This window comes from Ruegeria sp. EL01 (assembly GCF_900313035.1).
Taxonomy (GTDB): Bacteria; Pseudomonadota; Alphaproteobacteria; order Rhodobacterales; family Rhodobacteraceae; genus Ruegeria.
Genome location: NZ_OMPS01000033.1, coordinates 1 through 115,343 on the forward strand (window position 1 = coordinate 1; position 115,343 = coordinate 115,343).

Annotated in this window: 105 protein-coding genes and 11 pseudogenes; 55 read left to right on the top strand and 61 right to left on the bottom strand. The window is 56.0% G+C overall.

The genetic code is table 11. The features are described from left to right. From D9K61_RS12505 to kdsA, 7 genes are all read left to right on the top strand, one after another. Nucleotides 1-419 (top strand): CmcJ/NvfI family oxidoreductase (locus D9K61_RS12505; protein WP_305794197.1); only part of this gene is annotated, 419 nt, incomplete at its 5' end. Between the two features lie 23 nt (nt 420-442). Then, a complete protein-coding gene (locus tag D9K61_RS12510; RefSeq protein WP_120633573.1) occupies nt 443-1,408 on the top strand; it encodes an LLM class oxidoreductase in 966 nt (321 codons plus the stop codon). A 13-nt stretch (nt 1,409-1,421) separates the two neighbouring features. Further along, complete coding sequence (locus D9K61_RS12515; protein WP_120633574.1) at nt 1,422-2,228, top strand: SDR family NAD(P)-dependent oxidoreductase; 807 nt, start codon at nt 1,422-1,424, stop codon at nt 2,226-2,228. A 370-nt stretch (nt 2,229-2,598) separates the two neighbouring features. Beyond that, nucleotides 2,599-3,564, top strand: coding sequence for a formylglycine-generating enzyme family protein (locus tag D9K61_RS12520; RefSeq protein ID WP_162946859.1), 966 nt, complete (start codon nt 2,599-2,601; stop codon nt 3,562-3,564). A gap of 12 nt (nt 3,565-3,576) precedes the next feature. Next, nucleotides 3,577-8,229 carry a calcium-binding protein gene (locus D9K61_RS12525; protein WP_120633576.1) on the top strand — a complete coding sequence of 1,551 codons (4,653 nt, stop codon included), beginning with the start codon at nt 3,577-3,579 and terminating at the stop codon, nt 8,227-8,229. 226 nt (nt 8,230-8,455) lie between these two features. Continuing rightward, on the top strand, nt 8,456-8,614 hold the full coding sequence (locus D9K61_RS26960; RefSeq protein WP_162946860.1) for a hypothetical protein: 159 nt from the start codon (nt 8,456-8,458) through the stop codon (nt 8,612-8,614). A gap of 180 nt (nt 8,615-8,794) precedes the next feature. Then, nucleotides 8,795-9,640: a 3-deoxy-8-phosphooctulonate synthase gene (kdsA, locus tag D9K61_RS12530; RefSeq protein WP_120633577.1), complete on the top strand. Its 846-nt coding sequence runs from the start codon at nt 8,795-8,797 to the stop codon at nt 9,638-9,640. 366 nt (nt 9,641-10,006) lie between these two features. On the opposite strand, the gene D9K61_RS12535 is transcribed toward kdsA, so the two are convergent. Both D9K61_RS12535 and D9K61_RS12540 read right to left on the bottom strand, forming a co-directional pair. Beyond that, complete coding sequence (locus tag D9K61_RS12535; RefSeq protein ID WP_254055759.1) at nt 10,007-10,948, bottom strand: alpha/beta hydrolase; 942 nt, start codon at nt 10,946-10,948, stop codon at nt 10,007-10,009. 58 nt (nt 10,949-11,006) lie between these two features. Then, nucleotides 11,007-12,641 (bottom strand): RcgA family putative transporter, encoded by a 1,635-nt coding sequence (locus tag D9K61_RS12540; protein WP_120633578.1) that lies wholly within the window; start codon nt 12,639-12,641, stop codon nt 11,007-11,009. Nucleotides 12,642-12,843: 202 nt separating this feature from the next. Here D9K61_RS12540 and D9K61_RS12545 point away from each other — a divergent pair, with 202 nt between their 5' ends. Then, a complete protein-coding gene (locus tag D9K61_RS12545; protein ID WP_120633579.1) occupies nt 12,844-13,032 on the top strand; it encodes a hypothetical protein in 189 nt (62 codons plus the stop codon). 120 nt (nt 13,033-13,152) lie between these two features. Here D9K61_RS12545 and D9K61_RS12550 read toward each other — a convergent pair whose 3' ends face one another. The 3 genes from D9K61_RS12550 to D9K61_RS12560 are packed head-to-tail and all read right to left on the bottom strand — an operon-like array spanning nt 13,153 to nt 15,432. Further along, on the bottom strand, nt 13,153-14,652 hold the full coding sequence (locus tag D9K61_RS12550) for an IS66 family transposase (protein ID WP_120633580.1): 1,500 nt from the start codon (nt 14,650-14,652) through the stop codon (nt 13,153-13,155). Between the two features lie 49 nt (nt 14,653-14,701). Next, nucleotides 14,702-15,049: an IS66 family insertion sequence element accessory protein TnpB gene (gene tnpB / locus D9K61_RS12555; protein WP_120633581.1), complete on the bottom strand. Its 348-nt coding sequence runs from the start codon at nt 15,047-15,049 to the stop codon at nt 14,702-14,704. Then, nucleotides 15,046-15,432, bottom strand: coding sequence for a transposase (locus tag D9K61_RS12560; protein ID WP_120633582.1), 387 nt, complete (start codon nt 15,430-15,432; stop codon nt 15,046-15,048). Before D9K61_RS12560 ends, tnpB begins: the two co-directional genes overlap by 4 nt. A gap of 236 nt (nt 15,433-15,668) precedes the next feature. Between D9K61_RS12560 and D9K61_RS12570 the strand changes: the two genes are divergently transcribed. Both D9K61_RS12570 and D9K61_RS12575 read left to right on the top strand, forming a co-directional pair. After that, nucleotides 15,669-16,727 carry a branched-chain amino acid ABC transporter permease gene (locus D9K61_RS12570; RefSeq protein WP_120633583.1) on the top strand — a complete coding sequence of 353 codons (1,059 nt, stop codon included), beginning with the start codon at nt 15,669-15,671 and terminating at the stop codon, nt 16,725-16,727. Continuing rightward, on the top strand, nt 16,724-17,689 hold the full coding sequence (locus D9K61_RS12575) for a VOC family protein (RefSeq protein WP_120633584.1): 966 nt from the start codon (nt 16,724-16,726) through the stop codon (nt 17,687-17,689). Before D9K61_RS12570 ends, D9K61_RS12575 begins: the two co-directional genes overlap by 4 nt. Nucleotides 17,690-17,730: 41 nt before the next feature. Here D9K61_RS12575 and D9K61_RS12580 read toward each other — a convergent pair whose 3' ends face one another. From D9K61_RS12580 to D9K61_RS12600, 5 genes are read right to left on the bottom strand one after another with little or no spacing between them, the layout of a single operon-like run. After that, complete coding sequence (locus D9K61_RS12580) at nt 17,731-18,780, bottom strand: LacI family DNA-binding transcriptional regulator (protein ID WP_371688472.1); 1,050 nt, start codon at nt 18,778-18,780, stop codon at nt 17,731-17,733. 12 nt (nt 18,781-18,792) lie between these two features. Beyond that, on the bottom strand, nt 18,793-19,356 hold the full coding sequence (locus tag D9K61_RS12585; protein ID WP_120633586.1) for a carboxymuconolactone decarboxylase family protein: 564 nt from the start codon (nt 19,354-19,356) through the stop codon (nt 18,793-18,795). Between the two features lie 20 nt (nt 19,357-19,376). Beyond that, a complete protein-coding gene (locus tag D9K61_RS12590; protein ID WP_120633587.1) occupies nt 19,377-20,969 on the bottom strand; it encodes a GMC family oxidoreductase in 1,593 nt (530 codons plus the stop codon). Beyond that, the gene (locus tag D9K61_RS12595) at nt 20,966-21,751 is read right to left on the bottom strand and encodes an enoyl-CoA hydratase/isomerase family protein (RefSeq protein WP_120633588.1); all 786 of its coding nucleotides are present in this window, start codon (nt 21,749-21,751) and stop codon (nt 20,966-20,968) included. Before D9K61_RS12595 ends, D9K61_RS12590 begins: the two co-directional genes overlap by 4 nt. After that, on the bottom strand, nt 21,748-23,268 hold the full coding sequence (locus D9K61_RS12600; protein ID WP_120633703.1) for an acyl CoA:acetate/3-ketoacid CoA transferase: 1,521 nt from the start codon (nt 23,266-23,268) through the stop codon (nt 21,748-21,750). The genes D9K61_RS12595 and D9K61_RS12600 overlap by 4 nt, the downstream gene beginning before the upstream one ends. Nucleotides 23,269-23,360: 92 nt before the next feature. On the opposite strand from D9K61_RS12600, the gene D9K61_RS12605 reads away from it, so the two are divergent. The 6 genes from D9K61_RS12605 to D9K61_RS12630 are packed head-to-tail and all read left to right on the top strand — an operon-like array spanning nt 23,361 to nt 28,160. Beyond that, entirely contained in the window at nt 23,361-24,284 is a 924-nt protein-coding gene (locus D9K61_RS12605; protein WP_120633589.1) for an ABC transporter substrate-binding protein, read from the top strand. Then, nucleotides 24,245-24,718, top strand: a complete 474-nt coding sequence (locus D9K61_RS12610) for a hypothetical protein (RefSeq protein WP_162946863.1) — start codon at nt 24,245-24,247, stop codon at nt 24,716-24,718. Before D9K61_RS12605 ends, D9K61_RS12610 begins: the two co-directional genes overlap by 40 nt. A 24-nt stretch (nt 24,719-24,742) precedes the next feature. Beyond that, nucleotides 24,743-25,645: a carbohydrate ABC transporter permease gene (locus D9K61_RS12615; RefSeq protein WP_120633591.1), complete on the top strand. Its 903-nt coding sequence runs from the start codon at nt 24,743-24,745 to the stop codon at nt 25,643-25,645. Between the two features lies 1 nt (nt 25,646). Beyond that, complete coding sequence (locus D9K61_RS12620; RefSeq protein WP_120633592.1) at nt 25,647-26,531, top strand: carbohydrate ABC transporter permease; 885 nt, start codon at nt 25,647-25,649, stop codon at nt 26,529-26,531. A gap of 4 nt (nt 26,532-26,535) precedes the next feature. After that, complete coding sequence (locus tag D9K61_RS12625; RefSeq protein ID WP_120633593.1) at nt 26,536-27,648, top strand: ABC transporter ATP-binding protein; 1,113 nt, start codon at nt 26,536-26,538, stop codon at nt 27,646-27,648. After that, entirely contained in the window at nt 27,645-28,160 is a 516-nt protein-coding gene (locus D9K61_RS12630; RefSeq protein WP_120633594.1) for a VOC family protein, read from the top strand. Before D9K61_RS12625 ends, D9K61_RS12630 begins: the two co-directional genes overlap by 4 nt. Nucleotides 28,161-28,162: 2 nt before the next feature. Here the strand turns inward: D9K61_RS12630 and D9K61_RS12635 are convergent, their stop codons facing one another. The 3 genes from D9K61_RS12635 to D9K61_RS12645 are packed head-to-tail and all read right to left on the bottom strand — an operon-like array spanning nt 28,163 to nt 30,062. Then, nucleotides 28,163-28,582, bottom strand: a complete 420-nt coding sequence (locus tag D9K61_RS12635) for a heme-binding protein (protein WP_120633595.1) — start codon at nt 28,580-28,582, stop codon at nt 28,163-28,165. 11 nt (nt 28,583-28,593) lie between these two features. Then, on the bottom strand, nt 28,594-29,049 hold the full coding sequence (locus D9K61_RS12640) for a MaoC/PaaZ C-terminal domain-containing protein (protein WP_120633596.1): 456 nt from the start codon (nt 29,047-29,049) through the stop codon (nt 28,594-28,596). Beyond that, entirely contained in the window at nt 29,046-30,062 is a 1,017-nt protein-coding gene (locus D9K61_RS12645) for an aldo/keto reductase (protein ID WP_120633597.1), read from the bottom strand. Before D9K61_RS12645 ends, D9K61_RS12640 begins: the two co-directional genes overlap by 4 nt. A 157-nt stretch (nt 30,063-30,219) precedes the next feature. Here D9K61_RS12645 and D9K61_RS12650 point away from each other — a divergent pair, with 157 nt between their 5' ends. Genes D9K61_RS12650 through D9K61_RS12665 form a run of 4 tightly spaced genes read left to right on the top strand, consistent with a single transcriptional unit; the run spans nt 30,220 to nt 34,154 of the window. Further along, nucleotides 30,220-31,365 carry an acyl-CoA dehydrogenase family protein gene (locus tag D9K61_RS12650; RefSeq protein WP_120633598.1) on the top strand — a complete coding sequence of 382 codons (1,146 nt, stop codon included), beginning with the start codon at nt 30,220-30,222 and terminating at the stop codon, nt 31,363-31,365. After that, nucleotides 31,362-32,132: a 3-ketoacyl-ACP reductase gene (locus tag D9K61_RS12655; RefSeq protein WP_120633599.1), complete on the top strand. Its 771-nt coding sequence runs from the start codon at nt 31,362-31,364 to the stop codon at nt 32,130-32,132. Before D9K61_RS12650 ends, D9K61_RS12655 begins: the two co-directional genes overlap by 4 nt. A gap of 9 nt (nt 32,133-32,141) precedes the next feature. Beyond that, nucleotides 32,142-33,290, top strand: a complete 1,149-nt coding sequence (locus D9K61_RS12660) for a dihydrodipicolinate synthase family protein (RefSeq protein ID WP_120633600.1) — start codon at nt 32,142-32,144, stop codon at nt 33,288-33,290. 3 nt (nt 33,291-33,293) lie between these two features. Further along, nucleotides 33,294-34,154: a sugar phosphate isomerase/epimerase gene (locus D9K61_RS12665; RefSeq protein ID WP_120633601.1), complete on the top strand. Its 861-nt coding sequence runs from the start codon at nt 33,294-33,296 to the stop codon at nt 34,152-34,154. Nucleotides 34,155-34,169: 15 nt separating this feature from the next. On the opposite strand, the gene D9K61_RS12670 is transcribed toward D9K61_RS12665, so the two are convergent. Genes D9K61_RS12670 through D9K61_RS12685 form a run of 4 tightly spaced genes read right to left on the bottom strand, consistent with a single transcriptional unit; the run spans nt 34,170 to nt 38,117 of the window. Continuing rightward, nucleotides 34,170-35,438 carry a glycerate kinase gene (locus D9K61_RS12670; RefSeq protein WP_120633602.1) on the bottom strand — a complete coding sequence of 423 codons (1,269 nt, stop codon included), beginning with the start codon at nt 35,436-35,438 and terminating at the stop codon, nt 34,170-34,172. Beyond that, nucleotides 35,438-35,749: a Dabb family protein gene (locus D9K61_RS12675; RefSeq protein WP_120633603.1), complete on the bottom strand. Its 312-nt coding sequence runs from the start codon at nt 35,747-35,749 to the stop codon at nt 35,438-35,440. The genes D9K61_RS12670 and D9K61_RS12675 overlap by 1 nt, the downstream gene beginning before the upstream one ends. A gap of 20 nt (nt 35,750-35,769) precedes the next feature. Beyond that, nucleotides 35,770-36,537 carry an enoyl-CoA hydratase/isomerase family protein gene (locus D9K61_RS12680; RefSeq protein WP_120633604.1) on the bottom strand — a complete coding sequence of 256 codons (768 nt, stop codon included), beginning with the start codon at nt 36,535-36,537 and terminating at the stop codon, nt 35,770-35,772. Further along, nucleotides 36,537-38,117 carry an acyl CoA:acetate/3-ketoacid CoA transferase gene (locus D9K61_RS12685; RefSeq protein WP_120633605.1) on the bottom strand — a complete coding sequence of 527 codons (1,581 nt, stop codon included), beginning with the start codon at nt 38,115-38,117 and terminating at the stop codon, nt 36,537-36,539. The genes D9K61_RS12680 and D9K61_RS12685 overlap by 1 nt, the downstream gene beginning before the upstream one ends. Before the next feature lie 145 nt (nt 38,118-38,262). Here D9K61_RS12685 and D9K61_RS12690 point away from each other — a divergent pair, with 145 nt between their 5' ends. Beyond that, entirely contained in the window at nt 38,263-39,081 is an 819-nt protein-coding gene (locus D9K61_RS12690) for an aldo/keto reductase (protein ID WP_120633606.1), read from the top strand. A gap of 77 nt (nt 39,082-39,158) precedes the next feature. On the opposite strand, the gene D9K61_RS12695 is transcribed toward D9K61_RS12690, so the two are convergent. From D9K61_RS12695 to D9K61_RS12725, 8 genes are all read right to left on the bottom strand, one after another. Next, the gene (locus D9K61_RS12695) at nt 39,159-40,760 is read right to left on the bottom strand and encodes a GMC family oxidoreductase (RefSeq protein ID WP_120633607.1); all 1,602 of its coding nucleotides are present in this window, start codon (nt 40,758-40,760) and stop codon (nt 39,159-39,161) included. After that, nucleotides 40,760-42,262: an aldehyde dehydrogenase family protein gene (locus D9K61_RS12700; protein WP_120633608.1), complete on the bottom strand. Its 1,503-nt coding sequence runs from the start codon at nt 42,260-42,262 to the stop codon at nt 40,760-40,762. The genes D9K61_RS12695 and D9K61_RS12700 overlap by 1 nt, the downstream gene beginning before the upstream one ends. A gap of 69 nt (nt 42,263-42,331) precedes the next feature. Beyond that, nucleotides 42,332-42,475 carry a hypothetical protein gene (locus tag D9K61_RS26970; protein WP_162946864.1) on the bottom strand — a complete coding sequence of 48 codons (144 nt, stop codon included), beginning with the start codon at nt 42,473-42,475 and terminating at the stop codon, nt 42,332-42,334. 21 nt (nt 42,476-42,496) lie between these two features. After that, the gene (locus D9K61_RS12705; RefSeq protein ID WP_254055760.1) at nt 42,497-43,534 is read right to left on the bottom strand and encodes a zinc-binding dehydrogenase; all 1,038 of its coding nucleotides are present in this window, start codon (nt 43,532-43,534) and stop codon (nt 42,497-42,499) included. Next, nucleotides 43,531-44,472, bottom strand: a complete 942-nt coding sequence (locus D9K61_RS12710) for an ABC transporter permease (protein WP_120633609.1) — start codon at nt 44,470-44,472, stop codon at nt 43,531-43,533. Before D9K61_RS12710 ends, D9K61_RS12705 begins: the two co-directional genes overlap by 4 nt. Nucleotides 44,473-44,482: 10 nt before the next feature. Then, on the bottom strand, nt 44,483-45,991 hold the full coding sequence (locus tag D9K61_RS12715; RefSeq protein ID WP_120633610.1) for a sugar ABC transporter ATP-binding protein: 1,509 nt from the start codon (nt 45,989-45,991) through the stop codon (nt 44,483-44,485). A gap of 10 nt (nt 45,992-46,001) precedes the next feature. Continuing rightward, a complete protein-coding gene (locus D9K61_RS12720) occupies nt 46,002-46,967 on the bottom strand; it encodes an ABC transporter permease (RefSeq protein WP_120633611.1) in 966 nt (321 codons plus the stop codon). Between the two features lie 92 nt (nt 46,968-47,059). Further along, complete coding sequence (locus D9K61_RS12725) at nt 47,060-48,166, bottom strand: sugar ABC transporter substrate-binding protein (RefSeq protein ID WP_120633612.1); 1,107 nt, start codon at nt 48,164-48,166, stop codon at nt 47,060-47,062. A gap of 257 nt (nt 48,167-48,423) precedes the next feature. On the opposite strand from D9K61_RS12725, the gene D9K61_RS12730 reads away from it, so the two are divergent. Both D9K61_RS12730 and D9K61_RS27845 read left to right on the top strand, forming a co-directional pair. Beyond that, complete coding sequence (locus D9K61_RS12730) at nt 48,424-49,086, top strand: TetR/AcrR family transcriptional regulator (RefSeq protein ID WP_254055761.1); 663 nt, start codon at nt 48,424-48,426, stop codon at nt 49,084-49,086. A gap of 344 nt (nt 49,087-49,430) precedes the next feature. After that, nucleotides 49,431-50,289, top strand: a pseudogene (locus D9K61_RS27845) (IS630 family transposase); the annotation flags it as partial. 40 nt (nt 50,290-50,329) lie between these two features. Here D9K61_RS27845 and D9K61_RS26975 read toward each other — a convergent pair. Beyond that, entirely contained in the window at nt 50,330-50,503 is a 174-nt protein-coding gene (locus tag D9K61_RS26975) for a hypothetical protein (protein ID WP_162946865.1), read from the bottom strand. 571 nt (nt 50,504-51,074) lie between these two features. Next, on the bottom strand, nt 51,075-52,202 hold the full coding sequence (locus D9K61_RS12755; RefSeq protein ID WP_120633616.1) for an S-(hydroxymethyl)glutathione dehydrogenase/class III alcohol dehydrogenase: 1,128 nt from the start codon (nt 52,200-52,202) through the stop codon (nt 51,075-51,077). 219 nt (nt 52,203-52,421) lie between these two features. On the opposite strand from D9K61_RS12755, the gene D9K61_RS12760 reads away from it, so the two are divergent. Further along, nucleotides 52,422-53,327, top strand: a complete 906-nt coding sequence (locus tag D9K61_RS12760; RefSeq protein ID WP_120633617.1) for a bestrophin family protein — start codon at nt 52,422-52,424, stop codon at nt 53,325-53,327. Nucleotides 53,328-53,373: 46 nt separating this feature from the next. Here the strand turns inward: D9K61_RS12760 and D9K61_RS12765 are convergent, their stop codons facing one another. Next, entirely contained in the window at nt 53,374-54,246 is an 873-nt protein-coding gene (locus D9K61_RS12765; RefSeq protein WP_120633618.1) for a LysR substrate-binding domain-containing protein, read from the bottom strand. 94 nt (nt 54,247-54,340) lie between these two features. Here D9K61_RS12765 and D9K61_RS12770 point away from each other — a divergent pair, with 94 nt between their 5' ends. After that, the gene (locus D9K61_RS12770; protein ID WP_120633619.1) at nt 54,341-55,093 is read left to right on the top strand and encodes a heme-binding protein; all 753 of its coding nucleotides are present in this window, start codon (nt 54,341-54,343) and stop codon (nt 55,091-55,093) included. Nucleotides 55,094-55,314: 221 nt separating this feature from the next. Here the strand turns inward: D9K61_RS12770 and D9K61_RS12775 are convergent, their stop codons facing one another. Beyond that, nucleotides 55,315-56,478, bottom strand: coding sequence for an adenosylhomocysteinase (locus D9K61_RS12775; protein WP_120633620.1), 1,164 nt, complete (start codon nt 56,476-56,478; stop codon nt 55,315-55,317). Nucleotides 56,479-56,940: 462 nt separating this feature from the next. On the opposite strand from D9K61_RS12775, the gene D9K61_RS27850 reads away from it, so the two are divergent. The 4 genes and pseudogenes from D9K61_RS27850 to D9K61_RS12790 form a co-directional block, all read left to right on the top strand. Next, a complete protein-coding gene (locus tag D9K61_RS27850) occupies nt 56,941-57,255 on the top strand; it encodes a transposase (RefSeq protein ID WP_371688473.1) in 315 nt (104 codons plus the stop codon). A 93-nt stretch (nt 57,256-57,348) separates the two neighbouring features. After that, complete coding sequence (locus tag D9K61_RS27535; protein WP_254055762.1) at nt 57,349-58,098, top strand: IS110 family transposase; 750 nt, start codon at nt 57,349-57,351, stop codon at nt 58,096-58,098. A 5-nt stretch (nt 58,099-58,103) separates the two neighbouring features. Beyond that, on the top strand, nt 58,104-58,700 hold the full coding sequence (locus D9K61_RS27540) for a transposase (protein ID WP_254055763.1): 597 nt from the start codon (nt 58,104-58,106) through the stop codon (nt 58,698-58,700). Continuing rightward, nucleotides 58,701-59,323 (top strand): annotated as a pseudogene (locus D9K61_RS12790) (IS3 family transposase); the annotation flags it as partial. 7 nt (nt 59,324-59,330) lie between these two features. On the opposite strand, the pseudogene D9K61_RS12795 reads toward D9K61_RS12790, so the two are convergent. Next, a pseudogene (locus tag D9K61_RS12795) lies at nt 59,331-60,739 on the bottom strand (IS30 family transposase). Nucleotides 60,740-60,782: 43 nt separating this feature from the next. Here D9K61_RS12795 and D9K61_RS12800 point away from each other — a divergent pair. Both D9K61_RS12800 and D9K61_RS12805 read left to right on the top strand, forming a co-directional pair. Beyond that, a pseudogene (locus D9K61_RS12800) lies at nt 60,783-61,055 on the top strand (IS3 family transposase); the annotation flags it as partial. A gap of 37 nt (nt 61,056-61,092) precedes the next feature. Continuing rightward, a pseudogene (locus D9K61_RS12805) lies at nt 61,093-61,731 on the top strand (DDE-type integrase/transposase/recombinase); the annotation flags it as partial. Between the two features lie 2 nt (nt 61,732-61,733). Here D9K61_RS12805 and D9K61_RS12810 read toward each other — a convergent pair. Both D9K61_RS12810 and D9K61_RS12815 read right to left on the bottom strand, forming a co-directional pair. Further along, nucleotides 61,734-62,795 (bottom strand): annotated as a pseudogene (locus D9K61_RS12810) (IS630 family transposase). 82 nt (nt 62,796-62,877) lie between these two features. Continuing rightward, nucleotides 62,878-63,264, bottom strand: coding sequence for a hypothetical protein (locus tag D9K61_RS12815; RefSeq protein ID WP_120633621.1), 387 nt, complete (start codon nt 63,262-63,264; stop codon nt 62,878-62,880). A gap of 298 nt (nt 63,265-63,562) precedes the next feature. On the opposite strand from D9K61_RS12815, the gene D9K61_RS12820 reads away from it, so the two are divergent. The 3 genes from D9K61_RS12820 (at nt 63,563) to D9K61_RS12830 (ending at nt 66,479) form a co-directional block, all read left to right on the top strand. Then, complete coding sequence (locus D9K61_RS12820) at nt 63,563-64,444, top strand: ABC transporter permease (RefSeq protein ID WP_254055764.1); 882 nt, start codon at nt 63,563-63,565, stop codon at nt 64,442-64,444. Nucleotides 64,445-64,542: 98 nt separating this feature from the next. Beyond that, on the top strand, nt 64,543-65,589 hold the full coding sequence (locus D9K61_RS12825; RefSeq protein ID WP_216825798.1) for an ABC transporter substrate-binding protein: 1,047 nt from the start codon (nt 64,543-64,545) through the stop codon (nt 65,587-65,589). Nucleotides 65,590-65,675: 86 nt separating this feature from the next. Beyond that, nucleotides 65,676-66,479, top strand: a complete 804-nt coding sequence (locus D9K61_RS12830) for an ABC transporter ATP-binding protein (protein WP_120633624.1) — start codon at nt 65,676-65,678, stop codon at nt 66,477-66,479. A 61-nt stretch (nt 66,480-66,540) separates the two neighbouring features. Here the strand turns inward: D9K61_RS12830 and D9K61_RS12835 are convergent, their stop codons facing one another. Further along, nucleotides 66,541-67,083 (bottom strand): Lrp/AsnC family transcriptional regulator, encoded by a 543-nt coding sequence (locus tag D9K61_RS12835; protein WP_254055765.1) that lies wholly within the window; start codon nt 67,081-67,083, stop codon nt 66,541-66,543. Between the two features lie 465 nt (nt 67,084-67,548). Between D9K61_RS12835 and D9K61_RS12840 the strand changes: the two genes are divergently transcribed. Both D9K61_RS12840 and D9K61_RS12845 read left to right on the top strand, forming a co-directional pair. Beyond that, complete coding sequence (locus D9K61_RS12840) at nt 67,549-67,872, top strand: 2Fe-2S iron-sulfur cluster-binding protein (protein ID WP_120633625.1); 324 nt, start codon at nt 67,549-67,551, stop codon at nt 67,870-67,872. Nucleotides 67,873-67,916: 44 nt separating this feature from the next. Next, entirely contained in the window at nt 67,917-68,804 is an 888-nt protein-coding gene (locus D9K61_RS12845) for a nitronate monooxygenase (RefSeq protein WP_120633626.1), read from the top strand. A gap of 120 nt (nt 68,805-68,924) precedes the next feature. Here the strand turns inward: D9K61_RS12845 and D9K61_RS12850 are convergent, their stop codons facing one another. The 9 genes from D9K61_RS12850 to D9K61_RS12890 form a co-directional block, all read right to left on the bottom strand. After that, a complete protein-coding gene (locus D9K61_RS12850) occupies nt 68,925-69,938 on the bottom strand; it encodes an alpha/beta fold hydrolase (RefSeq protein WP_120633627.1) in 1,014 nt (337 codons plus the stop codon). 111 nt (nt 69,939-70,049) lie between these two features. After that, the gene (locus tag D9K61_RS12855) at nt 70,050-71,702 is read right to left on the bottom strand and encodes a BCCT family transporter (protein WP_120633706.1); all 1,653 of its coding nucleotides are present in this window, start codon (nt 71,700-71,702) and stop codon (nt 70,050-70,052) included. Between the two features lie 340 nt (nt 71,703-72,042). Continuing rightward, the gene (locus D9K61_RS12860) at nt 72,043-73,482 is read right to left on the bottom strand and encodes a glutamine synthetase family protein (protein ID WP_120633707.1); all 1,440 of its coding nucleotides are present in this window, start codon (nt 73,480-73,482) and stop codon (nt 72,043-72,045) included. Nucleotides 73,483-73,635: 153 nt separating this feature from the next. Then, nucleotides 73,636-74,019, bottom strand: coding sequence for an AraC family ligand binding domain-containing protein (locus D9K61_RS12865; RefSeq protein ID WP_254055766.1), 384 nt, complete (start codon nt 74,017-74,019; stop codon nt 73,636-73,638). Nucleotides 74,020-74,043: 24 nt separating this feature from the next. Further along, nucleotides 74,044-74,481 carry a lactoylglutathione lyase gene (gene gloA / locus D9K61_RS12870; protein WP_120633629.1) on the bottom strand — a complete coding sequence of 146 codons (438 nt, stop codon included), beginning with the start codon at nt 74,479-74,481 and terminating at the stop codon, nt 74,044-74,046. A gap of 15 nt (nt 74,482-74,496) precedes the next feature. Next, nucleotides 74,497-75,603, bottom strand: coding sequence for an aromatic ring-hydroxylating dioxygenase subunit alpha (locus D9K61_RS12875; protein ID WP_120633630.1), 1,107 nt, complete (start codon nt 75,601-75,603; stop codon nt 74,497-74,499). 204 nt (nt 75,604-75,807) lie between these two features. Then, a protein-coding gene (locus tag D9K61_RS12880; protein ID WP_216825799.1) for an IS630 family transposase occupies nt 75,808-76,766 on the bottom strand; the annotation gives its coding sequence in 2 pieces (ribosomal slippage) (nt 75,808-76,422 and nt 76,425-76,766; 957 coding nt in all). A gap of 1,261 nt (nt 76,767-78,027) precedes the next feature. Next, a complete protein-coding gene (locus D9K61_RS12885) occupies nt 78,028-78,369 on the bottom strand; it encodes a hypothetical protein (protein ID WP_162946866.1) in 342 nt (113 codons plus the stop codon). Nucleotides 78,370-78,875: 506 nt separating this feature from the next. Beyond that, complete coding sequence (locus tag D9K61_RS12890) at nt 78,876-79,262, bottom strand: hypothetical protein (protein WP_120633632.1); 387 nt, start codon at nt 79,260-79,262, stop codon at nt 78,876-78,878. A gap of 264 nt (nt 79,263-79,526) precedes the next feature. On the opposite strand from D9K61_RS12890, the gene D9K61_RS12895 reads away from it, so the two are divergent. Both D9K61_RS12895 and D9K61_RS12900 read left to right on the top strand, forming a co-directional pair. Further along, nucleotides 79,527-80,036, top strand: coding sequence for a hypothetical protein (locus D9K61_RS12895; RefSeq protein ID WP_120633633.1), 510 nt, complete (start codon nt 79,527-79,529; stop codon nt 80,034-80,036). A 39-nt stretch (nt 80,037-80,075) separates the two neighbouring features. Next, nucleotides 80,076-80,255, top strand: a complete 180-nt coding sequence (locus D9K61_RS12900) for a helix-turn-helix domain-containing protein (RefSeq protein ID WP_371688474.1) — start codon at nt 80,076-80,078, stop codon at nt 80,253-80,255. Between the two features lie 237 nt (nt 80,256-80,492). Here the strand turns inward: D9K61_RS12900 and D9K61_RS12905 are convergent, their stop codons facing one another. Further along, a complete protein-coding gene (locus tag D9K61_RS12905) occupies nt 80,493-81,044 on the bottom strand; it encodes a recombinase family protein (RefSeq protein ID WP_120633635.1) in 552 nt (183 codons plus the stop codon). A gap of 125 nt (nt 81,045-81,169) precedes the next feature. Here D9K61_RS12905 and D9K61_RS12910 point away from each other — a divergent pair, with 125 nt between their 5' ends. From D9K61_RS12910 to D9K61_RS27860, 4 genes and pseudogenes are all read left to right on the top strand, one after another. Next, a complete protein-coding gene (locus D9K61_RS12910) occupies nt 81,170-84,070 on the top strand; it encodes a Tn3 family transposase (protein ID WP_120633636.1) in 2,901 nt (966 codons plus the stop codon). 75 nt (nt 84,071-84,145) lie between these two features. Next, entirely contained in the window at nt 84,146-85,165 is a 1,020-nt protein-coding gene (locus D9K61_RS12915; protein WP_216825800.1) for a hypothetical protein, read from the top strand. A gap of 235 nt (nt 85,166-85,400) precedes the next feature. Next, nucleotides 85,401-85,686: pseudogene (locus D9K61_RS27855) on the top strand (IS481 family transposase); the annotation flags it as partial. A gap of 56 nt (nt 85,687-85,742) precedes the next feature. Then, nucleotides 85,743-85,942, top strand: a pseudogene (locus tag D9K61_RS27860) (integrase core domain-containing protein); the annotation flags it as partial. Nucleotides 85,943-86,169: 227 nt separating this feature from the next. On the opposite strand, the gene D9K61_RS12925 reads toward D9K61_RS27860, so the two are convergent. The 8 genes from D9K61_RS12925 to D9K61_RS12960 form a co-directional block, all read right to left on the bottom strand. Continuing rightward, entirely contained in the window at nt 86,170-86,958 is a 789-nt protein-coding gene (locus D9K61_RS12925; protein WP_120633638.1) for an IclR family transcriptional regulator, read from the bottom strand. A 151-nt stretch (nt 86,959-87,109) separates the two neighbouring features. Continuing rightward, a complete protein-coding gene (locus D9K61_RS12930) occupies nt 87,110-87,430 on the bottom strand; it encodes an L-rhamnose mutarotase (protein ID WP_254055767.1) in 321 nt (106 codons plus the stop codon). Between the two features lie 78 nt (nt 87,431-87,508). Continuing rightward, complete coding sequence (locus tag D9K61_RS12935) at nt 87,509-88,468, bottom strand: substrate-binding domain-containing protein (protein WP_120633640.1); 960 nt, start codon at nt 88,466-88,468, stop codon at nt 87,509-87,511. Between the two features lie 54 nt (nt 88,469-88,522). Beyond that, nucleotides 88,523-89,635, bottom strand: coding sequence for a mandelate racemase/muconate lactonizing enzyme family protein (locus D9K61_RS12940; RefSeq protein WP_120633641.1), 1,113 nt, complete (start codon nt 89,633-89,635; stop codon nt 88,523-88,525). Between the two features lies 1 nt (nt 89,636). Next, a complete protein-coding gene (locus D9K61_RS12945) occupies nt 89,637-90,734 on the bottom strand; it encodes an ABC transporter ATP-binding protein (RefSeq protein ID WP_120633642.1) in 1,098 nt (365 codons plus the stop codon). 4 nt (nt 90,735-90,738) lie between these two features. After that, nucleotides 90,739-91,566 carry a carbohydrate ABC transporter permease gene (locus D9K61_RS12950; RefSeq protein ID WP_174235099.1) on the bottom strand — a complete coding sequence of 276 codons (828 nt, stop codon included), beginning with the start codon at nt 91,564-91,566 and terminating at the stop codon, nt 90,739-90,741. Nucleotides 91,567-91,606: 40 nt separating this feature from the next. After that, nucleotides 91,607-92,500, bottom strand: a complete 894-nt coding sequence (locus tag D9K61_RS12955; protein WP_120633644.1) for a carbohydrate ABC transporter permease — start codon at nt 92,498-92,500, stop codon at nt 91,607-91,609. 69 nt (nt 92,501-92,569) lie between these two features. Further along, complete coding sequence (locus D9K61_RS12960) at nt 92,570-93,889, bottom strand: ABC transporter substrate-binding protein (protein WP_120633645.1); 1,320 nt, start codon at nt 93,887-93,889, stop codon at nt 92,570-92,572. Between the two features lie 228 nt (nt 93,890-94,117). Here D9K61_RS12960 and D9K61_RS12965 point away from each other — a divergent pair, with 228 nt between their 5' ends. From D9K61_RS12965 to D9K61_RS13020, 11 genes are all read left to right on the top strand, one after another. Next, the gene (locus tag D9K61_RS12965; protein WP_120633646.1) at nt 94,118-95,143 is read left to right on the top strand and encodes an aldo/keto reductase; all 1,026 of its coding nucleotides are present in this window, start codon (nt 94,118-94,120) and stop codon (nt 95,141-95,143) included. Nucleotides 95,144-95,147: 4 nt separating this feature from the next. Next, nucleotides 95,148-95,978, top strand: a complete 831-nt coding sequence (locus D9K61_RS12970) for an amidohydrolase (protein ID WP_120633647.1) — start codon at nt 95,148-95,150, stop codon at nt 95,976-95,978. 1 nt (nt 95,979) lies between these two features. Continuing rightward, a complete protein-coding gene (locus D9K61_RS12975) occupies nt 95,980-97,092 on the top strand; it encodes a fumarylacetoacetate hydrolase family protein (protein ID WP_120633648.1) in 1,113 nt (370 codons plus the stop codon). A gap of 13 nt (nt 97,093-97,105) precedes the next feature. Next, a complete protein-coding gene (locus D9K61_RS12980; RefSeq protein ID WP_120633649.1) occupies nt 97,106-98,608 on the top strand; it encodes an aldehyde dehydrogenase (NADP(+)) in 1,503 nt (500 codons plus the stop codon). An 8-nt stretch (nt 98,609-98,616) separates the two neighbouring features. Continuing rightward, a complete protein-coding gene (locus D9K61_RS12985; protein WP_120633650.1) occupies nt 98,617-99,372 on the top strand; it encodes an SDR family oxidoreductase in 756 nt (251 codons plus the stop codon). Nucleotides 99,373-99,390: 18 nt separating this feature from the next. After that, nucleotides 99,391-100,236, top strand: coding sequence for a fumarylacetoacetate hydrolase family protein (locus D9K61_RS12990; RefSeq protein WP_120633651.1), 846 nt, complete (start codon nt 99,391-99,393; stop codon nt 100,234-100,236). Next, entirely contained in the window at nt 100,233-101,522 is a 1,290-nt protein-coding gene (locus D9K61_RS12995; RefSeq protein WP_120633652.1) for an L-fuconate dehydratase, read from the top strand. Before D9K61_RS12990 ends, D9K61_RS12995 begins: the two co-directional genes overlap by 4 nt. Before the next feature lie 69 nt (nt 101,523-101,591). Then, the gene (locus D9K61_RS13000; RefSeq protein ID WP_120633653.1) at nt 101,592-102,566 is read left to right on the top strand and encodes a sialic acid TRAP transporter substrate-binding protein SiaP; all 975 of its coding nucleotides are present in this window, start codon (nt 101,592-101,594) and stop codon (nt 102,564-102,566) included. Nucleotides 102,567-102,627: 61 nt separating this feature from the next. After that, nucleotides 102,628-103,170, top strand: coding sequence for a TRAP transporter small permease (locus D9K61_RS13005; protein WP_162946867.1), 543 nt, complete (start codon nt 102,628-102,630; stop codon nt 103,168-103,170). Beyond that, complete coding sequence (locus D9K61_RS13010; RefSeq protein WP_120633655.1) at nt 103,161-104,441, top strand: TRAP transporter large permease; 1,281 nt, start codon at nt 103,161-103,163, stop codon at nt 104,439-104,441. Before D9K61_RS13005 ends, D9K61_RS13010 begins: the two co-directional genes overlap by 10 nt. A 488-nt stretch (nt 104,442-104,929) precedes the next feature. Continuing rightward, nucleotides 104,930-105,888, top strand: a protein-coding gene (locus tag D9K61_RS13020; RefSeq protein ID WP_216825801.1) for an IS630 family transposase whose coding sequence is annotated in 2 segments (ribosomal slippage) — nt 104,930-105,271 and nt 105,274-105,888 — 957 coding nt in all. Because the reading frame shifts where the segments join, the coding sequence is not laid out codon by codon here. A 201-nt stretch (nt 105,889-106,089) separates the two neighbouring features. Here the strand turns inward: D9K61_RS13020 and D9K61_RS13025 are convergent. From D9K61_RS13025 to D9K61_RS13065, 8 genes and pseudogenes are all read right to left on the bottom strand, one after another. Beyond that, entirely contained in the window at nt 106,090-107,595 is a 1,506-nt protein-coding gene (locus tag D9K61_RS13025) for a sugar ABC transporter ATP-binding protein (protein WP_120633656.1), read from the bottom strand. Further along, nucleotides 107,595-108,617 carry a substrate-binding domain-containing protein gene (locus tag D9K61_RS13030; protein WP_120633657.1) on the bottom strand — a complete coding sequence of 341 codons (1,023 nt, stop codon included), beginning with the start codon at nt 108,615-108,617 and terminating at the stop codon, nt 107,595-107,597. Before D9K61_RS13030 ends, D9K61_RS13025 begins: the two co-directional genes overlap by 1 nt. A gap of 32 nt (nt 108,618-108,649) precedes the next feature. Beyond that, entirely contained in the window at nt 108,650-109,657 is a 1,008-nt protein-coding gene (locus D9K61_RS13035; RefSeq protein ID WP_120633658.1) for an ABC transporter permease, read from the bottom strand. Nucleotides 109,658-109,669: 12 nt separating this feature from the next. Further along, nucleotides 109,670-110,506 carry a cyclase family protein gene (locus D9K61_RS13040; protein WP_162946869.1) on the bottom strand — a complete coding sequence of 279 codons (837 nt, stop codon included), beginning with the start codon at nt 110,504-110,506 and terminating at the stop codon, nt 109,670-109,672. Between the two features lie 565 nt (nt 110,507-111,071). Next, nucleotides 111,072-111,272 (bottom strand): annotated as a pseudogene (locus tag D9K61_RS13045) (IS3 family transposase); the annotation flags it as partial. 56 nt (nt 111,273-111,328) lie between these two features. Further along, nucleotides 111,329-112,039 carry an IS6 family transposase gene (locus tag D9K61_RS13050; RefSeq protein ID WP_120633660.1) on the bottom strand — a complete coding sequence of 237 codons (711 nt, stop codon included), beginning with the start codon at nt 112,037-112,039 and terminating at the stop codon, nt 111,329-111,331. A 253-nt stretch (nt 112,040-112,292) separates the two neighbouring features. Further along, nucleotides 112,293-112,649 carry a RidA family protein gene (locus tag D9K61_RS13060; protein WP_120633662.1) on the bottom strand — a complete coding sequence of 119 codons (357 nt, stop codon included), beginning with the start codon at nt 112,647-112,649 and terminating at the stop codon, nt 112,293-112,295. Continuing rightward, complete coding sequence (locus tag D9K61_RS13065; protein WP_371688471.1) at nt 112,646-113,818, bottom strand: pyridoxal phosphate-dependent aminotransferase; 1,173 nt, start codon at nt 113,816-113,818, stop codon at nt 112,646-112,648. Before D9K61_RS13065 ends, D9K61_RS13060 begins: the two co-directional genes overlap by 4 nt. Here D9K61_RS13065 and D9K61_RS27545 point away from each other — a divergent pair. After that, a pseudogene (locus D9K61_RS27545) lies at nt 113,774-113,923 on the top strand (IS1595 family transposase); the annotation flags it as partial. The gene D9K61_RS13065 and the pseudogene D9K61_RS27545 overlap by 45 nt on opposite strands. Here the strand turns inward: D9K61_RS27545 and D9K61_RS13070 are convergent. Beyond that, nucleotides 113,880-114,347, bottom strand: coding sequence for a hypothetical protein (locus D9K61_RS13070; protein WP_120633663.1), 468 nt, complete (start codon nt 114,345-114,347; stop codon nt 113,880-113,882). The pseudogene D9K61_RS27545 and the gene D9K61_RS13070 overlap by 44 nt on opposite strands. A 62-nt stretch (nt 114,348-114,409) precedes the next feature. Here D9K61_RS13070 and D9K61_RS13075 point away from each other — a divergent pair. Further along, a pseudogene (locus D9K61_RS13075) lies at nt 114,410-114,577 on the top strand (transposase); the annotation flags it as partial. Between the two features lie 175 nt (nt 114,578-114,752). On the opposite strand, the gene D9K61_RS27550 reads toward D9K61_RS13075, so the two are convergent. Further along, complete coding sequence (locus tag D9K61_RS27550; RefSeq protein WP_254055768.1) at nt 114,753-115,175, bottom strand: hypothetical protein; 423 nt, start codon at nt 115,173-115,175, stop codon at nt 114,753-114,755. Nucleotides 115,176-115,343 lie beyond the last annotated feature (168 nt).

Genomic DNA, 115,343 nt, shown 5'->3' on the forward strand with positions numbered 1-115,343 from the left:
ATAGTGATTACAGTGCGCAAGGTGCGCAACAACGCCTGGTCGACATTCTGGGATCTGACAAAGCAGCGGAATGGAGCGCAGGACATTACGGGTTCATCAATGTCTGGCGGCCCGTTGAGACGCCGATCAACAGCGCACCGTTGGGGTTTGTGCGTCCGTCAAGCGTGGCGGACGAGGATTGGATCCTGATCGACCTGGTTTACCCGGATCGTCTTGGTCACATCATGGGGCTTGCTGCAAACGACGCGCATGAATGGGTCTATCAATCCAAGATGACGCCGGATGAGGTGGCATTCTTCAACATCTACGACAACAAAGGGCTCCCCTCCATCGCACACAGCGCGATTGATCTGGTCGAGGATGACAGCCTTCATGTGATCCGCAAAAGCATCGAGAGCCGCACACTCGTTCGGTATTGACCGGTTCGCGCAGGAGAAACCTTATGCTCGACACAACGCAACAAGAGACCTTCCCGATTATCAACCGGGCCTACAATTCGGTGTTTCAGAAAGACAAACTGACGGTCGGCCTTGTTGCGCCGCTGGAAGCCTATGCTGACAGCGCCACCCCAACTATGCGCGATCAGCTGGACCGCATAAAGCTAGCTGAAGAACTGGGCTTTGCAGCCGTGTGGTTGCGTGACGTCCCGTTCAACGTGCCAAGTTTTGGCGATGCTGGACAAATCTTTGATCCGTGGGTGTATCTCGGGATGTTAGCCGGTCAAACGCAATCGATTGCCTTGGGATTGGCCAGCGCGGTGCTGCCCTTGCGCCACCCTGCACATGTGGCAAAGGCGGCTGCCAGCGTGGATGTGCTGTCCGGTGGCCGCATGCTGCTGGGGGTCGCATCCGGCGACCGACCCGACGAGTATCCGGCGCTCGACATGTCCTTTGGTGATCGTGCTGATCGGTTCCGCGAAGCCTTCGCCTATATCCGCGAGATGGCCAAGGATCGCCCGGTGCATCAGGGCGGCCATGGCGCGCTTGACGGCTCAATCGACATGCTCCCCAAGCCCAGTGGCGCAAGGCTTCCTATGTTGGTTACCGGAGGCAGCCAGCAATCCCCGGACTGGATCGCACGAAACGGCGATGGCTGGATGCTCTATCCGCGCGATACGGCCACGCAGGCAAAGATCATCTCGGACTGGCGCGCGCGCACCGTGGACGCTGGCCGAGACGAACAGCCGGTGATGCAGCCGCTATACGTCGATCTGGTTGAGGATCATCATGCACCGCAACCCATTCATCTGGGCCTGCGATTGAATGCGCATGATCTCGTGGCCTATCTGAAATCGCTTGAGGGCATCGGCGTCAATCATGTCGCGCTCAACTTGCGATTCAATCAGGCCGATATCGCAACCACGCTGAAGCGGCTGGCCGAAGACGTGCTGCCGAACCTCACCATTTAACGGGGAGTGCCAGATGACAAAAGCCATCCTCATCACTGGCGCGACCGTCGGCATCGGGTTGGCAACTGCCCGCGCTTTGGCTTCACTTGGGCATACACTATTGTTGCATGGACGTAATCCCGACAAACTGAATGCGGTACAGATGGATTTGACACGTTCAGGACGAGTCGAACCTGTTCACAGCTATGTTGCTGATCTCTCGCGCCTGGAAGAGGTAGAAAACTTGGCGCAAGCCGTGGTCGCCAATCATCACAGCCTAGATGTGCTGATCAACAACGCAGGTGTCTACGAAACCCCTGAAACGCGCACAGTGGATGGCTTGGATACCCGATTTTCCGTCAATACCTTCGCACCCTACCTTCTCACCAAGCGCCTTTGGAACCTACTTAGCGCAGCGGACGGTGCTCGGGTCGTAAACCTTTCCTCGGCGGCACAATCCCCCGTACAGATCGACGCACTACTTGGCAAGTCCACCCTGTCGGCGGGCGCTGCCTATGCCCAAAGCAAGCTGGCGCTGACCATGTGGTCATCCCAGATGGCTTTATCTTCGGATGGTGAAGGCCCGGCCATCATTGCGGTCAATCCGGGTTCTATGCTCGGCAGCAAGATGGTGAAACAAGCCTTTGGTGTTGCAGGTGGCGATGTTTCTCAAGGTGCAGACGTGCTTGCGCGAGCAGCCTTGTCCGAGGAATTCGCCGATGCCAATGGCCAGTACTTTGACAATGACTCTGGCCAATTCGCATCTCCCCATCCGGACGTGCAAAACAATCGGAAATCCAAAGCCGTGGTGGATGCGATAGAGGGGTTTCTCGCGAAATGACTCAATTGGTCTTTTGATTGACCAACGACAGCTAGCTGAGCAGTCCTGCCATTCGGGCAGGCTGCAACATTAGTCGAAAAGGGCTCTCCCAACCCCTTCGCCGCTCAATGCACGAATGCGCGCTGTCGGGAAGCTCTTCCATCCGCATCATCGCCTGCGAGAAGGAAAGACGCGGACAAAGCGCCCATCAGGATGCTTCGTATGAATGGCCGCTTTCCTAACGCGATATCGTGGTCAGGACGCATGCGAAGCGCAAAGATAGAAAAGGCACATGCATTTTTGGCTTGCAACCATTGGATGTACGCGCGTTTATTCAAGGACAAATAAGAGCAACAAACTTTGTCAAAGCAGGCTTCAGGAAATACCTTCGATGAAATCCAAATTAGCGGCTTTTGCGGGAGCCTTGCAGGTCTTCGCTGCACCAGTTGCGGCGGAGTATCTTCTGGCAGACGGGAGCGAAGTCGCTCCGCTCGAGATGTTCCAGGAATGCGGCGTTTGTCCTGAAATGATTGTCCTGCCGCTTGGTGAATTCCTGATGGGGGGACCACCCGGAGAATCCAAACGTAATTTTCACCTCGATGCTTCGGGAAGGCGCCCAGCAACGCCTGACGATCCATACATCGCTTACCACGAAGGGCCGGTTCATTTGGTTGAGGTCGACATTCCGATCGCCGTAGGTCGCAATGAGGTCACCCGAGATGAATGGATGGCCTGCGTGGACGATGGGGGATGTGGCGGCTACCAGCCCGAAGACTTTGTAATCGGGAATAACTTTGAACGCATTGAGCTCACGGGCACCCATCCGGTGAACGATGTGTCCTTTTTGGATGCGGTATCTTATACAAATTGGTTGAACGAAAAGATTGGCACAAACGCCTACAGACTTCCAACGGAAGCAGAATGGGAGTATGCCGCCCGCGCAGGAACTCGGACCCCTTTTGCGCAAGGGGAAGAGGTCACCACAGACCAAGCCAATTTCCATGCCAAACCAACCGAAGAGATGCTTGGTGAAAAGCGGTCGGATTTGGTGTGGCGTGGCTATCCGGTTCGAGTTGACGAGCTTGATGCGGCCAATGCCTGGGGCCTACGGCATATGTCTGGGAACGTCGGAGAAAGCACGCTGTCGTGCTGGACAGTGACGCACCCCGGCTGGTCGTCATCAAGCCTTCATCTTGAAATGGCAAGATCCGTTGATTGCCCGAGACGGGTCTCAAAAGGCGGATCCTATTCATTTGCTATGGATTTTTCGCGCGTTGCAAACCGTGGTGGCGGCGGCGTTGATGGGCGATCACAATCGTCAGGATTCCGCGTGATCAGAGAACTAAACGAAGACTAAGGAAAACAAAAAATGTGTGAGATGAGCGCAGCTGGGCCGTACAGCGACGTCAAAGATATTGAAGCAGCTATAAAAGAGCTGTCAGATCTCGGTTATCCGGCGCACGTTCGTTCCGGGGTAAATGGTGAAACGCTCTATGTGTCAGTGGATAGTGGCATTGTGAAAAAAATCACTGCATTTCTTGGGTTCACCACAGCAGTCGACATCGAGATAAGATACGACCACAATGGGACCCCGGATAGGGCCGTAATCACTGGTTCCGCAGGCTTAGACATCGCTGGAGTGGATTTTGGTGGTTCTATTGGTGTCAACGGAGACTATATCAATGTGGACATTCCAGGCGTTCTAACAAAGTCTTATCACAAGGATCAAGTTGAAGCGGAACTTGCATTAGACTTAACTAGACACGCAGGAGTTGATTCTTCAACAGCCTCTGATGCTGCGGCCGCGCTGGCTGAGTTCCCAGCCGCAGTCAAAGGAGTTGAAAACACTGTAAAAAGTGTGTTGCCAGAGTTCCCTATTGGCTGTGATTCTCCAAAACAAGCAGCGTTGTTACCTATTCCCCAACTGATAGCTGCAATAATCGACGCCTTGTCCTCGCCTCTGGTTCTCGACCTAGACGGGGATGGTGTCGAACTGACCTCGCTTGAAGGGTCTGGGGTACATTTCGATCTTGACAACAATGGGTTCGCCGAAGCCACGGGATGGGTTTCACCAGATGACGCTCTACTGGCTTTGGATGTCGATGGGGATGGGCGTATCGAAAACGGTTCCGAGCTTTTTGGCGACCAAACCGGATATGACAACGGGTTTCTTGCTCTCGCAGTCCATGACGAGAATGGCGACGGAGTCATTGATGCGAACGACGCGGTTTTCGATGATCTTGTAATATGGCAAGATGTAAACGGTGACGGGATTAACCAGGCAGGCGAAACAACCAGCCTGACGGACGCGGGAATTTCTTCGATATCCGTCACCGCCGTGGAGACTAGCTACGAGGTCGCCGGGAACCAGGTTTTGCAGGAAAGCACCTTCACCCGAACCGACGGTACCACGGGCGAGATAGTGGACGCTTACTTTGCGGTCGACACATCAGATACCATTGCGCTGCTGCCGGATGATTTCTCTTATCACGACGATGCGTTTTTTTTGCCTTTGCTGGCCGGATCAGGTTCTTTGGCACCAAGTCTTATTGCCATGTCTACAAATGATGATCTGCGCGCGCAGGCACATATTCTCGTAGATCAACTTTCCGCAGGTGATGTCGCCGGTTTTGTGCAGAGCTTTGAGGGGTTTCTGCTCGCTTGGGCAGGCGTCGAGGATGTTGATCCCACAAGCCGTGGGCAGTTTATTGACGCGCGCCACCTCGCATTTCTGGAAACCGTCGCAGGAACAGATTTTACGAGTTTTTCCGGCGCACCCGGACCACGCGCAGCGGCTGAGCTTCAGCCGATATTTGAACATATTGTACAACACTTTGCGTCACGCTTTCTCTCGCAATCCGCAGAAACAAGCGCGCATTTTTCCTCTTCCAATTCAACCGAGTATGATTCGGCTCTAGCATCTCATCCACTTTCTGCATTCATTGAGTTCGGGCACTATCGGCTCACCCCTGAAGAATTGCCCGAAATGCTGATCAAGTTGCAGGCCTCTATAGATGGCGGTTTCGTATCGGCCGCTAACGCGTATTCAGCAATTGGCTTGTTTCAAAACGAGATAAGTGCCGAACCTTCTGGCTTCAATCCAGCGCTCTTAGACGCGGCAATCTCTGTGGGCCTTACCGCTGAAGATGAACTGTTTGCTGTCATCGAGGCTCAAGGAAACGTCAATTTCGTCACAGGCACCGACGCTTCAGAAACAATTTCGGTCACTGAGGCCTCTCACATTGATGCCGGAGCGGGCGACGATATTGTCAATGGCAGCAACGAGAACGACTACCTGCACGGCGGGGCTGGTAACGACACGCTCAAAGGCGGGCGCGGCACCGACAGTTATGTCTTCAAAGAAGGTGAAGGCGACGACATCATCGATGAAACAGGTACAACAGCCGAAGGCGACAAGCTTTACTTCGGCGAAGGCATCACCATCGACGATCTGTATTCGGTCAACACCCACACCGGCGGCAGTGGAAGCTCTCTCGATTTCACCATCGGCCTGAAGAACGGTGACGGCACGATCACCATCCTCGATGATGCCAGTAACAGCATCTATGCTGATAAGCAGCAGATCCAGGAGTTTGTGTTCTCTGACGGCACCACGCTGACCCGGAACGAATTCCGCGTTGCTACCATGGGTACGGACGGTGATGATCATTTCGAAGGGTCAGGCGAAAGTGACGATTTTGTATTTCGGGGTGGTGAAGGTAACGATACCATTCGGGAGACCATTGCAGGCACAGGGCAGAATATCGAAAACGACCGCCTCGTGTTTGGCGAAGGGATCACGGTCGATGATCTCTATTCGATCAACACCCACACCAGTGGAGACGCCAGCGATCATGACTTCACCATTGGCCTGAAGAACGGCGATGGCACGATCACCATTCTCGATGACGGTGATGATTCAATCTACGGAGATAAGCACCAACTGACTGAGTTTGTGTTCTCGGATGGCACCACTTTGACCCGGAACGAGTTCCGCGTTGCGACTATGGGCACGGATGGCGATGACCACTTTGATGGCTCGGGCGAAAGCGACGACTACGTGTTTCGGGGTGGTGAAGGCAACGACACCATTCGGGAGACCATTGCAGGCACGGGCCAGAACGTCGAAAACGACCGGCTTGTGTTTGCCGAGGGGATCACTGTTGATGATCTCTATTCGATCAACACGCACACCGGTGGAGATGCCAGCGATCATGACTTCACCATTGGTCTGAAGAACGGCGATGGCACGATCACCATTCTCGATGATGGCGACGACTATATCTATGCCAACAGACACCACCTGACCGAGTTTGTCTTCTCCGACGGCACGACGATGACCCGGAATGAGTTCCGCGTTGCGACCATGGGCACAGCCGGGGATGATCACTTCGACGGGTCGGGCGAAAGCGACGACTATGTATTCCGAGGTGATGAAGGCAACGATACCATCGGTGAGACCACTCTCTTCAGCGGGCAAAACACCGAAACGGATCGGTTGATCTTTGGCGATGACATTGACCAGGCGAGTGTATTCTCAATCCGCTTTGACGTCGACAACAATGGCGTTGATGATCTTGTCATCGGCGCGGAAGGGAAAACGGGAACAATCACCGTTCTGAATGCCTTCAGCACCGAGTACCAAGCTGAGAAGTACCAGCTCAACGCGTTTGTTTTTGGCGATGGCACAACACTTGACTACAATTCCTTCCTGACGGCGACGATGGATCAGGACGCCCATGCTGTCAAAATCGGGGAACGGTTGGGCCTGACCCTTGATGAGGCATTTTTCGCCAAGGTGACTTATGGATCAGCGTTCAGATATGGCATCGGCACAAGCGAAGCAGACAGTTTAACGGCAAGTGACAACTCTGCGCACTATCTCTCCGGCGGCGCGGGCAATGACGATATTACCGGTGGCGGGGGTGCTGATTTTCTGATCGGTGGTCTTGGCAATGACGCACTTGCCGGTGGTCGAGGCTCGGATTCCTACTTTTTCAGTGCTGGTGAAGGCGATGACACTATTTCCGAGAATTATGCCCATGTTTACGAGAATGACCGGCTGGTCTTTGGCGAGGGGATCACGGCCGCTGATCTCTACGCCATCAACACCCACACGGGTGGCAACGCCGGGGTCTATGATCTGAAGATTGGTCTGAAGACCGGGGATGGCACGATTACCATCCTAGATGTCGGGCATGATCATCGGGATGCCAATTATCAGCACATCAATGAGTTTGTGTTCTCGGACGGTACAACAATGACCTGGAACGAGTTCCGGGTGGCTACGATGGGCACAGCGGGTGATGATCACTTCGACGGATCCGGTGTTGACGACGACTATGTGTTCCGGGGCGGTGAAGGCAACGACACGATCCTGGAGAGCTACGCACATAGCCAGGAGAATGACCGGCTGGTGTTCGGTGCTGGGATAACAGTCGATGATCTTTATGCCATCAACACCCACACCGGCGGCAATGCCGGGGTCTATGACCTGAAGATTGGCCTGAAGACCGGGGATGGCACAATCACCATCCTCGATGTCGGTTACGACCATCGGGATGCCAATCAACAGCACATTAACGAGTTTGTGTTCTCGGATGGCACTGTGATGACGCGCAACGAGTTCCGGGTGGCTACGATGGGCACGGCTGGCGACGATCATTTCGACGGCTCCGGTGTTGACGACGACTACGTGTTCCGGGGCGGTGAAGGCCACGACACCATCGCCGAGACCTATGCCCACAGCCAGGAGAACGACCGGCTGGTCTTTGGCGAAAACATTGATCAGGCCGATGTGTTCAGTTTCCGTTCGGACGTGAACGGGGATGGTGTGGATGATCTGGTGATTGGCGTTGAAGGCATGACAGGGTCAATGACACTCCTGAGTGTTTATGCGGCGTCAGACCCGGAGCGCTACCAGCTTGACGAGTTTGTGTTCAACGACGGCACAACGCTCGATTACAATACGTTCCTGACATCAACCCTTGATCAGGAGCAGGCAAACAGCTTCTTTGTGTGAAGTAATGAAAGGGGCGCTTCAGGGCGCTCCTTTTTTGACTGTCGGAATAGAAGCCTGTCGACAGATGCGTCCAGTATCACGGCTGCGATCCCAGTCTCAGCAATGTGAGCCCAATCCAAATTACAGTCGCAATTAATCTGAGCCAGAAACAGCGATAATCTCGCGCCCGACGATTGTAAAACTCAAGCCGCCACAGATAACATGTCCGCCGGCAATCCAGCCTTTCGTGCACCGCGCAGCATTAGTCGATAAGGGCTCGCAGTCAGATTTCGCCGCCGGCTTCATGAACGATGGCTCCTATTGCGCCAATGACGGCGCGTTCAGCAAGATTTCAAAAGATCAATGGCTTGCCGTATCAGCTTTTGACCGGTTCCGTGATGCCTGAGCCACGTCCTTTGCTGCACAGGCATTGGGCAGCGAAGAGCCCTTAATCACCGATGCTGCGGTCTGTATGAGCGTCCGCTAATTGGAATTTGCGATTGGATTGGTGTTGGGCAAACAAGAGATATCATAATGTTTCTGCTGTGCTAGAAGCTTCCATGTAAGAAAGAGCAGGAGATAGCAATTGGCTGATGTTACGGTAGCAAATATCCCTATAGGCAACCGCAACGCGATGACCTTGATAGGTGGGATGAATGTCATCGAATCCCGCGACCTTGCTCTTCGCGTCGCTGAAACGTTCGTCTCAGTTACACAGGAACTAGAGATCCCCTACATTTTCAAAGCCTCATTCGACAAGGCAAACAGATCATCGATCCACTCTTTTAGAGGACCAGGACTGGACGAGGGACTGAAGGTGCTCTCAGATGTTAAGTCCGAGTTTGGCGTGCCCGTTATTACAGACGTACATGAAGTGTCACAGGCCCATCCATCAGCCGAGGTTTGCGATGTATTGCAGGTTCCCGCTTTTCTGGCACGACAGACTGACCTGATAGCCGCCGTAGCTGCCACGGGCGCAGCAATTAATGTGAAGAAACCTCAGTTTATGAGTCCACCGCAGGTTAAGAACCTTGTCGAGAAGCTGAGAGAGTGTGGCAACAGTCGCGTAATGCTTTGCGAACGGGGATCATGTTTCGGATACGATAACTTGGTTGTGGATATGCTCGGCATCAGAACGATGCGGGAAAGTAGTGAAGATGCCCCGGTAATTTTCGATGTAACTCATGCTTTGCAAATCAGAGATGCGGCAGCAAATGCGTCCGGTGGGCGGCGCAGCCAAGTTGCTGAACTTGGACGGTCGGGCTTAGCAGTAGGTATCGCAGGCTTGTTTCTTGAAGCACATCCTGATCCGGACAACGCCAAGTGTGATGGTCCAAGCGCGTTACCATTGGATCGCTTGCGCGATTTCCTGACGCAGATGAAGGCGGTTGATGATTTAGTTAAGGGAATGCCCGCTTTAGAGTTGGGCTGAGCAACCTGTAGAAAGCTTCTTGCTGCTACGGCGCTCTTGTCAGGGCAGGTGTCTTTCAAGAGGCCGCCATTGGTCTAAGCGTGGCGAAAGTCGGCAAAGTCCGCGACTTGTGAATTCGAGCCTTCGTGATCGCTGCGCCGTAAATGAATGGCTGGTTCTTCCGCCGCGTAGCGGCACTGGGATGGATGCCAATGCAGCGATTGATCCGTTGCGTGCGCGTGCAGTACGAAATAGCAATGGCCGTGTCGGGCTCATCTTCATTCTTCGCTGTCTGATCCACCAACGGCTGTTCTGGGGCGATCCAACTTTGGGCTATTCATGAAACATACCTTTTCCAGACGAAAGAGTGCTTCCAGATGAATGGTCCTAGACCAGTGCATCTCTACTCGAATTGCTGGATGCTCCCCGATTTTTTTCTTCTGTTGACGCCGAGAAAAGCTCACAAATCTGAGACAACACGTGCTCACGAACCTTGGGTGTCTCATAAAGTACGTCATGTCTGGCACCCGGAATAAGCTCCAGCTTCCCACCGGGCCAGCGCGTCATTCGATCCTGTATTGCGGATATGGCAACGATTTCGTCCTCAGCACCGCAGAAGGTGATACAAGGCGTGTCCGGAGACTGCATTTTTGACAACGACCTGGTCTCTCTGAGTGCCTGAAACAGCCACCCCATACTTGGTCCGCCTATGACTTGTTCAGGCAGAGATTCTGAAATGTTCGCATAGTATTCGTACATATCAGGATCATATGTCAGCCTGTTGTCCTTGAAATCAGTCGTCAGGACATAGCTTTCCCCACGTGTACCGGGAGCATATGTGTCACCCTTCCCAAATGCTTGAAATGCCCATGACAAAGGCCAGGCGCCGAGACGCTGCAATCTTGGGAGATTTATGTCCCACAAGGGAGCGGTGAACGCGCAGGCAGCCACCGGAAATCCTTCAGCAATTGCGCGGAGACCGACGCAGGCACCTAACGAGTGTCCAATCAGATACCAGGGCTGCGGAAGGTGGAGTGACTTGGCCGCTTCAATCGTGGCGGCAACATCTTTCTGGTAATCAGAAAACCGGAGGACATGGCCCATCAGTCGATCTTCGGTGAGCCTGTCCGAAAGCCCCTGGCCGCGCCAATCAACTGCGAAGGCTGTATAGCCGAAGTCATGCAGATACTCGACCGTGCGCCCGTATTTTTCGATGTTTTCTGTTCGCCCCTGGAACAGAAAAACCGTGCCCTTGGATGATTTTTCTATTGGCCAGTGAGCCACCCTAAGCCGCACATTGTCATCGGTGTGAATCCAGTAGGCTTTCACGTCGGATGGGCCCTCGGCGACATCGGGATTAATGGGGGCTTTGTCCAGGACATTCGTCTTAAGCATCTAATTCTCTCGGTTTTGTTGCGTTAAGCTGACCCAGGGTGGGTCGTGCAAGGAAACATGCAGCCAATGTCAGGGCAGCAATCAGGAGGATCGTGAAGCCGGGAAACATACCAATAGAAAGGTACGTCATCGCCAGCAAAGCCATGACTCCATACATCCCCATCCATGGGATGTGGTCCTCATCACCCCGCTTCGGAGAACTCATTTGGGCCAATGCGGTCCGTATTCTGGCAGAACAAATGATAAAGACAGCCACAATGATGATCATGCAAAAGAAGCTGTAGTAGTGCCCCGGCGCATTCCGACCGAACCCATACTGGTCCAAAAGTACCTCGTCGCTGCGAAAAATACTCAGACTGTCGGCCACCATCCAACTGACGATATCCCTGCTATGCGACAGCAAATAGCTGGCTTGCAGTTTCATCAAAATGGTGATCACCAAACCCAGTGACGTGCACCGAAATATCCCGGCCATAACTGCTCGGCCCACCATTTCTATGTACTGTCGCTCTTCATCCGCCTCGCCGCGCCCGAGCCCTCGCACCAACTCAACGAAATCATCCGTAATGGAATAGATTACAATGAGGCCTGCGAAGAACAGGTAAGAGCCAAATGCGTTAAGGAGGAAGACAAGGCCGGAGAAAATTACCGCGCTTGGAACTGATATCAAATCAGGACGAAAGAGAGCTATTCTGCCCCAATCGACGGTCCAATTTCCCGCGTTCCCGATCAGCAGTGGAATCAGATGAGTCTCTACCCAGTTGAATCCGGAGGCTATTGCCACAGTGACACCAAATACCGCCCAGTATGCGACGGACACGGTCGCTACCCTTTCCGACCAGCTTGGGAACGGATTTTTATCATCGAGGAAGTTGGATAAACCTATTCGCCACTTTCTCTTCCATGACCGCAATAGACTGATCAGTATCGCAAAGTAAGTTGGTAGAATTGCCGTGAAGACGATTATCCAGTTTGGCGCCCACAAAAACCCGACCTGTTTTGGTGGGCCTGTCGGAGGAACAAAGACGACGCTGTGGATATTGAGCGAAAACGACATAAGGCCAAGTGCGGTGGCGGCGGCAAAAACAACGACTGGTAAACCCAAAGAGGAATGAGTGCTGAAGATCGCTTCTGTTCTTCCCGCAATTCCGGGAATCCGCTTCGGTTCCCCCGGATCATTGCGACTCGAATTCTTGGCCTGTTTTACTTCTTCGTTGCCGTTGGCCACGCTGACTGGAGAACTCGTACCCCCTTTCTGGGCATTCCGTTTCCCTCGTCTTTTCGCGGCAAGTCGCCTGTTGGCGGCACTAAGTTCAACTCGCCACGCGCTGATGGCGTCGGGATCGTCACAACCGAACACGCGCGCCAGCCATCGAATGTTGTCGGTGCTAATTCCTCTGTCGTTATCCTGAAACCAATGCTGTACGGTTCGCAGTTCGATACCTGAATTGTTGGAATCGAACTGGGAAATAGTGCTGGCAAGAAGCTCGGGGGTCCATGAGCCCACAGGAAGCCCTGTCTGGTCAGCGGGCAAGCCGGCTCCCACAGAAACCAGGTACTTGAATAGTTCCTTGAAGTCGCTGCCGTCTTTCAGCGGAGGAACAAAATATTTACCGTGTTTTATCAACTTATTACACGCTTATGGTTCGTTCCGTTTCATCCTGTTTCGTTCCAGTTCGTGTGATTGTCAACGAGCCGCCATACTCTCCTCAAAGTTGAGCCACAATCCGCTTGGGTCAGAGAGTGGCGCGCAACAATGGAACAGTGGATAACGCCCTGCCCGCCCGCAACACCCGCTTGTGGCGGTCGGGTTTGATGAACACCGAGGAATGCAGATGTCGACACAGCAACAAACCGATCGCGCAAAAAAGGGCGAACCGATAATCGAAGTGCAGGACGCACACACAGGCAAAACAATGGCGGTTGTTTACGCGTGGAACAACGGTCAGGTCAGTGTTGCGTCCAACAGCGGTTTAAAGGTGGTGGAGCTTTCGCCTGCTGCGCGCCTGCGGCTTTGAGAAAACTGTCCGGAATTCATCACGCGACCCTTCTTGACTGAAGATGGGAGGCATTCGGTCTGAAGAATTTCACATAATTGCAATTACGTGACTTAGCGTAAGCGTCCGGCCCAGCCGCCCCTATGAAGCAGTTTTCCAAGGCAGCAGATCACCGACGCGGTTGATCTTATAGTCTGGAATGCGGGCGAGCGTGTCGGCTAACCATGCCTGTGGATCGATACCGTTCAGCTTGGCGGTTTCGATCAGAGTGTATGCGATGGCAGCAGCTTTGCCGCCGGTCTGTGATCCAATGAACAGATAATTTTTACGCCCAATTGCAACAGAGCGCATCGCGCGTTCGGCAGTGTTGTTGTCCAGCTCCAGGATGCCGTGGCCGAGGTAAGGTCTCAGCCGCGCCATGCGCGTCAGGGCATATCGGATCGCCCCCGCCAGTGGCGATTTGCCAGAGATACTGGGCAATTGAGCGTGTAGCCAGACTTCCAGATCATCGAAGATCGGTTTTGCCTTCGCCTGTCGGAGTTCGACGCGGCAGGCCGGTGGCGATCCGCGTGCCTCTTTCTCGACTGCGTAGAGCTGTGCGATGCGCTGGATGGCCTCGTCGGCGATGGCGGAGCCTTGGGCGCGGTGGACATCCACGAACTTGCGCCTGACATGGGCCATGCAGGCGACCTCGCGGATATCACCTGAACGATAGAGGTCTTCGAACCCGACATAGCCGTCTGCGTGCATCCAGCCTTGGTATCTTGCGAGATGATCCTTGGGATGCTGCCCTTTGCGATCCGGCGAGAACTGATACCAGCTTGCGGGCGGGACACTGCTGCCCCAGGGACGCTCATCACGGCCATAGGCCCAGAGCCGTGCTGTCGCTGTCTTTCCTGTGCCAGGAGCCAGCATCTTCACCGGCGTGTCATCCGCAAAGATGGCCTGACCCGCCAGCACGTGTCGCCCGATTGCATCCGCCAGTGGTTCCAAAAGTGCTGTGGATTTGCCGACCCAATCCGCCAGCGTTGAACGATCAATGTCGATCCCGTCGCGCTCGAAGATGCCGCTCTGGCGGTACAGCGGCAGGTGATCCGCGTATTTATTGACCAACACATGCGCCAGCAACCCAGGACCGGGGCGGCCCCGTTCGATGGGGCGCGATGGTAAGGGCGCTTGCGTGAAGCCTTCGCAGCCCGAACATGCAAAGCGTGGCCGCACGATGCGGTTCACGATGAACCGACCGGGAACATATTCCAGTTCTTCGGTGACGTCCTCTCCCAAGCGACGCAGTGCGCCACCACATTGGGCGCAGTCGTCATCGCCAGCGGTCAGCTCAACTTCCATGCGTGGAATGTGATCGGGGATCGGACGGCGCTTTGGTTTGTCTTTTGGCTCTTCGTCGGGAAGACGCAGCTTGGCTGTCATCTTGGCAACCGCGATCTCGCTCACTTCCAAGGCCAGTTGTAGCTGTTCGATGCTCTCCGATGATGATCCGAACCGGTGATTACGATGACCCGCCAACTGATGCCGCAACTTCTCGATCAAGACTGCCTGCGACTTCACTTCTGTCAGCAAAAGCGCCGTGAACTGCCTGAGTTCATTCGGGTCTTTCGGCAAAGATTTGTCGACGTCCAGCATGGTCGAACCATAGCAAAACAAAGGCACGGCGGGAATCCCGCACGCACATTTATCCCGCCTTGAGCGGTGTCCAACTGCGCTGTGGCACACGCCAATCGATCCCTTCCAACAGCATCGCCAACTGGGCGGCGGTCAGGGCGATCTTGCCCTCCTTGGCCGATGGCCACACAAACCGGCCCTTCTCAAGTCGTTTGCTAAACAGGCAGGCACCCTGGCTATCCCACCAGATGATCTTGATCAGATCGCCGCGCCGCCCACGGAAGACGAACAGATGCCCCGTGAACGGATCCTGCTTCAACGTCTGCTCTGCCTGGGCCGCCAGCGTCGTGAACCCGCGCCGCATGTCAGTCACACCAGCCGCCAACCAGACCCGCGTGTTCGCCGGGACCGGGATCATACAGAAAGGCCTCGGATCAACCGGGCCAGTGCTTCGGGATCGTAGCCGCCGATGATCCTCAGGCGGTGACCACCCGCGATATCGATCTCAATCGAGCTTTGTGCGGGCGTGGCATCCGTCGTCGGGGCTGTGTCTTTGGTCTGGGGCCGGTCCACAATCTCTACCGGAAGAAAGCATGGCGTCTCAGCAACCTCGTCTTCAATGACCTCCGGATCCGGTGCAAACTTGGGATCACGTAGCCATTTATGGATAAGATTGGCGTTCATGGCGTACCGTCGCGCGACCCGCGCTACCGATACCCCCGGCGCGCATGTTTGCGCGCAGATCGACACCTTTTCCTCATCCGACCAGAACCGCTTCTTCTGACCTTTCTTGCCCGCCATATCTGCCCTCAAGATGTCCACTATCAATGGTGGACACTATCAACACACTCTATGGCGCGTCAGAGCAGCAAGGCCGGACGCTTGGGCAGCCTTTGGGGCACGTTGCTGGGGGGTGTTACCATCGGGGTCAGCCAGACGGTCGGGGCCGCGATCGATCCCGAATGGTAGATCCTTGCAGGTCATCTGGCCTTTCTGATCGTTCTTCTGATCCGTCCAAAAGGGTTGATGCCAAAACAATGAGCACCGCCATCCGCATAGAAACCGCCACCCGTGGCAGTCGCCTGTTCCTGCTGCTGCTTGGGCTGGTCGTAATCGCCGCGATGTGCCTACCAGCCGTTGCCTCGCGCAGTCTGATCAAGGACCTGTTTCTGATCCTGACCCTGTTGTCGCTGGCGCAGTGCTGGAACCTGCTGGCTGGGTATGGGGGGTTGGTCTCGGTCGGACAACAGGCCTTTGTGGGCCTTGGGGCTTACGCCCTGTTTGCAGGTATCAGCCTTGCGGGCGTTGACCCGCTGCTGTCGATCCTGATCGGCGGGGTTGCAGCGGTGATCATCGCCATCCCGGCGGCCTTTTTCCTGTTTCGTCTGGATGGCGCCTATTTCGCAATCGGATCATGGGTGATTGCCGAGGTTGTCCGCCTGTCGATCGCTCAGTGGAAGGCGCTTGGGGGTGGGACAGGCACGTCTTTGCCGCGCGACGCGATACGAGAGATGGCATGCACGAGCTGGGTGCGCGACCTGTTCGGGGTCAGCGCCTCGGCAGCGCGTGACATCCTGTTGTACTGGTGCGCGCTGGCCGTTGCAGCCTTGTTCATCGGGGTGGTCTACGCCCTGCTGCGCAACCGTATCGGCCTGGGTCTGAGCGCGGTGCGTGACAATACCGAAGCGGCGGAATCCGTTGGTATCCATGCGGGATCAATGAAATGGATGACCTATCTGATCGCCGCTTTCGGAACCGGGATCACCGGGGCGCTGATCTTTTTACAGAAGGCACGGATATCGCCGGATGCAGCGTTCAGCGTGACGGACTGGACCGCCTTTGTCATCTTCGTTGTGGTCAACGGCGGCATCGGCACGATCGAAGGCCCCATCATCGGTGTGCTGGTCTTTTTTCTGCTGCAAAATCTTCTGGCGGATTTCGGCACCTGGTATCTGATCGCACTTGGTCTGGCCGGAATCATCACCATGCTGTTTGCGCCGCAGGGTCTTTGGGGCCTCATGCGGGATCGTCTCGGGGTAACCCTTTTCCCGATCCGGCGGCGCGTTATCTATCTTGAGGAAAGAACGAAACCATGACTGCAATCGGCGGTAAAATCGGTGTGAACAAGCGCCCCGGAGAACTTGGTGCCCATTCCATGGATACCTTTAATATGGCGGTGCCTGACCTCAAAGTGGCCGAAGATTTCTACACGGCTTTTGGCCTTGATGTGCGCGAAGAAGGCAATGGTCTGGGCCTGTATACAGATGGGTCGGAACATCGCTGGGCCTCTATTGGGGAAGGCAAGCGCAAAAAGCTGAATTTTCTCAGCTTTGGTGTTTTTGAGGAAGATTTTGAGCCCATGAAACGCCGCGCCGAGGCCGAGGGCGTCAAACTGATGGACCCGCCCCCGGGGTTCGACAGCAATGGCATCTGGTTTCAGGACCACAACGGCGTGACAATCGAGATCAAGGTGGCCGAGAAATCCTCACCCGACGAAAAGTCGGATTTCGAGATGGCAAGCGTCCCGGCGGGACGGATGGGGTCGATGCAGCGCAGCCAGGTCCAGCAGGTGCGCCCGCACCGGCTGGCCCATGTGCTGGTGTTTACGGCGGATGTGCCCAAAGCGCTGGATTTCTATTCCCGGGTTCTGGGCCTGCGCCTGTCGGACCGGTCCGGTGATGGGATCTGCTTTATGCACGGCATCCACGGATCGGATCACCACCTGATCGCGTTCGCCAAATCCTCGGCCCCCGGATTGCACCATTGTTCGTGGGATGTGCCATCGATCAACGACATCGGCAAAGGGGCCATGCAGATGGCCGATAAGGGTTTTTCCAATGGCTGGGGCCTTGGGCGGCATGTTCTTGGATCAAACTACTTCCACTATGTGACCGATCCCTGGGGCAGTTATTCCGAGTATTCGTCGGATATCGATTACATCCCGCTCGACTGCGATTGGGAAGTCGGGGATTACCCCCCCGAGGATTCGATTTACCTGTGGGGCCCGGAAATGCCTGACGATTTCATCGTCAACCACGAGGCCGAACAGGCCGATTGAACCCACAACCCTCCGGTAAACCTGGGGGTCCAACTTGTGTATCACGACCGGCCGTCAACGAAGCGCGACCGGTGGCTTGTGATCGAAGCCGCAGGTGAGGTTGATCCCCGGACAATCAGCTTGGATTCGATTTTACGGGCTACCCTTGCACCCCCCGGATTCTGCAATCGATGGGTCAGCGCCTGTGCCGCCAATCGTCCAAGTTCGCTTTTGGGAACATCCACAGTGGTCAGGCCGGGGTGCCACAGTTCGGCCTCTGACACATTATCGCACCCGGTCACCGCGATGTCGCGGCCGGGCGCCAGACCCGCTTCCTGCAAGGCAAGGAATACTCCAAATGCCAGCGTGTCGTTGTGACAGGTCACGGCGGTCAGGGCCTTGTCGGTTTGCAGCAGGTGGTGCATGGCTTTGTATCCGGCCTCACGCGTGCCGACGCATTCCACAAGTCGACCGGGTTCATGTGGGATTTGCTCCTCGTGAAGCGCGCCAAGATAGGCCCGCACCCTGTCGCGTGACGTTGATGCGCCGGGATTCGACCCGATATGTGCGATATTGCGATGCCCCAGATCGATCAGATGGCGCATTATCTTCTGCATACCGCTAAAATTGTCGCCCCCGATGAAATCGGCGTCCAGCCCCTCCAGCGACCGCGAAAACAGGATCACGCTGCTGGTCCAGGATTGCACCGTTTCAACCATGTCCGATTGCGCCCCGGCAGCCGGGCAGATCATCACCCCATCGACCGAGAATTCCCGGATTCGTGTCAGAAATTCAGACTGTACCGCAGGGTTTTCAAATGAATTTGATATGATTGCCATATAGCCCTGACGCTCAAGCTCGGATTGTGCGCCAGCGACGACGCCGGAAAAATAGGGGCTTTCCAGGTCATTGATTGCAATCGCGATCAGACCCGATTTTTGTGACCGCAACCCGGCGGCGCGGCGGTTATAAACATATCCAACCTGACGCGCGGCTTCTTTCACGCGCTGCTTGGTCCGCTCCGGGATCGAAGCATTGTCATTCAGGACCAGCGAGACCGTCGATTTAGAGACGCCCGCGGCGCGGGCGACATCTGCAAGCGTTACGATAATACACCCCCTGTTTCAGACTTGACCGGTATCTGCCTTCCATTCCCGGTGCGCCGTTGCCGCATCCAGCGGAGTTTTGACGATGTGGTTCGTATAATTGGACAGTGTCTTTAATCCAACGCCAAGAACAACCTCAAGAACGGTTTGTTGCGTATAACCCGCTGCGACAATATCGGCCACATCCTGATCGGACGGCCATCCCCGCGAGGTCACGACAATCTCGGTGAACTTCCGCAACGCCTCAAGCTTGGGATCGCTCAGTTCCGTTCTGTTGCGCATGCTCTCGACAATTGACATGTCCACGCCCTGCATCTCGGCCTCGACCGAATGCCCGGTCATGCAATAGGCGCATCCGTTCAGACGGCTGGCAGTCATGAGAACGATCTGGCGTTCGGTGTCGGACAGGTCGGTGTTCTGGAAGAACAGCGCCGACAGACGGACATAACCTTCCAGAAGCGCGGGGGCTTCGGCCATCAGGGCAAAAAGGTTCGGAACCATGCCGAACTTCTTCTGCGTCGACTCGATCCACGGTTTCGCGCCGTCCGGCGCGGTGTCATGGGTATGAATAATGAAACTCATCCTGTTTGTCCTTTTGTGATTCAGGCGGGGATTCGATTGCCACGCACAAGATCGGCGGCTCGTTCCGCGATCATGACGGTTGGAGCATTGGTGTTTGAGCCGACAATGCTGGGCATCACGGAACTGTCGCAGACGCGCAGCCCGTCCAGACCGCGCAACCGCAGGTCCGGGCTGACAACCGCCATATCGTCGCTGCCCATCCGGCAGGTGCCCACGGGGTGGTATCCGGTACGGCCGTTCTGGCGCACATAATCTTCCAGATCGGCCCGGCTTGTGGCTTTGGCTCCGGGCTCGACCTCGGCCTTCATCACGTCGGTAAAGGCCGGTTGGCGCATGATCTCGCGGCTGACCTCAACAGCATCGATCGATCCCGCGACATCGCCGGGTTCAGCCAGATAGTTCGGGTCGAGCAGCGGTTTGTCCTGCGGGTCGGCGGAGCGCAGGCGCAAGCTGCCCCGGCTTAGCGGGCGCACGAAATAGGCGTTCAAAGTGGCGCCGACACCTGAGGAGAGGCCAGTGACCCCTGCCTCGGCGCCGACGCCGGGGAGGAAGTGAAATTGCAGATCGGGCACATCGGTGGTCTGCGAAGACCGCCAGAACGCACCGCCCTCGGCCACGTTCGAGGTCGCCGGGCCGGTGCCAAACAACGCCCATTGAAGCCCGGCCCAAGCCATCCAGTGCGGCTTGTCATAGCGGTTCAGGGTCTCGGTATCTTTGAGCTGACAGATGATGTCGATGACAAAATGGTCTTGCAGGGCCGAACCGACGCCGGGCAGATCGTGAACCACATTCACCCCCACATCCCGCAGGTGATCGGCAGGGCCTATGCCCGACAGCATCAGCAACCGGGCTGACCCAAGCCCGCCTGCGCACAGAAGAACCTCGGCTTCGGCGCGGTATGTGACATCCGCCAGTTCGATCCCGGTAACGCGGCCACTTTTGACGATCAGCCGCCGCACTTCGGCGCTGGTTCTGAGCGTCAGGTTGGGCCGCGACAACACCGGTTTCAGATATCCCCGCGCGGTGGAGCACCGCTGCCCGCTGCGGCTGGTGGTCTGATAGATGCTGGCTCCGGCCTGCTCGGCACGGTTGAAATCGGGATTGTACGGCATCCCGTATTCCTGACAGGCCTGCACAAACCGGAGCGACAGTGGGTGCGGGCTGGGCAGGTTCGAAACCGAGAGGGGGCCATCGGTTCCGTGCCAGTCGCCACTGAGGACACTATTGCCCTCGGCCCGCAAGAAATATCTCTGAATTTCGGCAAAGGACCATCCGGGGCAGCCCTCGCTGCTGGCCCAGCGGTCATAATCCGTAGGATGCCCGCGCGTGAAGACCTGCGCGTTGATCGAACTGCCCCCGCCCAGCACCTTGCCCTGCGCCATCGGGATCACGCGGTCTCGGGCATGGCGTTGCGGCACCGTTTCCAGACCCCATGTCAGGGGGCCGGTCGTCATTTTGGCAAATCCGGCGGGGATGTGGATATAGGGGTTGCTATCCCGCTTTCCGGCCTCGATCAGCAGCACCTCCGCTTGCGGGTTCTCGCTGAGACGGGCGGCCAGAACGCACCCAGCTGACCCACCACCGACGACGATATAATCATATGTCGTTTTCATTCTGCTGTCCCTCCGCCGAAATCCGGTTTGCGCTTTTGCATCAGGGCAGCAAGCCCTTCGCGGCCATCATCGCTGAACCTGCTGGCGGTTCCGGCGATTTCATGCACCGCATGTGCGCCCGAAGGACCATCCCCGAGCGCCCGAAACATCTGCTTTGCCGCCATCATCGCTGTGCCGCTTTGCTTTGCGATCGTTTTGATCAGGTCGTGCTGCACCGCTGACAGATCATCCTCGATCGCGCTGACCAGCCCCCAGTCCAGCGCGGTTTGCGCATCCAGCCGCTTGCCGGTCAGAACCATATCCTTTGCACGCCCTTGCCCGATCAGGGCCGATAGTCGCTGAATACCCCGCATTCCGGGCACCGCCCCGATGGACAGTTCCGGCAGGTACAGACGCGCGTGGGAATGGGCGATGCGCATATCCGTTGCCAGAGCCAGTTCCAGCCCCCCGCCAATCGCGTCGCCGTTCAGCCAGGCCACCGTCAGCGAGTCGAGCATTTCGATCCGGTCGATCACCCGGTTGGTGGTGCGAATGAACGTGCGCCCCATATCCGGCGCCGACATCTGCCCCCAATCGTCAAACGCGCCACCTGCACAGAAAAACCGATCCCCCGCGCCTTGCAGCAACACCAGCCGGATGGACCTGTCCGCCTCCAGCAGTGACAGCTTGTCTTCCAGCGCGGCCAGAACCTGCATTGTCAGGGTGTTTGCCTTCGCCGGAAAGTTCAGCGTCAGATGCCCAACCCCATCGGCACGGTCCAGAGTGACGGTGTTGCTGATCATGAGAAAACCTCTGCCGGCATCTGGCTTACGTCCCCGATGATCGGGGTGAACCCCATATGCGCCAGCACGTCCCGTTCCAGATCGATCCCGGGTGCGATTTCCCGCAGCACGACACCTTCGGGCGTCAGGCCAAAAACGGCACGTTCGGTCACATATATGACCTCGGCCTTGCGGGTCTGCGCCTGCGCGCCCGAGAAGGTGATCGCCCGAACATGATCGACCAGTTTGCGGACGCTGCCCTCGGACCGGATCGACAGACCGTTACCAGCCACATCGATCTGCACGCCCTTTGCATTGAACGTACCGCAAAAGACGATCTTGGGCGTATTTTGCGAGATATCGATGAACCCGCCCGGACCCACCGGACGTTTGCCCAGATGGCTGACATTGACATTCCCCTGCCCGTCCAGTTCGGCCATACCCAAAAACGTCACATCCAACCCGCCGCCGGAATAAAAATCAAACTGCGAGGTTGCCGGGATGATCGCCGAAGGGCCAGAGGCGATGCCGAATAGCGGCCCGGTCTCCATCACGCCGTTATAAATGCCCTGTTCGGCGCATAAGGCGATCCGGCGCGGGTCGATCCGGGCGAAATGCACGACCGATGCGGACACGCCAAAGCCCAGATTTACGACCCCGGCATCGGGCATTTCAAGCGCCGCCCGTTTGGCGATGACGCGTTTGATGCCGGTGGGCGCGACCTCTTCGCTGGGCCGGCCTGCGGCGTCGCCCGAAAAGTCCGGCCGGTATCCACCACGATAGGTCTGCGTCTGCCCGGGGCATATCGCGATGCCGTTGACCAGAACATTGGGCAATGCGACCTCACGCGCGGGCAGAGCCGTCACGGACTTCTGAACCTGAGCATAGACCCGCCCGCCCGAATTGCGCGCGGCAAGCGCCATGGCAAATACGTCCAGATCCGCCGGTTCATGCCGTGTCGAAAGATTGCCGCTTTCATCCACGGCAGAGCCGCGCACCAGCGCGACATCGACCCGGATCGGTTTGTAGCGCAAATAGGTCTCGCCATCGATCACGCAGCGTTCGACCAGCGGCTCGTGCGTGACATCGTTCAATGCGCCGCCATTCCCGGTTTCGGGGTCAACAAATGTGCCCAGACCTGTCTTTGTGATCAGACCCGGACGCCCGGCGCCGCATTCCCTCAGCAGCAGGCCCAGAACTCCGGTCGGCAAGGTATACGCTTCGATCTGCCCGCTTTCCGCAAGACTCTGCATCCGGGGCGACCAGCTCCAATGCCCGCCGATGACGCGCTTGACCAGCCCGGCATGGGCAAGGCGGTTGGTCCCGCGCCTGTCGCCGTCACCCAGACCGAAACTGTGCACCAGCGTCAGGTCCCGGGGGTGGCCGGTTTCAAGAAACCGACGCTCAATCGCCTCTAGCAGTTCATCCGGTTCCATCAGGCCACCGCCTGATCCGGATACCGCCAGCACCGCGCCATCCGGGATGCGCCGACCAATCTGATCCGGTGTCAGCGAGATATCCGAAAGGCTGTTGGTCATGTGATGCGCCCCAATGCGATTCATGGTCTGCACAAAATTACTAGACCGATTTAGTAAATCGATCTAGTGTCAATTTACAAGATCGAATCCCAATGCGAAAAATTTGGGAAACCCACAAAGCGTTTGCGCCGGAACCCCGCCTGCCGGGGAAGAACACCGCGCTGCGCGCCGACGACATAGGGAGGTCATTCAAAATGGGCCGATTTGTTCTTACCGTTTCCGCGATGGCGGTCAGCGCCGTTGCCCTGACCGGTGCCGCGCAGGCGGAAGGTGAACTGGATATTCTGCATTGGTGGACATCGGGCGGTGAGCTTGAGGGCATCAAGCTGCTGCGCGAAAATGTCGAGGCACAAGGCATTCAATGGGTGGATGCGGCCTCGGCCGGTGGGGCGGGGTCCAACGCGCGCACCGTTTTCCGGTCACGCATTTCCGCCGGTGATCCGCCCGCCGTGATGCAGGCGCTTGGCACCGAGGTCAATGAATGGGCCGAAGAAGGTGTGCTGGGCGATCTGTCCGCCGTCGCGGCCGAGGAAGGTTGGCTTGACGTCATTCCCGGCCCGTTACAGGAATTCGTGAATATCGACGGCAAGGTGGTGTCCGTGCCTGCGGTCTGGAGCCAGATCAACTGGGTCTACGGCAACAAAGAGTTGTTTGACACACATGGCGTCACCCCGCCCACAAGCTGGGCCGAGCTTGAGGCCGCCGCCGAGACATTCCGCGCCGCGGGCGTTCTGCCCATCGCACATGGCGGTCAGCCGTGGCAGGACACCGCTGTGCTGGACGGCATTCTGGTGTCGATGGACGATCCCGAATTCTATCGCAAAATCGCGGTCGAGCAGGATGAGGACGCGCTGCGTTCGGACCAGATGAAAGAGGTTTGCGCCGGATGCGCTGGTTCAGCGAGCAGCTGGATGAGGCGTCGCCGGGCCGGGAATGGACCGACGCGCAGGCCATGGTTAAAAACGGCGAGGCCGCCATGGTATTCATGGGGGATTGGGGCAAATCATGGCAGATGACCTCGGGCGGTGTACCGGATGAGGATTTCATCTGTTTTGCGACACCGGGATCAAACGACATGTTCGTGTTTCTCGCCGATTTCTTCTTTTTCCCGCAACTGGACGATGACGCCGACAGCGGCGCGCAGGTCGCCTTTGCCAAGGCGGTGATGGACCCGCAGTTTCAGGCCGAGTTCAACCTGCTGAAGGGCGGTCTGCCCGTGCGCACTGACGTTCCGGGCGATCGCTTTGACAGCTGCACGCAGGATTCCGTGGCACGGCTGGGCCGGGCGATCGAGCGGGATGGCCTTGTGCCGTCGCTAGGTTTTGCACATGCGGCGCGTTCCGATGTACAGGGCGTGTTCCGTGACACGATTGCGGAATACATGACCACGCCCGGGATGACCCCGGATCAGGCCATCGACCAGATCCTCGACGATCTGGATCTGCTCTGACACCGGCATAAGGTCAAAACCACGATGAGCGCCAGACGCACTCTTAAAACATGGGCGCAAGATCATGTATCGCAACTGGCCCTGGCGCCGACCGGCGTTCTGGCCCTTGTCTTCGTCTACGGGTTCATCCTGCTGACGATCTATTTGTCGCTCACCGACAGCCGCATCCTGCCGAGTTATAATTTCGTCGGGTTCGAACAATGGGAGCGGCTTTGGGGTGCGCGCCGCTGGTGGACGGCGGTGAACAACCTTTTGCTGTTCGGCAGCCTGTTCATCGGCTTTGCCATTGCAATCGGTATGGCGCTGGCGGTCTTTCTGGACCAGCGCGTCCGCGCCGAGGGGGTGATCCGGACCATCTACCTCTATCCCATGGCGCTCAGCTTTATCGTTACCGGAACGGCTTGGAAATGGATGCTGAACCCCGATCTGGGAATCGAGCAGGTGTTTCAGCAATGGGGCTGGACCAGCTTTCAGTTCAACTGGCTGGTTCAGAAGGACATGGCGATTTACACGGTGGTCATCGCCGCCGTCTGGCAATCATCCGGTTTTGTCATGGCCATCTTTCTGGCGGCATTGCGTGGCATTGATGCGTCGATCATGCAATCGGCGATGGTGGACGGGGCATCGATGTTCCGCATCTATCGCCGCATCATCCTGCCGCAACTGCGCCCGGCCATGTTCACGGCCTTTGTCTTGCTGCTGCATATGGCGATCAAAAGCTTTGATCTGGTGATAGCGCTGACCAATGGCGGCCCCGGTAACGCCACCGACCTGCCCGCCACCTTCATGTATACCTTCGCCTTCGAACGGTCCCGCCTGGGCATTGCTGCAGCCTCGGCCACGATGATGCTGTTCACTGTGGTCGCGATCATCGTTCCCTATCTCTACGCCGAATTGCGTGCGCAGAACCGCGACCGGAGGGACTGAGATGATCGCCGAAGTTGTCACCGGTCAACAGGGGATGCTGGACCGCATCCTGCGCTGGTCGATCTATGTCATGCTCATCGGCTTTGCCATTTTCTATCTTGCACCCTTCTACGTGATGGTCGTCACCTCGCTGAAATCCATTGATGAGATCGAGACCGGCAATCTGATGGCCCTGCCGCAAAACGTGACCGGCTATGCCTGGAATGAGGCCTGGAATGTCGCCTGTATCGGCACCGACTGCCGGGGCATGGCACCTTATCTGCTGAACTCGCTCATGGCATCGCTGCCCGCGACGATCATTCCGACGCTGATCGGGGCGGTAAACGGCTATGCCCTGTCGCTGTGGCGGTTCCGCGGGTCCGAGCTGTGTTTCGGCCTGCTGCTGTTCGGCGCATTCATCCCCTATCAGATCGTGCTGCTGCCGATGGCGCAGTTTCTGGGCGCGATGGGTTGGTCATCGTCTATATTCGGGCTGGCCTTTGTCTATTCGGTCTATGGGCTGCCGTTTACCACACTGTATTTCCGCAACTTCTTCGCCTCGTTCCCCGAGGATCTGGTCAACGCCGCGCGGGTGGACGGGATCGGGTTTTTCCGCTTTTTCTGGCGCGTCGCGTTGCCGGTGTCGGTGCCCATAATAGTGGTCAGCGTCATCTGGCAGTTCACCAACACATGGAACGATTTCCTGTTCGCGGCCTCTTACACCGATGCCAATTCGGCCACGTCGATGGTGGCGCTCAACAACTTCGTTCAGGTGGCCACCGGTGTGAAACGCTATAACGTCGACATGGCCGCAGCGATCATTACCGGCCTGCCGACAATCCTCGTATACGTCGTCGCCGGGCGATATCTTTTGCGCGGCCTCATGGCTGGCGCTGTAAAGGGTTAAAGATATGGGAACGCTTTCCATCCGCAATCTCAACAAATCCTTCGGGGCGCTGCATATTCTCAAGGATATCTCGGTCGAGGCCATGCAGGGCGAGTTTCTGGTGCTGGTCGGGCCGTCGGGCTGTGGCAAGTCCACGCTGCTGTCCGCCATCGCGGGTCTGCAAAAATCCGACAGTGGCGAAATCCGGATCGATGATCGGGATGTGACCAACGTGGCCCCCAAGGATCGCGATATCGCCATGGTGTTCCAGACCTATGCGCTGTACCCTAACCTCACCGTTCTTGAAAACATCACCTTCCCGCTGGAAGCGCGCGGCGTCCCCCGTGCCGAGCGCTGGAAAGAGGCTGACCGGGTGGCCGGTATCCTGCATATTGAAAACCTGTTGGACCGCCGCCCCAAACAACTGTCCGGCGGGCAGCGCCAGCGGGTTGCCATGGGCCGTGCGCTGGTGCGAAACCCTGAGATTTTTCTGTTTGACGAGCCGCTCTCGAACCTCGATGCCAAACTGCGTGTGGTGATGCGGACCGAGATCAAGAAACTGCATGCCGATCTGGGCACCACCATGGTCTATGTCACCCATGACCAGATCGAGGCGATGACACTTGCCACCAAAATCGTTGTCATGAAAGACGGGGTGGTGCAGCAGTTCGGCAAGCCGATAGACGTCTATGAACGCCCCGCGAACCAGTTTGTCGCGGGTTTCATGGGCTCGCCTGCCATGAACTTCCTAAACGGCACAATGACGGCCGATGGCGTGCAGGTAGAACGCCCCGATGGCGGCACAATTCTGGTGCCCGCACCCAACCTTGCAGAGGGGGAACAGGTGGTGCTGGGATTACGGCCCGAAGCGATCTCTGACGCGCCGTTCAACGATAATGGACCGGCCATTCCCTTTCAGTGGCCTCTGGAACTGCTTGAACCGACCGGGGCTGAAACCATTGGTATTCTTGCCTCACAACCGGGTGGGGATGAGATCGTGGCGCGCCTGTCCGCCAAGCCCCGGGTGGCAACCGGACGAGCGGTGCAACTATACATGAACCTGTCCAATATCTGCCTGTTCGACGCGCAGTCGGGCAAGGCGCTTTGGCATTCGGCAATCGAGGAGGGCCAGCCATGACAGTTCTGGGCCTGCATCACATCGGATTCACGGTGCCCGACATGGCGGAAGCGGTCGATTTCTTTACGGACGTTTTCGGGGCGGTCACAATCATGGAATGCGGCGCGGTCGATGTGGATGACGATTTCATGCGAACCCGGCTGGGGGTGCCCGCCGGATGCAGGATCACCGATCAGCGCGTCCTGCAAATCGGTCGCGGCGGATCGCTGGAGGTCTTCGAATACTCTGGCGTAGATAATCCGACCCCCATCAGGCACAATGGCGAGGTCGGGTCCATGCATATGGCCTTTGAGGTCGAAGATGCCTTTGCCACCGCTGCGCGGCTGAAAGAAAAAGGTGTCGATGTGCTGGAAGGCCCCACTTTGATCGAGGGCGGGCCGATGGACCAGTTGGTCTGGATGTATCTGCGCGCGCCATGGGGGCAGTACCTTGAAATCGTCAGCGCAGACGGCCCGCTCGGGTATGAGGCTGAGGGCGAACAGAGGCTCTGGACGCCCTCTCAGGGGGCCTGACCCTAAAGCCCGATTGCGGCAAGGCCCGCGGTTGCACATTGGACATCATCCGGCCCCGCAGCACCCGAGACACCAATCGCCCCGATCAGGACCCCGTTTTCGAGTATCGGCAGACCACCATCCCAGGCGCACAGGTTCGGGCGGTTGGCCAGTCCCAGCTGCAGGTTGCTGCTGGACAGCATACGCTCGGCGAACTCGCTTGTGGTTTTGCCCAGAACGGCGGTGCGCGCCTTGTCATGGGCGAATTCCGAGACTGCCGCCGGGGTGCCGTCCATGCGTCCGGCTGCAATCAGATGTCCGGCGGGGTCCACCACGATGGCCGAAATCGCCCAGCCGTTTTCATCTGCGCAGGCCAGAGCAGCCTGAACCGCCGTGTTGGCCGCCGCCAGAGTGATGATGCGTTTTGTGATCGAAACCGACATATTTCCCTCGTCTAAAGATCAAAGATCAGTTCATTGGTTCCCCGTTGCACCCGCAGACCGTCCTGATTGAACACGTCAAACCGGAAGGCGATGATGCCGCGTTTGCCCGATGACGTCGTGCGCTTTGACACCACATTCAGTTCGGCGCGGATCGTGTCACCGGCAAAGACCGGCTGTTCAAACCGCCAGTCCCATCCCAGGGATGCAAGCCCGTCAAGTCTGACCACCGAGCGGTACTTGAGCCCGTCCACCACCGACAGAACCAGCAGGCCATGGGCAACCCGGCTCGGGAAACCCCGGCGTCTGGCAGCCTCGTCATCGAGGTGGAGCTCATATTCATCGCCCGTCAGCGCAGCAAAACCGGCAATCAGGTCAGCCGAGATTTCAGCAGACCCCGTTGCGATCACGTCCCCGACCCGCAAATCCTCATACCCATAGGACCCTGCGGCAAGGGCGCGGGATGTCATTGCGGAACCGGAGCGTCTTCGCGCAGCAGGCCCTTGGCTTTCAGATCGATCCAGAATTCCGCCGGAATCTCGTGGCTGAACCAGTTCAGGTTCTGCCCCAACTGCTCTACCGTGCGTGTCCCCGCCATGAATGTCGGCACCGCCGGATGGGCCACTACGAACTGCAGCGCGGCTGCGGGCAGTGGCACGTCATATTCGGCACAGACCGCCTCGATCCTGCGGACTTTGTCCATGATATTTGCGGGGGCCGGGGCATAGTTGTACTTGGCCCCCTCTTTAGCGCCCGTTGCCAGAATGCCCGAGTTGAATCCGCCACCGACCACAACCGCAGCGCCACGTTCTTCACAAAGGGGTAGGAACTTATCCAGCGAATCCTGTTCAAGCAGGGTGTAGCGGCCCGCCAGCAGAAAACAGTCGAAATCGCGCTGTTCGAGGGCGGCGTGGCAGACCTCCCATTCGTTCACACCAACACCGATGGCTTTAACAACACCCTGATTTCGCAGGCTTTCCAGCGCCTTCCACGCACCGTCCATCGCTTGCTTGAACACTTCGGGCTGCTCGGTACCACGGGTGAAGACATCGATGTCATGAATAAAACAGATATCTATCCGCTCCAGCGCCATACGCTGCAGGCTGTCTTCAAGCGACCGCATGATGCCATCATAGGAATAGTCGAAATGCATGGTAAAGGGCGCAGCGTTGGTCCAGGGCTCAAATTTGATGTCCTGACGACGTCCGGGTTTCAGCACGCGGCCAACTTTAGAGGACAGGACATAGTCGTCGCGGTTCTTCCACCGCAGGCCGTGACCCGTGCGCATTTCCGACAGGCCGTGGCCATACATCGGCGCAGTGTCGAAATACCGGACACCCTTATCCCAGGCATGCTGGATCATCGCATCCGAGGTTTGCTCATCGATCTCACGGAAGATGTTGCCAATAGGGGCGGTTCCAAAGCCAAAGGTGGATACCTCAAGATCGACGCGGCCAAACTTGGCCTTTGTGTTTGGTGTCATGCAAGCCTCCCTGACGCAAACCGGAATGCCCGTATTTGCCTGCTCATAAGTAACTGTTTGGTTATTTATCTCAATTTCTAACTCCGATCAACCCACTTGACGAAGGCGCGTGGCGCATCCTATTAGTAACTGATTAGTTACATTAGGGGACGCCACCATGTTTCTGACCGAAACGCATATGCAAGTCCGCGATATGACCCGCCAGTTCGCGCAGGATGTCATTCGCCCGACTTCCGAAGAGCTGGACCGGGACTCGCGCTTTCCTGCTGAAATCTATGATCAGATGGCCGAATTGGGACTATTTGGCATCGGTGTCCCGGAAGAGCTGGGCGGACCGGGGTTCGATACTGTCACCTATGCGCTGGTGATGGAGGAGTTGTCGCGTGGCTATGCCTCGATCGCGGATCAGTGCGGGCTGTTGGAGCTGGTATCCACACTTCTGGTGCGCCACGGTACGGCAGAGCAGCAAAAGAAATGGCTGGGCGACCTACTGGCTGCAAAACTGCGCCCCGCTTATTGCATCACGGAACCTGAGGCCGGGACCGACGTTTCGGGCATTCGTACCACAGCAGTACGCGATGGCGATGGTTGGATTTTGAATGGTGGCAAGATCTGGATTCACAACGCGCCAGTTGCAGATGTTGGCTTCGTCCTAGCTCGTACCGATCCTGAGGCCGGACATCGCGGCATGTCCATCTTCATGGTCGATTTGCATGCCAATGGCGTTACACGCGGCCCGAAAGAGATCAAAATGGGCCAACGTGCCAGCCAGGTCGGGCCAATGTCGTTTGATGACGTGCGCCTGCCTGCGGAGGCCCTGCTAGGGATCGAAGGACGTGGGTTCCACATGATGATGAGCGTTCTGGACAAGGGCCGCGTCGGTATCGCCGCGCTGGCGGTCGGGATCGGTCAGGCCGGGCTTGAGGCCGCGACCGACTATGCCCAACAACGCAAGCAATTCAGCAAACCCATTGCCGACTTTCAGGGCGTACAATGGCTGCTGGCCGATATCGCCAAGGATGTCGAAGCCGCACGCCTGCTAGTACAGTCGGCGGCCTACAAAATCGACACAGGGCAGGACGCCACCAAGGCCTGTTCGATGGCCAAGTGCTTTGCCGGCGACATGGCGGTTCAGCGTTCGTCTGATGCCGTGCAGGTCTTTGGCGGATCGGGTTATATTCGTGGATTCGAGGTTGAGCGCCTGTACCGCGATGCCAAGATCACCCAGATTTATGAAGGCACCAACCAGATTCAGCGTATGATCATCGCTCGGGAACTGCTTACGAAAGGTGCCACCGCATGAGCAGACACGCAGCACTTGTCACCGGGTCCTCCCGGGGGATCGGCCTTGCGGCAGCCGTTGCTTTGGCGCGCGAAGGATTTGCTATCGCCGTCAACGGTCCCCAGAAGGATGCAGACTTGCAAAGCGCGCTAGAAACTATTCGCGCGCTAGGGGTTCCGGCCATGGCGGCTGCGTTTGATGTCTCGGACATCGATACACACGAAGAACATCTTAGCGCCATCGAAGATGAGATCGGCCCTCTGACCACTCTGGTCAACAATGCCGGTGTCGGCGTCCTACAGCGTGGCGATCTGCTGGAGGTCAAAGAGGACAGCTATGACCGCTGCATGACGATCAACACCAAGGCGATGTTCTTTCTGTCTCAGGCCTTTGCCAAACGCCTTTTGGCGCGCGATCAGGATGCAGATGCGGTTCACTCCATCGTCAACGTAACCTCGTCAAACGCCGTGGCCGTTGCCGTTCCGCGTGCCGAATATTGCGCGTCCAAAGCGGCGGCAGCGATGATTTCAAAAACCTTTGCCGTGCGGCTGGGGCAGGAAAATATCGCCGTCTACGACGTGCAGCCCGGCCTGATCGCCACCGAGATGACTGCCCCGGTCATCGAGATGTATGATCAGCGGGCCAAGGACGGCCTGACCCTGTTCCCCCGCGTCGGCCAGCCCGAGGATGTGGGCAACATCATCGCCGCGCTGGCCAGCGGCAAACTTCCCTATACCACCGGGCAGGTGATCTCGGCCGATGCCGGGATGCTTGTGCCCCGTTTCTGAGGTTGACCGATGAAAATCAAACTCCCTGACACTAACGGTCGACTTCACGACTATGCGCTAGTTGGCACACCGGTTGCGCCATCAAAGCTGACCCCGAACTCAGCTCGTGTTCTGTATTCTGCCGCGCATGTGGTGGCCGACCCGTTTGGCGATCACGACCCGACCGGCTCGGCGCACTTGGACTGGGCCAAGACGATGGAGTTCCGCCACTACCTCGCCAGAATGGGAATGGGCATCGCCGAGGCGATGGACACCGCGCAACGCGGCATGGGTCTGGACTGGACAGGCGCGCTGGAACTGATCCGCCGCACGAAAGAAGAGCTGCCAGATGCGCTGGTTGCCAATGGCTGCGGCACTGATCATCTGGACCCGGCGGATGCAACCTCGCTGGACGATGTCCGGCGGGCCTATCTTGAGCAGGTCGAAGCCATTCAGAAGCTGGGCGGCCGCATCATCCTGATGGCCTCGCGCGCATTGGCCAAGGTCGCAACCGGGACCGATGATTATATCGCGGTTTACAATGACGTTCTGGCCGCCTGCGACAAGCCGGTCATCCTTCACTGGCTGGGAAAGATGTTTGACCCACAGCTTGCAGGCTATTGGGGCACCGACAGTTTCGAGCCCGCGATGGAAACCGCCCTGACAGTAATTCGGTGCAATATCGACAAGATCGATGGCATCAAGATCTCTCTGCTGGATGCCGAAAAAGAGATCATCATGCGTCGGCTCCTGCCGGATGATGTCAAAATGTACACCGGCGACGATTTCAACTATCCCGAGTTGATTGAGGGCGATGAACAGGGGCATTCGCACGCATTGCTGGGGATATTTGATCCTCTCGCCCAGGCAGCGGCCTATGCAGTTGGCAAGCTCAGCGAAGGTGACACCAAAACCTTCCGCGCGACGCTGGACCCAACCATACCGTTGGCGCGCCACATCTTCCGTGCGCCGACGCAGTATTATAAAACCGGCGTCGTGTTTCTGGCGTGGCTGAACGGGTTTCAGGATCATTTTGTCATGCTGAACGGCGCCCAGTCGACGCGGCCCCTGCCCTACTTCACAGATTGCTTTAGAATGGCCGATGAATGCGGTTTGCTGCGCGATCCCGATCTCGCCGTCGAACGTATGAGACATATGCTGAAGCTCTACGGAGTTTAGACAATGCGCGATTTCTCGCAGGATCATTCCGCGCTGGCGCTGAACACAGCGACGCTGGGCCATAATCTGGATGGCCACGGCGCGGGCTGGTCACCCGAGCAGGTGATCAATGCCTGTGCCGAACATGGTTATGGCGGGATCACCTTTTGGCGGCGCGAGTTGGGCGGGCGCGAGAATACGATCGGGCAACGTGTCCGCGATGCCGGGATGCAGGTTGTCGGCCTGTGCCGGACGCCATTTCTGACCGGGCATTTGGCATTGCCCTCGGATCAGGAGATCATGGATGATTTCCATTTGTCGATTGATCAGGCGGCCGCGCTGGAAACATCGGTTCTGACCATTGTTACCGGCGGCCCGGAACCGGGCACCAAGGGTGTTCTGGAAAGCCAAAAGATTCTGGCGGACCGGGTGGCGCGTGCGGCATTTTATGCTGAGCAGCGCGGGGTCAATCTCGCGCTTGAGCCACTCAATCCTGCAACTGCCGGGAACCGGACCTGCCTGATGACGGCTGCCGACGCGCTGAACGTCTGCGATGCGATAGGTGCCGCCAACGTGGGTGTTGCCATCGATGTCTATCATGTCTGGTGGGACACAACGCTGACCGACACGCTGGCCACCCGTGCGAACGGGCGCATTCTGGGCTATCACCTGTGCGACTGGTTGGCGGACACCAGCGACGTTCTGTTGGATCGCGGCATGATGGGCGACGGAGTCGCTGACCTGCCCGCCCTTCGGGCTGCGGTCGAAGATGCGGGCTATGACGGGTTGTGCGAGGTCGAGATTTTCTCGGCCCAAAACTGGTGGAAACGGGACCCGGGTGAGGTTCTCGACACGATCGTTGATCGATTCCGCCGGTTCTGCTGACACGTATCGGCGGGACTATTGCACGAGGATTGCGCGGAAATCGTTCACATTGGTCCCGGTCGGCCCGGGCGAGAACAGATCGCCAACTGCCGCGAAGGCCGAAAAGGCATCATTCTGTACCAAATCCGCTGCCGAGTTGCGCCCTACCGCTCGCATCCGAGCACAGCTTGATCCATCGGCAAACGCGCCCGCGTTGTCCTCAGACCCGTCGATCCCATCCGTATCTGCAGCCAGCGCGACAATGCCGTTCATCCCGTCAATTTCCAGCGCCAGTGCCAGCAGGAACTCGGTGTTTCTCCCACCTTTGCCCGATCCGCGCAGCGTGACCGTGGTCTCTCCGCCCGACAGGATCACGACCGGCTTCCGGAAGGGCCGATCCCTGGCGGCAACCTCGCGGGCGATTGCCGCGTGTACGCGGGCGACGTCACGGGCCTCGCCTTCGATCGCGTCGGACAGGATCACGGCGGGCACACCCTGCGCCTCGGCAGTGCAGGCAGCAGCCTCAAGCGACAGACCGGCAGACGCGATCACATGAACCTCGTTATGCGCAAAACAGTCGTCATCGGGGTCCGGTGCGTCTGAGGCGGGGCTGTCAAGATGCGCCCTTATTGCGGCAGGCATGTCGATGCGATGGCCGCTAATCAGGTCCAGAGCCTGCTGCCGCGTTACCCGATCCGGCACCGTGGGGCCCGATGCGACCTGAGCCGGGTCGTCACCGGGCACGTCCGAGACAACAAGTGACACCACTCGCGCCGGATGTGCCAGCGCTGCGAGCCGCCCTCCTTTGATTCCGCTGATATGCTTGCGTATGGCGTTCATGGTCGAAATCGGCGCACCTGAAGCCAGCAAAGCCTGATTGAGCGCCTGCTCATCTTCCAGCGTCAGTCCCGCCGGCGGGCTGGGCAGTAACGACGATCCCCCACCACAGATCAGCGCAACAACCAGATCATCCGATCCCAGACCTGCGACCGCTTCGCAAAGCGTCCTGCTGGCGGCTATTCCGGCCTCATCCGGTACGGGGTGCGCCGCCTCCAGCACCTTGATCCGGTCACATGGCGCGCCATAGCCGTAGCGAGTGACAACAACACCGGATAGCGGCCCGCGATCCTCTTTGGCCCAAAGCTGTTCAAATGCCTGCGCAAGCTGCGCCGCCCCTTTGCCCGCACCAATTACAACGGTGCGTCCGCGCGGCGTGTCGGGTAGATGAGGTTTCAGGGCCTTGACCGGATCGGCTGCCTTTACAGCGGCGTCAAACAACGCTGCCAAAAACGCCCTTTCATCCATTACAGTTCGACATCGCAAACAAAGACGCCCTCGGCGCCACCCTCAAGCCGGGCAACGATACGTCCACCAATTTCCTGATGCGTCGGATCAACCAGATAGGTATCACGCACGGCGACATCACGGAAATCAAACCAGAACATATCATTGAAATCACGCACCAGCGGCGTTTCGATCGAAACATTCTTACGATGCTGAAAATCGAGAATCCCATCGATATGACCTGACAAGGCAGCCAGATCGGTATAGAGCGCTTGCTTGTCTGAATCAGACACATCGCTGTTGAAACGCAGATGAACGAGATGGCGGATCATCAGAACTTCCCTTTGTTTTGTTATTCCCAGAATTCGGCTTTCTTACGTGCCTTGAATGCCGCAAGTCCGGTCTGCAACTCTGGCTGCATGGCGGCAATGCGCCCTGCCAGCACTTCAAACACGCGCTCGCGCTCTTCCCCTTCGGCGGCATTTATCAACATTTTGACCAATTCAGTCGCCACGGGGCCACGGTGGCGCATGCTATCCGCCAGCTGCGTGGCAGACGCCAGACCTTCACCCTGAGTGACGACCTGATCGACCAACCCCAGACGCGCCGCCTCTTCGGCGTCAAACTGCGTTCCGAATACGGCCATGCGGCGGACAACCTGTGCCCCGAACCGGCGCACCGTGCGTTGTGTCCCTGACCAGCCGGGAATAATTCCCAAAGCAGGCTCAGGCTGGCCGATGCGGATATGGGCCTCGGCGATGCGCAAATCGGCACAGGCTGCCAGTTCAAGCCCGCCACCCAGCGCATGTCCATTCAGCACCGCAATGACCGGCTGTCGCAATCGCGCCAACGCATCCAGCGCCTGATGCCCGTCACGCAACCAGTGGCGCGCAAATCCGTCCGGTGAATGATCTGCCCACGCGTCGATGTCACCACCTGCGCAGAATGCACGGCCCGCGCCGGTCAGAATGACCACATGCGCATCCTCGTCCCGTTCAATCCGGCGACACAGGGTCAACAGATCGTCCATCATGGCCTCGGTCAACGCATTCAGGCGATCGGGGCGGTTAAGGGTCAGTTGGGCGATGCCGTCAGCGATATCGAGCAGGAAATGATCCATCAGGCGGCAGGCAACGCCAGCTCCATGAGGGCAGGATCAAACAGATCGGCTTCCATGGTCTTCAGGTCATCCGCCACCAGCAACTGCGTTGCCGCCTGATTGAGGATATCGCGTTGCAGGTCCAGCCCCGGCGCGACTTCAGTCACCACAAGCCCCACTTCGGTCAGTTTGATAACACAGCGTTCAGTGATGTAGGTGATATCCTGCCCCTGCGTCTGCGCGCGCTTACCCGAAAAGGAAATCTGATCAACCTCGTCGACGAACTTTGCCACTTTACCCTCTTGCAGGATTTTGAGCTGTCCGTTTTCAACCGTCATCTTCGCACCCGCATTGAAGTTGCCCGAAAAGACAATTTTACGCGCACGTGTCGTAATGTCCACAAAGCCGCCGGCACCGGCCGTCCGGTGTGGAATTGCCGACAGGCGGGACACGTTGACCGAACCGTGCCTGTCGACCTCAAGAAAGGACAGTAGCGACGCGTCAAAACCCCCCGCCTGGAAATAGCAGAACTGATGCGGTGATGGTACGAAAGCCTCGGCATTTGCCGAGCAACCGAATTTGAAATCCAGCAAAGGCACACCACCCACTGCGCCCTGCTCAATCATCCAGGTCACAGCACCGTGCAACCCCTCTTCGACAAGAATGCGCGGTACGTTAGCCGAGATACCAAAGCCAATATTGACCGCCCAACCGTCCTTCAGCTCTTTGGCGACACGGCGGGCGATGACCTTGCCAATGTTGAATTCTGCGGTGCGGAAGCTATCGATTGGTCGGGTCAGCTCGCCCGAGATTGCAGGATCATATTCAGTTGCGGTGGTCTGTAACTGTTCCGGCGCTTCAACGATGGCATCAACCAATATACCCGGCACATGCACGTCATGCGGGCGAATACTGCCCGCCGCAGCGATGCGTTTGGCCTGAGCAATAACGACACCTCCGTTATTGCGGGCCGCCAGCGCCATCTCCATCGCGCCCAAATAGGCGCCCTCATGCTCAAAGCTCAGGTTGCCCTTTTCGTCGGCCGTAGTGGCCCGGATAATGGCCACATTCGGGGCCATGGACTTGAAATACAGCCAGTCTTCGCCTTCAAACTCCATCCGCTTGACGATGGGTTCGGCGCGGGCGGCATCGTTCATCGCGCAGCCCTCGATATCGGGGTCGACAAAGGTGTCCATGCCGACTTTGGTCAGAACACCCGGACGCTTGGCCGCCGCTTCGCGCAGCATGTCGAAGATGATGCCCGAGGGCACGTTATAGGCACGCACCTGATCGGCCGTGATCATCTGCCAGATCAGCGGTGGTTCCGCCTTGCTGGGCCCCGACGGGTACGACCCGCCGATGATTCGCGTCAGAAGTCCCGGCTTGGCCATATGATCCACGCCTTTTGTACCGAACATATCGCCCGCGGCGATGGGGTGAATCGTGGTCAGATTCCTTGGCGCGGCTTCGTCGTCGAACCGCTCGCCAATGCCTTTCAGGACCGCATCCGGGCAGCACAAACCACTGGATGAATTCACTGCAACAGTGGCCCCGTCAGGTAAAAGATTGGCTGCCTCGCGTGCCGTCATCTGCTTGGTCATGCGATCCTCACAAAAGTAACTGGTTGGTTATAGAACATATGCCTCGCACAACTTATGAAATCAACTCGAAACTGGGCCGGGTTGCAATTGACCCGACATAAAGTAACCATTAGGTTACTTGTGAATTTGCCGCGGGAGGTCCAGCATGAACATCTATTTCCAGAACACAAATCAACGCTCATTCGGCACGTTTCCCCTGACCGGAGATGAGTTGCGCGATGCCATGATGATCGCGGCCGAGGTCGGCTATCGCTCGTTCGATACGGCACAAATGTATGAGAATGAACAGGAAACCGGCGCGGCGCTGGCCGAGCTTGGTCTTGGCCGAGATGAGATGTGCGTTACCACCAAGGTACACCCCGACAATTTCACCGAAGCCGCCTTTCTGCCCTCGGTCGAGGAAAGCCTGAAGAAGCTGCAACTGGATTATGCCGATGTTCTGCTGCTGCACTGGCCCCCGATCGGAGGCGATATCGCGCCGTCGCTGAAACTGCTTGAACAGGCCCATGCCAAAGGGTTGACGCGGAATATCGGAGTGTCGAACTACACCGCCCGGATGATGCGGGACGCGACCAGCATCATCGACACGCCGCTGGTCACAAACCAGGTCGAATTCCACCCGTTGCTGAATCAGGATATCCTGCTGGCGGCGGCGGCGGAAACCGGCATTCCATTGTCCTCCTACTGCTCGGTCGCACGGGGTGAGGTGTTCAAGCATCCCATCTTTGCCGACATTGGCGCAGGGTATGGCAAGACCGCAGGTCAGGTTGTGCTCCGCTGGATTTTGCAGAAGGGTGTTTCGATCAATACCATGTCTACCAAGCGCGCCAATATCGAGGCGAACTTCAACGTCATGGATTTCACCCTGTCCAGCATTGACATGGACCGTATCGATGTCATGACCCAGACCGGTTTCCGGATCGTGGGCGAGGATCTGGTCCCCTGGGCTCCCAAGTGGGACTGACGCATAAAAAAGGGCGGTGCCGATTTAGGCACCGCCAGTCTGGGGAGTTAACTCAAGCCTTTTGAGAGCGGATCAGCTCAGTGATTACCCCGGATCATGTCAGAGGCTTTTTCCGCCATCATGATCGTTGGTGCATTTGTGTTTGATCCGATCAGGCTGGGCATAGCCGAGCTGTCGCAAACCCTCAGACCGTCGACACCATGCACACGCATCTGCGGATCAACCACAGCCATGTCATCCACACCCATCTTGCAGGTGCAGGTAGGGTGGTACGAGGTCCGGCCATATTGTCTTGCATAGGCCTCGAACTCTGATTGAGTTTTTACGCTGTCATCAGGAAAGCGGATCTGACGGATGTATTTCTGCAAGCTTTTCTGCCGGAAAATCTCAACGCTGCGTTTCACACCTTCGACCGAGGCTTGCAGATCATCCGGATGCCCCAGGAAGTTGGGATCAACCAACGGCATGTCTTCCACCCGGTTTGACCGCAACCGTACCGTTCCCCGCGTCTTGGGGCGTACCGTATAGGAATTCAATGTGATGCCGGAACTGCCCTTGGGCACACTCGGCACACCGGCTTCAGCCCCTGCCCCGGCCAGGAAATGGAACTGCAAATCGGGCACAGGCGCGGAATTGTCGCCGTACCAGAATGCGCCACCTTCGACCACGTTGGATGCCACAGGGCCGGAACCGAAGAGATAGTACTGAATACCCGCCCATACTGCCCAATGTGGTTTGTTGTATTTGTCGAGACTTTGGTGGCCATTCAATTCCGCCACGATATCAATGCCGAAATGATCGTTCAGATTTTCGCCTACGCCAGGCAGATCCTGTTTGACCTCGATCCCGTGCTCACGCAGATGGGCCGCAGGACCAACACCCGAAAGCATCATCAGCTTGGGCGTGCCGATTGCGCCCGAGGTAACCAACACCTCCTGATCGGCGGTCACGGTCTGGATCTCTCCGCCCCTGGCATATTCAACGCCGGTTGCGCGCCCGCCTTCGATCGCGATCCGATGCACCTGGCATCCTGTCTCGACCGTCAGGTTCGGGCGTGACAAAGCCGGTTTCAGATACCCCACCGCCGCCGAGCAGCGCTTGGCGTTCCAGGTTGTCGTCTGATACACCCCGGCCCCTTCCTGAACGGGGCCATTGAAATCGGGGTTGTAGGGAATGCCTGCCTCCTGACAGGACCGCACAAAGGCGCGGGTCATCTCCTGCGGCGCGGCGAGGTTTGACACCCCCAGCGGGCCGTCAGTGCCGTGCCAGTCGCCGGACAGGATGGCGTTGCGTTCGGACCGGACGAAATATTTCTGGATGTCCTTGAAGGCCCAGCCCTCACAGCCTTCTTCATTGGCCCAGCGGTCATAATCGACGGGATTGCCACGGGTGAACACCTCGGCGTTGATCGAACTGCCGCCACCAATCACTCGCCCCTGCGCATAGGGGATTTCGCGGTTGTTGGCATTGGCCTGCGGCACCGTGGTAAAGCCCCAAGTGTGTGGCCCGTCGGTCATTTTGGCAAATCCCACAGGCATGTGGATCAGTGGGTGGCTGTCCTTGCCGCCCGCCTCAAGCAGCAGTACCCTGACCGCGCTGTCCTCGGTCAGCCGATTGGCCAGCACGCACCCGGCGGAACCACCGCCAACGACTACATAATCATATCCGCTCTGCGCCATTACTCTACCCAATGTGCCCGTTTGCCGATCTCGACATGGATCGACTTGACCTGTGTGTATTCCTCAACCCCGTGCATCCCGCCCTCACGACCCCAGCCTGAGGCCTTGAAGCCGCCGATGGGCAGTTCAGGGCCACCGGCCAGCGTGGTGTTGACCCAGAATCGTCCCGCTTGCACCCGGCGCGAAATGGTCAGAGCCTTGTCGATATTCTTGGTCCAGACGCTTGCGGCCAGCCCATATTCGGTGTCGTTGGCAATCGAGATCGCCTCATCCAGTGTATCGAATGGGATCACGCAGAGGACGGGGCCGAAAATCTCTTCGCGTGCAATCGCCATGTCATTGGTGACATTGGTGAAGACAACCGGATCGATATATTGCCCGCCCGCAATTTCGGGCATGGTACCGCCGGTCAGCATCGTGGCGCCCTCGTCCTGACCTTTGCCGATATAGGACAGGATCGTGCGGTTCTGCGCATCCGTGGTGATCGCCCCGGCCTGTGTCCGCTCGTCCAGCGGATCGCCCACGCGGACCTTGCGCAGTTTGTCCGCCACCATCTCGGCGAATTTATCCGCGACCGAGCGTTCGACCAGCAGCCTTGCCCCTGATACGCAGCACTGGCCGGTGTTGAACGCGATGCCGAAGGCAACGCCGTCGGCGGCGTCCTCCAGATCGGCATCGGCGAACACGATCTGCGGGTTCTTGCCGCCCAGCTCCAGCCCAAGTTTTTTGAAGTTGCTCTGTCCCGAGGCCGCAACCACCGACCGGCCCACGGCGGTCGAGCCGGTGAACGACAGCATGTCCACATCCATATGTTCGGCCAGTTTCTGGCCGATGACACTGCCCGATCCTGTGACCACGTTGAACACCCCGTCCGGCAACCCGGCTTCTGACAGGATTTCCGCCAACAGCAGGGTTGTGGCGCTGGTCACTTCGGAAGGTTTGGCCACAATCGTACAGCCCGAAGCCAGAATGTAGGGCACCCGTTCACACAGGATCAGAAACGGGAAGTTCCATGGGGTGATCAGACCAACCACGCCCACGGGTTCGCGTGTGACGATTCCCATCGCCCCGTCGCCGCTGTTATTGAAGCTGTCGCCGTGCAGCGCCCGTGCAAGGCCCGAGGCGAACTCGAACATGCCAACAGTGCCCTGAACCTCGGCCCGGGCCTGGCTGATCGGTTTGCCGTTTTCCAGCGTTTCCCAATAGGCAATGTCGTCCGCACGGTCGCGGATCAGCCCTGCGGCTTTCAGCAGCACCGCCGCCCGATCGGCCCCCGACAGACCGCACCAGCGCCGGTCATCGAACGCCGTGCGTGCCGAGGCGACAGCGGCGTTCAGATCATCCTCGGTGCAGCGCGGGATACGCGTCACCGGAACTCCGTGGCCGGGCGAGGATCGCTCGAACACATCCCTGTTGGCGGCCTCGACCGATTTGCCATCCATGAAGAACCCGAAGGTACGCGGGGTCGAAGGTGGGGTCAGAATCTGGCTTTGTTGATCCATTGAAGGTACTCCATCATATCGGGGCGACGCGGTTCCGAACAAGGTGTCCAGCCCGTCGCGAAAAACATTTCAATGCCCATCCATCGATGTCGGCGCATCGTGCCATTGGTGCAGATCGTCGCCCGTGGCGGGGTCTTTGTCCGGGGTCAGCAGCGGAGCCCGGCTGTCGGGGATCATGCCTTCGGGTCTGGATGTGTCAACTTCAACAGTCACGTGTCTTTCCTCCCTCTTTGGCTAGTGCGTTAGAGCGATCTGTGTCTTCAGATCCCGGGGCCGGTCGGCAAAGCTGTCAAAAGCGTCCTGTATCTGATCCAGCGGATATGTGGCAGCTGTAAAGCGTTCGGTCCTGATCCGGCCATGGGTCAGCATGGTCAGCGCATCGTGCATGTCCTGCCCCATCCCCGCAACCGACCCTTTGATCGAGTTCTCCTGAAGGATGGTTTGCAGGATATCAACGGGCAACATCTCATCCGCGCCAGTAAGGCCGAACGCCGCGATATGGCCGCCCTTGCGGATCAGGCGCGTGGCCTGCCGGTAGAGGGCGGGCAGGCCGACGCTTTCGATCACTACATCCGCGCCGCGCCCGTCGGTATGGCGCATCACGACGTCCTCCAGTTCCGCAGGGTCGGTGACGCCGACATCGGCCCCGGCCTCAAGCGCCATATTCACGCGATCTTCGGACAGGTCCGCGACGATGATCGGGGCCGCGCCAATGGTGCGCAACAATTGCACATGCAGGTTGCCGATCGGTCCTGCACCCAGAACAACGACGGATTGCCCGAAGGTGATATTGGCCTTGCGCGCGCACCGCACGACACAAGCCAGCGGTTCAGTCAGGGCCAGAACCTCGGTCGGGACAGTGTCAGGCGCGGGAATGACCAGCCGCGCGGGCACCGCGATATATTCCGCAAAGGCCCCATCCATGGTGATGCCCATCTGCTGCATGTCGGGACAGTTGAGAACCTCGTTGCGGCGGCACCAGTAGCATGTACCGCAGCCGATATTCATATCGACCACAACCGGGCTGCCCGGGGTCAGCCCCTGGACATCTTGGCCCAGCTCGGCAATCGTGCCGGTGAATTCATGACCTGGGATCATCGGCAGGCTGTCCGCCGCGTAGTGGCCGTTGAAGATATGCATGTCGGTGCCACAAATCCCGACCCGCGAAATGCGGACCAGTACTTCGCCCCGCCCGGGTTCGGGGCGCGGAACCTGTTGCACCTCGAACTGGCCCGGCCGGACCAGAACGGCGGCTTTCATGGTGGCGGTCACTTGACCACCCGTAGCTTGGACCGGTCAATCGTCAGCGCGATGGCCACGATCAGGATCAGGCCGAACACCATCTGTTGCCGTGTTGCGTCCACCTCGAAATACAGCATCGACGAACGGATCACGGCGACAATCAGCGTTCCGATCAGGGTGTTGATCACCCCGCCAACCCCGCCGGTCAGCGGTGTTCCCCCGACCAGTACCGCAACGATGGCAGGCAGAAGGAACCCGTTCGCCAATGTCGGAGAACCACCCGAAAGCTTGACCGCAAACAGAAGGCCCGCAATCGCCGCCAACCCGCCGGACAGGGCGAAGGCCATGATCTTGATGCGGTTGACGTTCAGACCCGAGGCCACCGCAGCGGGTTCACCCGCGCCCACGGCCTTGAGCGCGCGTCCGAAGGTCGTGCGCGATTGCAGGAACCATGCGCCCAGAACCAGCGCGGCGGCGATGAACAACTCGCTCGGGATGCCCGCGACCGAGCCCGTCATCCAGCCAAAGGTCGAATCGCGCAGCGTGGCATCCATGAACAAAGCGCGCTGGCCCGACATGTATTGTGCAGCCGAAAACGCTATGCCCCCGACCGCCAGTGTCGAGATAAAGGACGGCACGAACAGCCGGGTTGTCACAAACCCCGAGATGCTGCCAAGAACCACGCCCGACAGGATACACAGCACTGCCGCCCCGATACCAAAGGTGGGCAATGCGATTGTGGCGATCACTGTGGTCATGTTGGCAATCGACTGCGCCGACAGGTCGATGCCACCGATATAGATCGCGAAGGTCATACCTAGCGCCATGATGAACAGCGGCACGATATCCGCCGCCATCGAGATCAGGTTCGCGGGCCGCAGAAAGTTCGAATCTGCGATGCCGACAACAAGCACAAGCGCCAGCAGGGTGATCCAGGGCAGATGCGGTTTGATACGTTCAAAACTCATATGGTCGGCCTCAGATCATGTGGTGGACAAGGTCGTAAAGCGACGGCTTGTCCCCCGGGCTGCAATTGAAACGTTTCTGCGCGACACCGTCTTTCAGAACGATGATCGTATGGCTGAGGCCGATGGCCTCTTCCAGTGTGTCGGCAATCAGAATGATGCCAACGCCGTCATCCGACATCTCGCGCACCATGTCATAGACATCTTCCTTGGCACCGATATCCAGACCGCGTGTGGGATGGTCCAGAAGGATGATATCCGACCCGGCCGAGCGCCATTTGGCCAGCACCACTTTTTGCTGGTTGCCGCCCGACAGCCCGCCGCAATCCTTGTAGACATCGGGCGTCTTGATCGCCAGCCGGTCGACCCACTGCTTTGCCAGCGCCTTTTCCTCACCAATTCGCAACACGCCGGAGTTCGCATAGTTGCCCATCTGGCTGAGCGTCATGTTCTCATAAACGTTCATCCCGGCCACGATGCCTTCGACCTTGCGTTCGCGCGGGATGTAACCGACGCCACGTGACACACCGGATTGAGCGGTAAACCTGTTGATGGTCTCGCCCTTCAGCGCGACGCGGCCCGCAGACGGCGTTTCAAGCCCGAAAATCGTGCGTAGGATCGCTTCGCGCCCGGACCCCTCGGTGCCGACGAGACACAGAACCTCACCCGGATGCAGGTCAAACGAAATGTCCGAATACTTGCCATTGACCGAGACGGCGTCAAACGCCACCAGCGGCTGTGCCTCGGCCTGATACGGCTTTTGCTTCTGCTCGCGGTAATATTCCTTGTCGACGTCGCGACCCACCATCTTATGCTGAATCGCGTCCACATTGGCGTCGTCATGGGTAACAACATCCACGACCTCGCCATCCTTCATCACATAGATGCGGTCGGACAGGTCCAGAACCTCATCCATGCGGTGGCTGACAAAGATGAACGAAGCGCGTTTGGTCAGTTCCCGCACAAGGCTGAACAGCAGTTCGACCTCTTCCTTGGCCAGAACCGAGGTCGGCTCGTCCAGCAGAATGACCAGATCACCATCAATGCGCTCTTCAAGCGTCAGCACCTTGGCCAGTTCCACCAGTTGCCGCTGCGCGAAGGAGAGTTTCGAGGTGATCGTGGCCGGATCGATTTCCAGTTTGACCTTGGTCAACTGCTTGCGCGCGGCCTCGGCCATGGCTTTCCAGTTGATCACACCATAGCTGACGAATTGCTGCTCGAACCCCAGAAAGATGTTCTCCATGACGGTCAAATTGGTGATCAGGGATTGTTCCTGAAACACCATGCCGATGCCGTGATCCATCGCCTGTCGCGGGTTCTGAAAGCGTACCTTGGTGCCGTCGATGGTGATATCACCGCCGTCGGGCTGATAGGCGCCATAGATCACCTTCATCAGGGTGGATTTGCCGGCTCCGTTTTCGCCGACCAGGCCCACGATCTCTCCCCGTCCGATCTTGAAGTCCACGGATTTCAACGCGTGGACGCCGGGGAATTTCTTGTCGACATTGATCAGTTGATACATCAGCCCGCCCCTATTTCACGAAGGTTACGGATTTGCGGTCGGTCGACAGGACCACCGCGGCGATGACCAGAACGCCCAGAACCCCGTCCTGTACGTAGCCGGGCAGCCCGATCACAACCATACCGTTGTTGATAACGTTGACGATCAGAACACCGATCAACGTGTTCCAAACACCGCCAATGCCGCCCCACAGCGCGGTGCCGCCCACCACAACCGATGTGATCGAGACGAACATGAAGTTCGAACCCGTGGCCGTCTCGGCAATCCCGATCCGCCCGACGGCCAAGAGCGCACCGACCGCATAGAAAACACCCGCCAGTGCAAAGCCCATGATCCGCACGCGATTGACGTTCAGGCCCGAAGCATGGGCCAGTTCCTCGCCCCCGCCCACGGCATAGAAGTTCCGCCCCAACCTGGTGCGCGACTGGATGAACCATGCAATCAGCAGAAAGCCAAGCGCGACATAGCACATGATCGGAAAGCCGAACCAGCGTTCGGTCAGCAGGGACCGGAACAGATCATCCTCGACCCGGATACGGTCGCCTCCGGTCAGCAACAGGGCAAAACCGGTGCCCACAAACCCCATCGCCAGCGAGGCCATGAAGGATGGAATTTTCAGCAGGACATGCACAAGCCCGTTCACCAGCCCGATCACCGCACCGACCAGCAAGGCCAGAGGCATGGCCAGCCATCCCCATGAGGCCAGCGCGCCCCCCAGCCCGATGAAGGCAAAGGCGAAGACCACGGCACAGACCGAAACGGTACCCTCCATCGACAGGTCGATAGACCCCATGATGATGATGAACGTAACCCCGATGGCAACCATCAGCGCGGGCGCGGACGAAATCCCGATCCGGGCAAAATTGCGCAGCGAGAAAAAGCGCGGTTCCATAGCGGCAAAAAACAGGACAAGAACGAAAAGGACGATCAGGGGCGCCCATTTGATCAGAACATCCCGTGTAAGCACATTACCCACGTGCGTTCTCCAACTGAGTGATATGGCAGAGTCGACCGGCGCGGCGGCGGGTCAGTCGGGCGGGCCGGTGCAGTCACCGGCCCGCCTGGGGTTTATTTGTACTGGATCTGGCCGTTGGACGTGGACCAGAAGTCTTTCCAGTCATAGGTCGGGGCATTGTCCAGATACTCGGCCTTGAAGGCCAGTGCGTCTTCGGGGCGGACCATGATGGTCGGGCCGTAGAATTCGCGGTGCTCATTGGGTTCTTCGGACGGTTTGAAGTGACCGGTGGCCGCGTAATAGGCCAGCGCCGCGGTGATACCGCCACCCCAGTGCGGGTTGGTGAAGACGGTGGCCAGAATCTTGCCCTCGCCGACCAGTTCAACCGCCTGCGGGTTGCCGTCATAGGATACGATGGGCATGCCCTCGATACCTTCGGCCCGCAGCGCTTCCAGCACGCCATAGGCGATGGTGTCGTTGGCGCAGTGAACACCTTTGATATCGTCACCATAGCGGGTCAGGAAGGCGCTCATGACCTGATTGGCCTTCTGCGTGTCCCAGTCGGCAGGTTCAGCCGCCAGCAGTTCCGCATTCGGGTAGTCGTTCAGCGCGGTCTTCAGACCCGCCAGACGCTCGATGGCCGGGTTGTTCGACGCGATACCGCCCAGATGCACAACGCCGCCGCTGCCGCCCATGGCATCCAGCAGGATACGTGCGGCCTGTTCGGCCGGGCCTTCATCGGACCAGCTCATGTGGCTGACATAGTTGTCGCCGAAATCCCACGGATGCAGGTCATCGGTCTTGTTCCACAGGGTCGAGACATAAGCACCCGCCTCGACACAGCTTTCCACCACCGGACGGGCGTTGGGCGCGTCGTTGGTGTCGATGGCCAGCGCCAGTTCACCATTCGTTTTTGACAGCAGCGCCTTGACGTCCGCCAGCGATTTCTCGGACGAGCCTTCGTTGATCAGGTGGGTCAGGAAATCCTTGGGCTTGCCCAGGCTTTCGACAAACGCCTCGCCGCCCGACACGATCTCGTTCCAGTACGGGTTGGTCCGGTTGCGGTAAGACCACGCAACGGTCGGGTCCGTGATCGCCGCGCGTGCCACGCCGCCCAGCATGCTTGAGACCGCAGCGCCGCCGACGCCATAGGCCGAGGCAAGCAGGAAGTTCCGACGCGTGATCGTCTCCTGCTCGATATACTTCTTGATAAATGACATAGTGTCCTCCCTTTTTTGATCCGTGTCCGGAATCAAAGGCACCCGCGTGCCGCTTCTCCCCGGCGCAAGTCCCGCATACGGCTGGCGATGCGAACTTAATGCACTAACTGGTTACTTCTTTACGAAAGCACGTGTCAAGCGTTAAGAATGAGTTTACAGGGATTCATCAACCCCCTGTAAACTAGGTTCAGCTGCGGTGTATTGGGGATGATCCGCGACCGGATATTCGGCAAATAATAAGCTTGAGAGATAGGGCAGTGGTGGAAACAATAAAGAAAAGCAAAAAGCGCGATGCCCAGGCAACCAAGGCCCGTATTCTGAGCGCAGCCAAAAAGGAATTTGCGAAACACGGCCTGGGCGGGGCCCGGGTCGATGAAATCGCCGAACGGGCGAATGCCAATAAACGTATGCTATATCACTACTTTGGCAGCAAAGAGGATTTGTTCCGCACGGTTCTGGAAGAAGCATATCTGGATATCCGACAGGCCGAGCGAAAGCTGAATCTGGAAAGCCTGTCGCCGTCCGATGCCCTTGAAACACTGGTACGGTTCACCTGGAAATACTACCTTCAGAATCCCGAGTTCATCACACTCGTCAACAGCGAGAACCTGCATCGGGCGCGCCATATAAAGACGTCGACCAGCATTCAGGATTCAACGCGCGGTCTTGTCGATATGGTTGAGGGCATTCTGAAACGGGGCGAGGGAACCGGGGAGTTCCGCGCCGGTGTGGACGCCACCCAACTCAACATCACAATCGCGGCAATCGGATACTACTACCTGACAAACCGGTTTACCGGTACAATCCTGTTTCAGCGCGACATGATGGATGAGCAGGCGCTGGATGAGCGCCTGAATTTCAACGTTGATAGTATTCTAAGGATTGTTCAGGCCGAGAAGCCATCGACTGAACCATCTTGAAGTGTAGATATGTACGGACTCTCGGGACACTTCCTGTAAATGTCCAGATTAGAGATGGAGGAAGTCCTCATGACGAACGAAGAACGCGACATTCAATGCAAACTTAGAGCGCTCCAACATGCCAAGAAGATCGGCAATGCCCGCAAAGCGCGTTGGCAGTTCGAGGTAGGCAGGTCCAGCTTTTACAGGTGCGGGATGTCCCCACTTCTAAAGCGCCCGACCGAAAACCTGAATCGTTTGGATTTCCCTGGGAACTGATCTATGCTTCATTCTATTTGGGAGAATGGATCATGTCGGCACCTGTGCCGGATGCGCTGCGGGCGCGGTTTTAGAAGTTGATTTAAGAAGGGTTAAGCGGGCGGGCGGCGGCGTTGTGCCTGAAGCTTTCACCGGCAACAGGCGCCGGATGGTCATTATCGAACCGGCGGACTGGTCAGGTACATGCAGCACTTCAGGGCCGTCCCAGAGGCAAAGGCAAGCTCGATCCGCATCGCACGTTTCTGATCGAACTGATTGACCAGGACGGCGACATGACTATGCCCGAACTGGCCGGTGCGCTGGCGAATGCGACCGGCGTTCAGGCGCACCCGGATCCGATTGGCCGGTTCCTGCGCAATCTGGACTTCACGTACAAAAAAAACATTGGTCGCGACCGAGCGACTCCGCGCAAGGGTAAGAAAGCAGCGCGACCATTGGTTCAAACACCGCCTGCCAGCCGTGTCGGCCCGACCGGAACACGTTGTCTTTATTGACGAAACCTCTGTCAAAACCAATCTGACCCGCTAGCGTGGCTGGTCACAGAGAGGTGAGCGGCTGGTCATGGATGCGCCCTTTGGGTCATGGGGCACACAGACTTTCATCGCAGGCCTCAGCGCCGACGCGCTGATTGCACCTTGGGTCATCAAGGGCGCATTGGATGGCGAAACCTTTGAAGCCTACGTCGAGCAAGTGCTGATACCAGAGCTCGAACCGGGCACTGTTGTCATCCTGGACAACCTTGCCACGCACAAGAGCCGCTGCGGCCATGGCGATGCGGGACGCAGAGTGTTGGTTCCTCTTCCTGCCGCCCTATAGCGCCTGGACCCCAATCCCATCGAAATAGCCTTTTCCAAGCTCAAGGCCCACCTCAGGCGGGTCGACGCGCGCACCTTCACCGAAATATTTGAGGCAATCGCAATGATCCGCAACCTCTACTCTCCATAAGAGTGCTGGAAGTACTCAGGGCTGCCGGATATGTTTCAGGTTAAAGGTCGGAAGCTTTAATCTTTTCATGCTTCATAATCATCCCCCCATCTACCGCGCCTGCATGTTCCACCATCAGGCGTGTCATCAACCGTGTCAGCGTTTGCCGCGTGTCATCGGGGGGCTCTACCAAAGCGGGTTTTGCGTCGTCGTCATTTTGCGCGGCATAGGCCAACCTCCGAATCCCTCGTGTTCAGAGGCTAATGCTGCGTCAACGCGGGATGCGGAGTCGGATTTATTGAACGACCCACAGTCGATATCGCGAACAAGTCCCGCAAGAGCCTTCAGATCGACCAGGCCAACATGCGCCGCATCGACCCGACGGCAGGGAGTACACGCAGCACGGTCGAACATGCATATTGGCACTTCCAGAAGCAGGTTCGACCGGCGGCCGGTGAGATTGCACCGAAACACGACTTCGCCGGATTTATCAATCGCCTCATGGATACAAACCGACCGGCCAAACCAGGGACACCATCGATAAAGAACCTCGCGCCGGTCAGTAACGTGGGTGTTCTGGCGTTCAATTGTACAACTGACACCGACCGCACTCATCCCTGCGTGGCAAGTCACCCTCCCAGAAGTGCCGTGAACTCAGCGAGAAAACACCTTTCTGGGACGAGGTCGAACAAATTATGACTCTGGCAAGGAACCGATTCGTGAACAGCACTATCTGATTGATCTTGCGCTCAGAAAAGTGAAATGATCTGTGTTAACTCCACAGTTGGAGTAACCGATCTGCTGGTTTACTTGTCAAAGTGAATGACGCTTCGAATACTCTTGCCTTCGTGCATAAGTTCAAACGCTTCGTTGATATCCTCAAGGCCCATGGTGTGAGTGATGAAGTCGTTCAGCTTGAATTCGCCCTGCATGTAACGCTCTACGTAGTCGGGCAGCTCGGAGCGGCCCTTGACGCCGCCGAAGGCCGAGCCACGCCAGACGCGTCCGGTGACAAGCTGGAACGGGCGGGTCGAGATTTCCTGACCGGCCCCGGCAACGCCGATGACCACGGATTCGCCCCAGCCCTTGTGGCAGCATTCCAGCGCCGAGCGCATGACATTGACGTTGCCGATACACTCGAATGAGTAGTCAACGCCGCCGTCTGTCATCTCGACAATCACGTCCTGAATCGGCTTGTCATGGTCCTTGGGGTTGATAAAGTCAGTCGCGCCCAGTTTGCGGGCCAGATCGAATTTGCTTTCGTTGATGTCGATCACAATAATCCGGCTGGCCTTGGCCATGGCCGCACCGATCACCGCCGACAGGCCGATACCGCCCATGCCGAAGATCGCTACGGTCGCACCTTCCTCGACTTTGGCGGTGTTCATCACCGCACCCATGCCGGTGGTGACGCCGCAACCCAGCAGGCAGACCTCTTCCAGAGGGGCCTCGGGGTTCACTTTCGCCAGCGAGATTTCTGGAAGCACAGTGTATTCCGAGAAGGTCGAGCAGCCCATGTAGTGCAGGATCGGCTTGCCATCTTTGTAAAAGCGGCTGGTGCCGTCAGGCATCAGGCCCTTGCCCTGGGTTTCACGGATCTTCTGACAAAGGTTGGTCTTACCGGATTTGCAGAATTTGCACTCGCCGCATTCAGGCGTGTAGAGCGGGATTACGTGATCCCCAACAGCAACGCTGGTCACACCTTCGCCGATGGATTCGACGATACCGCCACCTTCGTGACCCAGCACAACGGGAAACAGGCCTTCCGGGTCATCGCCCGAGAGGGTGAAAGCGTCGGTATGGCAAACGCCGGACGCAACGATGCGCACACGGACTTCGCCCGCCCGGGGTGGCATCACATCAATTTCTTCGATGGATAGAGGCTGGTTCACAGCCCAGGCTACGGCTGCTTTGGATTTGATTGTCTCAGTCATTTGGGGACCACTTAGTCAAGGAAACGGAATTTTAAGTGATGATTGCACCTTTCCGCAAAGCGGGGCAATTGGAGATTTTAGAAAATCACTATTACAAACTTGCAATAACAGGCCACTTCCACTGACGCGTAAACCTCGTCATATGGTGTTAAACGCTCTGCCCGTGAAAGACCCGAACCGGATGGAAAACACAACCTCCTTACAGCAAGGGAGATCAAAATGATTGTTCGCGAAGCGCCATCTGCCCTCAAGCTGTTCTTTGTGATGCAAGGATCTGTGGTGCCAAAGATCATTGGCAGAATCATCGGTGTCGCACTTTTGACGGTGACCGTTTTGTTGCTGGACCGGTATGTTGTCACCTTGCCGCATATCTCGATCGCTGCGATGGGTATCTTTGGCGTCGCGCTTTCCCTGTTCCTCGGGTTCCGTAATAACGCCGCGTATGATCGCTGGTGGGAGGCGCGCAAGCTTTGGGGTGCAATGATTGCCGATATGCGCAATCTGGGACGGCACATGTGTGTCTTTGTCGGCAAGGGTGAGGACCGCGAACAGATACTTTCCTATGCAGTCGCATTCGCCCATTTGCATCGGGGGTTCTTGCGGGGCGTGGAAGTGAAGGCGGATATTGTTGGCTGGGTGGGTGAAGGAAAAGCCCAGGCAATGATCGCGCACACCAACCCGGCGGATGCGGCCTTGCGTTCGATTGCCGACAAAATTGGCAAGCTGATTGAAGAGGGCGTGATCAACGGGTTTGGCCAGATGACAATCTCGCAAACACTGTCTTCATTGGCGTTGGCACAAGCAGGGTGTGAACGCACTTTCACGACGCCGCTGCCGTTTGTCTATTCCCTGCTGGTGCGCAGGACGACGTATCTTTACTGCTGGCTTCTGCTCTTCGCGCTGATCGAAGCAACAGGATGGTTCACGCCTATATTTGCCGCAGTGGTGGCTTATGTGTTCTTTGGTCTTCAGGCCGTCACCAACGAGTTGGAACACCCGTTTCGCAACGTGCAGAACGGTTTGCCGCTGGACGCTATGTGTCGGACGATTGAAATTTCGGTATCAGAAGCGCTGAATCGCACGCCTCCCGCCGCGTTCACAGCGACTGATCACGTGCTGAGCTGATTTTGTTTAATCATGTGACGACATGATGGCGTGTCTTCATGTTCGGCTAAGAGGTCTGCATTTCTTGAGTTAGTACCTTGATGAGTTCCCTAACCCGTCTTGGGACAAAGCGATTGTCAGGCCGCACAATCCAGATCCCTTCTGGTTCTGGTTCAAACGACGGCAGGACCGGCACCAGCTTTCCATCCGCAAGGTACTGTTCTACATAGTAGTCGGGCAGTTGCGCGATACCCAACCCCCTCAAGACCATACTGGTGATCGCAACGCCGCTGTTGCAGCGTGATTTTCCGCTGATATGCTGATGTTTTGGCGTGCCGTTGTGCCGGAACCGCCATTGGCGGGCCGAGCCGCGAAGGCAATTGTGGTTTCGCAGGTCAGCCGGAACATCGGGTTGTCCGTAACGCTCCAGATAGTCCGGTGACGCACAGGCCAGCAAACGACGCTCGCCAATTTTTCGGGCGATCAGAGATGAATCGGGAAATTCGCCCAGACGCACCGCCAAATTGTATTTTCCTCCGATCAGATCAAACCTGTCGTTCGATAGATCGAGGTCGATGGATACCTCAGGGTGAAGTAGTTGAAAGGTTGCAATTGCGGGGGCGATCACGCGTTCGCCAAACTCGACCGCTGCAGTCATTCGAATTTGACCCGTCAGGCCCGCCTGTCGGTCTGTCAGTTCATCCTCTGCCGCGTGCAGCATTCTCAGTGCGTCCCGGCAGTGCGCCAGATAAGTCTCTCCGTCCGGGTTTAGAGAAACCTGCCGGGTTGTTCTGGTGAACAGTTTTACGCCAAGCCTGTCTTCGAGCTCGGAAATTCGCCGGCTGACGCTGGCCACTGTCGTGTTCAGCATGTCAGCAGCGACCGTGAAGCTGCCTGTTTCGGCCACAGCCACAGCCTCATCGACACCGCGCCAGTTCATTGTTGCAAATTTGTAAAAGTAATTGTCATCTTTCCATTATTATCACCAACCGTGGAAAGGTCTAGATCGTTTTCATCGCTGAAAGGAAACGGAAATGACACTTCTGAAATTGAAAACCACTTCGGCAATCCTGGGCCTTGGCCTGATGGCCACGCAAGCCGCTGCATCGGGATGTGATGCACTGACGGATCATGCAACTCTGACAGCAGCGCTGCAAGCCAGCACTGCGACGACATCGGAAACCACCAATGGCGGGCTTGAGCTGAACATGTGGGCCACTGTTGTTGATCGCGATGGTGTTGTTTGCGCCGTTGCCATGACAGGCGAAGACCGCGGTGATCAATGGCCGGGCAGTCGGGTGATTTCTGCGCAAAAGGCCAACACGGCCAACGCCTTCAGCCTGCCTGGTCTGGCACTCTCCACTGCCAACCTGTATTCGGCAACACAGCCGGGCGGCAGCCTGTTCGGCCTGCAATTCTCCAACCCGGTCAACCCACAGGCCGCGTATGGCGATGCGATGGCCTATGGCACTGAACATGATCCCCTGGTCGGACAACAACCCGGTGGTGTAAACGTCTTTGGTGGCGGTCTGGCGCTTTATGATGCGCAAGGCGCGCTGATTGGTGCGATTGGCGTGAGCGGCGACACCTCCTGTGCGGATCACAACATTGCATGGCGTACACGCGATGCCTTGAATCTGGCGACAGTACCCGGTGGTGTTAGTGCCAAAGGTGACGACGGCATTGTGTATGACATCACAGACGGTGCAAGTGTATCTGGCTTTGGACACCCTACCTGCGGCGGCACTGAGAATACAATTGCCACCGCGATTGGTGCGGGTCAGTAGTTCACTGGCACCAGAACCACTAAGAAACACCAGAGGTCGCGCAATTATTGTGCGACCTTACCTTCGATATCCAACCAAATCGCGTTGTCCTACTGGTGGTTGCGATAGTCCGGGGCTTGAAGAACAGATTTACACCTTAGCAACATCAGCGGAACATCCACCGCCATACGCGAAGCATTCTGACCGGCATCAAAAGATGCGAACGAAGCCACCATACGCCGCTACTCTGTTCTCGAAGCCAAATACGAACCAGCCACCCATTTATCGATATCACGTGGCACCGGCACAACGCAGTCTTGGCGTGTCGCGCTGCCAGAAGCCACCCGTTCCAAACATTTGGCTTGCAGCGCGAAGCCGAAATCCATGGATTCAATCGAATTTCCCAAAGGGCGTGGTCCTGCGAGATTGGCCATATGGCCTGCCGTGGCAATGGTAAGACTCTTTCTGCTGTTCAGCTTCAAAGATGTCAATGCGCCATTCTCAAAGTCACATCTTGCGATGACTTCCGAGGATCGCGTGATCCCCTTGAAATCAATCTCAGTCGGGAAATGCCCGCCATTGAGCAGGATCGCACCATCCTTGAGAAGCAGCAAGTCTCTCTCAGTCACCACACCGATTGCGCCTGTCTCTGTCACGATCACGTCGGCAGATGCCAGTGCTTCCTCCCGTGACGGTGTCAAAAACCCATCCAGATGTGCCTCAAGTCGCAAAACCGGATCAGTTTCGCAGACCGTCACTACTGAGAATGCGTTGCGGAAGCAGTTGGCCACGCCTTTGCCGCAGGGGCCATAGCCAAAGACCGTTACTCGTTTGCCGTTGGTAGAGCGGTTCGTGAGACGCATATAGGTCTCGAACATGCTTTGCCCGACGGCATGGCGGTTTTCACCAAACTGCTTTATCGGGCTATCGTTGATCACAAGGATCGGCATATCTAGCTTTTCACGCAACGGCTCTAGGAGCATCCGGCCCGAAGTCGTTTCCTCAGTTCCTCCCAACAAACCGGGGTATGGGCTTTCAAGATAAAGCGAAAAAAGGTCGCCTCCATTATCGAGAAGGAGTTGCGGCTGCTGGTCCAAAACTTTTTTAAGCAGCGCCGTGTGGCGTGCTGAATCTGTCGTCTGTTCTGCGTGAACGATGACACCTCTGGAGCGCAAAAACTCAACACTGTCGGGTTGTGTGCTGCTCAGGTTGCCAGAAGCCACAACGTTCGCACCTCCTGCACGAAGCGTCATGATCAGGGCGACCGTCTTCGGTTCCAAGTGAATGCCCGTACCGATTGTGAGACCTTCGAACGGGCGCGTTTGCCTGAACTCGTCACTGATCTGCGAAAGCAGAGCGCAGCTTTCTGTGACCCATTCGATCCTGGTTCCTTTCAATTTCTCCATCTAAGCACCCCCGTGTTGAACGCCTCAATCGGCGTGAAATTGTGCATATAGTTTACTTTGAAATTGGCGTCCACGTGGCAAGAGCCTCGTAGCGGAATTTCCAGTAGTAGTATGTGAACTTACAGAAGTGGAAAAACGCCATGTCGCCGCATTTATCACCAACGACTGACTTCTGTGAATCACAAACCATTCAAACCTCTCGATCTAACGTGGGTTCCGAACCGACGTTGTGATCAATAACCTGGTGCATTTCTGACCCGGACTTCCATTTCACTCAACCACAAGATGGCACTCACACCTGAATTCGCGGAGTGTCTCTGATTTCATCTGAATCGAGAAGCCCGGCGCGACCGGGGCCTGATAAGCACTGGACCTGTCCCGATTTAGTTCCGGTCTCTTTCGAGCGATATTCGCAATGAAGGAGACTAATCATGGCACCGAGATATAGCGACGACCAGTGGGCTGACGCGACCTCAGATTGCGTCAGATTTGGGCGTTAGCGTTTCAACCCTGGGCAAGTGGGTTCAACAGCACCAAAATGATGATTTGATGTCTGGCCCGCATGAAGACGTGGAGAAAGAAAACGCGCGCCTGCGCAAAGAGAACCGGCTTCTGCGCGAGGAGAGGGAGGTACTAAAAAACCGTTCCGGGCGACAGCCCGCCTGTGCGCGGCAAAAACAGCTTGTGCTATACTTCGCCGGAAGGGCAGTTGCCGATGGCTTATTGGTGGGCTGGACCCCGTTAAAAAACGTGGCACATGGGCTGATGCGCACTTGAGAGTGGTGACGCTGCCATTGCGGTGATCCCGGTTAGGAAGATGACGAACTTGCATGGCCCACGCCCTTCACCTTGAACGGAGGATTTGCCATGATGAAGCATAAAACCGGCGACCACCCGGACCTGAAGATGGTCAAACCGAATGCAGCAGCGATTGATATCGGCTCGACGATGCATATGGCGGCTGTGAACCCTGATGTTCATGCCAATTCCGTGCGGGCTTTCGGGACTTTCACGCAAGACCTGCATGATCTGGCCGACTGGTTCCAATCTTGTGGTGTCACCACTGTGGCGATGGAATCGACGGGCGTGTATTGGATTCCTGCCTTCGAGATTTTGGAGGCTCACGGCTTCGATGTGATCCTCGTGAACGCCCGATACGCCAAGATTGTTCCTGGTCGCAAAACCGATGTCAGCGATGCGAGTTGGCTACGGCAATTGCATTCTTATGGGCTCTTGCGCGGCAGTTTCCGGCCTGAGGCCGAGATTGCCACTCTGCGCGCCTACATGCGCCAGCGTGAGTGGTTGACTAAGTACGCTGCGGCTCACATTCAGCACATGCAGAAGGCTCTGATGGAGATGAACCTGCAGCTACATCACGTTGTCTCCGATATCACAGGCGCGACGGGGATGAAGATCATCCGCGCCATCGTAGCGGGTGAACGGGACCCCGAAGTGTTGGCCGGATATCGCGACGTGAGATGCAAATCCTCCATCGAAACGATCAAGGCGGCCCTCATAGGGAACGACCGGGACGAACATGTTTTTGCGCTGACACAGTCGCTGGAGATATACGACTTCTACAAAGCGCAGATCGAGACGTGCGACCGGAAGCTGCGGTGAAGTCGTTGACGGTCCGAGCCGACAACGATCTGGCGCCGCTGCCCAAAGCGCGGATCAAGGGCAAGCAGCATAATGCGCCATCTTTCGATGTGAGAGCCGCGCTTTACGGGGTGTTGGGCATTGACCTGACGCAAATCCATGGCCTCGGGCCATCTTTGGCTCTCAAGCTCATCTCCGAATGTGGTACAGACCTGCGTGCATGGAAGAGCGCAGAGCACTTCACTTCGTGGCTCTGTCTGGCACCAGGCAACAAGATATCTGGCGGCAAGCTTTTGTTCTCTCGGACACGCCGATCCTCGAGCCGTGCCGCGGCACTTCTACGTCTGGCTGCCGTCACGATTGGCCGAAGCGACACGGCATTGGGCGCGTTCTACCGGCGGCTCTCGGCCCGCATCGGAAAACAAAAGGCTGTGACCGCGACCGCTCGCAAGGTCGCAGTCCTGTTCTACAATACTGTGCAGCATGGCATGACCTATCAAGATCAAGGCGCAGCAGCTTACGACGAGCAACACCGGCAACGCATGCTCTCAAACCTTCAGCGCCGCGCCAAGACCTTCGGTTTTGCATTGGCACCCATTCCTGAACCAGCGGCTGTTTCTTAGAAAGGCGACGATCTTCTTCGCAGGCTAAAAGGCGTGAGGTTCGCCTTTATCGATACCTGGAAGAAGATCTGGTCCGTAGAGTTTCTGTGCCACGTTTTGCGCGTTTCTTCTCGTGGCTTCCGTGCTTAGCGAACACGGCCGATCAGCCAAACCCAACGGGACGATATGGTTTTTTGGCTCATATCCGTGAGCAGCATCGGCTCAGCCTGCAAAGTTATGGGCGCCCTCGCATGACGGAAGAGTTGAGGGACCTGGGCCAGCCAGTCGGGCATCGCCGAGTCGGCCGTTTGATGCGTGAGTACGGGATCAAGGTTGTCCGAACTCGTAAACCTAAAGTCACGACGGACAGCAATCACGCCTTCAATATCGCGCCTAATCTGCTGGATCAGGATTTCTCGGCGGATGCCCCGAACCAGAAGTGGGCTGGTGATATCTCCTACATCTGGACAGGGGAAGGTTGGCTGTATCTCGCGGTCATACTCGACCTGTATTCCCGCCGTGTCATTGGCTGCGCCGTCAGCAACCGGATGAAACGCGATCTGGCGATCCGTGCGCTGGATATGGCTGTGGCCCTGCACCGACCTCCAAAGAGCTGCGGCCACCACACAGATCGAGGGCCCCAAGGCGGATTCAACCGGTCGTCGCAACAGCTTCGATCATATCCTGTTTAATCAGCTGGTCGATAGCTTCCGCCGGTGTTTTCCACCCTAGAGTTTTACGTGGTCGCGTATTCAAAGCATGGGCAACAGCGTTTAGCTCGTTGACGCCGTGTTTGCTGAGGTCTGTCCCCTTGGGGAAATATTGGCGGAGCAGACCGTTGGTGTTCTCATTGCTGCCACGTTGCCATGGGCTTTGAGGGTCGCAGAAGTAGATCTCGAACCCGGTATCGATCCGCGCTGCGCGTGTTGGGCCATCTCGGCGCCTTGGTCCCAGGTCAGCGAGCGACGCAGGTGGGCAGGCAGGGTACTAATCGTCTATGCGATGGCATCGCGGACCGCTTCGGCGCCGTGACCGGCGAAGGCTGGTCCATTCTTGACTGGTTTGCCTGTCCCGTGCCCTTTCATGCGCGGCAGGTGCAGGAGCATGGTGAAGCGGATTGTGCGTTCAACCAGCGTGCCGATCGCCGAACTACCCAGTCCGAGAATGAGGTCCCCCTCCCAATGACCTGGAACCGCCCTGTCGCTGATCTCTGCCGGGCGATCGCTGATCATCAACGCATCGGTGAGGAAAGACTTGCCGCGATTGCGTGCGCGTTCGCGCGGTAATCTGAGAGCGCGGCCGGACCGCAGACACGCGGAGAGCTCTCGCTTCAGCGCGCCGCGTCCTTGGATGTAGAGAGCCAGGTAAATGGCTTCGTGACTGATGCGCATCGTCAGATCCTCGGGGAAGTCCACCTTCAGGCGCTGCGCAATCTGTTCCGGGCTCTAGGCAGACGACCAGCGACGGCTTTGCCGGTGAACGGCCCGCCGCCCTTTCCATACCACAACAGGCCCATCGAAGGCGATGCCATCCGATGTGGCGATGAGGCCGGACAGCCGATCCTGAACGTAGTCGCGCAGGGCGGGATTGAGCGCGAGCTTGCTGGCTTTCGGCCGCTTAGCCGCACGATCAGCATGCCATTGTGCGTTGATCGCACGGTAGTCGAAGTCTCCGCCACGGGTTGCCGAGTTGCGCCTGATCTCTCGGGAGATCGTGCTGGGCGATCTCCTCAGCTTCCGGGCGATGGCACGGACACCTGTGCCCCTCGCGCACTCCAAAGCTATTTCCTCACGTTCTGCGAAGGAAAGGCTGCGGTTCTTCGGTAAGGGCGCCGATGGCGCAAGATGAGTGGGAGGCATTCCGCCAGAACTCCGAAACCATCGGGTTCCGACAGGAGCAGAGACACCGGCTACAACGGCGGCATCCTCACTGGATAGCCCCTCTGCAACGGCCCGCCAGAACCGGCATAGATTCTCACGTTGCCAGACTGGCGGCCTTCCTGGAGAGCTTAATTTGTCCCGAGTCGAACGTTCGGACTTTCGTCTGCCTGCTTTTGTCATCTACACCTCCATCAAAGGGGTGTTGCGACGACCGGTTGAATCCGCCCAATACTGTTCAGGCGACTATCAGAAACGCCTAAAGCAGCATGGCTTTCTGGTCTCAATGAGCGGCAAAGGCAATTGTTATGACAATTCCATTGTCGAAAATTTCTTCAAATCTCTGAAAGCTGAACTGATCTGGCGTCAAAAATGGGAAACCCGCAGGCAAGCAGAAGGAGCAATAATCCAATACATCAATGGGTTCTACAATCCACGCAGGCAGCATTCATCCCTTGGTTGGAAAAGCCCTTTGGCATTCGAACGAATGGCCGCATAACATGAGTTGAGAGACCGGTACTTTTGCGCAGCAAGTCCAGCATGGTATCTCGCGACTGCCCGAATTGGGCGGTGACAAGCCGAGGCGGCGGCGGTTCAAACGCTACCCAATTGGCTTCTTCCATATCGATATTGCTGAGGTCAGAACCGAGGAAGGCAAGCTTCATCTTTTTGTCGCCATCGATCGAACCAGCAAGTTCGCCGTGGTGCAATTGGTTGAGAAGGCGAACCGAAAAACAGCCTGGGAGTTCCTCGAGTTTCTTCTCGAAGTCGTTCCTTACCGCATCCCCACGATCCTCACGGATAACGGCATCCAGTTCTCTGACCAGCCACGAAGCCGAAACACAATCTATTCTCGGCCGATGCGTTTCGACATGATTTGTAAGGCTAACGGCATTGAACATCGGCTGACCAAGCCGAACCATCCTTGGACCAATGGTCAGGTTAAACGGTTGAACCGAACGATCAAGGACACGACCGGCAAACGTTATCACCACGAAAGTCACGACCATCTTCGCGCGTATCTGGGAGACTTCCTCGATGCCTACAACTACGCTCGCCGCCTCAAGATGCTCTTTGGTCTCACACCATTCGAATACAGCTGCAAAATCTGGACGTCAGAGCCAGAACGATTCCTCCTCAATCCCATCCACCAGATGCCGAGACTGAACACCTAGGATTACTGAGTACGCTGGCAGAACCGTTTGACGGAAGCGAGGAATTCGTCTGCGTATTTGACCCACTTGTACGGCGTTGGGTTCTCGTTGTGGGCCTCGATGAATGCCACAATGTCGGCCTCCAACTCTACGGTTGATCGGTGCACGCCACGCTGTACCTGCTTGCGGGTCAATTCGGCGAACCAGCGTTCCACTTGGTTGATCCATGACGCTGACCTGGGCGTGAAGTGGACGTGCCAATGCGGGCGGCGCGCCAACCAAGCTTTGACCCTCAGCGTTTTGTGGGTGGCATAATTGTCCATGACGATATGCACGTCGGGGCCTGCGGACACGTGCCGGTCAATCTTTTTGAGAAAGTCCAGAAACTCGGTCGCGCGGTGGCGTTTGTAGCACTTGTCGAAGACGGCACCGGTGGCGATATCCAGCGCGGCGAAAAGCGATGTGGTGCCGTGGCGGATGTAGGTGTAAGTTCGCCGCTCAGCCACGCCGGGTGCCATGGGCAGGAGCGGCTGTTCGCGATCCAGCGCTTGAATCTGGGATTTCTCGTCTATGCACAACACGATAGCCCGGTTCGGCGGCGACAGGTACAACCCGACAATATCCTGCACCTTGTCCACGAACAGCGGATCCGTTGAGAGATTGAAGGTCTCGCTGCGGTGTGGCTGTAGCCCGAATGCGTTCCAAATCCGCCGAATTGTTGTGTGAGACAGCCCCGTCGCGGCAGCCATTGAGCGGATCGACCAGTGGGTCGCGTCCTTTGGCATAGTGTTCAGCGTGCGCTCGATCACCTCGGCCACCTGTTCATCCGACACCGTGCGCGGGCGACCGGAGCGGTATTCGTCGGTGAGGCCTTCGATCCGATCCTGTGCAAAACGCCTGCGCCATTTGCCCACCGTGTGCTCGTGCACGCCAAGCTGTGTAGCCACTTCCTTGCTGGCAGCCCGTCGGCGCACAACAGGATCATCCGACAAAGACCGTTACGTCTTGTGACACCGAACCTGACCTTCGAGAAAGCGGCGCTCTTCATCGCTCAGCACCACCGCATCCGCCACCCTTCCAACCATCGCATCACCTCCTGAACCTCAATTCAGACAATGATACGAATTACAGTTCCGGATGACTAGGTTGCGCGATTAGACAACACCTTCAGAGCCTTGGCAGAGCAGTCTCGTTGGGCGCGTTAGTAAAATAGGCGATACGTTCACTAAGAACGCCAGTGTCGTCAAAACAAATGCAAGCTGTGCCGCGAAACTCGGTGCCAGTGACCTGCCACCAACACCAGGCGATACCGGGAGAGCCCTCGACAATGGTCACATCACTATAGGTCAAAAAGGGGCTGGGCACTCTGCCACCAGCCATTTCAGCGCCCGCTGCCATGAAATCTTCGAAAAACTGAACAAAGTCTGATCGCTTGATTCGCCCCGTGTCAGGATCGTCATAAAAGAAATCAGCAGTGGTCGCGGCAAGGCTTTGTGCCGGATTTCCGGTACGCCAGCCTTCCAGATAGGTATCAAGCCATTCTCTTTGCGTCATTTTCCCGCTTCCTTTACAGCGTTCAGCTTGTCGATGGAATTCCCGTGACCCGATGCGAAACACCAGCAAACACTTAAACTGGACAGGTTTGCAACACTACTGATTCAGCCTTTTGTTACGTAATAATCAAGTGATATTTTCTGATTTCGCAGGATACAATACGATTTTAACAAGAATATTGTTGCAATATTACTGATCCGGCATAGCATGACTTTGTATTTGGTTAACTGATCTATCCCTGTCTTTGATCTGTTTGCCTGGTGAATTGGTGCACGGGATGCCAGCAAGGAGGGGTTTAGTGACCGGAACAATTGGCCAGTCCAGCACTCCGGACAACATGTCTGGTGCAGCCACATCTTCCACGGCCAAGCCTTTCCGCAATGCGCCGCGGCAGCGGTTTTTTGAGTTCAAGAAAGATATCCCCGCCAGTTGGAGCATCATCCTTGGTATCTCTGTCTGGGTACTATTCTTCGGCGTTTGGGAATTTGCGGTCTGGCAGCAATGGGCCAACGAAATACTGCTACCCGGCCCGACCAAGGTGCTTAGCGCACTTTACACGATGTTCGCCGATAACGGCTTTCTGAACGACGTCTTGATCAGTGTCGGGAGGGTTATGCTGAGTTTCGCACTGGCTTGCGCTGTCGCAATCCCGCTGGGCATTTTGATGGGGACATTCCGGACGGTCGATGCGTTCTTCAGCCCGTTTGTCTCGGCCTGGCGTTACCTGCCGGCACCTTCCTTCATCCCTCTTCTTCTGATGTGGTTTGGCGCAGGAGACATGCAAAAACTGTCATTGTTGTTCATCGGGGTGATCTGGTTCTTGATCACGCTGATCGTGGATCACGTCAAATCCGTGCCCGCCGATCTGATCTGCACATCGGTCACATTGGGCGGGAACCGCTGGCAGGTATTGCGTACCGTTGTGGTGCCTGCATCAATGCCCAATATCACAGTCGCGATGCGCCAGATGCTGGCGGTAAGCTGGACCTATCTGGTGATCGCCGAAATCACTGCGGCGGACGCCGGGATCGGGGCAGTGATGATGCGCGCCAAGCGGTTCCTGCACGTCGATGAAATCATGGCAGGAATTCTGGTTATCGGGGTTCTGGGCCTTTTGTTCGATTTCCTGCTGCGGCAGGTGCATCGCTTTGCATTCCCTTATCTGGAGGGCCGGCACTGACCTGAAATTTACCAACCAACGGGCGCTTTCGCAGTTGTCGACATCGGCATGATGCAAGAAAAATCAGCGCGCCTTTCCAACAGGAGAAGGAGAGATTCATGAATTGGAACAGTCTGCGCTCAATGGGCACAGCCGCGCTGCTTGCCGGTGCCCCGATGGTCGCACATGCCGCAGAGGAGGTCAGGATTTCAGGCTTCACCTGGCCCGGATACGGCTTTTGGCACATTGCGATTGAAAAAGGCCTCGCCCCGGATCTGGACCTTCAGTATCAGACAATTGAAGACCCGTACGAAAGTTTCAACCTGGTCGCGGCTGATCAGATGGATGTCGTCAGTTCAACCGCCGAATTTACCCCTGTTGGCGTCGAAAGTGGCCTGCCGATTAAACTGGTGGCCTTTGGCAATCTCTCTAACGGTACCGACAAGATCGTCGCGGCCCCGGGCATCACCAGTGCGCAGGATCTGATCGGCAAAGAGGTCGCGGTTCTGGAAGGTGGGTTGTCACAGATATTTGTCGCCATGTGGCTGGAGGAGAATGGTGTGGCGTACGATTCCGTCACATATCGCAACATCATCGCCGATGATGCATTTGCAGCGATGATCGGGGGCGGGGTTGCAGCATCGGAATTTTGGGAACCCTATGGCTCCAACACGCTGAAAGCTCTGGACGGTGCGACCGTGCTGGCCCATTCACAGGAACCCATCTGGCTCAAACAAGGCGTGGTTGCAGATGGCCACTATATGTCCGAGAAATTCGTCACCGAACGCCGTGATACCGCGCGCAAGACATTGCAGGCCATGTATGACGCGATTTCCTGGTGGCAGGAAAACCCGGCTGAAGGCAATCAGATCATCGCCGACGGCATGAAGATGAGCGTTGAGGATGTGGAACTGGTGCTTGGCAAGGATGGCAGCCGCATGGATGGGGGTCTTTACGTTTATGACTTCATCGAAGCGGCGCAGTTCTGCGGATCGGCCCCGGGCAACCCGCCATTCGATCAGGTCAATGGTCAGATCAACGACCATTGGAACCTGGTCAGCGAATGGTGGGTCAAGTTCAACCTGATCAAATCGGTTCAGGCCCCTGAAACCGGTATTGAATGCGCGCTTCACAAAGAGCTTTACGATGCAGGGTATCGCGGTTGATCAGCACCAAAACTAAGGGCGAGGGGTGTCACTGCCCCTCGTCCGTCATCTGCATGATTCACGCCTGACAGGACATTGGGACCGATATGCCTCTGGACGACACTATCCTGACCGCCAATAACGTTTCTAAAGTCTTTGGTAGCAAGGCCAAGGCCGTTGAAGCCTTGCGTGAGGTGTCCTTTTCTGTTGCGCGCAACGAGTTGTGCATCCTGCTGGGCCCGTCGGGCTGCGGTAAATCCACACTGTTGAACATCGTGGCCGGTCTGGAAAACCCAACGAGCGGATCCGTGAGTCTGGACGGGGCATTGATCCACGGCCCCTCTCGGCAGCGCGGCATGGTGTTTCAGGGCTACACCTCATTTCCATGGCTGACCGTGTTTGAAAACGTGGAATATGGCATGAAGCTGAACGGCGTAGCCAAACCCGAACGCACTGAGCGTGCCGAGCGGTTCATTGATCTGGTCCACCTGACCCGGTTTCGCGACGCCTATCCCAACACCCTGTCCGGCGGGATGAAGCAGCGCGTTGCCATTGCCCGCACGTTGGCAAATGAGCCGGAAATCCTGTTGATGGATGAACCTTTCGGCGCGTTGGACGCCGAAACCCGGTGGCACATGCAGGAAATGCTGCTGGAGATCGTGGAAACCACCCATACAACGATCCTTCTGGTCACACATGATATTCAGGAAGCGATCTTTCTGGCAGACAAGATCGTATTCCTGTCGGCCAATCCGGGCAGGTTGAAAACCGTGCTGGATCTTGAATTCAAGAAAGGCGCAGACCTCAAAAATAAGGAAGACCTGATCGCCCTGCCCGGTTATCTGGAATGTGAGCGTGAGATAACCGCTTTGATGCGGGCGGAAGCAGGGAAATCGGACGGAGACGACTGATCTCGGACATCCATATTCAACCGTGAGACGTGGACTCGTCTCGTGTCATGCCAAACCTGTGTCAGTCGTCAGCGGAGTCGCTGTATTGTTCCCAGTCCCGCTTGAGCAGGAATTGGTTTTTAAAGTTTTTCAGACCCAGCATCACCTCGGCATCTGCAATATCTTCGCAGCTGTGGATGTGATCTTCGAGAAAGGTCGCCATCTTGTCCGGTTCATCGCACACGATCTCGATCAGTAAATCGAACCGGCCTGTGACCCACAGGATGTAGACCACGCTGGATACCGAATTCAGCCGATCCGCCACCTCTTTGGGCGTCACCCCCGGCGCTACTTTGACGCAAACCATCGCATCAGCTTTGTATTCCGACGCACGCGGGTCCGCGATGGCGACAATGCGCAACATCCCGCTGTCTTTCATACCGTTCACGCGGTTGCGAATGGTCCCTTCCGAAACCTTCAGACGTTGGGCAATTTCCGAGAACGCCATGCGGCCATCCGTTTCCAGCATCCTGACGATTTCGCTGTTCAGGCGTTCTTCGACCGAATGTGTCCCGCGTTGGTGGGTTTGTTTTTCCCGGCCGTTGCGTCTTGTGCTGGATTCCATAAGTGCACTCTGCCTTGCTTAGTGGCCCGCAAATCTGTCACAGGGTTCCCTCTCACAACATATCTAGAGTACAAAGGGCGATGCAATTCGTTTTAACCTATTTTTCAAGATTTCACCGTCAAAGCCTCCGTTTTTTGCGGAAACAGTATCGCGATTGCATGCATGTTTCCGATTTCACCAAAATTGAATCCACTCAATACCGTCAGCGGGGCTGACTTAGTCAGGTGTCGATGAAATCAACGCATCTACTTAATGCGCAACAAAACCGACGCTTGTTTGTCGCTTTCGTCCAATGCGTCGAAATTCTTTGCGGTATCATCACTTTATTGGGCGTGCACCTAAACCTGAATGTTTGATTCGTACGATCCTTTCCACATCGGATCCGGATAGGTTTCGCCTCACGGGCACGACTAAGCCACATCAAATCCGCGGATGTATCTCCGCAAAACTCAGAGGTGATTTTTCATGGCCCGGATTACTTACTACGAACATGACGGCACCCAGCACGATGTGCAGGTTGCTGACGGCATGACACTCATGGAAGGCGCAAGAGATCATAATCTCTCCGGGATCGAGGCCGATTGCGGTGGCGCATGCGCCTGTTCGACCTGCCATGTCTATGTTGATGCTGCCTGGGTTGACAAACTGCCCGCCAAGGATGCGATGGAAGAGGACATGCTTGATTTCGCATGGAAACCCGATCCAATCCGTTCGCGTCTGACTTGCCAAATCAAGGTGACCAAAGAACTGGAGGGTTTGATCGTGCATTTGCCTGAACGTCAGATCTAACCTCTGAGCCGCTTTACCTTGCTCCTACAGCTCAGCTGTAGCCTGTGAAAAAAGAAACACCGATGATTGATACGCATTTCAACCGAAGGTTCGGGTTGCTACACCCGATGGTCCTGGCACCGCTTAACCCCGCATCGGACTGGCGCTTGGCCGCCGCAGTAAGTGATGCTGGTGGATTGGGGTTGATCCATGTCGGTGAACTGGACACCAAGGACCTGACAGAGTGTTATCTGCGCACCGGTGAAGATGCCGTCGGTTGGGGGATCAATATTCAGCGGCTAGAACGAGAGCCTGAGGTGTTGGATCAGTTGCTTGGATATCGGCCCAGAGCCATTTTGCTCTATGGTGGAGATCCAAAACCTTTTGTGGACAGGATTCAGACCATTAAAGTGCCCGTGATCTGCGTAGTCGAAACGATTGACATGGCACGTAGGGCAATTGCGTCTGGCGTTGAAATTCTGGCGGCCCACGGCAATGGCTGCGCTGGTTCAGGCAGCGGCACGCGAACCACCATGGCTTTGTTGCCTGAAGTGGCCGATGCTATTTATGCCAGCCATACAGAAACGCTTTTGTTGTGTTCCGGCGGCATTTCGGACGCGCGCAGCGTTGCTGCAGCGCTGATCATGGGAGCTGATGGGGTGATGATGGGAACCCGGTTCTGGGCCAGTCAGGAAACATCCCTTCCGCAGAATCAGGTCAACGCTTTGCTTTCCCTGACTGGTGACGACGTAACCGTTTGTTCCAAAACCGACAACTGCCATGAAGTAGTAAAACGCACATGGCGCGGAATCGGAATGCCAGAGGACAAACAGCCCGTGAGTGAAGGCGTCGGTACGATCCACAGCGCGCCTTCGATCGACACTATTCTGAACTCACTCACCCACAAAACCTCACGCCTGATGACCCACATTCAGCGCAAAGTTGTCGAATAGGGGCTGTTCACCCAAAGAACCTCTGATCTGTGAAATGACGTTGGTATCTTCACTTAGATTGGCTGTACCGCAGTTTTATCCATGGCCCTGATCCCAATCAGGCAGGGGCACGTTATCTGGTCATGTCGCAAGCAGCGAAGCAATATGCGCGTCTAGCTGAGCTGTGAAACCCGCATCGTTGCCGGGATTTGCGGCACAATGGCCAAAATCGGAAATGTAAGGCGCAAATTTGGCACCTGGAATAAACGCTGCCTCGAATTCGTTGTCTTCAGGCGGGAAGTACAGGTCTTGCGTGCAGGGCATCAGGATGGTCCGGGCTCGTATTGAGCCGAGTGCTACTTTGAAATCTCCGTTGAATTCCGGCCCCGCGCTCACATCACCGGCTTGCCAAGTGGCAAGTTTGCACAGAAGATTGTTGGCGTCCCAGTTTGCGGCATGATCCTCAGCCCAGTCATCCATCAAAGCCACCGGACTGTCATAGCCCAATTGCCGATACAAACCTTTCCGATAGAAGGTCTGGGAAAAGGCCCAACCGGCATAGACACGTCCAAAAGCCTTAAGCCCTGCGACAGGTTGCGTGTCGTAGTCCCCACCATTCCAGACTGGGTCGGCACACAGCGCGGCCTTGACCCCTTCGAGAAATACATAGTTATGAGGCGAGGTCCGTGCAGACGCGCAGAATGGCAGGATCGCCTGCACCATGTCCGGATACTGCGCGGCCCATTGATAGGATTGGCAACCTGCCATGGACCAGCCCGCAACAAGCGCGATTTCTTCAATTCCCAAATGATCGTGGATCAGCCTGTGCTGTGCCGCGATATTGTCCCACATCTGCACAAACGGAAACTGCGACCCGTCCTGCGGAGCGGGCGTATTCGATGGTGACGAAGACCGCCCATTGCCAAACAGGTTGGGGCTGATAATGAAATGTTGTGCCGGATCGATTGCCCGACCCGGGCCAAAGAACCCTTCGTTGCGGGAATTCGTTCCAGTGTAAAAGGTCGGCAGAATGATCACATTATCCCGTGCTGGTGATAAGGTGCCATAAGTTTGGTAGGCAAGTTTGGCGTCTTTCAAAACCTCTCCGGACAAAAGTGGAAAGTCGCCAAGCTCAAATATCTTGTGGGTCTGCATTATACGGCTCCCTGTTTCTAAAAGACCATTCCGAGACCGGCCGGTCCGTGATTTCGGCTCGGGTGTCGAATGGGTCGACCCGAGCCGAAAATAGCCCGGGTCGAAACCTGTTTATTCAGCGGCGCTTGGGGCCTCACCTTCGGTTCTTGCCCGCATTCCGTCGCGGATGACAGCCTTGAACAGGGCGATACCCATCAGGGCCATTACGATCGAGAACGGCAAGGCACCGATGATCATTGCGGTATTGATTGCCCCTAGGCCACCGGCCAGCAACAGCGTCCCGATCACCAGCGTCAACGCGGCACCCCAGACAATAATATGCACCTTGGGTTTTTGACGCGCGTCACCACCGGCTGCGATAGTGTTGATGATCAACACTGCCGAGTCCGCTGAAGTGACAAGATAGGTCAGCAGCAGGAACACGATAACGACCGACATCAGCAACGCCATGGTTGGCGAAAGCATGAAGTTGATCATCGCGAACAACTGAGATGAAATACCGGCGCCAGTTATTGCATCTTCAGCGCTACCATTCAGCGTCAGATCAATCGCTGTTCCGCCCACCACCGTAAACCAAATAAAACACATCAGCGACGGCACGATCATGGCACCCAGTACAAACTCGCGGAAGGTGCGCCCGCGTGAGATACGTGCCAGGAACAGTCCGACGAAAGGCGCGAAGGCAATCCACCAAGCCCAGTAGAAGATGGTCCAGCCACCTTGCCACCCTGCCAGTTCGCTTGCGACGCTTTCTTTGTTGCCGTCTGATTGCCACACGGTGACGACCATCGCGGGGAAGCTGATGATATAATCCCAAAGGCCAACGGCCAGACTGCTAATCGCAAACATTGTTGATCCGAAGATCAGGAAGAACGCCAGCAAAAAGAAGGACAGTCCCATATTGATGTTGGACAGCCACTTGATGCCTTTGCCAACCCCGGACAGTGCCGACAATGTTGACGCGAACATGACGATAACAAGCGCCACAATCATGGCCGCATTGGTCGGCGCACCTTCGGCATTCATCATCCAGTCTGCGCCGGTGATATTGAATACACCCGAGGCGAATTGGGACACGCCGTAGCCCAGCGTAACTGACACACCCAGAATCGTCGCAATGACCGAGACGATATCAATGATGTGACCCAGCGGTCCGGAAAGAGCTTGTCCGAAGATCGGCGTCAGCCCAGACCGGATCGTCAGCGGCAAGCCGCGCGAATAGCTGAAGAACGCAAGTGCCAGCCCGATCATTGCATAGCAGCCCCAGGCCGAAAAACCCCAATGCAGGAAAGACCATTTATAGGCCGCCCGTACGTTGTCAGCTGAAGATCCTTGGGTATCACCCATGATCACATCCGGATTGGTTCCGAAATGATAAAGGGGTTCGGCCGTCGCATAGGTCAGCATCCCGATGCCGATCCCGGCACCGAACATCATCGAAAACCACGAGAAGTTCGAGAACTCAGGCTTATCATCAGGAGCACCCAATTTGATCTTGCCGGTCGCGGGCCATAGAGCAAGAACCACGCAGGTCAGAACGTAGAACGCCATGACATACATATACCACGATCCGGTATTGGCATCGATGGCACTGCGAACGCTTTTCAGCGCGTTTCCGGCCTGTTCAGGCCAAATTGCGGCCCAAAGGATCAGTAACCCGATCAGGATCTTCGATCCCAAGGCGACCATCCTGTTGAAACCACGATAAAAGCCATCATCCTCCGTGGCGATGGGGAGGTCGGTAATAGGTGGGGTAATGGACATTTTCATTCCTTCCTGTCGGGGAATTTCCCTTTGTTAGTTGGATCTGTTCGGAAAACGTTTCACGGCTCCTGTCCAAGAGGCCCGCATGGGGATCGAAACGCGTATGCGATCGGTTTGTTGCGCTTTGCAAATGATCCGGCAAAGCTTGGTCCGGCCAGTCTCTGAGCGCCAAAGCGGCAATCAGATAGTAAAGTTCACCAAAACACAGATGAGCGGATTCACCCATGGATGGGCACCTGAATCGGTGCAGAAAAAAATACCAAATTGTTCCAAGGGGGCCGTGGCCCCCCTTGGAATCTGGCTATTTCCGCAGTTGCAGAAAACACGTCAGGTACTGACCTTAGTACAGCCGCAGGTATTCCTGCACCTCCCAGTCGGTCACGGCCTGATGGTATCGCTCCCACTCGTCGTTCTTGTATTCCAGATACGAATGGCGCATCACCGGACCCATGACATGTTCTGCCATCTCATCCGTGCGCAAGGCCTGAATCGCGCTCCACAAGGTGCGTGGCAGGCGACGAATGCCCAGTTCTTCCAACTCAGCCTCAGTCTTGGAATACAGATCGAAATCCGTGGCTTTGCCCGGATCAACCTTGTTCTTGATCCCCTGCACCGAACAGGTCAGGTGCATTGCCATCGCCAGATACACGTTCATCGTCATGTCACAGGCACGGTTTTCGATACAGTGGCGGCTTTGCGGCAGCCGGAACTGGGCAGACCGGTTGTTGAACCCGTAGGTGATGTTTGTGGGCGCCCAGGTGACGGTGCCGCCCTCAAACCCACCTACGCGCGGAACCAAACCGTTATACGAGTTCACGGTTGGGCAGGTGATCGCGGTGATCGCCTCGGCGTGCTGCATCAGGCCACCAACGGCCCAGCGGCTTTCGTCTGACCATTCACCTTCGGGCGTTTCATAGATGTTCTCGCCGGGGCGGCTTTCGTGCTGCATCGACATGTTGATATGCGCGCCTGAACGCCAGTCGCCCACAGTGGGTTTTGGCATGAAGGTCACGAACATGCCGTGCTTTTTGGCAACCTCTTTCAGGACAATACGCAGGAACGCCAGCCGATCGGACATTTCCAACACGTTGGTATAGTGGAAATCCAGCTCGAACTGGGAATAGGCGCCTTCGGCAACCACATCGTGCAGGTTCCAACCCAAACCTTCGATGATGTCGATCATGTCCTTGAGGTATGGCATTGAATCGACCGAATATTCCACGTCATAGCCAAAGGCCTGACGACGGGGGCGCAGCCCGTCTGCCGGATCATCATCGAATGCCTTCACGGGCTGACCGTTCTCGTCGTATTTCATGACGATGAATTCGGGTTCAACTCCGGCATAGCCGGTGTACCCTTCCTGCGCGGCCTCGTGCATTGCGCGCTTCAGCGCCTGACGCGGGCAGACATTGTAGGGCGCATCTTCCCAGTAGAGGTCCGAGAAAATGACCGCCATCGAAGTGTCCCAGGGGCAGATATAGACGGCATCCAGATCAGGCACCACGACCTGATCACTGTCTGCCGGGCTCAGCTCGGGAACAAACGAGATCGAGTGCACCGCAAATTGCGGACCCTTGCCCAGACACAGCTGTTCAAAATCGCTCATCGGGACGGGTTTGGTCTTTGGGATGCCGTGCAGGTCGATCCATGCACCCATCACATATTTGACGCCAGCATCTTCCAGACGCTTTTTAACTTCGGGAATCTTCGGGCGATTGCGTTCCACCGCGTCCTTGAAGCTCTCGTAGTAGATCTTGCCGTTGGTATTGTCTTTTGGCATGTTTTTTCCTCCTGTCAGGGTCCCGCCTTGCATCTCATCGTTGCAGCGATCGACGGGCCGCTAAAATCCTGTACTTTTCTCGACTGCGCAAAGAAGACCGGCAACAAGTGAGGGAGAGCCACCTATTGCCGGCTTTCAATCTGCGACCGGCGTTCAGCCCGGCACAAAATCGTTTGGATCGATTCCGGGAACTTCGGTGATACCCGCCAGCTGTTTCCAGTTATGCGGGTATGCAGCATAGAAGATCACGCAGCGGTCATCCGCCTCATACGAGATGTGATTGTCCTTCGGGACAAACAGCACATCACCGCGGTTGCAGTTGTATTCCTGACCGTCACACACCAGACGGAACGTGCCTTCAAGCACATAGATGATCTCATCGCAGGTCAGATCCCATGGAATCTTGATGTTTTTCAGAACGTTGATCCCGCCACACATGGACGTCGAAAATTCGCTCGTGACCATTGGCTTGATATAGGTGTCGCCGTCGCCGTCACCGATTTTATTATAGCGGTCCTCAACGAGGTCCCATTTCATCAGTCTTGGTGTTTCACCCATTGGTCATGCCTCTTCTTTAGCTAAATGTTTCAGAATGGATTCGTTCAGTTCGACCTTGTAGCCGTCCGGGTCCTCGCAGAACGCAATGACACGGGTGCCGTTTTTCATCGGTCCTGGCGCACGTGTGATGTTCACACCAGCCGCCGCCAGGTCTTCGCAGGCCTTGTAGACATCCGGCGTTTCGATGCAGATGTGACCGTAGGCATCACCTTTTTCATAAGGCTCTTCACGGCCCCAGTTCAGCGCCAGTTCAAGCGTCGGAGAGCTTTCTTCCGGACCATAGCCGATGAAGGTGTTGGTAAATTTGCCTTCGGGATAATCCGTGCGACGCAGCACCTGCATACCCAGAATGTCGCAATAGAACTTAAGACTTGCCTCAAGATCCACAACGCGGATCATTGTATGCGCAAGGCGAAAGCCCGTATTCGTTTGATTTGCCATTATATATCCCGTCTTTCACTTACTTGAACTTGCAACGTCGTTGGCCACCAGGTCCTGGAATGCGCGCACGCTGTCCTCCCACGCGGGCGACAGCACGCCCCCTGCATCCGCGATTTCCGACGCACGGCCCAGTTGCAGCCGCTCGGTCATTTCGTGGTCTTCCTTGTGAACGTCCCACCACAGCTTCTTCAGGCCCTCGACATCGTGGCCATCCAGTTTCTGACCCGCCGTGGTGTAGATGGCGCGTTTCTGCAGCATCGTGCTCGGACCGGTCGGAATGTTCAGGTAAACACCCATCTGATCGGGAAAATACCGACCCAGAATGAAGTTCGGGTACAGGGCCAGATAGCGCGAGCTGACGCCAAGGCTTCCGGATGTTCCGATCTCTTCCTCCAGATCCACAGCACTGCCCATGCAATTGCCGTCAATGATCGTATAGTGATCTTCCAGCGGCTGGTCTGTTGTGGTGGCGTGCACGAACTGAACATGATAGGGCTCGATGAAGTTCTCCATGATGAACTTCCAGTTGCAGGCCACTTCGCCGAATTCCAGCGTCGCGACACAATCGACCATGTCCCATTCCATCCCTTCCAGACGCGCCAGCAGCGTGGCTGAGTAGTCTTCGAACGGTTCCGCCTCGCCATCGATGTTCACGAATATCCAGTCGTTCCAGACATGGGTCCGGATCGGGATCAGGCTGTTGGCTTTCTTGTCGAAATCTTCGTGGTTGTGCTGGTTCGGGCCACCGAAATGCGGCGCCGCGCGCAACTGACCGTCAAGGTCATACGCCCAGGCATGATAGGGGCAGCGGATCAGCTTCCCGACGTTCTTCGGTTCATCAACCAACGTCAGGCAACGGTGACGGCAGATGTTGTGAAACGCCTTGATCTCACCCTTGGTGTTGCGCACGATCAAAAGCGGTTTGTTCGCGATCGTGACGGGTACGGCATCCCCGCTTTCTTTCAATTCATGGGCGAACCCGATGCAAATCCAATTGCGATGAAACACTGTTTGGCATTCCGCCTCCCAGAATTCCTGGCCTGTATATGCAGCTGCTGGCAGCCCGCGTTTCAGACCGCTGCTCTCAAAAAACGGAGACAGAATCTTCTGCATGTCACCCATTTAGTTTCCTCCCCAAAAAAGCTGGACGACTGAGATGTTGATATGTGCTGGCACCTGCTGGCGCTGATCCGTCATAACAAACAAGATCAAACTGCGCTTTTCGTAATTTGTCTAGCTTTTTTTGTATTTTCCGTACGACGGCCAGTTTAACCCTGCAGAATGCTAAAATAATTTAGGAATTTGTTGGCCTAAAGCGTTTCCAGTTTACGTAGAAGCATATCCGGCCTCACGAAAGTAGTTCCAGCATTCCTGCGGTGTGTAGAGGTCGCAGATTTCGCTGAGGGCGTTGAAGAGTTCTGTGAAGGATCGTGCACCGATGCGTCGGAGGTGGGCTTTCAGTTTTGAGAACGCCATTTCTATTGGGTTCAAGTCCGGGCTGTAGGGCGGCAAGAAGAGGAACCAGCAGCCATGGTCACGGAGGGCTGCCTCGGCCTCCTTGTTTCGATGCGTGGCGAGATTGTCGAGGATCACGGCGGTGCCGGGCTTGATCTCGGGGATCAACACATTGCGGATGTAGGCAATAAAGGCGGGACCGTCCATCGCCCCCTTGATGACCCAAGGCGCGACCAGATCGGATGCCCCCAGCCCTGCGATCAGCGTTTGGGTTCCCCAAGACCCAAACGGCGCGGATGCTGTCAGCCTTGTGCCGCGCAAAGATCTCCCCCGCGTTCGTGTCAGATTGGTTTTGACGGATGTTTCGTCAAGGAACACAACACGTTCAGGCATGGCGCTGATCGCAGGGGCACGATGGGTGAACCAATCGGCCCGGGCCCGTTTTACCCTTGCTCTCTTGCGTTCATCCGCAATGAGGCTCTTTTTTTGTACGTGTAGCCCAACCGCTTGAGCGCCTGGTCAATGCCGGAGACGGACGCGGTGACGTTGTGCGCATCGGCCAACGCACCCTGAAGCTCCCTGAGTGTGATGTCCGGATCTTGGTGGATCAACTCGATCAGGAACTCGTGGTAGGGTGCCAGCCTGCCATGACCGGTGTTGCGCGGGTTCTCGGCCGGCTTCAGGCGCAAACCTTGCCTGAGCTTCTGTGAAAGGCGCGACGCGGACGCCGCTGAAATCATCAGACGACGGCCGATCTCACGACCCGTCAGTCCTTCGGCAAAGAGCGCCTCGAAACGTGTACGAATATCGGCAGAGAGCGGGTTAGGCATGAACTGATCCTCCTGAATAGGATGAATCAGAAAACGCGCCCGCTGTGAATCCCCTACGATTCAACAAAAGCTGGAAACGCTTTAGAATGGATCACCGAGCCACGGTATCGCCTACATTCACTTAGACACGCGCGACGGTCGATACCATACAAATTCAATGATGCCCGTTACGACAAGCCTTCCCAAGGCTAACTCCCGGTCACGATTTACTCGGACTACAAATATAGTCTCCGACGTCGAGGTGACGTGCCGGTCTGGGTTTTGATGCTGTGGTGCGGAACTGGACATTGCCAGGCCGCAAAACATGGTGCAATCACCACATCGATGCCATAGCCGAGCACTGCAGGATGAACTGGCAAACTGAGACGGGATACAACCAGCGATCGCTTCCGGTCACCCCACCAAACGGGTCGATGCACTCGTTCCATGGAGCCTCATGTTATCAAGCTGATCGCGCGCGAGGTAAAGGCGCCATTTACTTGCGACCATCCATACCGCGAAATCTGCATGGGCGATCAGTGCAATATCTAGAATAGCGCAGTGCTTCCAATATTTGGAAAGCTCACTTTTGCAATGTAAAGCAGGTGTTTCTCCCGCTTCGCCAAGACGCGTAAATCGTTGCGTTTTTCAAAGGAACACGGATATTTGCGAAATCAATGAGTCGCGCGTCAGAAGCGATACGCCCCACGAACTTGTAATGCGGTGCCATCAAAATCCAGCGGACCATCGCTGAAATGACTTCAGCTTACATCGCCACGGAACCTTGTATAACCTACGATAGCATTAGCCATTCCTTGGCCAAAATCACAACCAGCTCGCGCCCTCTCGCGTAAGATGCCATCAAAATCGACAGACGTGTTGCGAATGCCGAGTCCAAGATTCGCGTTGCGTGTGTCGTAGTCAAGCTCGCCACCGATGATTCAATCTCCAAAATCGTAGTCATATCCGGCGATCAAACCATTTGTGAAAGAGTTATCGTCGCTAGTGACGCTGCCATCAAATATGCCATACCCGGCACTGAGCCCCGATGTATCCCCCTGCCCAAACTCCGTACTTGCTGGAGCAGCAGCGAACGAGTGAGCAACTACAGGTGCAACCAATTGAGATTTTGCCATTTTCTTTTATCTCTTTCACCATCTGTATCGTTGACTATGTCACTCATTGATCTCAGGCAGTATATGTGAGATTCATCCGGTTTTGGTCGGGTTAGCGGCACGTCGCATCTGACATACCGACCAACCTACAATACCAGTCGGTATCCTCAAGAACAGCTATTGGCCACTTTTGCTTGGTCGACTGCAACAACCTGTCCTTTTAGGTTTGCGACCTGATCAGCAATATTTTCGCCTGATGATGTAGTGACGGGTTCACCCAAAACGATCAAAGCGGCAGTATCCTTGTTTCGCGCCATCTTTTGCGAGGCTGAAGCCGATTGCAAGGCCTGCTGGACGCGCTGATCTTCTTGACTGAGTTGAGCACAGCTGAACCCTTTGTAATTCTCAGGCGATACATAAGCCGCGCGAATGTTCTTTGGGTTTTGTGCGCAAGCAGAAACGCTCACCATGATGGCTACACACCCGAATGCCGACCAATTTTTTTTCAACTTTCGATTCCTTCTTTCACTTGACTGTGTTTATTGGCACACAGTGCGTATCTCAAAGAATATCGCTAAGCAATATGCTTTTTATGTTTTAGTTAAAATTTTTGTCAAAACAGGCGATACCACCAGCCACTTTGGTTCCATTACGATCATCGCATGGCCCATTCATCCCGCTAGCAGTAGCAGCAGCAGCAGCAGCAGCAGCAGAGGCCTCGGTCACAACGATTGTCGAGCAAAACTTTTTCGAAGCCGTCAAGCTCAAAATACCACTCTGGAAGTAAGGCGTGAGGCGTGAAAATTCTCAAACACCAGTGATTCGACTGATCCGTCAAGTGATCGTATTGTTGGATCTCTGTTTGTGTCAAAATATGTATTTCTTTTGCGGGCGCAGCATAAATCGTGAACCAGCAGAACCCTTCGCTTCCCAACATTTGCCTGACATACATCCGATTATCTTCGTGTTCTGGAACATTGCGAGGGAACTCGGAAGCATCATTTGAACCATCCATCTAGGCATGAACACCAATATGTGCGCCGGGTTCCATCGTCCATCTTGCCCCGGCCAGGAAAAGGTCCACCCCACCCGAATTGATTTCGCTGTCCGGCGTCAGATGCATGTTGAGCCCCAACTCACGAATGCGATAGCCAAATTCTATCATCGTGTCACCATCCAGCAAGCCGGGAATGTCAGTCTCGACCAGCGTGGAGATGCCTGGGTCCCAAGCATAAATGTCTTCAAGTTGTTCCAGAGTTTTGGCGTAGATCTCGCCCCGCATGTATAGCTTGCTGCCTTCAAAACGGAACTCGGTCGTCTCGACAAGATTGAGGGAGACAAAAGCGATCCAGATACACCCAACGACGTTTATGAGTGACAATATGGCAAAACTAAAAAGCATAGGGCATGCAAACCGGCTAAGGGCATGCCAGTCATCACGCAAACAGTTGAAGACAGCTGCCCTAGGGCTCTTTACCCAAAGAGTTTTCATCATCGCACTGCATTACTCTGCAAAAAAGAGATGTACTGGAATCTGGAGAGATGATAAGTATTGGTTATCTTTTTACAACTATTATTTTATATAAAATGTAAAATATTTAATGCCTAGAAAATTCTTTACGGCTCATGTCGCTTTTGAAAAGCAGAAACAAATGAAGGGGGCCACATGGCCGGATTTGCCAAAATCGTCATGGCACTGAGCTTTTGCTACTATACACTGGAGATGGGGCTGTTGTGGCTGGGTCAGACGATAGGCTTGCATAACGAAATCTGGGATGCTTATGATTTTCCTGAACAAGTGAACTCACCACCTTTGTGGTCACTACTTGTCGGCCTTGGCGTGACAGGATTTACCCTTATGTCCTTGGCCTGTGCCTATCGTGGGGCCTGGCTGATACTGAATGGTGGACCAAACCAGGATTTTCGCGATCTAGGCCGGAACATGCGACACATTGCATGGGGGCTAATCGGATTCTGGCTTGGCTACAATATTTTGGCTGGTGCTGTTCAGTATCTGATCGTTGTTGATCTGGCATCAACCGATGGTTTCGATTTTGGCTGGGACCCGCTGGATTTCGATATCGTCTTTGCCATCATAGGCGTGGTCCTGCTTGCGATATCGCAGACACTCAATCGGGCTTGGCAAGCCGAAGACGAAAATATGCACTTTCTGTGAGGCCTGCATGCCATGGCAATTAATGTGACGCTCGATCTGATGCTGGTGATGCGAAAGACCTCCTCGAGGGAACTTGCAGCGGCCATAGGCATCTCCGAAACGAACCTTTCCCTGATAAAGTCGGGGAAAATCAAAGGGGTCAGATTTTCAACTCTCAATGCAATCTGCAGCTACCTGGAGTGTCAGCCCGGAGATATTCTGAGTTTCGAACCGGACTAATAATCTTAACTTTCGGATGAACTGAGGGCATGGATCATTGTTCACCTCAGGTTGTAGATATGTACGGACTCTCGGGACACTTCCTGTAAATTATCCAATCTTGGGTGGAGGAAGATCGGGACATTCAATGCAAGCTTAGAGTGCTTCAACATGCCGAGAAGATCGGCAATGTAGGGGTCGAGTCCGGCTGAGTGCAGAATAGGGCGTTAAGCTCGGATTGGGCTTCTGTGATTGCGCTCAGGCTTGGCCTTCACTGAGATAACGATAAATGGTGGCCTTAGAGAGGCTGTACTCGGCCATGAGGTCCTTGATTAAGGTGCCCTTCGCGCGTTCTGCGCGCAGCTCTACGATCTGATCGTCAGTAAGCGCAGGGCGCTTTCCAAATTGCACACCGCGATCCTTGGCTTTCTTGATCCCGTCCATTTGACGCTCGGCGCGGATTTCGGTTTCGAACTGACCGACTGCTCCGAGCATGTTGAACAGCAGCCGCCCGGTTGCGTCAGATGTGTCGATATTTTGATCGAGGACGACCATATCAACGCCCTTTTCGCGCAGGGTTTCGGCGATCTGGCAGAGGTGTAACGTGGATCGGGCGAGACGGTCGATGCGGGTTACGGTCAGCTGGTCGCCTTCGCGGACATAGTTGAGGCACTGTTTGAGCTGAGGGCGGGCGTCAGTGGTGCCGCTGCGCTTCTCTTCGAACAGCTTGTCGCAATCGCTCAGCTTTTCTCTCTGCACCTCCAGAGATTGTCCAACCGAACTGACACGGGCATATCCAACTTTGGCCATGGGGTCTCATATAGTTTTAAGATTTTTGCGACCGCCATATTGAGACATTGAAAAAGACATGGCAAGCGGATGGTCTCAATATGTCTACTTTCAAAGACCCTATCTCATAAAGAAAGAACAATCCGATGGCACATCGAGCGGTTCTGACCGCGCGACAACGCGCGGCGCTATTTGATCTTCCTACTGACGAGATGGCGTTGCTTCGGCAATTCACTCTGGATGATGAAGACATTGAGAACATCCGCACACGGCGACGGCCAGAAAACCAAATTGGCTTTGCCCTTCAACTTTGTGCCTTCCGGTATCCAGGTCGGTTACTCAAAGCTGGCGAGGTGATCCCGGAACCTGTTTCCCGTTTTGTGGCCGCACAACTCGGGCTGAAGCTGGATGATCTCCTGCCATATGCCGCGCGGGAGAAGACCCGCCGGGAACATCTGGATGCTTTGCGCAAGATGTACGGGTACAAGATGTTTTCCGGCAAGCGCGCCAAGAAAATGCGGAACTGGCTGGAACAGAATGCTGAAGCAGCGCAATCCAGCGAGGTGCTGGTACGTGGGTTCGTAGAAGAATGCCGCAGACGGCAGATCATTCTGCCGGGTATATCGGTTATTGAACGTCACTGTGCAGATGCGTTGGTCGCCGCTGAACGCAGGATAGAAGCTCGCATTGCGGCTCATCTCGATGCAAAAATGCGCGCCCAACTCGACAACTTGCTGACCGAAGAGGTGGATGGTCGGGTCAGCCGGTTCGTCTGGTTACGGCGGTTTGAGGTAGGAAAGAACTCTGCCGACATCAATCGCCAACTCGACCGGCTGGAATTTTTGCAGCGGATCGAGTTATCGTCGGCGATCTTGGACGGTGTTCCTGCACACCGACTCGCGCAACTGCGTCGTCAGGGCGAAAGGTATTTCACAGATGGGCTGCGGGACATCACCAGTGATCGCCGTTTGGCCATTCTTGCGACATGTGTTGTGGAGTGGTCAGCCGCCATCGCTGATTCCGTTGTCGAGACACATGACCGGATCGTTGGATCAATCTGGCGGGAGGCAAAGAGGATTTGCGACGCCCGTGTTGCCGAAGCGCAATCGGAGATCGCGGCGACCCTGGTCGGGTTTGAGGCATTGGGCACGACATTGCTATTGGCTAAAGGTGATGAAGTGGCAATCGCCGGTGCTGTGGATGCTTCCTGTGGTTGGGGTGCGCTAGAAAACCTTGTCGCGACGGCAAGGACACTTGGCAAGATCGTCAAGGCGGATGCGCTGGCCTATGTCGAGCAGGGTTATCATCGGTTCAAGCTCTATGCCCCACGTATGCTGGCAGTGTTGGACATCACGGGAGCGAGTGTGGCTGAGCCTCTGTTGGCGGCGACCTATGTGATCCGCGACAAACGCGATATTCCAAGTCGCTCTGCACCGTTCCTTCAGCCCCAGTCTAAGTGGCGAAGTCACTTGCGGAATCCAGAAACCAACAGGGACCGCCTATGGGTTGTTGCGGTGCTGTTCCATCTGCGTGAAGCCTTCAGATCGGGTGATGTCTGGCTTGCTCATTCCCGCCGATACAACGACATGAAACAGGCTCTGGTTCCAGTCGAGGCCGCTCAGACTATGGGTATGTCGATGCCATTGGAGCCGGAAATCTGGATCTCAGATCGTAAGCAACAGCTGGAATACGGACTGCACAGGCTTGCGATGGCAGTGAAAAACGGAACCCTTCCCGGCGGTGTCATCGAGGATGGCAGATTGCGCGTCGAACGGCTGGAAGCTGATGTACCTGCTGAAGCCGATAGCCTCATCCTTGATCTCTATCGCCGCCTGCCGGAAGTGCGGATCACGGATATCCTCATGGACGTGGACATTGACACGGGGTTCACCGATGCCTTCACCCATCTGCGCACCGGTGCACCGTGCAAAGACAGGCTTGGCCTTTTGAATGTCATCCTCGCCGAGGGTCTGAATCTTGGGTTGAGCAAGATGGCCGGGGCCAGCAGTACGCATAGTTTTACCCAATTGGCGCGACTCTCGAACTGGCACGTAGAAAGTGACGCTATCAATCGGGCCTTGGCCATAGTGATCGAAGCGCAGGCACAGCTACCAATGGCAAAATACTGGGGTGCCGGTGAAACCGCATCCAGTGATGGGCAGTTCTTTCCCACCACGCGACAGGGTGAAGCGATGAATCTGATCAATGCGAAGTACGGTCATGAACCCGGCCTGAAAGCCTATACTCATGTATCAGATCAATATGGTCCCTTTGCCACGCAGGTCATTCCCGCCACAGTAAACGAAGCCCCATATATTCTTGATGGGTTGCTGATGAATCCGACCGGCAAGCGGATCAGAGAACAATATGCCGATACAGGCGGCTTCACGGATCTCGTCTTTGCCGCCACTTCACTGCTCGGATACCTGTTTATTCCGCGCATCAGGGATTTGCCGTCCAAACGGCTGCATGTTTTTGATCGCCGCAGTGTTCCCACTGAACTGAAGGGCTTAGCGGGTGACAAAATCCGGGAAAATACGATTATCACCAACTGGCCGGATGTTCTACGCTGCATTGCGACGATGCTCTCAGGCAGGATGCAGCCCAGTCAGCTCCTGAAGAAACTGGCGGCGCGGCCGCGGCAGCATGACCTGGCCATCGCCCTTCGTGAGATCGGGCGCGTTGAGCGGACGCTGTTCATCATAGAGTGGTTGCTCGACACCGACATGCAGCGCCGTGCCCAAATCGGTCTCAACAAAGGTGAGGCGCATCATGCTCTGAAGAGCGCCCTGCGGATTGGCAGACAGGGAGAAATCCGCGACCGCACCACTGAGGGTCAGCACTTCCGTATCGCAGGGCTGAATTTGCTCACCGCCATCATCATCTACTGGAATACAAAACAGCTCGGCATCGCAATGGCGCAACGAAAAAAGGCCGGGCTGGATACACCAGCATATCTTCTCACCCACATCTCACCGCTGGGCTGGGCACATATCATCCTCACTGGTGAATACAGGTGGCGGAAGATGAAGGCGGAAGGCCGATGAAACCCGATACGGCTATAACACAATGTAATCGCACAACGGGCTACGAAGCGAAAACACAGTCCAAATTGACCCTTTATGCGTGCTTCGATACTTATCTTTTCGATGGACTATGCTGAGCATCACGGCGAATTTGCGATAGAGCTATCAGACGCGCAGTTGATGCATCTGATCGTAGGCCAAACGCTGTATCTGCGCGATCCCCGAAACACACCGGTCGAAGTCATGTCTTGTGAGCCCGCAACAGCTTCATTCTCCGCCCGCGTTTCTGACTTCGAGGATATCGGAGCGGAATGGGTGTTGCCGCTTTGGGATGTGTCCAAGTTTCGGGTTGCGACGGATGCACCTCAGCTTTCGACCACAGAAACAGCAGTACTAATCCAGCATAGTGAGGTATTCGATCTTGTGACGGAAGTCCCGATCAACCCAGGGGCGCGAGAAGCGACAGAGGTCGAAATTGCTAGGTGCCAAAACGAGATTATCGCTGCTCTTGATCACAGCTTTCCCGATTTGCCTACGAACGCAAGCGCTCTCATTTCCGGGAAAGTAGCCTGTGGCAAATGGAGTAACGCGCTTGAAAGCGTAATGAATCTTAGAGGCTTACAGGACATAGACCGGGTCTTTGCCACACAATATGCAAGCAATCCACATGCCGGAGAATTCATCAAAGGGCATCGCATGGTCTTTGCCGAACTTGGGCTTGTGCCATACCGGGGTCATATAGTTCGTGATCCTAGGACGTTTGAAGAACAGTGGGCGAAACCTCGGCGTCGTAAGCACATTTTGACTCGTCTTGCTTTCATGCGGACGATGCTGTCGCGGCTCGGAATGGCGTCCGTTCCGCTTTACCGAACGATCTACTCTGATACCGAATTGCGTAATCCTGAGAACCGGGGTTTTGTTTCAACAACATTCTGCCGTGACGTGGCAGCATCGCTGTTTGCGTCTGGTCAGAAAATGCGTGTCTCCGCAAGCTACTGGCAACGTGTTGCGAATGAACGGGTTTTCATGTCGTATTTTGAAACGCCAGAACTGAGCCGAAGGTTTCAAGAAGCGGAAGCTGTTCTGATCTTTGATGAGCTAAATCCGATCTTTTAATACAGTGTGACGAAGAGAAGGTGGCCATGTGTGTTTCTTCTCTGTCAAGGAATGGCGCGCCGAACGGTCAGTATCTGAGCCATTCGGGAAATTTCTTAACGCCCTATTCTGCACTCATCCTGAATCGACCCCATGTACGCAAAACTTGCCGGTATTTTGGAATTGTGAGATCGAGCTTATATAGATGACGGGACGCATACCAGAAGCATGGTGAAGCCGGTCTCAAGAACGCCAAATCTATTCCGAAGAACCCTGCCAATCAGACACCTGCCCAGATTGTCGATAAGGTCCTGTATCTTCGGCGCAAATATCACCTGGGGTCTATCCGGATCGTCTGGTATTTAGCGCGTTATCACGACATCAAAATCTCTGACGCCGCGGTCTATCGCATTCTCAGGCGCAACGGCCTCAACCGGCTGCCCAGAGGCACGCGCATGCGGAAGTTGCACACCAAGCGTTATCAAAAGCAGGTTCCTGGTCATCATATCCAAGTAGACGTCAAGTTCCTGACGTTTAAGGGGAAACGCGGCTAATAGGTGCGCCGGTTGTCAACGGCGGCGTAATAACCTGCCAGTGGGGCACGCCACAGCTCAATGGTAAAGTTGAGCGATCCCACCGATCCGATCACAAGAATTCTATCACCTCCTCAGCTATAAAGGCGATGTCGATCTGGAGGCGAAACTGAACGAACGGGAACGGTTCTACAAATTCGCCAGACCGCACGGCACACACAATGGCCAAACCCCTTACGAAGCTCTCAGAGACAAGCTAAAGTAACACCATAAGTGTCCCGCGGGTTTGTCTAGGTTACATCTTCCGAAGAACAGCGCTACCGGTATGATCCACTCCGTGCACCTGAAAATCGTTTTTCGCCAAATCTAGGCCAATCATGCTAATCTTTTCCATAGACGCCTCAATTCAGGTTATTTGCAAACCCACCATGGCACATTGAGGCCAGCAGGGGCGTCTACACCTTCAAAACCAATCGAAGTTCTCCAACGAAGTTACTCTTTTTCAGTGTAATCGCCGGAATAAAACGATGTCAGCTCTTGCGCCAGATCGGAAAAAACTTGCTGTACTTCCTTTAAGGATCTAGTTTCAAGGTCATCGACGCGCTGCAGGAACGGGCTGCTTAACGCGGCGACCACCCGACCCTGAGGATCAAAAACGGGGAAACTCAGGTTGGTGATACCTTTGATCGTATCGGATTTAGCTTTGTAAAAACCATTCTTTCTGATCTCTTGCAACTCGGACTGTAAGACCGGGAAATCCACAGGTGGTTCACCAATCGCAGGTCGGTGCATCTCAACGAGGTCACGGACTTCGACATCGTCTCGAAATGCAGCCAGTACGCGGCCGGTGCCTGTGTTCCATAACCCTATGACCGATCCAGTGCGCAGGGCCAAACCCCAGTTTCCTGGTGCGGTCGCGGTAGAAACGACAACGATATCAGCGTTGCTTTCCAGACCGATATGGCAGGATTGAAACGTCAGTTTCGCCGCCTGCCGCATTCTAGGAACCGCAAAATCCAGCATCCGCCCTATTGGAGCGTGCCGGCGAGATGTCGAAAAGAGTTTGAGGCTCAGAGAATACCGGTCACCATTCTCCGAGCGGGAAACATACCCCAGTCGAACAAGTGTTGTCAGGACCCGGTAGATTTCGCTTTGCGATCGTTCCAACGCACGGGCGACTTCGATTTGGGTCAGAGCACCTTGCTGAGAGGCGAGTAGTTCAAGGATTTCAAGGCCCTTCTCAAGCGCAGGAGCGCTGTATTTCACTGGTTTTTGTGCCAACTATCATGTCCTTGACTGTATTTTCCCACTGTCGTCACGGCCTACACAGAATGTAATTATTTGTATACAAAATGCGATATTTATTTGAAATACTCTATTCACAGACATTTCAAACCATCAGATCGAATGTCAGATATTACTTGCGGCCAGATCAATCCGTATGAAAGACTTCTTCAAGCATCGTCCATTGCTCCCCTTGATTGCCGGTGGCGAGAGGGGTTTGACATGGATCCGTATAGGTCCACCATTCCTGCGTTTTCGGATCCTGGGCCATGGCTGCCATGTCGGCTTCAAAGTCATCCCCATGGTATTCCCAATATCCAAACAGGATATTTTCTGGCTCTCTCAGAAAAATCGTGTAGTTCCGGATATTGCTCATACGTATTTGGTCCAGAACATCCGGCCATGCGTCTGCGTGCAGGCGCTTATAGTCTTCGACTTTCTCTGGTTTGATCCCGATCATCATCCCCATACGCTGCATTTCCTGAATACCCCCTCCGCCAAGACATATCGGGCAGCAGAGGAGGAACCAATACCGCCCAGGTAAGTATCAGCGATAACCTGCTGCCGCCAATGCCTTGACCGCCGTTGCGTTATCTTTGGTCACCAGACCGCTGCCAGCGTCAATATTAGACGGCAAAAGACCATACCGGTTGTTCAGTACAAGCTGAACCACGGGATAAAAGCCCTGCATGTAAGGCTGCTGATCGGTCGTTGCGCTGATGATCCCTTCTTCAATCATTGCCAGAATATTGGTAGAGAGATCAAATCCCGCCACAATCAGATCACGCCCGGTTTCTTTCGAGGCAAGACCCGCGCCTTCAGTATCGGCGTTGCCGGTGGCAATGATCACCGAGATATCCGGGTTTGCGTTCAATTCATCGATGATCAGAGACTTGGCTTCCTGTGCATTGTTGACGAGAATCTTATCAATAACATTCAAGTTCTTGGATGCGAGGATTGCCTTCACCCCAGCGGCACGATCTTCCAGCGCGGACACGCCTGGATCATGCTGCGTAACCAGAACCGTGGCACCTTCCGGAATGTCGTCGATAACATAGCTGGCGATTGATTTGCCCGCGTCAACGAAATACTGCTGCGTGAAGGCCAGATGTGGGCCTTCACCGTTCGTTGCGTCGACATTGAATGCCACCACGGGAACGCCTTTGTCCATCGCATAGGCAATTGCATCATTGTAGGCGTTGTCGTCAATGATATCAACGGCAATACCATCGACACCTTCATCGGCAAACTGACGGATCATCCGGTTCTGTTCTTCGACATCAGCGCCGGTTGAACCGGTGAAAACAGCATCAACATTGAAGATTTCCGCGGCTTCCTCCATTCCGCGGATGACTGGTTTGAAGAATTCGGCCTCAATGAACACGCCGACAAACCTGATCTCGAGTTGATCGTCGGTTATGATGCTGTTTTCCGCAACCGAAGCGACGGGCGCCATGAGTGTAAGTCCAAGCGCAATGCTTGCTGCATATCTGGAAAATCTGGGCATAGTTCCTCCTAAATGTACGTTGGATTTTCTGCTCGCGTCTTGCACAGACGCCTCTCAGGCCGCGTTTCTCACATCGTGGCTAACAAGTTCCAACTCGGTGATCTTCCCCCAGTCCCAGTCAATACCGAGACCGGGTTTATCCGACGGGATAGCATGGCCATCAACCACCTGCATGCCGCTGGCCGTGACACCATCAAGTTGCGGGATGTATTCCAGCCACGTGGCGTTGGGGACGGCACAAACTAGAGGCAAATGCAGTTCCATCAGGAAGTGAGGGCAAACCGCGATGTTGAATGCCTCGGCCATATGTGCGGTTTTCAACCAGGGTGTGATCCCCCCGATCCGGGCCACATCGACCTGAATGATCGACGCCGCGCCCTGCTGCATGTAATCCTTGAACTGGCTGATCGAATACATGCTTTCGCCAACCGCGATCGGCACATACGAATGACGGGCAAGTTCCACATGAGCCGATACATCGTCTGCCTTGATCGGTTCCTCAAACCAGGCAATATCAAGATCCACCATCATTCGTGCACAGCGAATTGCCTCGGACAGGTTATAACTCTGGTTGCCGTCGGTCATGATTTCATAGCTATCACCGACCGCTTCACGCACAGCACCCAGACGGGCGGCATCTTGGGAAATGGTTTCTGACCCGATCTTGACCTTTGAGCCTTTGAACCCCTTCTCTTTGGCTTCAAGCGCATTGTCGATCAGCTCCTGGGTCGAGTAATGCAACCACCCGCCTTCGGTGGTATAAAGCCGCATCGAGTCGCGCACGCCACCTGCGGCTTTCCACAAGGACAATCCGCGACGACGGCAGTTCAAGTCCCATAGCGCTGTGTCAATCGCAGCCAGTGCCAGCGACGTGATTGCCCCAACCGCCGTTGCATGGGTTTGATAAAGAAGGTCGCGCCAGATCAGCTCGTGCCGGTCGGGATCTCTACCAATCAGTGCAGGGGCCAAAGTTTGCTCCAACAGTGCAATAACCGAAGGTCCGCCCGTGCCAATGGTATAGCTGTAACCGACGCCTTTGGCCCCATCGCTGTCATGAACAACAACGATCGGCGTTTCCTGGCTGACAAAGGATTGGATTGCATCGACCCGTTTTACCTTGGGCACCAGATCAATCATTTTGACTTCAACGCGCGTGATTTTAGCCATATCAAATGCTCCGAACGACTTTGGTGGACTGGGCGTCAAAGACGTGGGCTTTTCCCAACGCCAGACGGAATGTCATGGTTTCACCCGGCTTCACGGGTCGAGGATTGAGCATTTTCCCCTGAACTTCGGTGCCAGCCAGAGTTGCAAACAGCAGGGTTTCAGTGCCCAGTGGCTCTGACAACTCAACGATCAGGTTCAGTTCAGCGGTTTCACCCTCTTCCGCCACACCGTGGCCCACCGGGCTGAGGTTGTCGGCCCGGAATCCCAGTTTCACCTGCTGGCCGCGCCGGACATCGGACCGCGCGGAAACCGGGACAGTCAGTTCCTGATCATCGGCCAGCCTGACAGTACCAGCATCCGTCACCACACCATCCAGCAGGTTCATTGGCGGAGATCCGATAAAGGTCGCGACAAATGTGTCCTCCGGTTGGTTGAAAAGCTCAAGCGGCGTGCCAACCTGAACGATATGACCATCGCGCATCAATACGATCCGGTCGGCCAGCGTCATCGCCTCGACCTGATCGTGGGTCACGTAGATAATCGTGTTGCCAACCTTCTGATGCAGTTTCTTGATCTCGACCCGCATCTGCGTGCGTAGTTTCGCATCAAGGTTCGACAACGGCTCGTCAAACAGGAACACATCCGGGTGCCGTACAATCGCGCGCCCCATAGCAACCCGTTGACGTTGGCCCCCTGACAATGCACCCGGTTTGCGGTCCATCAGGTCTTCCAACCCCAGAATTGCTGCGGCTTCGGCTACCGCAGCGCCAATTTCAGCCAGCGGGCGTTTTGCGATTTTGAGTGAAAAGCCAAGATTCTCGGCGACACTCATATGCGGATAGAGAGCGTAGTTCTGAAAGACCATTGAAATATTGCGCTCCCGCGGAGGCAGATCATTTACGACTCGATTGCCAATAGTGATCTGGCCGTCGGAAATCTCCTCAAGCCCGGCAATCATTCGCAATGTTGTCGACTTGCCGCAACCGGACGGTCCGACCAGCACAACAAATTCGCCATCCAAGATTTCCAGGTTGATGCCGTGCACCGCTTGTTGTGCACCATATCGTTTGATCACATTTGTGAGCGTCACTTCTGTCATTTTCTTATCCTTTGACGCCGCCGAATGTCAGGCCTGCGATCAGGTGTTTCTGAACGATGAAGGTCAGGATCAGAGCTGGTAGGATCATGAGAACCGCCAAAGCACACATCCCGCCCCAGTTGATTGTGAATTCTGCGGTAAAGTCCAGAAGCCCGACTGGCATTGTTTTTGAGTTGACCGATCGCGTCAGTTGCGATGCCAGCGCAAATTCGTTCCACGATGTTAGGAATGCAAAGATTGCAGCCGATGCAACACCTGAACGTGCGACCGGGAATTCCACTCTCCAGAACGCCTGCCAGCGGGTGCATCCATCGATCTCTGCCGCTTCATGCAGTTCCTTCGGGATTTGCCGGAAGAACCCATCTGTCAGCCAGATTGTGAAGGGAACATTCATTGCGACATAGACAAGGATTAGACCGAAATGGGTATCGATGATCCCGACCCGCGCAAATACGATGAATAGCGGCAGTGACAGGGCAACACCCGGAACTGCCCGAAACAGCATGAGCCCAACGAAATATCCCGATTTGCCTTGAAACTGGTATCGCGCAAATGCATAGCCACCCGACATCCCGAACAGGATTGCGATTAGTGTCGACGTTCCCGATATGACAACCGAGTTCCAAAGATATGAGAAAACTGGAACCCCGCCCTCCCCCACGCCGCCAAACATGGCCCGGTAGTGATCCAGTGTGAACGTTGGATTCCAGACCGGTGGCTTGGCCATAATTTCGACCGTTGGTCGAAATGAATTCAGGATTATCCACATTCCCGGAATACAGATGACAGCCATGGTCAGGAACAAGGCCGTCAGGTGTGCGGCACGTAACATCCGGCGGCGATAGCGGTGCGTTCTATTGCGGTCCAAGATGTCAGCCCTCCATACCCAACCCGGCACGCGCGGCGCTGAGTTTGCGGAAGAAGTAGATGGTGAAGGCAATGGACAACAGGATTGAGACATAGCCCATCGCATTGGCAAGCCCCATTCTGGCATCGACATATCCGGTGCGGCTCATCAGTGTCCAAAGCAGTTCTGTCCGGCGCGCGGGTCCGCCTCCCGTCATGATCTGCACGATGTCGTAGGCGCGGGCAACGTCCAGCGAACGGATTGTCATCGCGATGAAAACAAACGGCATCAGGAAGGGCAGCGTAATGTGGCGGAAGCTCTGCCAGGACGTGCACCCATCAACCTTGGCGGCCTCTAACGGATCGCGCGGCATGGCAAACAGTCCTGCCAGGATCAGGATGGCGAAGACAGATGTACTCATCCATATCTCAGCAAAGAGAATGGAAAACAACGCCAACTTGCCATCAACCAACCATGGCAAGGCCGCATTCGAAATGCCAGTCGACTGCAGAATGTTGTTCACCAACCCCACATTGTCATTGAAAATAAATTTGAACTGAAAGCCGACGAGGATTGGCGAAAACATCATCGGGAACATCAGGACGGTGCGCAAAGTGCGCTGCCCCCAAGTGACTTTGTTGACCATCAGGGCAATACCGAGTCCCAGCAGCAACTCTAGGTTCAGCGCGATTGTCAGGAACAGCACGGTCCGCCCGAACGCAGCCCAGAACTTGGCATCGGTGAGTATGCGTTCATAGTTCCGAACGCCAATCCAGTTCCACAGAGAGGATGGGCGTGTGAGCTTGTAAGGCGTGAAGCTCGAATAAAGAGAGAACAGTAGAGGAATCAGAATTACAGCGGCGATTACGATTATCGCAGGCAGCAACAACAGAAACCACTCGGGAAGGCGGCGGCGCATCAAAGTCCTCGATTCAAAGGTAATATCGAGCTCCGGGCAGGGTTATCCGCCCAGAACCTCTAGCAAAACTCAGTAGTAACCCGAGTCCTGCATCAACTCGTCAACCGCAGCGGCTGCATCATCAAGCGCTTCCTGAGCGGTTTTATCGCCGACGATAGCTGCCTGCAGTTCCGGAAAGACAATGTTAGTCGTCTCGACCCATTCCGGAATGGCCGGAACCGCGAATGCGTGTTTTGCACCTTCGGCAAACGCAGCCAATGCTTCCGCGCGGTACGGATCATCTCCGCTTTGCGCAGCTTCCAAATTGGCACTCCAGACCGCCGTGCGGGACGGCAGCGAACCGCCTGAGGATTCAGCCAGCTGACTCTCCTCGCTGGTCAGGAACATGACAAGTGAAGTTGCCGCCTCCTTGTCTTCACAGTCGTTGGTGACTGAGAAACCATGTAAGCCTGCCCACCCGGTCCGTCTAACTGAACCCATCGGCTGCACAGCAACACCAACATTGCCCGATGCCTTTGACGCATCCGGGTCGTTGAAGAACCCGGCCCAGCCTGGCCAATCCAGGTTCAGAGCGATTGTGCCCGAGGCAAAGCCCTGCCCCAGATCGTCCCAGACATAAGAGGTCGTCCCGGCCGGAACAGCCTTTGCGCTGTAGAGATCCACAAACCACTGCAACGCGCGAACACCCTCTTCCGAGTTGAATGCCGGGTGAAAATCATCCGTCAGATACTGACCGCCTTCGGCCACCAGCATCTCGTAGAAACGGCCAACAACTCCCTCATCTTTGCCTGCGTATTGCGTGCCATAGAAATTTGGCGGGTCAGCAAAGAAAATCGCCTGATCCTTGACCTGCTCCCAGGTTTCCGGGACAGCCAGATCATAGCCATACTCAGCCTTGAACGCGGCGGCCTTTTCGGCGTCTTCATAGTTCGACTTCAGATAATACAGAACCGAGACGTCAAACTGCGCGCGCGGCAGCATCAGCAATTCGCCATTCACCGTCGAGGCTTCGATATTGCCCGGCACAAACTCGGCCACAACTTCTGACGGAACGAGCGTGTTCAGATCCGCATAGAGACCTTCATATTGCGGCGCAAAGGAAATGTGGTTTGAACCAACGCACCACGAGGTCGTCCCTGCGGCCATGTCGGATTTGATTTCACGGTCAATCTCAAAGTGGCTTTTCTTCGAAAGAACATTGACCTTGGCACCGGTGGCCGCTTCCCAATCGGCAAGGCGACCATAAAGGCCCTCGTACTGCTGACCGCCGATCAGTTTGACGTCAATGGTGACACCGGGAAAGCTGCCATAGTCCTGCGAAGCGGCTGATCCTGCCAGGGCCACAAGTGCAGTGTATGATGCCAGACAACCAATAATAGTAGTTTTCACTTTACTCTTCTCCCTATGGATATGGCGACGGGTTTGTCTTTGATTTTAGTTTTTCAATCCCATATAAAACAAACTTTTATATACAAATCAACACTTGATTTCGACCCCTCTACAGGCCATTGTTCGGCGAGATTGGTTAGCTTGTGCTCAGCCCAGCGGTAGAAATCTGCTTTATGGGAACATACTGCAGCCGTCGCGAACGCGGATCATTAACAGGGACTGCATAAGATGGATCGCCTCGACCTGCCGGAAAAGGAATTTCTGAACGGAAAACTGCGCCTGCCGGTTCTCGGATTTGGTGGTGCGCCGCTAGGCGGCTTGCTCAGGGCAAACGAAAATGCTGCTGCAATCGAAATGATAGACGCAACAAAGGCGAGTGGATATCATTACTATGACACGGCACCGTTTTACGGGTTTGGACGCTCGGAACGTCTCGTCGGAGACTGCCTGCGCGGGCGCGACTATGTCCTGTCCACCAAAGTGGGGCGTCTGTTGAAACCCGGCCACCCGGAAAATCCTTCCGCCTTAGGCTGGCCGGACCCGCTGCCATTCACGCCCGTATTTGACTATAGCTATGACGCCATCATGCGCTCATATGAAGACAGCCTGCAGCGTCTTGGACTTGATCGCATTGATATGCTTTTTGTTCACGACATTGGCGAAATGACTCATGGGGCCGCGGCCAACGCCGCGCATGTGGCCGCGTTGCGAGAGGATGGGTATCGCGCGCTGGAACAGTTGCGTAGCAGCGGGGCGGTTAAGGCCATTGGTCTGGGCGTCAACGAAATCGCCATGTGCCGTGAGGCCCTGACCTTCGGCGAGTGGGATGTTTTTCTGCTGGCTGGGCGATACACTCTGTTAGAGCAATTCGCACTGGATGACCTGCTGCCGGAATGTGAAGAACGCAACACGTCGATCATCATAGGCGGCCCATACAATTCCGGCGCTCTGGTCGGTGGTGATACCTGGAACTACGTTGCTATCCCCAAGGAAGTGGCCGACAAAGTAAAACGGCTGCTTGACTGTGCAAAGGCACATGACGTGCCACTGCCTGCCGCCGCCCTCCAGTTTCCTCTGGCGCATCGTGCGGTTGTGTCCGTGATTCCGGGTCTGCGTGATATGGATGAACTGAGGCAGACCATGATCTGGGTGTCCACCGATATTCAGCCGCAGTTTTGGCAGGATTTGATCCAAGCCGGGCTGATCCACGCGGACGCACCTATTCCCAAAGGCAACCCCTACAGAAAGGACTGAGTTCATGCGTATTGATGCGCATCAGCATTTCTGGTCCATCGCACGCGGCGATTATGGCTGGCTGACACCCGAGCTTGCACCGCTCTACCGTGATTATCTGCCGGATGATCTGTCACCCCTGCTGCAACGAGCCGGAATCGACGGCACGATTCTGGTGCAGGCGGCCCCGACGGTTGCCGAAACCGAATACATGTTGTCGCTAGCGAACGAGACGCCTTTTATCAAAGGTGTTGTCGGCTGGGTCGATTTCGAAGCACCTGACGCGCCGTCTCAGATTGCTGTGATGGCAGAAAATCCTGCGCTAGTTGGTCTTCGTCCCATGATTCAGGACATCGCTGATCCCGACTGGATGCTCGGCCCGACGCTGACCCCGGCATTTGAGGCCGTTCAGGCCAACGACCTGACTTTCGACGCACTGACTCTGCCCCACCATCTTGGGTCCCTGCGCCAGCTGCTGGTGCGGCATCCGCAGATGCGCGTGGTGATCGACCACGGTTCAAAACCGTTGATCCGCGATGGCGTGATGCAAGGCTGGGCCGAGGACATCGCTGCGCTGGCCCGGGAATCCACCGCCTATTGCAAATTGTCAGGGCTGGTGACTGAGGCCAATCCAGATTGGCAGGCTGACGATCTGCGCTCCTATGTACAACATCTTCTGGATACATTTGGTCCATCTCGTCTGATCTGGGGCAGTGACTGGCCCGTCTGTACACTTGCCAGCACGTATGAACGTTGGCTGGACACAACCAATACGCTGCTGAGCGCATTGACACAACCCGAACGCGACGCGGTCCTCGGGGGGAATGCGGCAGGGGCCTATTATCTCAGGGATTGATATGACTCCTCCAAATCTGGATTCCGCAGGGTTGTGGCTTGGGCGCGTTGAGCGTCCGGGAATTGGCCCCTGCGTTGTTACGCTGCGCGATGGGCAGCTTGTCGACATCACGTCGAAAGCAGGACCAACCACACGCGATGTTCTGGAGCGCGACGATACCTCAGAATACGTGCGCATGGTGCCGGGCGATGATCTGGGTCCGTTGGACGCCGATCACCAATGGCTTGCGCCCTGCGATCTGCAACCGGTGAAAGCCGCTGGCGTGACTTTTGCGGGCTCAATGGTTGAGCGTGTGATCGAAGAGCAAGCCGCAGGTGATCCGGTCAAGGCCGAAGCCATTCGCGCCCGCATCGGAACCCGAATCGGCAACAGGTTGACGAATATCGTTCCCGGCTCTGAGGCGGCAGCCGAGGTTAAGCAGGCTTTGATCGAGGAAGGGCTGTGGAGTCAGTATCTTGAAGTCGGGATTGGCCCGGACGCCGAAATCTTTTCCAAGGCACAGGTATTATCTTCGGTAGGCTTTGGGGCCAGTGTTGGTCTGCATCCGATCTCAACATGGAACAACCCTGAACCCGAAGTGGTGCTGGCCATAACTTCGCAAGGTAAAATCAAGGGAGCTGCAATGGGCAATGACGTGAACTTGCGCGATGTTGAAGGGCGCTCGGCCCTGCTGCTGAGCAAAGCCAAGGACAATAACGCCTCGTGTGCAGTCGGGCCGATGATCCGTGTGTTCGATGACAGTTTCACACTGGACGACATCCGCAGGGCCGAGTTGTTACTGACAGTAACCGGTAGGGATGGGTTTGTGCTGAACGGCCATTCATCTATGTCCATGATCAGTCGTGATCCGGAAGAGTTGGTGAACCAGACAATCGGGCGGCATCACCAGTACCCTGATGGGTTCATGCTGTTTCTGGGTACGCTTTTTGCCCCTACGCAGGACCGCGACACACCGGGTCGGGGATTCACCCACAAACCGGGCGATATAGTCACCATAGCCAGTGATCAACTTGGAACATTGACCAACACCGTTCGTCTGTCCACTGAATGTCCGGAATGGACATTCAGTGCCAGCCATCTGATGCGAAACCTGGCCCAACGGGGCCTGTTGTAGGAAAGACCCGAATATGTTGACCGGAAAACACCTGATCGCCGGCGAATGGGTTGGCTCGGACGCCGCCTTTGCCTCGGAACCTGCTCATGGACTCAGCCGCGATTTTTCCGTTGGGACGCCTGCGTTGGTGGGTTCCGCCGTAGCCTCGGCAGAAGAGGCGTTTGCCACATTCGGATGGTCATCACGGGCTGAACGCGCCACGCTGTTGCGCGCCATCGCGGATGAGATCGACGCGCGGGGCGACGCAATCACAGTGATCGGAACCCTGGAAACCGGACTGCCCGAGGCGCGCCTGCAGGGCGAGCGCGGACGCACGGTGGGTCAGTTGCGCCTGTTTGCGGATCATATCGAACAAGGGGATTATCTTGATTTGCGCCATGATCCGGCCTTGCCCGATCGCGCACCCCTGCCCCGACCCGATTTGCGTATGATCCAGCGTCCTCTGGGACCGGTGGCCGTTTTTGGCGCCTCGAATTTTCCGCTCGCGTTCTCGGTGGCTGGTGGCGATACGGCCGCCGCGCTCGCAGCGGGTTGTCCGGTTGTGGTCAAAGGCCATACGGCGCATCCCGGCACTGGCGAGATCGTGGCACAGGCCATCCATGCGGCGATCCGGGCAACGGGTGTGCATCCCGGCGTGTTCTCGCTGGTTCAGGGGGGCAAGCGCGATGTGGGCACGCGTCTGGTGCAGCATCCGCTGATCCGGGCGGTTGGTTTCACCGGCAGCCTTGCGGGCGGTCGCGCCCTGTTCGATCTGTGCGCGCAACGCGATGAGCCTATCCCGTTCTTTGGTGAGCTTGGTTCGGTCAATCCGATGTTTGTTCTGCCGCAGGCAGCGGCAGCACGCGGGGCCGGGATCGGCACCGGCTGGTCCGGATCGCTGACCATGGGCGCGGGCCAGTTCTGCACCAATCCCGGTATTGCCGTCATCATTGACGGTCCGGACGCGGACGCTTTCCAGTCTGCCGCCGAGGACGGATTGTCCGCAGTTGCCGATCAGACCATGCTGACAGACGGCATCGCCCAGGCCTATCGCGATGGCGTTTCCCGTGTCGCGAAGGGCACTGGCGTGACGCAGATCATGGGCACCAGTTGCGCAACGCGGGACGCGGCGCCTTATCTGTTCACGGTTTCTGGCGATGACTGGCTCGCGGATCACATGCTTCAGGAAGAGGTCTTTGGCCCGCTTGGCATCATCGTGCGCGTCCGCGACGTTGCGCAAATGCAGCAGATCGCGCGGGCCATCGAAGGGCAACTGACCTGCACACTGCATCTGGATGACGGTGACACCGCAGACGCACGGGCCCTGCTGCCACTGCTTGAACGCAAAGCGGGCCGGTTGCTGGCCAACAGCTTCCCAACCGGTGTCGAGGTCTGCGACAGCATGGTACATGGCGGGCCCTATCCGGCCTCAACCAATTTCGGGGCCACATCGGTTGGCACCCTCTCGATCCGCCGCTTTCTGCGGCCAGTTTGCTATCAGGATATCCCAACCGGCCTGTTGCCGGAAGAAATGTGAAGAGAGACATGACACAGATTACCCCATCAAACCGTTTGTCCGGAAAAACCGCCCTGATCACCGCTGCCGGTCAGGGCATCGGGCGCGCCACCGCCGAGCTGTATGCCGCTGAAGGCGCGCAGGTCTATGCCAGCGACATCAACGAGACCGCACTGGCTGAACTGGCGGCGATCGAACGCATTACGCCGGTGAAACTGGATGTCACGGATGCGGACGCGGTCAGCACCGCAGTGGGTGATCTGCCGCCACTGGATATCCTGTTCAACTGCGCCGGATATGTCGCCGCAGGATCGATCCTTGAATGCGCGGAAAGGGACTGGGATTTCAGCTTTGATCTGAACGTCAAGGCCATGTACCGGCTGATCAGGCTGATATTGCCCGCGATGCTGGAAAGTGGTGGCGGATCGATTATCAACATGTCCTCGGTCGCCTCATCGATGAAAGGCGTACCGAACCGCTTCGCCTATTGCGCGTCAAAGGCAGCTGTCATCGGGTTGACCAAGTCGGTTGCCGCCGATTTCATCACCCAGGGCATCCGCTGCAACGCGATCTGCCCCGGCACAGTCGACAGCCCCAGCCTGCATGACCGCCTGCGCGCCACCGGCGACTATGAACAGGCGATGAGCGATTTCATCGCCCGTCAACCGATGGGTCGCATCGGAACAGCCGACGAGATCGCCGAGTTTGCGCTTTATCTGGGCAGTGACGCCAGCAAGTACACATCCGGACAGCCATTTGCCATTGATGGCGGCTGGACGATCTGAATTGGAAGGGACGACATCATGAAATTGTTACGCTATGGGTCCGCCGGGGCGGAAAAACCGGGGATTCTCGACTCTGACGGGACCCTCCGGGACCTGTCCGGGATCGTCGACGACATTTCAGGCAGCACGCTGAGCGATGAAAGCCTTGCAAAGCTGCGGGCGATTGATCCGTTCAGCCTGCCGCAAGTCCAGGGCGACCCACGCCTCGGGCCCTGCGTCGGACAGGTGGGCAAGTTCATCTGCATCGGCCTGAACTATGCCGACCATGCCGCCGAAAGCGGTATGGAATTGCCCGCCGAACCGGTGGTCTTTTTCAAGGCGACATCGGCCATTATGGGCCCCAATGACACCGTCGAGATTCCGCGCGGTTCGGTCAAGACCGATTGGGAAGTTGAGCTTGGGATCGTGATCGGCAAAGAGACCAAATATGTCTCGGAGGGGGATGCCCCGGATCACATCGCAGGCTATTGCGTGGTCAACGACCTAAGTGAACGCGACTTTCAGCTGCATCGTTCGGGCCAGTGGGTGAAAGGCAAATCAGCGGACACATTCGGCCCGATCGGCCCCTGGCTGGTCACCCGTGACGAGATCGGCAACCCCCAGGATCTGAGCATGTATCTTGAGGTCAACGGTCACCGGTATCAGGATGGTTCGACCACAACGATGCACTTCAACGTTCCGAAGATCGTCTCGCATCTGTCGCAATTCATGTCGCTGCAACCCGGCGACGTGATCTCGACCGGTACGCCTCCGGGTGTGGGCATGGGGCAGACCCCGCCCACCTACCTGGAGCCCGGCGACAAGATCGAGCTTGGGATCGAAGGGTTGGGTGTACAACGGCAGGACGTTGAGGCCAGCAAATGACTCGTATCACAGGCATTCGAACTCACGACCTACGCTTTCCGACCTCGCGTGGTCTGGACGGGTCGGATGCGATGAACCCTGACCCGGATTATTCTGCCGCCTATGTGGTGCTGGAAACCGACGGCCCGCATGAGGGCCATGGCCTGACCTTTACCATCGGACGCGGGAACGAAATCTGCGTGGCCTCGATAGAGGCGCTTGGCGTATTGGTCATCGGGTTAGAACTGAACTGGATCACCGAAGATATGGGTCGGTTCTGGCATCATATCACGGGTGACAGCCAGTTGCGCTGGATCGGGCCTGACAAAGGTGCCATTCACCTGGCCACCGGCGCGATGGTTAACGCCGTGTGGGATCTGTGGGCGAAATCGGCGGATAAACCTGTCTGGCGGCTGGTGGGCGACATGAGCCCCGAAGAGATCGTGCGCCTGATTGATTTTCGCTATCTCATGGACGCGATTACCCCGGACGAGGCGCTGGACATGCTGCGTGCCGCTGAGCCGGGCAAACAGCAGCGGATAAACAAGCTGAAGACCGAGGGGTATCCCTGCTACACGACTTCCGTAGGGTGGTTGGGTTATTCCGATGACAAGCTGCGCCGGTTGTGTCAGGAAGCCAAGGACGCAGGCTTTACCCACACCAAGTTCAAAGTGGGTCGCGATCTGAAAGACGACATCCGCCGCCTGACAATCGCCCGCGAAGTTCTGGGTGAGGACATGAACATCATGATCGACGCCAATCAGGTGTGGGAGATCGATCAGGCCATTGATTGGGTCAAGGCGCTATCCTTCGCACGTCCCTATTTCATCGAAGAACCCACAAGTCCTGATGACGTGTTCGGCCACAAAACCATCCGCGCAGGCGTCGCTCCGATCAAGGTTGCCACGGGTGAGATGTGCCAGAACCGCATCATCTTCAAACAGTTCATCAAAGAGGGCGCGATCGATATCGTTCAGATCGACAGCTGCCGCCTGGGTGGTTTGAACGAAGTGCTGGCCGTAATGCTGTTGGCGGCGAAATACGATTTGCCTGTCTGGCCTCATGCCGGTGGTGTGGGTCTGTGCGAATACGTTCAGCATATGTCGATGATCGATTACATCGCTATCTCCGGTGAAAAAGACAGCAAGCGGATCGAGTTTGTGGACCACCTGCATGAGCATTTTATCGATCCCTGCATCGTCGAAAACGGTGCCTACATGGTCCCGGAAAAGCCTGGGTTTTCCGTAGAAATGAAACCCGAAAGCATCAAAGATTTTCGCTTCCAATCCAAAATGGCAGCGAAATAACCCTAGTCGTCTGATCACAAAAATATCAACTGTCAGGCGGCTAGTCACCCAACTTGGAGAAGAGAACCGATGCATAATTTCAATACATTCACGTTCGGCACCACCTGTATTTTTGTGCTTAGCGCGACGGCTGGTCTGGCGCAAGAAACTCTGCGTTTTGGCCATGTTTACGAAGCCTCGACCCCGTATCACGCCGCTGCGCTCAAGGCTGCAGAACTGCTGGAAGAAAAGACCGAGGGTCGCTACACGATGGAGGTCTTCCCGGCGTCGCAACTTGGCAAAGAGGCCGCGCTGAACGAGGCGCTGTCCTTGGGTACCATTGATGCCATCTACACCGGCGTTGCGTTCCTGGGTCAGTCCTATGGTCCGATCAGCATTTCGGACTATCCGTTCACCATGCGGTCATATGATCACTGGAAGGCCTATGTGAACTCGAACCTATTCGACGAGATGGCCGTAGAATACAAAAACATCTCGGGCAATACCATTGCGGCGATGACCTACTATGGCGCGCGCCACGTGACTTCGAACAAGCCGATCCTGTCGCCGACCGATATGGAAGGGCTAAAAATCCGGACACCTAACGCACCAGCTTATCAGATGTTCCCGCAAGCCACCGGTGCGAACCCGACTCCGATGGCCTTTGCCGAAGTGTATCTGGCGCTTCAACAAGGCGTTGTAGACGCACAGGAAAACCCGCTGCCGACTATTCAGTTCAAGAAATTTTACGAAGTTCAGTCAAACATCAACCTGACCGGGCACATCACCAACTCGTTGGCGGTTGTAGTGTCGCCGGTAACGTTGGACAAAATGGGAGACGATGGTCAGGCGCTACTGGATGTGCTGGCCGAGGCAGCATCTGCCACGTCGGATGAAATAGTGCAATCCGAGGCTGAGCTGGCCAACTGGTTTCGTGAACAAGGCGTGACCGTCAACGACGTCGACCGCGCACCCTTTATGGCAGCTGTTGCGCCATTGCTGACTGGTGAAACTGTTCCATGGGATGCTGCAACGTTCGAGCGTCTGCAAGCCATCCAAGAGTAACCCGCAGATTCGGACCCGGGTTTTTCCTGGGCCCGACCCAATCCCTAAAAGGTATGCCCGGATGCCCCAGAATAAGCCGCCACTCGAAATCGATTTCGATGCCCTTAAAGCGGAAGATGACGTGTATTTTCGTACCTATCGGATCACCGTAGCGGACTACGGTCTGCTGGCCCTGTTCAGCCTGTTGTTCGGTGTTGTGTTTCTGCAGTTTTTTACACGTTATGTCCTGAACGATTCCGTTGCCTGGACAGAAGAGGCTGCGCGGTATCTGTTAATCCTGCTGGGTTTTGCCGGCACGATCCGGTGTCAGGCCGTTGGCAGCCATATCGCGCTGGAATTTGTCGACAAATACTACGGACGTAATTTGCGTTGGGTGCACATTTTTGCCTTGGCAGCGACCTTTGTTCTGTTTGCAGTGATCATCTGGTCTGCATGGGGGCTGATCCGGCGCACCTCATTTCAACAAATGGTCTCGCTGCCGTTTCCGAAGTACTACCTGCACACAGCTGTTATGATCCTGACGATCGGCAATCTAAGTGTTGTGACCTATCAGATCATTGCGCGGCTGAAACAATTGACGCGCGGAGAAAACAAATGGATCTGAGCATACTCTTCGTGTCGTTGTTCGGCCTGATGCTGCTACGCGTGCCGATCGCCTTTGCACTGGCTTTATCGTCTTTCGCGTATATTCTTTATGCAGGGCTACCGCCAGTGCTGTTAATGCACAACATGGTCAACGGCATGGACAGCTTTCCGCTGCTGGCCATCCCCTTCTTCATCCTCGCCGGAGCGTTGATGAACTCTGCCGGGATCACCGCGCGTATCTTCGGGTTTGCCCGGGCCATCGTCGGCTGGATGCATGGAGGGTTGGGCCATGTGAACGTCGGCGCCAGCATAATCTTTGCCGGTATGTCAGGTGCCGCTGTAGCAGATGCGGGTGGTTTAGGAGCGATAGAAATAAAGGCCATGCGCGAAGCGGGATATGATGACGACTTTAGCGTGGGCGTTACGGCAGCCTCATCTACAATCGGACCTATTATCCCGCCTTCGTTGCCGTTGGTGATATTTGGCGTCATGGCATCGGTGTCCATCGGCAAATTGTTTGTTGCTGGAATTGTACCAGGTCTTTTGATGGCGTTTTCGTTGTCTATTATGATATGGTGGATGTCGCGCACGCGGGATTACCCCCGGGACGTCAGGTTCAACCCATCGGTCATCGGTACCCGATTCAAAGCCGCCTTCCTGCCATTGATGACACCAGTCATAATCGTCGGAGGCATCGTCTCGGGCGCATTTACCCCGACCGAGGCCGCAATCGGTGCCGCCACCTACGCTGTGTTTTTGGGCATCGTGGTCTATCGTACACTGACTGTTCGAAAACTTGCAGTCATTTCGCTGGAAACCATTGAGACTACGGCTGCGATCATGATGATCGTGGGCGCGGCATCGGTCTTTGCATGGATTTTGACCGCCAACCAAGTTGCCGCACATTTCACCGAATTCGTTCTGTCCGTTACCGACAGCAAGGCGGTTGTGCTTTTGCTCATCATGGCTGTTGTTTTGGTCGTCGGGCTCTTTATGGAGACAATTGCAGCAATTTCGATCCTCGTCCCGGTTCTGATGCCGGTCGCCGCGCGATTTGGCATCGACCCCGTTCACTTGGGTATCATCGTCATCCTTAACCTGATGCTGGGCCTGCTCACACCGCCCGTTGGAATGGTGCTGTTCGTATTGTCGCGTGTCTCAAAAGTTCCATTCGAGCAATGTGTACGCGCCACATTACCGTTTCTAGTTCCGCTTTTGGGGGTGTTGCTGCTGCTGACCTTCGTTCCGTCATTGGTCCTATGGCTACCGAACTTGCTTTACGGTTCCTGATAACCCGGCCGTCCATGAAGAGAAAATAAACGATTGCTATCGGCAGAACCGATTCGCACGCCACTGAATTGGGTTCCGTCACAAATTTCTTTGAGAGCAACATAGATGGAGTTGGAGAGGTGATTATCCCGCCAATTGGGCAACGGAGCCCGGGCGTGAACTGACCTACGAGGCGCAGATCGCACATGCGAAGCACGATCTGACGCATGTGAACGCGACGATTGAGTTGGTCGCCGCACCGGAACGGCAGCGTGCCTGGTACATTGTGAGCCATGGGTTTTTAAGAAGGGTGAGATCGCGGATATCTGCGTCCGCCATCTCGGGGTCGATGCTGAGCTGACCACGAGAGAACTTGCCGAGCGCGTAATGGCGGAGCGCAACCTGGACATCTCAGATACTGCGCTTAGAGCGCTTCCAGTTTTTGTTGAATTTCATGGGGTTCGCAGCGTGCTTGTTTTCTGATTCATCCTGTTCAGGAGGATCTGTTCATGCCCAACCCGCTTTCCGCCGATATCCGCGCTCGTTTTGAATGCCTGTTCGCCGAAGGCCTTTCGGGCCGGGAGATTGGCGGTCGCCTTTTGATCTCGGCGGCGTCGGCCTCTCGGTTGTCACAAAAACTCAGGCAGGGGTTACGTTTGACGTCAGCCAAGAACCCTCGCAATACTGGCCATGGATGGTTGGCCACGTACCATGACTTTCTGATCGCATTGGTACATCGGGGCCCGGACATCACGCTCAGGGAATTGCAGGGGGCGTTGACCGACGCGCAGGGCGTTACAGCATCCGTTTCCGGTATCGATCAGGCGCTCAAGCGGCTGGGGTACACGTACAAAAAAAGAGCCTCATTGCGGATGAACGCAAGCGCGCAAGGGTAAGGCGCGCCCGCGCCGATTGGTTCACTCATCGTGTGCCTGCGATCAGCGCAATGCCTGAACGCGTTGTCTTCCTTGATGAAATATCCGTCAAAACCAACCTCACACGGATACGCGGTCGCTCTTTGCAGGGCACATGGCTCACCGCATCTGCGCCATTTGGCTCCTGGGGAACCCAAACGCTGATCGCGGGCCTGACCCGAGACGCACTGATCGCTCCGTGGGTGATCAAAGGCGCAATGGTCGGTCCTGCCTTCGTTGCCTATATCCGCCACGTCTTGATCCCCGAGATCGAACCCGGCACGGTCGTGATCCTCGACAATCTGGCGACCCACAAAAACAAGGAGGCAGAGGCCGCATTGCGCGCTCACGGGTGCTGGTTCCTGTTCCTGCCACCCTACAGCCCCGACCTGAACCCGATTGAAATGGCGTTCTCGAAACTCAAAGCCCATCTGCGAAGGATCGGTGCTCGATCCTTCACTGGGTTGTTCAAAGCACTCCGTGAAATCTGCGACCTCTACACGCCCCAGGAATGTTGGAACTACTTTTGCCAGGCCGGATACGCTTCTACGTAAACTGGAAACGCTTTAGAGAATGTTCGTGTTTTTGAGCTAGTCGATGTCGAAATACCGCCTGTCCAATCTCTGAGATCGAGCGTTGCTGTATAACGATTCAGGTTTTCGGGCGGACGCTTTAGTTGCCGCTCGAAAACACTTATCCCACCTGTGGAGCGATCCTATTCGTTCGGAATTCATCGGTCTCATCACCCGTTCAGTTTAGGTTGCGGTTGACGAAGCGAGCCTCAGAAGGGCGAGATCATCAACATCTTCCGGTGCGACCTCTGCGACGATCTGTCCCTTTTGCATACAAATGATGCGATCGCAGATTTGAATAAGCTCGCCGAATTCAGAAGAAACAATACAAATCGTCATGCCTTCGCTTGCCAGTTGCACAACAATGTCATGGATCAGACCTTTGGCTTTGACGTCAACGCCTCTGGTAAAGTCGTTCAAAAGAAGAATTCTTGGGTTCTGCTCAAGGCAGCGACCCAACAGGACCCTTTGCTGATTTCCCCCTGACAGGAAATTCAGCTCTGTGTCCAGAGCTGTCGTGCGCACCTGAACTTCCTCAATGCGGGCCAACGAAGTTTGGGTGATTTTACGATCATTCAATAGTTTCAGCGGCGCAAGGCGCTGCACGAAGGCGGCGGCAATATTGTACTTGGAAGTACGGTCCAGCCATAGTCCACCATGTTTACGTTCGGGGGGCATGAACACAAGACCGTCAGCAATTGCTTCAGCAACATGTTTGAATGATTTTGGGATTTCATCCAAAAACAGATCGCCCGCCTTTGTGGGAATTACTCCGCCCATAACCTCAAGCAAGGCAGATGTACCGGACCCTTCCAAGCCGGCAAAGCCGACAATCTGACCTTCCTTGATAGAAAGACTGACATCATTTAAAATATCGGTTTCGATATTCTTCAGCTCCAGGACGGTATTCGTATCAACCTTTGCCCCGGTTCGGCGTCGGATCGTTGGTTCGACGTCGCCGACCATAGCATGTGTTATTCCCTCGATATCAATTGAGGAAGTTTCCCAGTTGCCTTCCAATTTGCCGTCGCGAAGGATGGTTACGCTGTCGGTAAGCTCTTTCACTTCGTCCAGACGATGCGAAACGAAAACAATCGCGGTTCCTTGCGAAGCCAGTACCTTTAGCGCCTTAAACAGGCCGTCGCATTCGACAGCAGACAAGGCCGACGTTGGCTCGTCCAGAATCAGCAGATCGCCGCCGGCACATAAGGCCCGAGCAATCTCAACAAACTGGCGATCTGACAGGCTCAGATCTTCAAGCCGCTGATCGACATCAACAGTCGATCCCAAACGGTCAAGTATCTGGCGCGCCATTTTTCTGCGGCTGGTGGCCGACAGGAAAACAAACGGTTTGGCTGAAATATTTGCCGCCACGATATTTTCGGCAACGCTGCGGTCTGGAAATAACATCAGTTCCTGATTAACGACAGCTATACCCGCGCTGCGCGCAGCACCAATTGAGCCAGTCTGAACAGGTTTTCCTGATACGAAAATTTCTCCGTTGTCGGGCACCAGAGCGCCCGACAAGATTTTTATTAGCGTAGACTTCCCAGCCCCATTGGCGCCCAAAAGCGCCCGGATTTCACCAGGCTCAATTTCAAGAGATATATCGCTCAACACCTGATGATTGTTGAAGGCCTTTGAAATACCTTCAATTTTTAGGCAAGAGGTCTGGGAAACTCTGTTCATTACTGGAATCGCGATTCTCGGATCAGGAACTGATCAACATTGTCCTTGTTCACGATTTCGCTCGCCAGGAAATAATTGCCCCCAGGAAGGTCCAGAGCAGGTGCACCCAATGCGACGCGTTGATAGGCGTACATGATCGGCATAAATCCCTGTAGATAGGGTTGCTGACCAATGGTCGCATCGATGTAACCTTCTTTGATCAGTTCAAGTGTCTGATACAGCATGTCGTGGCCGACAATGGGGATATCGAGGCCATTGTTTTTACGCACTAGACCAGCCGCCGCCGTGTCCGGCCCGCAAAGCGGTGCAAGACCTGCTACATCGGGATTAGCTTTGATAATGTCCTCGATAGTGGCAATTTCAGCAGCCATGTCGGCAGGATTGGTGTTATAGATACCGACCACACCCATACCGGAATTGGCTGCACCCAACGAGGCACCCTCAACACGCAAATCAAGTGCGCCTACCCCTGGTGCACAGTTGGTCAACGCAATATCACCGCTTCCACCAGTCAGTTCCCCGAGCATCTCGCCCTGATCGACCGCTGCGGCCTTCAGGTCTTGCCCAAAGAACAACTCGCGATCCGAACTCGGCGAATCCGTATTGGTCGTCAGCACCAGAACACCTGCTTCGCGTGCTTTACGGATTGGTGCGATCCAGGCTTCGGCTTCCAGCGGGATCACGACAATCGCTTGATAACCGGTGCGCACCATTTGCTCAAAACCGGCAATCTGGTTGACGGTGTTGCCATCGGAAACACCGGTCCAGAGAACTTCGATCCCTAGCTGTTCGCCCGCATCTTCGGCACCGACTTTTACCGGCGCATAGAAAGGATTAGCGGTGTTAAAGCAAGACACACCAAACTTGAGAGTGGTGCCAAGATAGCCTTCTGCCCATGTGCTTGATGCAGTGCCGCGGTCCTGTGCAAGGGCTGGGGCCCCCACGATCGTCGCGGCCCCAGCAATGCCTAGAGCCTTGCCCAGATCTCGCCGTGTGATTTTCTTATCGATTTTATGTGCCATGTATGTTTCCTCCTTTATTGGCAATTGGTTAGCTATTGGGTTGTTCCTTTGCCACCGCGTGTGAACCAGGCGAGCGCCATAGCCGCGATCAACACAATGCCGGACACAGCCTGTGTCCAGTTGGGGGAGATTCCCCAGAGCACAATAAGATTCTGAATGACACCGATGACCGCGAGACCCATCATCACGCCAAGGATTGAGCCTCTGCCACCCGTCAGGCTTACGCCGCCGATGATTACGGCCGCCAGAACACTCAGTTCATAACCGGTGCCCGCTGTTGGGCCGGCAGTGCGAAGATATGCAACCGAACAGACCCCGGAGGCCCCGGCAAGAAACCCGGAAAAGGTCAGAACCATCATGCGGGTACGGTTCACGTCATAGCCAACCAGCTTGGCAGCAAGCGGATTGCTGCCCACCGCCAATAGTCTGAAACCCGACGATGTTTTCTTCAAGACAAGCTCGACGACCACCGCGATAATGATAAACAGCAACGTAATATAGGACAATTGGCCAAATCCGCCTTGCCCGAATGTGTCAAAAAACAGTTCATTGTCCTTGATACCGCTCACCGGCCTGCCATCAGCGAGAACCAGTGCCAAGGCACGATATATCCCAAGCGTTGCCAGAGTGATCACCACAAATGGCACCTGGATAGCCAAGGCAAACACCGCATTCAGAAAGCCGCAGACAACCCCGACCATCAACCCGATGCAAACAGCCTCGACCAGACCGTATTCGCTTCTTAATGCTAGCGCAGTGCAGACTGCCGACAAGCCAAAGATTGATCCGATGGAGATATCTATTTCTCCGGCCATGAGCACGAGGCCCACACCAATCGCGAGAAAGCCAAGGAAGGTGATATTTTGAAGAATTCCGAACAGGTTGTCACTTGTCATGAAATACTGATTGGTTGTTGCGCCGATCAGCAAGAACACAATCAGAGCAACAGCAATGCCAGCGTCGTCTTTTTTTGCCAGACGACTAGCAAACTGCAATACCGGCGAGGCGGAACTTCGCATGTCCGATTCATGATCGCTCATTTCGTCTCTTCCTTAGGTGATTAGAACAGGTCGAATCCAAGACCCGGTTGCACCACGCATCTTGAGTGGCAAGGCAATAAACAGCCCGACAGTGTCTTCGCTTTCAGACAGGCCTTCAAGGTTCAGGTTTTCAACCAGGTGCACCCCGCGATCGACGAGCATTGCAACATGCGCCGTTTGCGTCGGATCAACCAGCGGCACCGGTTCAGTGGTGGCCGTATCACTACAGATAATCGCGACGTTTTGATCAGCCAACCAGATAGCCGCCGCGCGACCAATTCCCGGCTGCCCTGCCAAAAACGCCTCGGGATCCGAGAATTGTTGTATCTTTCCTGTGCGGATCAAAACGATGTCACCCGATTGCAGTTCATTGCCGGATGCCATCAAGGAACGCTGAAGTTCCTCGATTGAAATTTCGTACCCGTCCTCAAGATATTCAACACCAAGGGTCTTGGCCACATCAAGCAAGACACCGCGCCCGACAAGCGGGGGGATCGTTTCAGCGCCGTGCTTCTGCCAACCATGGTCATCGCGGGCCTCGGATGCATCAAGTCCGCCGAAAATCTTGCCGCTGGACTGAATATGGGTGAGCGCATCAATATGTGTGGATGAATGCGCGGTCCCTGCAAATAGCTCGGACGAAAATTGCAATCCGCCCTGCTTGGCAGTTCCTTCCGGTGTGTGGGTAAACGACAGATGGAACCGCCCCAACCCCGGAAGTTCGGGCATCCCGACGAATATCTCCTCTGCAAGATCGTAAGTGTTCCCTTTTTCGACCAGCTTGATTGCACCGAGCATGACGTCGGTGGATATCAGATCGCGTGCGGTTTTTTTGCTGCCTTGTGTCACGGGTGAGTCCATACGTAATTCTTATATAAACAGATTATTCATATTTAGAATTATGTCAACTGATCCCCTAGTGCACAAGTAAGTTTCGAGAGCCGTTCATCGGAAACCCTTAAGCATTTGTTTTTATTTAGGCCCAACAGGATCGAACGTGCATGTGTGGACGCCTCCGGGAACGCAAGCAGAATCTTGTGATGATTTACGGGGAATGCGGTCGAGCTCCTCCGTGTGTCCGGCCTCTACTTGCGATGCATCAGATCGTGGGCCCTTATGGATAGTCCGAAGATCAGGTCCAAATCATATTTGCGGGGTTTCTACTCTACACACGCTCCCTGGTTTTTCCGATCCCGTCATTCTCGACTGTTCGCCCATAATCCTCCGCTAAGATCTACCGCATTCCGTTTGACAGCTGGCTGTCCTCAGGCCGCCAGCTGAACTCGATACACATCCTCGTTCTTCACCACGGCCCAAGCCATCCGGGCCATCTTGTTTGCCAAGGCGTCGGCCACCCAAGCAGAGGACGACTTTTGCTCCGCCCCGTGGCCGACTTTCTCACCGCCGTTGACAGCTTGGCGAGCGCCTCTTTCAAAGCCTCGACGCAAAAGTCTGCATCCATGCTGTTTGACAGCCGCCAAGCGAGAACTTTGCGGCTGCACCAAACCTGGTTAGGGCGGTTGATCACGACATTTCTGAGCAATTATGGCCAGATCTTATGATGGGGATGTTTCTTGCTGGTGTTTGGCTCCTGATAGATCGGGACCAAACGCATGAGGCGGTATTGCCAAGTTATTGACCTGAGCTTGTGACGCATTGGCAGAGGCTGGATCAAGCCGTCATTTCTTCAGTGTAATCGTCCCAGAGGTAGAATGCGTCGGAACGCGCGTGGCGGTATGAGTTTGCGGTGAGTTGATATCGGCGGGGACGGAAGATCAGGTTGATCTGGTCATGCGCAGACAGAAACCTCTGAGCCTGCCGGTGAGACTTGAACTTACCGAATAGCTTCTCTCTTTTGCGAGTCGGTCGATGGGAGACTTCGATCGCGTTGTTGAGACCCTTGTGAGCGCGATGATCCGCGTCCGGTGCCAGCGTGTTGATCGGCTTGATGTAGCTGCGCAATTTGTCGGTGATAACGACCCTGGGTTCGCCAAATTTGCCAACCAACCCTTTGAAAAAGCGCTTTGCGGCTTTGGCGCTTCGACGCGTTTGCACGAGAATGTCGAGCACATCGCCATTTGCGGCGATTGCGCGCCACAGCCAGTGTTTCCTGCCACGGATCATGATCACGACTTCGTCCATGTGCCACTTGTCGTTTGGCCGTGGACGATCACGGCGAATGCAATCTGCAAAGTGCTGACCGAAGCGATTGACCCAAAGCCGAACGGCTTCCCGGCTCACGATCACGCCCCTCGCAGCCAACAGATCCTCGACGTCAGCTGTACTCAACGCAAAGCGATGGTAAGCCCAAACCGCGTAGGCAATGATCTCGCGAGGAAAGCGAAAACCCTTCAGGCGTGGCATGATCGTTGGAATGTTCATTAGCGCGACATAGCTGGATCACTCAGCCTGAACAACTTGGCAATACCCATGTTTGCCATTGACAAGAAGAAGCTTTAGTTTTCCTGTTTCGGTGCCTTCGAAAACCAGAGATTTCGTGATTTGTCCCACGTCACAGCTACAGGCGCTCGCTGCATCCTGTGCCGTTCTTGTACTGTCCGGCATGAGTCTAACATTTATGTCCAGTCCCAGACTTTTGGCGGCCTGTTCGACGCGCTTCACGCTTTTTGACATTTCAAGCCCCCTTGTCCCCAATTTGCGCGACGACGGCGATTTCCACTTTCAGTTCCGAGAGGGCCAGCCGGGATTGCACACACGCGCGGGCGGGTGGATGATCCACGTCAATCCAGGCGTCCCACACCTCATTCATCTCCGAAAAATCAGACATGTCGGTCAGCCATATGTTCGCGCTCAGCAAATGCGAGCGGTTTGAGCCTGCCTGTTGTAGCAGTTGATCAATCTTGTTCAGGATTTCTTCGGTTTGTTCTCGGGTTGTTGTACCCGTCCCGATTTGCCCGGCCAAAAAGATATGACCATGGGAAACAACCGCCTGCGCCATGCGTGGCCCGGTTTCTATTCGTTTTATCGTCATACCTTCCAGGCCTTTCTGATCCGATCTCGGATATCGGAAAGTCTTGCTACTGGTTCGTTCGCGTAAACGAACCGCAGGTAGCGATCCGCGTGCTCCGGGCTGCCCCATCCGGTCATTGGCGTGGCCGCGACTTCGCCACGTTCAAACAGGAGTTTTGACGCTTCGCCTGGCGTCAGTCCGATGCTCTGCGTGTCGATCAACAGAGACCAGCCACCATCGGGGGACACCACTGGCAGATCGCTCATCTCTGTGACCAGAAAATCCCTGCGAGATCGCCACTCGCGTGTCGCCTGATCCACGCCATCATCTTGCGCAATGAGAGCAGCGGCAGCGCCCTGCATGCCAATTCCAACCTGACACACAACATTGGTCAGGCTGACAAGCCCAATGTCTTTCATGATCGGCTTTGGGCCAACGACCCAACCGCAGCGCCAGCCAATCATCCTGTATTCCTTGGAAACCGACCCCACTGTGATCACCCGATCTGCCATGTCATCGAGCGACGCCGGATGTATGATAGGGGTATCAGTAAACAGAATACGCTCCATGGCGGCATCATGCAAAAGACAAGCATCGGTCTTACGAACAACCGCTGCGATTTCATCCCACTCTTCCCGGGTATGCACGATGCCGCTTGGCATCGACGGACTCATGGTGAGAACTGCACGCGTCTTGTGGGTTGCCGCATCCCTTAAGGCGTCAATATCCAACCGCCATCTGCGATCTTCAATGATCAGTGGGACGAGCTTTGGAACGCCACCAGCCAGATAGATGCGATTGATCAAACCCGCATAAGCCGGATCGGTAATGATTACCTCGTCTCCTGGTTCCGAAATTGCCAGGAGTGCATTTAGGATACCGGACAATCCACCAGCGGACACAATACACTGTTCATCAGGTGCGTAGTTCACCTCGGTTGTGGCAGAGACGCGGCAGGCAGCAGCTTCGCGCAGAGCGTGCATACCCAGAAACGGCAGATAGCTGTTGGCAGCATCCGTTCCAATTGCGGCCTTTGTCGCTTCAATCGCCTCTTGGGGTGGAGGAATGTCAGTATCCAGGTTTTCGAGTCGCAGCATCGAGGCGCTCGCGAGGGCATCTGCAGCGTTGCCCATTTGATCGACGCCTATCTCGATGCATACGCGGCCCATGCAGCCTGGCTCGAGGATCATCGGGAGGAGAGCAATGGCCGCCTGGCGGATTGTTTGATCGGCGGCGCGCTCGCGTCCCCGGTCAGCCGGTCGTGGAAAGGGTATTGGCAACGGCGCGCAGCGTGACGGCGTCGCCGGCACCCCAGACACACATGCCTTTCTTCTTCTCGATCATCCTGACGAGCTTTCGTCGCTTGGCATGTCGCAGCGCCTGGACGACCTTGAAGACCACCGAGTTCCTAAGCGCAGTATCTGAGATGTCCAGGTTGCGCTCCGCCATTACGCGCTCGGCAAGTTCTCTCGTGGTCAACTCAACATCAACCCCGAGATGGCGGGTGCAGATATCCGCGATCTCGCCCTTCTTGAAGAACCCATGGCTCACAATGTACCGGGCACGCTGCCGTTCAGGTGCGGCGAACAGTTCAATCGTCGCGTTCACATGCGCCAGATCGTGCTTCGCATGGGCGATCTGCGCCTCGTATGCTTTAATCTGGCCCAGTATCTCGGCCCGCTTCTCTGTCAGCGTGTGAACAATTAATGGTTTCGACATGCCGCCATTCGACACGAGATCTCGCCAGCCATCCAGATGGCAATTTGGTGCATTTGCTACCTAAGACCGAATGCCTGAACGCGCATTGGTTCATGAGCCTTGCAGATGCCAGAGAAAAGCTGGAGGATTGGCGAAGACACTACAATGAGGACAGACCCCACAACGCAATCGGATACAACGTCCCGATTGCCATGCATTATCCCGATGGCGTCACCAGCCCGTCATCATGATCAGAGCCGGAAAAATCTAGCTTCTGGCGGTCCAATGTTGGGGAGCAGTGCACAGACCCGCAAACTCTCGTTATGAATGAGGGACCCTCGGGGGGCAGGTCAGTGTCAACGCACAACGAACGGCGCATTCCTGGCGCACACGACGGCGCAAGCTGATCCGACTGGAAGATCTCTGTCAAAGTGGGAGACTCTGGGATGAAGCATCCAAAAACTCACGAATGATAGGATCAATTTTTCTATTGTCAGGATCAAAGGCCCCACAAACCTGCACGGCTTCTCGAAGAGAAACTGCATCGCTAATGCGCTTCCAGATTGTCTTGGAGGCATATGGGGTATGCCGGGGACGCGATGCAACTCCTAAGGTCAACCCTCTGAGGTAGTTGACTTGTTGCCGGTGCGCTGGGAAGAGGATGGTTTCAACCAGACTACCATCGTCCCCAGCTTCTCTTTCAATAACAAAAATCCGGTTCCCCCTATATGCTGCCAACCCTTCGAATTTAGCTCGTTGGCGAATGTTTCCGTCGCGGGAAGCAGCACGTTGCAATGTCTTTGAAACAATATATCCATCTTTTTCATAAAGGTAAGTGAGACTTCGCAATACCCTTCCCTCCCAAGAAGGAGACGTTACGTACACATGGTAAAAACCCTGATATCTCCGAAGCGGTTTGGTCTGATCTGCGAACGCTGTCGTAAAATGACCGAGGGGCGTGGCCGCGTGAATTCCAGGTTCAGGCGTGTGTTCCTTCCTAAACACATTGTGAGGTTT

What these genes read in the sequence shown, in the direction of transcription:
- D9K61_RS12510 (WP_120633573.1), top strand. Translation starts at nt 443, where the DNA reads ATGCTCGACACAACGCAACAAGAGACCTTCCCGATTATCAACCGGGCC.
- D9K61_RS12515 (WP_120633574.1), top strand. Translation starts at nt 1,422, where the DNA reads ATGACAAAAGCCATCCTCATCACTGGCGCGACCGTCGGCATCGGGTTG.
- D9K61_RS12520 (WP_162946859.1), top strand. Translation starts at nt 2,599, where the DNA reads ATGAAATCCAAATTAGCGGCTTTTGCGGGAGCCTTGCAGGTCTTCGCT.
- D9K61_RS12525 (WP_120633576.1), top strand. Translation starts at nt 3,577, where the DNA reads ATGTGTGAGATGAGCGCAGCTGGGCCGTACAGCGACGTCAAAGATATT.
- D9K61_RS12545 (WP_120633579.1), top strand. Translation starts at nt 12,844, where the DNA reads ATGCAGATGTCGACACAGCAACAAACCGATCGCGCAAAAAAGGGCGAA.
- D9K61_RS12550 (WP_120633580.1), bottom strand. Translation starts at nt 14,652, where the DNA reads ATGCTGGACGTCGACAAATCTTTGCCGAAAGACCCGAATGAACTCAGG.
- tnpB (WP_120633581.1), bottom strand. Translation starts at nt 15,049, where the DNA reads ATGATCCCGGTCCCGGCGAACACGCGGGTCTGGTTGGCGGCTGGTGTG.
- D9K61_RS12560 (WP_120633582.1), bottom strand. Translation starts at nt 15,432, where the DNA reads ATGGCGGGCAAGAAAGGTCAGAAGAAGCGGTTCTGGTCGGATGAGGAA.
- D9K61_RS12570 (WP_120633583.1), top strand. Translation starts at nt 15,669, where the DNA reads ATGAGCACCGCCATCCGCATAGAAACCGCCACCCGTGGCAGTCGCCTG.
- D9K61_RS12575 (WP_120633584.1), top strand. Translation starts at nt 16,724, where the DNA reads ATGACTGCAATCGGCGGTAAAATCGGTGTGAACAAGCGCCCCGGAGAA.
- D9K61_RS12585 (WP_120633586.1), bottom strand. Translation starts at nt 19,356, where the DNA reads ATGAGTTTCATTATTCATACCCATGACACCGCGCCGGACGGCGCGAAA.
- D9K61_RS12590 (WP_120633587.1), bottom strand. Translation starts at nt 20,969, where the DNA reads ATGAAAACGACATATGATTATATCGTCGTCGGTGGTGGGTCAGCTGGG.
- D9K61_RS12595 (WP_120633588.1), bottom strand. Translation starts at nt 21,751, where the DNA reads ATGATCAGCAACACCGTCACTCTGGACCGTGCCGATGGGGTTGGGCAT.
- D9K61_RS12600 (WP_120633703.1), bottom strand. Translation starts at nt 23,268, where the DNA reads ATGACCAACAGCCTTTCGGATATCTCGCTGACACCGGATCAGATTGGT.
- D9K61_RS12605 (WP_120633589.1), top strand. Translation starts at nt 23,361, where the DNA reads ATGCGAAAAATTTGGGAAACCCACAAAGCGTTTGCGCCGGAACCCCGC.
- D9K61_RS12610 (WP_162946863.1), top strand. Translation starts at nt 24,245, where the DNA reads ATGGTATTCATGGGGGATTGGGGCAAATCATGGCAGATGACCTCGGGC.
- D9K61_RS12615 (WP_120633591.1), top strand. Translation starts at nt 24,743, where the DNA reads ATGAGCGCCAGACGCACTCTTAAAACATGGGCGCAAGATCATGTATCG.
- D9K61_RS12620 (WP_120633592.1), top strand. Translation starts at nt 25,647, where the DNA reads ATGATCGCCGAAGTTGTCACCGGTCAACAGGGGATGCTGGACCGCATC.
- D9K61_RS12625 (WP_120633593.1), top strand. Translation starts at nt 26,536, where the DNA reads ATGGGAACGCTTTCCATCCGCAATCTCAACAAATCCTTCGGGGCGCTG.
- D9K61_RS12630 (WP_120633594.1), top strand. Translation starts at nt 27,645, where the DNA reads ATGACAGTTCTGGGCCTGCATCACATCGGATTCACGGTGCCCGACATG.
- D9K61_RS12635 (WP_120633595.1), bottom strand. Translation starts at nt 28,582, where the DNA reads ATGTCGGTTTCGATCACAAAACGCATCATCACTCTGGCGGCGGCCAAC.
- D9K61_RS12640 (WP_120633596.1), bottom strand. Translation starts at nt 29,049, where the DNA reads ATGACATCCCGCGCCCTTGCCGCAGGGTCCTATGGGTATGAGGATTTG.
- D9K61_RS12645 (WP_120633597.1), bottom strand. Translation starts at nt 30,062, where the DNA reads ATGACACCAAACACAAAGGCCAAGTTTGGCCGCGTCGATCTTGAGGTA.
- D9K61_RS12650 (WP_120633598.1), top strand. Translation starts at nt 30,220, where the DNA reads ATGTTTCTGACCGAAACGCATATGCAAGTCCGCGATATGACCCGCCAG.
- D9K61_RS12655 (WP_120633599.1), top strand. Translation starts at nt 31,362, where the DNA reads ATGAGCAGACACGCAGCACTTGTCACCGGGTCCTCCCGGGGGATCGGC.
- D9K61_RS12660 (WP_120633600.1), top strand. Translation starts at nt 32,142, where the DNA reads ATGAAAATCAAACTCCCTGACACTAACGGTCGACTTCACGACTATGCG.
- D9K61_RS12665 (WP_120633601.1), top strand. Translation starts at nt 33,294, where the DNA reads ATGCGCGATTTCTCGCAGGATCATTCCGCGCTGGCGCTGAACACAGCG.
- D9K61_RS12670 (WP_120633602.1), bottom strand. Translation starts at nt 35,438, where the DNA reads ATGGATGAAAGGGCGTTTTTGGCAGCGTTGTTTGACGCCGCTGTAAAG.
- D9K61_RS12675 (WP_120633603.1), bottom strand. Translation starts at nt 35,749, where the DNA reads ATGATCCGCCATCTCGTTCATCTGCGTTTCAACAGCGATGTGTCTGAT.
- D9K61_RS12680 (WP_120633604.1), bottom strand. Translation starts at nt 36,537, where the DNA reads ATGGATCATTTCCTGCTCGATATCGCTGACGGCATCGCCCAACTGACC.
- D9K61_RS12685 (WP_120633605.1), bottom strand. Translation starts at nt 38,117, where the DNA reads ATGACCAAGCAGATGACGGCACGCGAGGCAGCCAATCTTTTACCTGAC.
- D9K61_RS12690 (WP_120633606.1), top strand. Translation starts at nt 38,263, where the DNA reads ATGAACATCTATTTCCAGAACACAAATCAACGCTCATTCGGCACGTTT.
- D9K61_RS12695 (WP_120633607.1), bottom strand. Translation starts at nt 40,760, where the DNA reads ATGGCGCAGAGCGGATATGATTATGTAGTCGTTGGCGGTGGTTCCGCC.
- D9K61_RS12700 (WP_120633608.1), bottom strand. Translation starts at nt 42,262, where the DNA reads ATGGATCAACAAAGCCAGATTCTGACCCCACCTTCGACCCCGCGTACC.
- D9K61_RS12710 (WP_120633609.1), bottom strand. Translation starts at nt 44,472, where the DNA reads ATGAGTTTTGAACGTATCAAACCGCATCTGCCCTGGATCACCCTGCTG.
- D9K61_RS12715 (WP_120633610.1), bottom strand. Translation starts at nt 45,991, where the DNA reads ATGTATCAACTGATCAATGTCGACAAGAAATTCCCCGGCGTCCACGCG.
- D9K61_RS12725 (WP_120633612.1), bottom strand. Translation starts at nt 48,166, where the DNA reads ATGTCATTTATCAAGAAGTATATCGAGCAGGAGACGATCACGCGTCGG.
- D9K61_RS12755 (WP_120633616.1), bottom strand. Translation starts at nt 52,202, where the DNA reads ATGACTGAGACAATCAAATCCAAAGCAGCCGTAGCCTGGGCTGTGAAC.
- D9K61_RS12760 (WP_120633617.1), top strand. Translation starts at nt 52,422, where the DNA reads ATGATTGTTCGCGAAGCGCCATCTGCCCTCAAGCTGTTCTTTGTGATG.
- D9K61_RS12765 (WP_120633618.1), bottom strand. Translation starts at nt 54,246, where the DNA reads ATGAACTGGCGCGGTGTCGATGAGGCTGTGGCTGTGGCCGAAACAGGC.
- D9K61_RS12770 (WP_120633619.1), top strand. Translation starts at nt 54,341, where the DNA reads ATGACACTTCTGAAATTGAAAACCACTTCGGCAATCCTGGGCCTTGGC.
- D9K61_RS12775 (WP_120633620.1), bottom strand. Translation starts at nt 56,478, where the DNA reads ATGGAGAAATTGAAAGGAACCAGGATCGAATGGGTCACAGAAAGCTGC.
- D9K61_RS27535 (WP_254055762.1), top strand. Translation starts at nt 57,349, where the DNA reads ATGAAGCATAAAACCGGCGACCACCCGGACCTGAAGATGGTCAAACCG.
- D9K61_RS12815 (WP_120633621.1), bottom strand. Translation starts at nt 63,264, where the DNA reads ATGACGCAAAGAGAATGGCTTGATACCTATCTGGAAGGCTGGCGTACC.
- D9K61_RS12825 (WP_216825798.1), top strand. Translation starts at nt 64,543, where the DNA reads ATGAATTGGAACAGTCTGCGCTCAATGGGCACAGCCGCGCTGCTTGCC.
- D9K61_RS12830 (WP_120633624.1), top strand. Translation starts at nt 65,676, where the DNA reads ATGCCTCTGGACGACACTATCCTGACCGCCAATAACGTTTCTAAAGTC.
- D9K61_RS12835 (WP_254055765.1), bottom strand. Translation starts at nt 67,083, where the DNA reads ATGGAATCCAGCACAAGACGCAACGGCCGGGAAAAACAAACCCACCAA.
- D9K61_RS12840 (WP_120633625.1), top strand. Translation starts at nt 67,549, where the DNA reads ATGGCCCGGATTACTTACTACGAACATGACGGCACCCAGCACGATGTG.
- D9K61_RS12850 (WP_120633627.1), bottom strand. Translation starts at nt 69,938, where the DNA reads ATGCAGACCCACAAGATATTTGAGCTTGGCGACTTTCCACTTTTGTCC.
- D9K61_RS12855 (WP_120633706.1), bottom strand. Translation starts at nt 71,702, where the DNA reads ATGTCCATTACCCCACCTATTACCGACCTCCCCATCGCCACGGAGGAT.
- D9K61_RS12860 (WP_120633707.1), bottom strand. Translation starts at nt 73,482, where the DNA reads ATGCCAAAAGACAATACCAACGGCAAGATCTACTACGAGAGCTTCAAG.
- D9K61_RS12865 (WP_254055766.1), bottom strand. Translation starts at nt 74,019, where the DNA reads ATGAAATGGGACCTCGTTGAGGACCGCTATAATAAAATCGGTGACGGC.
- gloA (WP_120633629.1), bottom strand. Translation starts at nt 74,481, where the DNA reads ATGGCAAATCAAACGAATACGGGCTTTCGCCTTGCGCATACAATGATC.
- D9K61_RS12875 (WP_120633630.1), bottom strand. Translation starts at nt 75,603, where the DNA reads ATGGGTGACATGCAGAAGATTCTGTCTCCGTTTTTTGAGAGCAGCGGT.
- D9K61_RS12890 (WP_120633632.1), bottom strand. Translation starts at nt 79,262, where the DNA reads ATGCTTTTTAGTTTTGCCATATTGTCACTCATAAACGTCGTTGGGTGT.
- D9K61_RS12895 (WP_120633633.1), top strand. Translation starts at nt 79,527, where the DNA reads ATGGCCGGATTTGCCAAAATCGTCATGGCACTGAGCTTTTGCTACTAT.
- D9K61_RS12900 (WP_371688474.1), top strand. Translation starts at nt 80,076, where the DNA reads ATGCTGGTGATGCGAAAGACCTCCTCGAGGGAACTTGCAGCGGCCATA.
- D9K61_RS12905 (WP_120633635.1), bottom strand. Translation starts at nt 81,044, where the DNA reads ATGGCCAAAGTTGGATATGCCCGTGTCAGTTCGGTTGGACAATCTCTG.
- D9K61_RS12910 (WP_120633636.1), top strand. Translation starts at nt 81,170, where the DNA reads ATGGCACATCGAGCGGTTCTGACCGCGCGACAACGCGCGGCGCTATTT.
- D9K61_RS12915 (WP_216825800.1), top strand. Translation starts at nt 84,146, where the DNA reads ATGCGTGCTTCGATACTTATCTTTTCGATGGACTATGCTGAGCATCAC.
- D9K61_RS12930 (WP_254055767.1), bottom strand. Translation starts at nt 87,430, where the DNA reads ATGGGGATGATGATCGGGATCAAACCAGAGAAAGTCGAAGACTATAAG.
- D9K61_RS12935 (WP_120633640.1), bottom strand. Translation starts at nt 88,468, where the DNA reads ATGCCCAGATTTTCCAGATATGCAGCAAGCATTGCGCTTGGACTTACA.
- D9K61_RS12940 (WP_120633641.1), bottom strand. Translation starts at nt 89,635, where the DNA reads ATGGCTAAAATCACGCGCGTTGAAGTCAAAATGATTGATCTGGTGCCC.
- D9K61_RS12945 (WP_120633642.1), bottom strand. Translation starts at nt 90,734, where the DNA reads ATGACAGAAGTGACGCTCACAAATGTGATCAAACGATATGGTGCACAA.
- D9K61_RS12950 (WP_174235099.1), bottom strand. Translation starts at nt 91,566, where the DNA reads ATGTTACGTGCCGCACACCTGACGGCCTTGTTCCTGACCATGGCTGTC.
- D9K61_RS12955 (WP_120633644.1), bottom strand. Translation starts at nt 92,500, where the DNA reads ATGCGCCGCCGCCTTCCCGAGTGGTTTCTGTTGTTGCTGCCTGCGATA.
- D9K61_RS12965 (WP_120633646.1), top strand. Translation starts at nt 94,118, where the DNA reads ATGGATCGCCTCGACCTGCCGGAAAAGGAATTTCTGAACGGAAAACTG.
- D9K61_RS12970 (WP_120633647.1), top strand. Translation starts at nt 95,148, where the DNA reads ATGCGTATTGATGCGCATCAGCATTTCTGGTCCATCGCACGCGGCGAT.
- D9K61_RS12975 (WP_120633648.1), top strand. Translation starts at nt 95,980, where the DNA reads ATGACTCCTCCAAATCTGGATTCCGCAGGGTTGTGGCTTGGGCGCGTT.
- D9K61_RS12980 (WP_120633649.1), top strand. Translation starts at nt 97,106, where the DNA reads ATGTTGACCGGAAAACACCTGATCGCCGGCGAATGGGTTGGCTCGGAC.
- D9K61_RS12985 (WP_120633650.1), top strand. Translation starts at nt 98,617, where the DNA reads ATGACACAGATTACCCCATCAAACCGTTTGTCCGGAAAAACCGCCCTG.
- D9K61_RS12990 (WP_120633651.1), top strand. Translation starts at nt 99,391, where the DNA reads ATGAAATTGTTACGCTATGGGTCCGCCGGGGCGGAAAAACCGGGGATT.
- D9K61_RS12995 (WP_120633652.1), top strand. Translation starts at nt 100,233, where the DNA reads ATGACTCGTATCACAGGCATTCGAACTCACGACCTACGCTTTCCGACC.
- D9K61_RS13000 (WP_120633653.1), top strand. Translation starts at nt 101,592, where the DNA reads ATGCATAATTTCAATACATTCACGTTCGGCACCACCTGTATTTTTGTG.
- D9K61_RS13005 (WP_162946867.1), top strand. Translation starts at nt 102,628, where the DNA reads ATGCCCCAGAATAAGCCGCCACTCGAAATCGATTTCGATGCCCTTAAA.
- D9K61_RS13010 (WP_120633655.1), top strand. Translation starts at nt 103,161, where the DNA reads ATGGATCTGAGCATACTCTTCGTGTCGTTGTTCGGCCTGATGCTGCTA.
- D9K61_RS13025 (WP_120633656.1), bottom strand. Translation starts at nt 107,595, where the DNA reads ATGAACAGAGTTTCCCAGACCTCTTGCCTAAAAATTGAAGGTATTTCA.
- D9K61_RS13030 (WP_120633657.1), bottom strand. Translation starts at nt 108,617, where the DNA reads ATGGCACATAAAATCGATAAGAAAATCACACGGCGAGATCTGGGCAAG.
- D9K61_RS13035 (WP_120633658.1), bottom strand. Translation starts at nt 109,657, where the DNA reads ATGAGCGATCATGAATCGGACATGCGAAGTTCCGCCTCGCCGGTATTG.
- D9K61_RS13050 (WP_120633660.1), bottom strand. Translation starts at nt 112,039, where the DNA reads ATGAACATTCCAACGATCATGCCACGCCTGAAGGGTTTTCGCTTTCCT.
- D9K61_RS13060 (WP_120633662.1), bottom strand. Translation starts at nt 112,649, where the DNA reads ATGACGATAAAACGAATAGAAACCGGGCCACGCATGGCGCAGGCGGTT.
- D9K61_RS13065 (WP_371688471.1), bottom strand. Translation starts at nt 113,818, where the DNA reads ATGATCCTCGAGCCAGGCTGCATGGGCCGCGTATGCATCGAGATAGGC.
- D9K61_RS13070 (WP_120633663.1), bottom strand. Translation starts at nt 114,347, where the DNA reads ATGTCGAAACCATTAATTGTTCACACGCTGACAGAGAAGCGGGCCGAG.